The 113,155-nt window shown below is 72.4% G+C and carries 96 protein-coding genes and 1 riboswitch (1 of these 97 cut by a window edge); of the genes, 32 read left to right on the plus strand and 64 right to left on the minus strand.

Annotated features, from left to right (window positions below):
* The first annotated feature begins 405 nt into the window (after window positions 1-405).
* Window positions 406-855 (plus strand): PTS glucose transporter subunit IIA, encoded by a 450-nt coding sequence (locus ACFY0K_RS25075; RefSeq protein WP_390641756.1) that lies wholly within the window; start codon window positions 406-408, stop codon window positions 853-855.
* Between the two features lie 116 nt (window positions 856-971).
* Window positions 972-2,642, plus strand: coding sequence for a phosphoenolpyruvate--protein phosphotransferase (gene ptsP / locus ACFY0K_RS25080; protein WP_390641757.1), 1,671 nt, complete (start codon window positions 972-974; stop codon window positions 2,640-2,642).
* A gap of 80 nt (window positions 2,643-2,722) precedes the next feature.
* Here ptsP and ACFY0K_RS25085 read toward each other — a convergent pair whose 3' ends face one another.
* Window positions 2,723-3,616: a hypothetical protein gene (locus ACFY0K_RS25085; protein WP_390641758.1), complete on the minus strand. Its 894-nt coding sequence runs from the start codon at window positions 3,614-3,616 to the stop codon at window positions 2,723-2,725.
* A gap of 86 nt (window positions 3,617-3,702) precedes the next feature.
* Window positions 3,703-5,679, minus strand: a complete 1,977-nt coding sequence (locus ACFY0K_RS25090) for an acetoacetate--CoA ligase (RefSeq protein WP_390641759.1) — start codon at window positions 5,677-5,679, stop codon at window positions 3,703-3,705.
* 214 nt (window positions 5,680-5,893) lie between these two features.
* Here ACFY0K_RS25090 and ACFY0K_RS25095 point away from each other — a divergent pair, with 214 nt between their 5' ends.
* A complete protein-coding gene (locus ACFY0K_RS25095) occupies window positions 5,894-8,254 on the plus strand; it encodes a glycoside hydrolase family 31 protein (protein WP_390641760.1) in 2,361 nt (786 codons plus the stop codon).
* A 10-nt stretch (window positions 8,255-8,264) separates the two neighbouring features.
* On the opposite strand, the gene ACFY0K_RS25100 is transcribed toward ACFY0K_RS25095, so the two are convergent.
* A complete protein-coding gene (locus tag ACFY0K_RS25100) occupies window positions 8,265-8,798 on the minus strand; it encodes an NUDIX domain-containing protein (protein WP_352367116.1) in 534 nt (177 codons plus the stop codon).
* A gap of 195 nt (window positions 8,799-8,993) precedes the next feature.
* Between ACFY0K_RS25100 and ACFY0K_RS25105 the strand changes: the two genes are divergently transcribed.
* The 5 genes from ACFY0K_RS25105 (at window position 8,994) to glpK (ending at window position 15,049) form a co-directional block, all read left to right on the plus strand.
* A complete protein-coding gene (locus tag ACFY0K_RS25105; RefSeq protein WP_390641761.1) occupies window positions 8,994-9,440 on the plus strand; it encodes a Zn-ribbon domain-containing OB-fold protein in 447 nt (148 codons plus the stop codon).
* Window positions 9,437-10,627, plus strand: coding sequence for a lipid-transfer protein (locus ACFY0K_RS25110; protein ID WP_390641762.1), 1,191 nt, complete (start codon window positions 9,437-9,439; stop codon window positions 10,625-10,627). Before ACFY0K_RS25105 ends, ACFY0K_RS25110 begins: the two co-directional genes overlap by 4 nt.
* A 111-nt stretch (window positions 10,628-10,738) precedes the next feature.
* Complete coding sequence (locus ACFY0K_RS25115; RefSeq protein ID WP_390641763.1) at window positions 10,739-12,379, plus strand: GGDEF domain-containing protein; 1,641 nt, start codon at window positions 10,739-10,741, stop codon at window positions 12,377-12,379.
* Between the two features lie 306 nt (window positions 12,380-12,685).
* Window positions 12,686-13,423: an MIP/aquaporin family protein gene (locus ACFY0K_RS25120; RefSeq protein ID WP_390641764.1), complete on the plus strand. Its 738-nt coding sequence runs from the start codon at window positions 12,686-12,688 to the stop codon at window positions 13,421-13,423.
* Between the two features lie 108 nt (window positions 13,424-13,531).
* On the plus strand, window positions 13,532-15,049 hold the full coding sequence (glpK, locus tag ACFY0K_RS25125) for a glycerol kinase GlpK (protein WP_390641765.1): 1,518 nt from the start codon (window positions 13,532-13,534) through the stop codon (window positions 15,047-15,049).
* 60 nt (window positions 15,050-15,109) lie between these two features.
* Here the strand turns inward: glpK and ACFY0K_RS25130 are convergent, their stop codons facing one another.
* Genes ACFY0K_RS25130 through ACFY0K_RS25150 form a run of 5 tightly spaced genes read right to left on the minus strand, consistent with a single transcriptional unit; the run spans window position 15,110 to window position 23,038 of the window.
* Window positions 15,110-15,715, minus strand: a complete 606-nt coding sequence (locus ACFY0K_RS25130) for an ATP/GTP-binding protein (protein ID WP_352367122.1) — start codon at window positions 15,713-15,715, stop codon at window positions 15,110-15,112.
* A gap of 37 nt (window positions 15,716-15,752) precedes the next feature.
* Entirely contained in the window at window positions 15,753-19,343 is a 3,591-nt protein-coding gene (locus tag ACFY0K_RS25135) for a hydantoinase B/oxoprolinase family protein (RefSeq protein ID WP_390641766.1), read from the minus strand.
* A gap of 24 nt (window positions 19,344-19,367) precedes the next feature.
* Window positions 19,368-19,763, minus strand: coding sequence for a DUF742 domain-containing protein (locus ACFY0K_RS25140; RefSeq protein WP_390641767.1), 396 nt, complete (start codon window positions 19,761-19,763; stop codon window positions 19,368-19,370).
* Between the two features lie 9 nt (window positions 19,764-19,772).
* Window positions 19,773-20,207 carry a roadblock/LC7 domain-containing protein gene (locus ACFY0K_RS25145; RefSeq protein WP_351960420.1) on the minus strand — a complete coding sequence of 145 codons (435 nt, stop codon included), beginning with the start codon at window positions 20,205-20,207 and terminating at the stop codon, window positions 19,773-19,775.
* The gene (locus tag ACFY0K_RS25150; protein WP_390641768.1) at window positions 20,204-23,038 is read right to left on the minus strand and encodes a nitrate- and nitrite sensing domain-containing protein; all 2,835 of its coding nucleotides are present in this window, start codon (window positions 23,036-23,038) and stop codon (window positions 20,204-20,206) included. Before ACFY0K_RS25150 ends, ACFY0K_RS25145 begins: the two co-directional genes overlap by 4 nt.
* 434 nt (window positions 23,039-23,472) lie before the next feature.
* On the opposite strand from ACFY0K_RS25150, the gene ACFY0K_RS25155 reads away from it, so the two are divergent.
* The gene (locus ACFY0K_RS25155; protein ID WP_390641769.1) at window positions 23,473-23,943 is read left to right on the plus strand and encodes a hypothetical protein; all 471 of its coding nucleotides are present in this window, start codon (window positions 23,473-23,475) and stop codon (window positions 23,941-23,943) included.
* 15 nt (window positions 23,944-23,958) lie between these two features.
* Here the strand turns inward: ACFY0K_RS25155 and ACFY0K_RS25160 are convergent, their stop codons facing one another.
* The 4 genes from ACFY0K_RS25160 to ACFY0K_RS25175 all read right to left on the minus strand — a co-directional run bounded on the left by ACFY0K_RS25160 (window position 23,959) and on the right by ACFY0K_RS25175 (window position 32,019).
* Entirely contained in the window at window positions 23,959-28,569 is a 4,611-nt protein-coding gene (locus tag ACFY0K_RS25160; protein WP_390641770.1) for a hypothetical protein, read from the minus strand.
* A 62-nt stretch (window positions 28,570-28,631) separates the two neighbouring features.
* Window positions 28,632-29,501: a hypothetical protein gene (locus ACFY0K_RS25165; protein ID WP_352363863.1), complete on the minus strand. Its 870-nt coding sequence runs from the start codon at window positions 29,499-29,501 to the stop codon at window positions 28,632-28,634.
* A 106-nt stretch (window positions 29,502-29,607) separates the two neighbouring features.
* Window positions 29,608-31,137: a hypothetical protein gene (locus tag ACFY0K_RS25170; RefSeq protein ID WP_351960425.1), complete on the minus strand. Its 1,530-nt coding sequence runs from the start codon at window positions 31,135-31,137 to the stop codon at window positions 29,608-29,610.
* Between the two features lie 180 nt (window positions 31,138-31,317).
* Complete coding sequence (locus ACFY0K_RS25175; protein WP_390641771.1) at window positions 31,318-32,019, minus strand: GntR family transcriptional regulator; 702 nt, start codon at window positions 32,017-32,019, stop codon at window positions 31,318-31,320.
* 174 nt (window positions 32,020-32,193) lie between these two features.
* Here ACFY0K_RS25175 and ACFY0K_RS25180 point away from each other — a divergent pair, with 174 nt between their 5' ends.
* The 5 genes from ACFY0K_RS25180 to ACFY0K_RS25200 are packed head-to-tail and all read left to right on the plus strand — an operon-like array spanning window position 32,194 to window position 36,733.
* Window positions 32,194-33,513, plus strand: coding sequence for an MFS transporter (locus ACFY0K_RS25180; protein WP_390641772.1), 1,320 nt, complete (start codon window positions 32,194-32,196; stop codon window positions 33,511-33,513).
* Window positions 33,510-34,358: a putative hydro-lyase gene (locus ACFY0K_RS25185; protein ID WP_390641773.1), complete on the plus strand. Its 849-nt coding sequence runs from the start codon at window positions 33,510-33,512 to the stop codon at window positions 34,356-34,358. Before ACFY0K_RS25180 ends, ACFY0K_RS25185 begins: the two co-directional genes overlap by 4 nt.
* A gap of 19 nt (window positions 34,359-34,377) precedes the next feature.
* Window positions 34,378-35,136: a LamB/YcsF family protein gene (locus tag ACFY0K_RS25190; RefSeq protein ID WP_390641774.1), complete on the plus strand. Its 759-nt coding sequence runs from the start codon at window positions 34,378-34,380 to the stop codon at window positions 35,134-35,136.
* 8 nt (window positions 35,137-35,144) lie between these two features.
* Complete coding sequence (locus ACFY0K_RS25195) at window positions 35,145-35,867, plus strand: allophanate hydrolase subunit 1 (protein ID WP_390641775.1); 723 nt, start codon at window positions 35,145-35,147, stop codon at window positions 35,865-35,867.
* Window positions 35,864-36,733: a biotin-dependent carboxyltransferase family protein gene (locus ACFY0K_RS25200; RefSeq protein ID WP_390641776.1), complete on the plus strand. Its 870-nt coding sequence runs from the start codon at window positions 35,864-35,866 to the stop codon at window positions 36,731-36,733. The genes ACFY0K_RS25195 and ACFY0K_RS25200 overlap by 4 nt, the downstream gene beginning before the upstream one ends.
* A 39-nt stretch (window positions 36,734-36,772) precedes the next feature.
* Here ACFY0K_RS25200 and ACFY0K_RS25205 read toward each other — a convergent pair whose 3' ends face one another.
* The 5 genes from ACFY0K_RS25205 to ACFY0K_RS25225 form a co-directional block, all read right to left on the minus strand.
* Window positions 36,773-37,624 (minus strand): SGNH/GDSL hydrolase family protein, encoded by an 852-nt coding sequence (locus ACFY0K_RS25205; protein ID WP_390641777.1) that lies wholly within the window; start codon window positions 37,622-37,624, stop codon window positions 36,773-36,775.
* The gene (locus ACFY0K_RS25210; RefSeq protein ID WP_390641778.1) at window positions 37,621-38,847 is read right to left on the minus strand and encodes a glycosyltransferase; all 1,227 of its coding nucleotides are present in this window, start codon (window positions 38,845-38,847) and stop codon (window positions 37,621-37,623) included. The genes ACFY0K_RS25205 and ACFY0K_RS25210 overlap by 4 nt, the downstream gene beginning before the upstream one ends.
* Entirely contained in the window at window positions 38,844-39,974 is a 1,131-nt protein-coding gene (locus ACFY0K_RS25215) for a glycosyltransferase family 4 protein (protein WP_382724220.1), read from the minus strand. Before ACFY0K_RS25215 ends, ACFY0K_RS25210 begins: the two co-directional genes overlap by 4 nt.
* Window positions 39,975-40,224: 250 nt before the next feature.
* Window positions 40,225-41,643: a HEAT repeat domain-containing protein gene (locus ACFY0K_RS25220; RefSeq protein ID WP_390641779.1), complete on the minus strand. Its 1,419-nt coding sequence runs from the start codon at window positions 41,641-41,643 to the stop codon at window positions 40,225-40,227.
* Window positions 41,644-41,944: 301 nt separating this feature from the next.
* The gene (locus ACFY0K_RS25225) at window positions 41,945-42,337 is read right to left on the minus strand and encodes an ankyrin repeat domain-containing protein (protein ID WP_390641780.1); all 393 of its coding nucleotides are present in this window, start codon (window positions 42,335-42,337) and stop codon (window positions 41,945-41,947) included.
* Between the two features lie 340 nt (window positions 42,338-42,677).
* Here ACFY0K_RS25225 and ACFY0K_RS25230 point away from each other — a divergent pair, with 340 nt between their 5' ends.
* Window positions 42,678-42,872 carry a hypothetical protein gene (locus tag ACFY0K_RS25230; protein WP_093505521.1) on the plus strand — a complete coding sequence of 65 codons (195 nt, stop codon included), beginning with the start codon at window positions 42,678-42,680 and terminating at the stop codon, window positions 42,870-42,872.
* A gap of 37 nt (window positions 42,873-42,909) precedes the next feature.
* Complete coding sequence (locus tag ACFY0K_RS25235) at window positions 42,910-44,466, plus strand: hypothetical protein (RefSeq protein WP_390641781.1); 1,557 nt, start codon at window positions 42,910-42,912, stop codon at window positions 44,464-44,466.
* A 114-nt stretch (window positions 44,467-44,580) separates the two neighbouring features.
* Here ACFY0K_RS25235 and ACFY0K_RS25240 read toward each other — a convergent pair whose 3' ends face one another.
* A complete protein-coding gene (locus ACFY0K_RS25240; RefSeq protein WP_390641782.1) occupies window positions 44,581-46,083 on the minus strand; it encodes a PLP-dependent aminotransferase family protein in 1,503 nt (500 codons plus the stop codon).
* A 115-nt stretch (window positions 46,084-46,198) separates the two neighbouring features.
* Here ACFY0K_RS25240 and ACFY0K_RS25245 point away from each other — a divergent pair, with 115 nt between their 5' ends.
* From ACFY0K_RS25245 to ACFY0K_RS25260, 4 genes are all read left to right on the plus strand, one after another.
* The gene (locus tag ACFY0K_RS25245; RefSeq protein WP_390641783.1) at window positions 46,199-46,852 is read left to right on the plus strand and encodes a YitT family protein; all 654 of its coding nucleotides are present in this window, start codon (window positions 46,199-46,201) and stop codon (window positions 46,850-46,852) included.
* Window positions 46,849-47,616: a glycerophosphodiester phosphodiesterase gene (locus tag ACFY0K_RS25250; protein WP_390641784.1), complete on the plus strand. Its 768-nt coding sequence runs from the start codon at window positions 46,849-46,851 to the stop codon at window positions 47,614-47,616. Before ACFY0K_RS25245 ends, ACFY0K_RS25250 begins: the two co-directional genes overlap by 4 nt.
* 41 nt (window positions 47,617-47,657) lie before the next feature.
* On the plus strand, window positions 47,658-49,004 hold the full coding sequence (locus ACFY0K_RS25255) for an MFS transporter (RefSeq protein ID WP_390641785.1): 1,347 nt from the start codon (window positions 47,658-47,660) through the stop codon (window positions 49,002-49,004).
* Between the two features lie 255 nt (window positions 49,005-49,259).
* Window positions 49,260-49,634, plus strand: coding sequence for an RNA polymerase-binding protein RbpA (locus ACFY0K_RS25260; RefSeq protein ID WP_010046329.1), 375 nt, complete (start codon window positions 49,260-49,262; stop codon window positions 49,632-49,634).
* An 89-nt stretch (window positions 49,635-49,723) separates the two neighbouring features.
* Here ACFY0K_RS25260 and fxsA read toward each other — a convergent pair whose 3' ends face one another.
* The 4 genes from fxsA to ACFY0K_RS25280 all read right to left on the minus strand — a co-directional run bounded on the left by fxsA (window position 49,724) and on the right by ACFY0K_RS25280 (window position 54,322).
* Window positions 49,724-50,287, minus strand: a complete 564-nt coding sequence (gene fxsA, locus ACFY0K_RS25265; protein ID WP_390641786.1) for an FxsA family membrane protein — start codon at window positions 50,285-50,287, stop codon at window positions 49,724-49,726.
* 78 nt (window positions 50,288-50,365) lie between these two features.
* Window positions 50,366-51,160 (minus strand): polyprenol monophosphomannose synthase, encoded by a 795-nt coding sequence (locus tag ACFY0K_RS25270; RefSeq protein WP_382724230.1) that lies wholly within the window; start codon window positions 51,158-51,160, stop codon window positions 50,366-50,368.
* Window positions 51,161-51,746: 586 nt separating this feature from the next.
* Window positions 51,747-53,363: an amidohydrolase gene (locus ACFY0K_RS25275; RefSeq protein ID WP_390641787.1), complete on the minus strand. Its 1,617-nt coding sequence runs from the start codon at window positions 53,361-53,363 to the stop codon at window positions 51,747-51,749.
* A gap of 518 nt (window positions 53,364-53,881) precedes the next feature.
* A complete protein-coding gene (locus tag ACFY0K_RS25280) occupies window positions 53,882-54,322 on the minus strand; it encodes an Lrp/AsnC family transcriptional regulator (protein WP_066997022.1) in 441 nt (146 codons plus the stop codon).
* A gap of 267 nt (window positions 54,323-54,589) precedes the next feature.
* On the opposite strand from ACFY0K_RS25280, the gene ACFY0K_RS25285 reads away from it, so the two are divergent.
* Complete coding sequence (locus ACFY0K_RS25285) at window positions 54,590-55,045, plus strand: hypothetical protein (protein ID WP_390641788.1); 456 nt, start codon at window positions 54,590-54,592, stop codon at window positions 55,043-55,045.
* A 1-nt stretch (window position 55,046) separates the two neighbouring features.
* On the opposite strand, the gene ACFY0K_RS25290 is transcribed toward ACFY0K_RS25285, so the two are convergent.
* From ACFY0K_RS25290 to ACFY0K_RS25300, 3 genes are all read right to left on the minus strand, one after another.
* The gene (locus tag ACFY0K_RS25290) at window positions 55,047-56,150 is read right to left on the minus strand and encodes a phosphotransferase family protein (RefSeq protein ID WP_390641789.1); all 1,104 of its coding nucleotides are present in this window, start codon (window positions 56,148-56,150) and stop codon (window positions 55,047-55,049) included.
* A gap of 14 nt (window positions 56,151-56,164) precedes the next feature.
* The gene (locus tag ACFY0K_RS25295) at window positions 56,165-57,265 is read right to left on the minus strand and encodes a hypothetical protein (RefSeq protein ID WP_390641790.1); all 1,101 of its coding nucleotides are present in this window, start codon (window positions 57,263-57,265) and stop codon (window positions 56,165-56,167) included.
* A gap of 360 nt (window positions 57,266-57,625) precedes the next feature.
* Window positions 57,626-58,798 (minus strand): acyl-CoA dehydrogenase family protein, encoded by a 1,173-nt coding sequence (locus tag ACFY0K_RS25300; protein ID WP_390641791.1) that lies wholly within the window; start codon window positions 58,796-58,798, stop codon window positions 57,626-57,628.
* A 330-nt stretch (window positions 58,799-59,128) separates the two neighbouring features.
* On the opposite strand from ACFY0K_RS25300, the gene ACFY0K_RS25305 reads away from it, so the two are divergent.
* Window positions 59,129-60,370 carry a glycoside hydrolase family 18 protein gene (locus ACFY0K_RS25305; protein WP_390641792.1) on the plus strand — a complete coding sequence of 414 codons (1,242 nt, stop codon included), beginning with the start codon at window positions 59,129-59,131 and terminating at the stop codon, window positions 60,368-60,370.
* A gap of 90 nt (window positions 60,371-60,460) precedes the next feature.
* On the opposite strand, the gene ACFY0K_RS25310 is transcribed toward ACFY0K_RS25305, so the two are convergent.
* From ACFY0K_RS25310 to ACFY0K_RS25330, 5 genes are all read right to left on the minus strand, one after another.
* Entirely contained in the window at window positions 60,461-61,120 is a 660-nt protein-coding gene (locus ACFY0K_RS25310) for a TetR/AcrR family transcriptional regulator (protein WP_351960449.1), read from the minus strand.
* A 53-nt stretch (window positions 61,121-61,173) separates the two neighbouring features.
* Entirely contained in the window at window positions 61,174-61,314 is a 141-nt protein-coding gene (locus ACFY0K_RS25315) for an SCO1431 family membrane protein (RefSeq protein WP_351960450.1), read from the minus strand.
* 95 nt (window positions 61,315-61,409) lie between these two features.
* Window positions 61,410-62,840 (minus strand): peptidase C39 family protein, encoded by a 1,431-nt coding sequence (locus tag ACFY0K_RS25320; protein ID WP_390641793.1) that lies wholly within the window; start codon window positions 62,838-62,840, stop codon window positions 61,410-61,412.
* Window positions 62,841-63,032: 192 nt separating this feature from the next.
* Entirely contained in the window at window positions 63,033-64,487 is a 1,455-nt protein-coding gene (locus tag ACFY0K_RS25325; RefSeq protein ID WP_390642062.1) for an amino acid permease, read from the minus strand.
* Between the two features lie 87 nt (window positions 64,488-64,574).
* Window positions 64,575-65,525 carry a hypothetical protein gene (locus tag ACFY0K_RS25330; RefSeq protein WP_390641794.1) on the minus strand — a complete coding sequence of 317 codons (951 nt, stop codon included), beginning with the start codon at window positions 65,523-65,525 and terminating at the stop codon, window positions 64,575-64,577.
* A gap of 243 nt (window positions 65,526-65,768) precedes the next feature.
* Between ACFY0K_RS25330 and ACFY0K_RS25335 the strand changes: the two genes are divergently transcribed.
* Together ACFY0K_RS25335 and ACFY0K_RS25340 are read left to right on the plus strand one after the other, a co-directional pair.
* The gene (locus ACFY0K_RS25335) at window positions 65,769-66,389 is read left to right on the plus strand and encodes a uridine kinase (protein ID WP_390642063.1); all 621 of its coding nucleotides are present in this window, start codon (window positions 65,769-65,771) and stop codon (window positions 66,387-66,389) included.
* A 431-nt stretch (window positions 66,390-66,820) separates the two neighbouring features.
* Window positions 66,821-68,683, plus strand: a complete 1,863-nt coding sequence (locus ACFY0K_RS25340) for an AAA family ATPase (RefSeq protein WP_351960453.1) — start codon at window positions 66,821-66,823, stop codon at window positions 68,681-68,683.
* A 203-nt stretch (window positions 68,684-68,886) separates the two neighbouring features.
* On the opposite strand, the gene ACFY0K_RS25345 is transcribed toward ACFY0K_RS25340, so the two are convergent.
* The 10 genes from ACFY0K_RS25345 to ACFY0K_RS25390 form a co-directional block, all read right to left on the minus strand.
* Entirely contained in the window at window positions 68,887-69,975 is a 1,089-nt protein-coding gene (locus ACFY0K_RS25345) for a hemolysin family protein (RefSeq protein WP_351960454.1), read from the minus strand.
* On the minus strand, window positions 69,972-71,300 hold the full coding sequence (locus ACFY0K_RS25350; RefSeq protein WP_351960455.1) for a hemolysin family protein: 1,329 nt from the start codon (window positions 71,298-71,300) through the stop codon (window positions 69,972-69,974). Before ACFY0K_RS25350 ends, ACFY0K_RS25345 begins: the two co-directional genes overlap by 4 nt.
* 256 nt (window positions 71,301-71,556) lie before the next feature.
* A complete protein-coding gene (locus ACFY0K_RS25355) occupies window positions 71,557-72,012 on the minus strand; it encodes a PH domain-containing protein (protein WP_390641795.1) in 456 nt (151 codons plus the stop codon).
* A 14-nt stretch (window positions 72,013-72,026) separates the two neighbouring features.
* Window positions 72,027-72,875, minus strand: a complete 849-nt coding sequence (gene hisG, locus ACFY0K_RS25360; RefSeq protein ID WP_382724243.1) for an ATP phosphoribosyltransferase — start codon at window positions 72,873-72,875, stop codon at window positions 72,027-72,029.
* Between the two features lie 60 nt (window positions 72,876-72,935).
* Window positions 72,936-73,208 (minus strand): phosphoribosyl-ATP diphosphatase, encoded by a 273-nt coding sequence (locus ACFY0K_RS25365; RefSeq protein ID WP_030946750.1) that lies wholly within the window; start codon window positions 73,206-73,208, stop codon window positions 72,936-72,938.
* Window positions 73,209-73,242: 34 nt separating this feature from the next.
* Window positions 73,243-73,728: a 6,7-dimethyl-8-ribityllumazine synthase gene (ribH, locus tag ACFY0K_RS25370; RefSeq protein ID WP_093505477.1), complete on the minus strand. Its 486-nt coding sequence runs from the start codon at window positions 73,726-73,728 to the stop codon at window positions 73,243-73,245.
* Between the two features lie 48 nt (window positions 73,729-73,776).
* Window positions 73,777-75,069 (minus strand): bifunctional 3,4-dihydroxy-2-butanone-4-phosphate synthase/GTP cyclohydrolase II, encoded by a 1,293-nt coding sequence (locus tag ACFY0K_RS25375; protein ID WP_390641796.1) that lies wholly within the window; start codon window positions 75,067-75,069, stop codon window positions 73,777-73,779.
* On the minus strand, window positions 75,066-75,707 hold the full coding sequence (locus ACFY0K_RS25380; RefSeq protein WP_390641797.1) for a nicotinamide riboside transporter PnuC: 642 nt from the start codon (window positions 75,705-75,707) through the stop codon (window positions 75,066-75,068). Before ACFY0K_RS25380 ends, ACFY0K_RS25375 begins: the two co-directional genes overlap by 4 nt.
* Window positions 75,704-76,324, minus strand: a complete 621-nt coding sequence (locus ACFY0K_RS25385) for a riboflavin synthase (RefSeq protein WP_351960460.1) — start codon at window positions 76,322-76,324, stop codon at window positions 75,704-75,706. The genes ACFY0K_RS25380 and ACFY0K_RS25385 overlap by 4 nt, the downstream gene beginning before the upstream one ends.
* Window positions 76,325-76,480: 156 nt before the next feature.
* A riboswitch (FMN riboswitch) is annotated at window positions 76,481-76,611 on the minus strand.
* A gap of 273 nt (window positions 76,612-76,884) precedes the next feature.
* Window positions 76,885-78,135 (minus strand): ROK family transcriptional regulator, encoded by a 1,251-nt coding sequence (locus tag ACFY0K_RS25390; RefSeq protein ID WP_390641798.1) that lies wholly within the window; start codon window positions 78,133-78,135, stop codon window positions 76,885-76,887.
* Between the two features lie 131 nt (window positions 78,136-78,266).
* On the opposite strand from ACFY0K_RS25390, the gene ACFY0K_RS25395 reads away from it, so the two are divergent.
* Complete coding sequence (locus tag ACFY0K_RS25395; RefSeq protein WP_390641799.1) at window positions 78,267-79,481, plus strand: MFS transporter; 1,215 nt, start codon at window positions 78,267-78,269, stop codon at window positions 79,479-79,481.
* Here ACFY0K_RS25395 and ACFY0K_RS25400 read toward each other — a convergent pair.
* Together ACFY0K_RS25400 and ACFY0K_RS25405 are read right to left on the minus strand one after the other, a co-directional pair.
* Window positions 79,441-79,899: an acyl-CoA thioesterase gene (locus ACFY0K_RS25400; protein WP_390641800.1), complete on the minus strand. Its 459-nt coding sequence runs from the start codon at window positions 79,897-79,899 to the stop codon at window positions 79,441-79,443. The genes ACFY0K_RS25395 and ACFY0K_RS25400 overlap by 41 nt on opposite strands.
* A gap of 86 nt (window positions 79,900-79,985) precedes the next feature.
* Window positions 79,986-81,245 carry an alginate lyase family protein gene (locus ACFY0K_RS25405; protein ID WP_390641801.1) on the minus strand — a complete coding sequence of 420 codons (1,260 nt, stop codon included), beginning with the start codon at window positions 81,243-81,245 and terminating at the stop codon, window positions 79,986-79,988.
* Between the two features lie 132 nt (window positions 81,246-81,377).
* On the opposite strand from ACFY0K_RS25405, the gene ACFY0K_RS25410 reads away from it, so the two are divergent.
* The 3 genes from ACFY0K_RS25410 to ACFY0K_RS25420 all read left to right on the plus strand — a co-directional run bounded on the left by ACFY0K_RS25410 (window position 81,378) and on the right by ACFY0K_RS25420 (window position 84,557).
* A complete protein-coding gene (locus tag ACFY0K_RS25410) occupies window positions 81,378-82,757 on the plus strand; it encodes a uracil-xanthine permease family protein (RefSeq protein ID WP_390641802.1) in 1,380 nt (459 codons plus the stop codon).
* Window positions 82,758-82,845: 88 nt separating this feature from the next.
* Complete coding sequence (locus tag ACFY0K_RS25415) at window positions 82,846-83,532, plus strand: DUF5995 family protein (RefSeq protein WP_351960466.1); 687 nt, start codon at window positions 82,846-82,848, stop codon at window positions 83,530-83,532.
* A gap of 95 nt (window positions 83,533-83,627) precedes the next feature.
* Window positions 83,628-84,557, plus strand: coding sequence for an LLM class F420-dependent oxidoreductase (locus ACFY0K_RS25420; protein WP_390641803.1), 930 nt, complete (start codon window positions 83,628-83,630; stop codon window positions 84,555-84,557).
* A gap of 88 nt (window positions 84,558-84,645) precedes the next feature.
* Here the strand turns inward: ACFY0K_RS25420 and ACFY0K_RS25425 are convergent, their stop codons facing one another.
* The 10 genes from ACFY0K_RS25425 to ACFY0K_RS25470 form a co-directional block, all read right to left on the minus strand.
* On the minus strand, window positions 84,646-86,343 hold the full coding sequence (locus ACFY0K_RS25425) for a flavin monoamine oxidase family protein (protein ID WP_390641804.1): 1,698 nt from the start codon (window positions 86,341-86,343) through the stop codon (window positions 84,646-84,648).
* A gap of 52 nt (window positions 86,344-86,395) precedes the next feature.
* The gene (locus ACFY0K_RS25430) at window positions 86,396-87,187 is read right to left on the minus strand and encodes a carbon-nitrogen hydrolase family protein (protein WP_351960469.1); all 792 of its coding nucleotides are present in this window, start codon (window positions 87,185-87,187) and stop codon (window positions 86,396-86,398) included.
* Between the two features lie 147 nt (window positions 87,188-87,334).
* A complete protein-coding gene (locus ACFY0K_RS25435; protein WP_390641805.1) occupies window positions 87,335-87,715 on the minus strand; it encodes a DUF742 domain-containing protein in 381 nt (126 codons plus the stop codon).
* Between the two features lie 7 nt (window positions 87,716-87,722).
* Entirely contained in the window at window positions 87,723-88,178 is a 456-nt protein-coding gene (locus tag ACFY0K_RS25440) for a roadblock/LC7 domain-containing protein (protein ID WP_390642064.1), read from the minus strand.
* Entirely contained in the window at window positions 88,168-90,480 is a 2,313-nt protein-coding gene (locus ACFY0K_RS25445; protein WP_390641806.1) for a nitrate- and nitrite sensing domain-containing protein, read from the minus strand. Before ACFY0K_RS25445 ends, ACFY0K_RS25440 begins: the two co-directional genes overlap by 11 nt.
* 97 nt (window positions 90,481-90,577) lie before the next feature.
* Window positions 90,578-92,029, minus strand: a complete 1,452-nt coding sequence (locus ACFY0K_RS25450) for an HAD-IA family hydrolase (RefSeq protein ID WP_390641807.1) — start codon at window positions 92,027-92,029, stop codon at window positions 90,578-90,580.
* Window positions 92,030-92,075: 46 nt separating this feature from the next.
* Window positions 92,076-93,152, minus strand: a complete 1,077-nt coding sequence (locus tag ACFY0K_RS25455; protein ID WP_390641808.1) for an ABC transporter ATP-binding protein — start codon at window positions 93,150-93,152, stop codon at window positions 92,076-92,078.
* 6 nt (window positions 93,153-93,158) lie between these two features.
* Window positions 93,159-93,977 carry an ABC transporter permease gene (locus tag ACFY0K_RS25460; protein WP_390641809.1) on the minus strand — a complete coding sequence of 273 codons (819 nt, stop codon included), beginning with the start codon at window positions 93,975-93,977 and terminating at the stop codon, window positions 93,159-93,161.
* Entirely contained in the window at window positions 93,962-94,861 is a 900-nt protein-coding gene (locus ACFY0K_RS25465) for an ABC transporter permease (protein ID WP_390641810.1), read from the minus strand. Before ACFY0K_RS25465 ends, ACFY0K_RS25460 begins: the two co-directional genes overlap by 16 nt.
* Window positions 94,858-96,018 (minus strand): ABC transporter substrate-binding protein, encoded by a 1,161-nt coding sequence (locus ACFY0K_RS25470; RefSeq protein WP_390641811.1) that lies wholly within the window; start codon window positions 96,016-96,018, stop codon window positions 94,858-94,860. Before ACFY0K_RS25470 ends, ACFY0K_RS25465 begins: the two co-directional genes overlap by 4 nt.
* A gap of 237 nt (window positions 96,019-96,255) precedes the next feature.
* Here ACFY0K_RS25470 and ACFY0K_RS25475 point away from each other — a divergent pair, with 237 nt between their 5' ends.
* Complete coding sequence (locus ACFY0K_RS25475; protein WP_382724262.1) at window positions 96,256-96,996, plus strand: GntR family transcriptional regulator; 741 nt, start codon at window positions 96,256-96,258, stop codon at window positions 96,994-96,996.
* A gap of 181 nt (window positions 96,997-97,177) precedes the next feature.
* On the opposite strand, the gene ACFY0K_RS25480 is transcribed toward ACFY0K_RS25475, so the two are convergent.
* From ACFY0K_RS25480 to ACFY0K_RS25500, 5 genes are all read right to left on the minus strand, one after another.
* Window positions 97,178-97,630, minus strand: a complete 453-nt coding sequence (locus ACFY0K_RS25480; RefSeq protein WP_046726552.1) for an Lrp/AsnC family transcriptional regulator — start codon at window positions 97,628-97,630, stop codon at window positions 97,178-97,180.
* Window positions 97,631-97,739: 109 nt separating this feature from the next.
* Window positions 97,740-99,182, minus strand: a complete 1,443-nt coding sequence (locus tag ACFY0K_RS25485; protein ID WP_351960479.1) for a GuaB1 family IMP dehydrogenase-related protein — start codon at window positions 99,180-99,182, stop codon at window positions 97,740-97,742.
* Window positions 99,183-99,344: 162 nt separating this feature from the next.
* Entirely contained in the window at window positions 99,345-99,656 is a 312-nt protein-coding gene (locus ACFY0K_RS25490; protein ID WP_390641812.1) for a barstar family protein, read from the minus strand.
* 1 nt (window position 99,657) lies between these two features.
* Window positions 99,658-100,326, minus strand: coding sequence for an alpha/beta hydrolase (locus ACFY0K_RS25495; protein WP_390641813.1), 669 nt, complete (start codon window positions 100,324-100,326; stop codon window positions 99,658-99,660).
* Between the two features lie 5 nt (window positions 100,327-100,331).
* Window positions 100,332-101,297, minus strand: a complete 966-nt coding sequence (locus tag ACFY0K_RS25500; RefSeq protein WP_390641814.1) for a Dyp-type peroxidase — start codon at window positions 101,295-101,297, stop codon at window positions 100,332-100,334.
* A 390-nt stretch (window positions 101,298-101,687) separates the two neighbouring features.
* Here ACFY0K_RS25500 and ACFY0K_RS25505 point away from each other — a divergent pair, with 390 nt between their 5' ends.
* Together ACFY0K_RS25505 and ACFY0K_RS25510 are read left to right on the plus strand one after the other, a co-directional pair.
* Window positions 101,688-102,995 (plus strand): MFS transporter, encoded by a 1,308-nt coding sequence (locus ACFY0K_RS25505; protein ID WP_390641815.1) that lies wholly within the window; start codon window positions 101,688-101,690, stop codon window positions 102,993-102,995.
* Between the two features lie 63 nt (window positions 102,996-103,058).
* Window positions 103,059-103,649, plus strand: coding sequence for a TetR/AcrR family transcriptional regulator (locus tag ACFY0K_RS25510; protein ID WP_390641816.1), 591 nt, complete (start codon window positions 103,059-103,061; stop codon window positions 103,647-103,649).
* 111 nt (window positions 103,650-103,760) lie between these two features.
* Here the strand turns inward: ACFY0K_RS25510 and ACFY0K_RS25515 are convergent, their stop codons facing one another.
* The 4 genes from ACFY0K_RS25515 to fmt form a co-directional block, all read right to left on the minus strand.
* Window positions 103,761-104,804 (minus strand): sugar-binding domain-containing protein, encoded by a 1,044-nt coding sequence (locus ACFY0K_RS25515; RefSeq protein WP_351960485.1) that lies wholly within the window; start codon window positions 104,802-104,804, stop codon window positions 103,761-103,763.
* A gap of 78 nt (window positions 104,805-104,882) precedes the next feature.
* Window positions 104,883-105,569 (minus strand): ribulose-phosphate 3-epimerase, encoded by a 687-nt coding sequence (gene rpe, locus ACFY0K_RS25520; RefSeq protein ID WP_133026031.1) that lies wholly within the window; start codon window positions 105,567-105,569, stop codon window positions 104,883-104,885.
* A 157-nt stretch (window positions 105,570-105,726) separates the two neighbouring features.
* Window positions 105,727-107,154, minus strand: a complete 1,428-nt coding sequence (locus ACFY0K_RS25525; protein ID WP_390641817.1) for an RsmB/NOP family class I SAM-dependent RNA methyltransferase — start codon at window positions 107,152-107,154, stop codon at window positions 105,727-105,729.
* 83 nt (window positions 107,155-107,237) lie between these two features.
* Window positions 107,238-108,170 (minus strand): methionyl-tRNA formyltransferase, encoded by a 933-nt coding sequence (fmt, locus tag ACFY0K_RS25530; protein ID WP_390641818.1) that lies wholly within the window; start codon window positions 108,168-108,170, stop codon window positions 107,238-107,240.
* Window positions 108,171-108,458: 288 nt separating this feature from the next.
* Here fmt and ACFY0K_RS25535 point away from each other — a divergent pair, with 288 nt between their 5' ends.
* Window positions 108,459-109,004, plus strand: coding sequence for a hypothetical protein (locus ACFY0K_RS25535; RefSeq protein ID WP_352364540.1), 546 nt, complete (start codon window positions 108,459-108,461; stop codon window positions 109,002-109,004).
* 89 nt (window positions 109,005-109,093) lie between these two features.
* Here the strand turns inward: ACFY0K_RS25535 and ACFY0K_RS25540 are convergent, their stop codons facing one another.
* The 3 genes from ACFY0K_RS25540 to coaBC form a co-directional block, all read right to left on the minus strand.
* Window positions 109,094-111,253 carry a primosomal protein N' gene (locus tag ACFY0K_RS25540; RefSeq protein ID WP_390641819.1) on the minus strand — a complete coding sequence of 720 codons (2,160 nt, stop codon included), beginning with the start codon at window positions 111,251-111,253 and terminating at the stop codon, window positions 109,094-109,096.
* Window positions 111,254-111,565: 312 nt separating this feature from the next.
* Entirely contained in the window at window positions 111,566-112,774 is a 1,209-nt protein-coding gene (gene metK / locus ACFY0K_RS25545; RefSeq protein ID WP_351960491.1) for a methionine adenosyltransferase, read from the minus strand.
* A 239-nt stretch (window positions 112,775-113,013) separates the two neighbouring features.
* A protein-coding gene (gene coaBC / locus ACFY0K_RS25550) for a bifunctional phosphopantothenoylcysteine decarboxylase/phosphopantothenate--cysteine ligase CoaBC (RefSeq protein WP_390641820.1) crosses the window boundary here: on the minus strand, window positions 113,014-113,155 show its end. The gene runs 1,088 nt beyond the window's last position; only the last 142 of its 1,230 coding nucleotides appear in the window; its start codon lies off the right edge, out of view; its stop codon occupies window positions 113,014-113,016.

Here is a 113,155-nt window from a genome sequence, read left to right on the forward strand (position 1 = left end):
GTTGACTTTTGGCACGCTGTTGAGTTCTCAAGGAACGGTCGCTTCCTTTGTACTCACCCTCTCGGGCTTTCCTCCGGGCTTCCCTTCGGTGTTTCAAACTCTATCAGTGTTTTTCCGGCCCTCTGACCACCTTCCCGCAGGCATGCGGAAGATGATCCCAAGTTAGGATCTGACAAGTTTGGGTGCTGCCGGGTGGCAGTGCTTTATCGCACCGCTTGGCCCCATGCAGGAGTACGACTGTACACGGAGCCTCGAAGGCCACGCAAATCGAATAGGCTGGTGGTCTAGACCACTACCTGGTAGCTTCCATGCGGAACCGCCACTTCATATGACATACGCTGCTGCTCAGCCGTCCGGAACAGGTTGTGACGGCCCGTAAGCAGCTCCACTCCTGGGAGGCTTCCCATGACCACCGTGACGTCCCCGCTCGCCGGACGCGCCATCGGGCTGGCCGCAGTGCCGGATCCGGTCTTCGCCGGGGCCATGGTCGGCCCGGGCACCGCCATCGACCCCGCGCGTGAGCCTTCCGAGGTCGTGGCGCCCGTGGACGGAGTCGTCGTCTCCCTCCACCCGCACGCGTTCGTCGTGGTGGACGAGAGCGGCCACGGCGTGCTCACCCATCTCGGTATCGACACCGTGCAGCTCAACGGGCAGGGCTTCGAAGTGCTCGTCAACAAGGGCGACACCGTGACCCGCGGCCAGGCCGTGATCCGCTGGAACCCGGCCGAGGTCGAGGCCGCCGGCAAGTCCCCGGTCTGCCCAGTCGTGGCTCTGGAGGCCACCGCCGACTCTCTCTCCGACGTCCGTGAGGACGGTGACGTGAAGTCCGGCGACGCTCTCTTCGCCTGGAACTGACTCGTCCCTGACCGACGACCGGCCCCGCCGCCGTCCCGTCGTACGACACGGAGCAGGCGGCGATCACGACAACCACCGCGGCGGCGGGACCCGCCGCACTATCGGAGACGGGTGAGATGGAGACAACGCTGCGAGGCGTCGGCGTGAGCCACGGTGTGGCGATCGGCGAGGTTCGGCACATGGGAACGGCGGTTCTGGAGCCGCCTGCCAAGCAGATCCCCGCGGATGAGGCGGAGCGGGAGCAGGGGCGTGCCCGTCAGGCCGTGGATGCGGTGGCGGCCGACCTGATGGCGCGCGGCAACCTGGCCGGTGGCGAGGCCCAGGCGGTGCTTGAGGCGCAGGCCATGATGGCGCAGGATCCCGAGCTGATGTCCGACGTGGACCGCAGGATCGCCGTCGGCAGCACCGCCGAGCGAGCCGTGTACGACGCGTTCGCCGCGTACCGCGAGCTGCTGGCCGGAGCGGGCGAGTACCTCGCCGGCCGGGTGGCCGACCTGGACGATGTGCGGAATCGTATCGTCGCCCGGCTGCTGGGGGTTCCGATGCCGGGTGTCCCGGACAGTGACGAGCCGTACGTGCTGGTCGCGCGGGATCTGGCGCCGGCGGACACGGCGCTGCTGGACCCGGCTCTGGTGCTGGGTTTTGTGACCGAGGAGGGCGGGCCGACAAGCCACAGCGCGATTCTGGCGCGGGCGCTCGGGGTGCCTGCCGTGGTGGCGCTGCCGGGTGCCGGGGAACTGGCCGAGGGCATCGTGGTCGCCGTCGACGGCAGTAGCGGCGACATCTTCGTGAACCCGAGTGCGGAGCGGAAGGCCGCGCTGACTGCGGCGGCGGCCGAGCGGAAGGCGGCGCTGTCCGCCGCGACCGGCCCTGGCGCGACCGCCGACGGGCACAAGGTGCCCTTGCTGGCCAACGTGGGTGGGCCTGCGGACGTGCCGGCCGCGGTGGAGGCCGGTGCCGAGGGTGTCGGTCTGTTCCGTACCGAGTTCCTGTTCCTCGACGACAGCAAGAGCGCTCCCTCCGAGGAGAAGCAGGTCGAGGCCTACCGGCAGGTGCTGGAGGCGTTCCCCGAGGGCCGGGTCGTCGTGCGGGTGCTGGACGCGGGCGCGGACAAGCCGCTGGACTTCCTGACGCCGGCGGACGAGCCGAACCCGGCGCTGGGGGTACGCGGCCTGCGGACGCTGCTCGACCACCCCGAGGTGCTGCGCACCCAGCTGACGGCGTTGGCGAAGGCGGCCGAGGGGCTGCCCGTCCACCTTGAGGTCATGGCCCCGATGGTGGCGGACCGTGCCGACGCGAAGGCGTTCGCGGACGCCTGCCGGGAGGCGGGACTGCGGGCCAAGTTCGGCGCGATGGTGGAGATTCCGTCGGCCGCGCTGCGGGCGCGCTCGGTCCTCCAGGAGGTCGAGTTCCTGTCGCTGGGAACCAACGACCTGGCCCAGTACACGTTCGCCGCCGACCGTCAGGTCGGTGCGGTGTCGCGGCTGCAGGATCCGTGGCAGCCCGCGCTGCTCGATCTGGTCGCGCTGTCGGCGGAGGCGGCGCGGGCCGAGGGCAAGAGCTGTGGCGTATGCGGTGAGGCAGCGTCGGATCCGTTGCTGGCGTGTGTGCTGACGGGTCTGGGTGTCACCTCTCTCTCCATGGGCGCGGCGTCGATTCCCTATGTCCGGGCGATGCTGGCCAAGTACACGCTGGCCCAGTGCGAGCGGGCCGCGGCGGCCGCGCGCGCCACCGACAGCGCGGACGAGGCCCGTGTGGCGGCGCAGGCGGTGCTGTCCGGCGAGTAGTCGGCCACGGCCGTGATCGGCTGTCTTTCCGGTGTCTTTCCGGGGGCGCTCCACCTGTGGGTGGGGCGCCCCCGCTGTTTTCAGTGGTGGTGACCGGAGGGCGTCTCCTGGTCGCCGAGGTCGGGCGGCGCGCAGTAGTCGACGTCGGATTCCGGTGAGATGAGGTCTCCGGATTCGACGTCGGTGCAGTAGGCGTCGAAGACCTCGCCGGCGGTGAGGGGCCCGAGGTCGTTGCCGCGCAGCCGCCAGCCGTAGACACGGTCGGGGGCGCCGGCGGCGCTGGTGCGCATGACGAGTCCGCCGGGGCTGTTGGTGGCGAGGCCGAGGGCGAGAACGCTGGTGAATTCGAGGGCTTCGGCCTCGTCGAGGTGGGTGGTGCCGTCGCTGTTCCGGTCGGCGTGGAGGACGGTGACGAGGGTTTCCGGTGGTCCGGAGACGCTGCACACGAGGTGCCGGTTGCCTGCCGGGGCGGTGTCGAGGATGCGGGTCAGGAGGTGCGAGGCGCGGACGAAGGCGGCGCGTCCGACGTCCTCGCCGCAGGTGGGGCAGGGGCCGAGCCGGGCGAGGAGGGTGCTGGCGTACTCCCAGGTGGCCTGTCGCACCGCCTCGTCGACGAGGGCGGGGACGAGGTCGGTGAGGGGGCGGCCGTCGTAGGGGACGGTGGGGCCGGTGGCCGCGAGCTGGGCGGTGAACCGGGTGCGGCTGGCCGGGTCGTCGGGGTCGAGGCCGGTGGCGGTGCAGAACTCGGCGTATTCCTCGGGGTCGAACAGGGCGAGTGTGGTGTGGGTGCCCTCTGCGGCGCGGGACCTGAGGAGGGCTTCGATCTGGCGGAGGTAGGTGAGGTGGTCGTCGAAGGTGAAGGTGCGGTAGCGCCGCATGGCGCGGAAGTCGTGTTCGTCGGTCAGCAGGCCGATGGTGCCGGCGATCTCGCGGCGCAGGACGCGTCGCATGGTCCGGTGGTCGGTGCGCGCCATGGTTCCCCCTGAGTGTGGTCGATCAATGCTCACTCACAGTAACCGGCACCACTGACAACGGTGGCTGAGCGTGCGCAGCGCGGATGTCAGGCGCGCTTGCGGGCGAGGTCCTCGAAGTAGGTCAGCAGGTCGAGGTTGTCGATGGAGCCGGGGTTGACGGCCTTTTCCAGGGGCGCGCCCTGGAGCAGGCGCTTGACGGGGACCTCGATGCGCTTTCCGGTGAGGGTGTGCGGGACGCCGGGCACCTCGATGACCTCGTCCGGGACGTGGCGGGGCGAGAGCTGTTCGCGGATGGCCTGTTTGATGCGGCTCAGCAGGGCCTCGTCGAGCACCGCGCCGGGGGTGAGGTGGACGAAGAGGGGCATCCAGTAGCCGCCGTCGGGCTGTTCGACGCCGATGACGAGGGATTCCTTGATCTCGGGGAGGCGCTCGACGACCTCGTAGATGTCGGCCGAGCCCATCCGTACGCCCTGGCGGTTGAGCGTGGAGTCGGAGCGGCCGTGAATGATCACCGTGCCGCGTGAGGTGACGGTGATCCAGTCGCCGTGGCGCCAGACGCCGGGGTAGGTGTCGAAGTAGCTCTCGTGGTAGCGACTGCCGTCGGGGTCGTTCCAGAAGCGGATCGGCATGGAGGGCATGGGGTTGGTGACGACCAGCTCGCCCACTTCGTCGATGACGGGGTGGCCTGCCGGGTCCCAGGCCTGGAGGTCGGTGCCGAGGCCGGGGGCCTGCAGTTCGCCGGTGTGGACGGGGAGGGTTGGCACGGCGCCGGCGAAGCAGGAGCAGACGTCGGTGCCGCCGCTGACGGAGGCGATCCAGAGGTCGGCGCCACTCGCCGCGAACTCGTCGTGCAGCCAGCGGAAGCCGTCGGGGGGCAGCGGCGAGCCGGTGGTGGCGACGCACTTCACCCGGGAGAGGTCGTGGTCGCGGGCGGGGTGCACGCCGGCCTTGCGGCAGGCCATCACGTAGGCGGCGGAGGTGCCGTAGAGGGTGGCTCCGGTGCGTTCGGCGACGCGCCACTGGGCGCCGGTGTCGGGGTAGCCGGGGCTGCCGTCGTACAGGACGATCGTGGTGCCGGTGAGGAGGCCGGAGACGAGGAAGTTCCACATCATCCAGCCGGTCGAGGTGTACCAGAAGAAGCGGTCCTCGGGGCCCAGGTCGCAGTGCAGGCCGAGCTGTTTGAGGTGTTCGACCAGGATGCCGCCCTGGGACTGGACGATGGCCTTGGGCAGGCCGGTGGTGCCGGAGGAGTACAGCACCCACAGGGGGTGGTCGAACAGGACCTGTTCGAACTCCGGCTCGGTGTCGGCGGCGGTCAGTGCCGACCATTCGAGGGTGCCTTCGGGTGCGGGGGTGCCGAGCAGCGGGATGTGGACGACGGCGCGCAGGGTGGGAAGTTCGCGGCGGAGTTCGGCGACGATCTCGCGCCGGTCGTGTTCCTTGCCGCCGTAGCGGTAGCCGTCGACGGTGAACAGGACGACGGGTTCGACCTGCTGGAAGCGGTCCAGGACGCTGCGGGCGCCGAAGTCGGGGGCGCAGGAGGTCCACACGGCGCCCACGGCGGCGCTGGCGAGGAGGGCGACCACGGCCTGCGGGACGTTCGGGAGGTAGCCGCTGACCCGGTCGCCGGGACGGACGCCGAGGGCGCGGAGTTCGGCGGCCAGGGAGCCCACCTGGCGGCGCAGCTCCGCCCAGGTGACGGGGCGGGGTTCGTGGGTCTCGTCGACGTACAGGAGGGCGGTTTCGTCCGCGCGGACGGCGGCGGCGCGCAGGGCGTGCTCGGCGTAGTTCAGCCTCGCGCCGGGGAACCACTCGGCGCCGGGCATGGCGCGGTCGCCGAGCACGCGCGCGTAGGGGGTCGAGAACCGCACGTCGAAGTATTCCGCGACGGCTTTCCAGAAGGTGTCCAGGTGGTCGACGGACCAGCGGTGCAGGGCCGGGTACCCGCCGTCGGCCGGGGCTTGGTGGTGTTCCGCCGCCCAGGACTGGAACCTGGTGATGCGGGCCTGGGCGATCCGTTGCGGATCGGGCTGCCAGAGCGGCTGGGGGTTCGCGGACGACATGGGGCGGCTCCCGGGCTTCTGCGCTTTGTGTGCGTGGGACGCGCACGGGCTGGGGTGTGCGCGTGACGCGGCTGACAGGGACGATGCCATGTGATCGACTTCTACACCAGGGCGCGCTCCACATAGTCCGTGTCGTGAAGATGTGGCCCCGGCACGGGTGAACGCCAGTTGAACGGCACACGCGTGTGGAGTGCTGAGTGGCAGGGTGAGCAGTATGGACGGTCGTGACCTGGTGCGTTCGGTAAGAGTGGTCGGTTCGAGCAAGGCGGCTCAGGGGTTGCGTACCGTACGGGCCGCGTGGCGCAGGAGGCGGATCGATGCCGCCGGTCTGCCCGCGCGGGGGGCGGAGCGGGCCCGGGTGCCGGGCCCGGTGCAGGGCGCGGAGCCGGGGCCGGGCGGCGGTGTGATCCGGTTCAGCCGGTCCGAGCTGCGGATCACGGTCGCCGTGAACGGGGCCGTCTTCTGGGGCTGGGACGGGGCCGGTCCCGAGCCGTCGTACGCGCTCGCGGGGCGCTGTCCGGAGCCGGATCCGCGGGCGGTTCTCGAACCGGACACCGACGGCGGCTGGCGGGTCGTGGCGGAGCGGGTGACGGTCAGTGTCTCGCGGCACGGCGCGGTGGAGGTGTGCACGCCGGGTGGCGTGATGCTGCGGCGGGATCTGCCGCCGCGCTGGTGGGAGCCGGTGGGCGGGGGTGCGGCGCGCTGGGTGCAGCGGTCGGAGGTGGCCCCGGACGCGCGGTTCTTCGGGCTGGGCGGGCGTGCCTCGGGGCCGCGGCTGCGGGACGGCACGTACCGGTTGTGGAACACCGATCCCGGCCGTGCCTTCGGGCCCGGTGACGATCCGCTGTACATCACGATGCCGGTGCAGCTGGTGGTGGCGGACGCGGCGGCGCATCTGGTGTTCCACGACAGTTCCTGGGACGGCACGGTGACGCTCCGGGAGGGCGAGGAGGGCGCCGGTTCCGGGCACGACCGGACCGGGCGCTGCGAGCTGCGGATGGACGGTGGTCCGCTGCGCTGCTGGGTGATGGTGGGCACCCCCGCGCGCGTGCTGCACACCTGGGCCTCGCTCACGGGAGCGCCCGCGCTGCCGCCGGCGTGGGCGCTGGGCCACCACCACGCGCGCTGGGGTTTCGGCAGTGAGCAGGAGGTGCGGCGGATCGTCGCCGGTTACCAGGAGCGCGGTCTGCCGCTGGACGCCGTCCATCTGGACATCGACCACTACGACGCCCACCAGGTGTTCACGGTCGATCACGAGCGTTTCCCGAAGCTGCCGACGCTGGCGGAGGAGTTGCGGCGGGACGGGATCCGGCTGGTGTCGATCGTCGACCCTGCGGTGAAGGCCGAGCCCGGCAACACGGTCTACGACGGCGGGACGTCGGTCGACGCCTTCGTCCGTGATCCGTCGGGGCGGACGGTGGAGGGTGTGGTGTGGCCCGGGGAGGCGGTCTTCCCCGACTTCACGGACGCGCGCGTGCGCGCGTGGTGGGGCGGGCTGTACGAGGAGCGCCTCGCGCTGGGGTTCGCCGGGTTCTGGCACGACATGAACGAGCCGACGTCCTTCAGCGCGTTCGGCGAGTCGACGCTGCCGCGCTCGGCGCGGCACGCCCTGGAGGGGCGCGGCGGCGACCACCGGGAGGCGCACAACGTCTACGCCCTCTGCATGGCGCGGGCGGCCTACGAGGGTCTGCGCGGACTCTCGCCCGGGGAGCGGCCGTTCCTGTTCTCCCGCTCGGGCTGGGCCGGTGTGCAGCGCTATGGCGGCACGTGGTCCGGTGACGTCGCCACCGGCTGGCCGGGGCTGCGCGCGTCCCTGTCGCTGGTGCTGGGGCTCGGGTTGTGCGGGGTGCCGTACTCGGGTCCTGACGTGGGCGGTTACGACGGGAGTCCGTCGCCCGAGCTGTTTCTGCGCTGGTTCCAGCTGGGCGCGTATCTGCCGTTGTTCCGCACGCACGCGGGCATCCGGGCGGGGCGCCGGGAGCCGTGGGAGTTCGGGGCCGAGGTGCTGGAGCACGCGCGCGTGGCGCTGCTCGAACGGCGGCGTCTGCTGCCGTACTTCATGACGCTGGCGCAGTTGGCCCGGCGGACCGGTGCGCCCTACGTGCGGCCGGTGTGGTGGGGGGCGCCGGAGGACCGGGCGCTGCGTGACTGCGAGGACGCGTTCCTGCTGGGTGACGCCCTGCTGGTGGCTCCGGTGCTGGATCCGGGTGCCGACCGGCGTGCGGTGCAGCTGCCCCGTGGGCGTTGGTACGACACGGTGACCGAGCAGGCGTACGAGGGTCCCGGGCAGGTGCTCGTCGATGCCCCGCTGTCGCGGATCCCGGTGCTGGCGCGCGCGGGTGCCGTCCTGCCCGTGCGGGACGAGGACGGCGGGACGCAGCTTGAGGTGTGGGCGCCTGCCCGGGGGCGGACAGGAGGAGGGCTGTTCGTGCCGGACGCGGGCGACGGCTGGGAGGAGCCGGAGATGGAGCGTTACGTCGCCCGCTGGGAGGGCCGGCACGTGGTGGTCCGGCGCGACGACGAGAGCGGCGTGAGCAAGCCGTCCCGGCCCGTCCGGGTCAGAGGACTGGGCTGAGCCGGCGGGCTCAGTAGCGGCCCTCGAACCACGCGCGTACGGCCACGCTGTGCAGCGGGAAGGCGAGTTCATCGGGACGTCGCAGCAGGTGCCAGCCCTCGGTCTCGTCGGTCGCGCCCGACGGCGGGAGGCCTTCGGCCGGGCGTTCCGGGAGGAGGCCGAACAGCAGCAGGTGCCCGTCGGGTGAGCTCATGGCGTCGACGAGCCGTACGTCGCGGGCGGCCGCGTCGATGCCCGTCTCCTCCTTGAGTTCGCGGACGACGGCGTGCCGCCAGTCCTCGCGGTCGTCGACGTAGCCCCCGGGCAGCGCGGTGCCGCCGCGCGCGGGGGCCACGGTGCGGGTGATGACGACCAGGGCGGTGCCCTTCGTGTCGTAGACGGGCTGGAGGGCGATCGCCACCGGCAGCGGGTTGCGGTAGGCGACGTGGCCGCAGGCCGGGCAGGTGCGGGGCCAGCCGGAGATTCCCTCTCCGTAGGCCGCTCCGCAGCTCGAACAGTGCGAGCCCGGAGCGGAGTTGGCAATTGGGTGCTGATTTTCGGACACGCGCGGACTTTATCCGATCGGGAGTACGACGTCTTACGGTCACTGGAACACCTTCTTCCGGAAGTGAACCGACACGTGGCGGCCCCGGAACCGGAAACGCACCGGCGGCCGAGGAACGCCGACGCGGCCTGCCCAATCCGGGTCGCCAGTGGCACACTTCTGACGTTGCGTCAGATCTCGTGTCCTGGAGGAGCTTTGTCGCGTACACGCACACCAGCGGTCGACGGCTGGTTCACGGGCGAAGGCGACGGATTCCGGCTGCTGGGAACCCGCTGCGCGGCCTGTGCCTCGGTCTTCTTCCCGCGCGAGGACGCCCACTGCCGCAACCCCGGCTGCGCGGGCGGCGACCTGGAGGAGGTCCAGCTCTCCCGGCGCGGACGGATCTGGTCGTACACCGACAGCAGGTACCGTCCCCCGTCACCCTATGTGAGCGTTCCGGAACTTCCGTGGGAGCCGTACGCGTTGATCGCTGTGGAGCTGGAGCCCGAGCGGATCGTGGTGCTGGGGCAGGCGGTTCCCGGGATCACCGTCGCCGATCTGACGGTGGGCATGGAGGCCGAGATCGTCCCCGGAGTCCTGAGTGAGGACGCGGAGACGACCTGGACGACCTGGCACTGGCGGCCGACGGGGGTGGCGGCATGACGGCGGACGTGGCGGTGCTCGGCGTGGGCATGCACCCGTGGGGCAAGTGGGGCCGGAGCTTCGTCGAGTACGGGACGGCGGCGGCCCGCGCGGCGCTCGCGGACGCCGGACTGGAATGGCGCGACATCGGCTCGGTCGTGGGCGCGGACACGGTGCGTGGGGGCTATCCCGGCTATGTGGCGGGCGCGACCTTCGCCAGGGCGCTGGGCTGGCAGGGGGCGCCGGTCGCGAGCGTGTACGCGGCGTGCGCGTCCGGGGCCCAGGCGGTCGCCGCGGCACGGGCACAGATCCTGGCGGGCCTCGCGGACGTGGTGCTCGTGGTGGGCGCGGACGCGGCGCCCAAGGGCTTCTTCCGGCCCGCCGGAGGAGACCGGCCGGACGATCCCGACTGGCTGCGCTTCCGGCTGCTGGGGGCGACGAACCCGACGTACTTCGGCCTTTACGCGCGCCGCAGGATGGCGGTGTTCGGCGACACCCCCGAGGACTTCGCCCTGGTCAAGGTGAAGAACGCGGCCCTGGGGGCACTCAATCCGTACGCCCGCTACCGCAGGCGGGTCACCGCCGAGGAGGTCGCCGCCTCCCAGGTGGTCGCCGATCCGCTGCGGCTGCTGGACATCTGCGCCACCTCCGACGGCGGGGCCGCGCTGGTGCTGTCCAGCCTGGAGTTCGCGCGCCGGCACGGGGTGGCACGGCCGGTGCGGATCCGCGCGGTGTCCACGGTCACCCCCCGCTATCCGAGCGCGGTGCTGGACCTGCCGGACATCGCCACGGACTCCGCGTCGGCGGTGGAGCCGCCCCCGGAGCCCTTCCGGGCCTCGATCGCGCGGGCCGCCTACGAGGAGGCGGGCATCGGTCCCGAGGAGCTGTCCCTGGCCGAGGTGTACGACCTGTCCACCGCGCTGGAGTTGCAGTGGTACGAGGATCTCGGGCTGTGCGCCGAGGGCGAGGCGGCGAAGCTGCTGCGCGAGGGCGCCACGGCCCCGGGCGGCCGGATACCGGTCAACGCCAGTGGGGGGCTCGCGTCCTTCGGGGAGGCGGTGCCGGCCCAGGCGATCGCCCAGGTGTGCGAGCTGACCTGGCAGTTGCGGGACACGGCGGGCGACCGGCAGGTGGCGCACGCGCGCGTGGGGATCACGGCCAACCAGGGGCTGTTCGGGCACGGCTCGTCCGTGATAGCGGTGCGCTGACGGAACGGGTGTGACCACGGAGGTGCATACCCTGCGTGACCACCCCGAAATGGTGCGTGAACGTCTCATGAACTGCCCATGGGCGTACGCCGGTGGCGCCATCATGCTCCCGTGCGCACCTGGACGGATGCTCTCCGTTTCGCCTTCCAGCCGGTGGTCAATCTGACGACCGGCGGGATCGCCGCACTGGAGATCCTCGCCCGCCCCGAGACCGGCGACATCCTCGGCGAAGCCCGCCGGAATCCCGAACTCGACGGCAGTCTGGCGGTGTTGGCCCTCCGCGCGGCGGCCCGCAAGGAGACCCTGCTGCCGCTGCACATCAACGTCTTCGCGGCCACTCTCGCCGACCTGGGCGGCATCGGACCACTGCCCGAGGCCGTCCGCGAGGCCGGCCGGATGCCCTGGGAGGTCACCCTGGACATCGTCCCGCCGTACACGCACGTGCCGCAGCGGGCCCTGCTGGAGGCCGTCGCGGTGCTGCGCGGCCAGGGCTTCCGGATCAGCGCGGACGGCATCGGGGACGGGGACGTGCCGCTGCGGCTGCTCACCGACCTCTCCCCCGACCTGGTCAAGCTCGACGCCTCGCTGCTCGCCCGGCCGGCGGCGGTGCGGGCGATGCGCACCCTGTGCGAGGAACTCGGCGCCCTGGTGGCCGTCGAGGGCGTGGAGACCGAACTCCAGCACGCGGCGGCGCTGTCCGCCGGGGCACAGCTGGCGCAGGGTGAGCTGTTCGCGCCGCCGGCCCGGATCCCGGTGGCGGAGGTATACGTTCCGCCGTCCTCCCCCGCCGCCGTACCGCCACCGCGCTCCGGGCCGTCCGTGCGCGAGTTCGTCCGGCCCGCCGCGGTCCTGCCGGTCACCGCGTCCGCGTTGCAGGTACGGGCGCTGCTGACCGGCTCCCCGGACGTCTCCGGCGTGCTCCTGGTGGACCAGACCGGCGCCCCGGTCCGCTCGGTGCACCGCTCCCGCTTCCTGCTGTCGATGTCCGGCCGCTACGGGCACGCCCTGTACGCGGACCGGCCGGCCTTCAAGCTGGGCGACGCCCCGCGCACGGTGGGCATCGACGCGACCGCCTGGGAGGTGCTGGACGTGGTGGCCGTCGGCGGCCCGGACCGGACCTCGGACGACGTGACCGTCGTCGACCGGTTCGGGCGCTGCGTGGGCGTCGTACGCCTCGCCGACCTGGTGCGGGCGCTCGCGGAGACCCGGGTCGAGGAGGCGGCCGGGCTCAACCCGCTGACCCGGCTGCCCGGTTCGGACGCGATCACGGGCGAGGTCGACCGGTGGCTCGCGGACGGCCGGGTCTTCGCGCTGAGCTGGCTGGACATCGACCACTTCAAGCAGGTGAACGACGGCGCCGGGTTCGCCGCGGGCGACGAGCTGATCCGTTCGGTGGGGCGGGCGCTGCAGGAGGCCGCCGTCGGGCACGCGCGCGTGGGACACATCGGCGGGGACGACTTCCTGGTGCTCGCCGACGAGACCGGGCTGGACCAGGTCGCCGCCCTGCTCGACGCGCCCTGGTCCGCGGGAGGGCGTCCCGTCACGCTGTCCCTGGCCACCGTCGTGTGCGGCCCGGGCAGCGTGGCGGACCACCGGCAGGCGGCCGCCTGCCTGGCACCGCTCAAGAAGGCCGCCAAGGCGCTCCACGGGGCGAGTTGGGTGCTGGGGCGGGCGGGGCTGCCCGGGCACGAGATCCGGCGCGGCTCAAACGCGCACCCGGCCCAGGCCGGATGCGCGGCGGTGGAGCCGTGACGGGTGCGCTCCGGCGGGTTGCCTGTCATCGTTGCCGTCGGCGACCTTGACGCCCTCCGGGTGCCGGTGAAAACTTCCGGTGTCGGTCGACATCGCCGTACATTCTCGGCGTATTCAGGCACTGCGCCATGGGCCGCTCCTGTCTTGAGGCTCCTTCTCCCATGGGCGATTCGGCCGCAACGGCACGCTCGTCATGGACGCCGGGCGGGGCGCGGGACCTTCCCTGCCTTCGGCTGACGTCGCCAAGGGAACCGTTCCTGCTCAAAGCGCCGGGGTCGATCCCCGGCCAGCGCCCTAGGAGCCGCCATGAGCAACGGAGACATCTTCGTCGGCGAAGTCATCGGTACGGCCATTCTGATCCTGTTCGGCGCCGGTGTCTGCGCCGCGGTCACCCTCAGACACTCCAAGGCCCGGGCCTCGGGGTGGGTGGTGATCGCGTTCGGCTGGGGGTTCGGCGTGCTCGCCGGCGCCTACACAGCCGCTCCGCTCTCCGGTGGGCAGCTGAATCCCGCGGTCACCATCGGCATCGCCGTCGACACCGGGAAGTGGGGCAAGGTCTGGGTCTACCTGCTCGGCCAGCTCGTCGGTGCGATGCTGGGCGCCGTCCTGACGTACCTGGTCTACCTGGCCCAGTTCCAGGCCAACGTGCCCGACGAGGAGTCGGGAGAGGAGCCGACGCCGACCCTCGGCATCTTCTCCACCATCCCGGAGATCCGGAACCCGGTCGCCAACCTGGTCACCGAGATCATCGCGACGATCGCGCTGGTCCTGCCGGTCCTTGCGTTCGGGCTGACCAAGGGGCTCGGTGAGTCCGGCACCACCGTGCTGATCGTCTCGCTGCTCGTCGTCGGCATCGGGCTGTCGCTCGGCGGCCCCACCGGCTACGCCATCAACCCGACGCGCGACCTCGGCCCGCGCCTTGTGCACACCTTCCTGCCGATCCCCAACAAGGGCACCTCGGACTGGGGTTACGCCTGGATACCGGTCGTCGGCCCGCTGATCGGCGGGGCGCTCGCGGGCCTGATCTACAACACGGCCTTCTGACTCGGCGCGGACGTCCCGGGTCCGCGCGGCCCCCCGGCCCCACGTGCCCCGGCTCCGCGCGGCCCTTCCACCCACGAAGCCTTCCGACCCAGCGACCAAGGGGTAGCCATGACGGACACCGCCGAGAAGTACGTCGCCGCAATCGACCAGGGCACCACGTCGAGCCGCTGCATCATCTTCGACCACGGCGGCGCCATCGTCGCCGTCGACCAGCGCGAGCACCGCCAGATCTTCCCCAAACCGGGCTGGGTGGAGCACGACGCCACCGAGATCTGGTCCAAGGTGCAGGCCGTGGTGGCCGGAGCGCTCGCGGGCGCGGGGCTGCGCCCGGACCAGCTGAGCGCGCTGGGCATCACCAACCAGCGCGAGACGACCGTGCTGTGGGACCGCGCCACCGGCAAGCCCGTACACAACGCGATCGTCTGGCAGGACACCCGGACCGCGGCTCTGTGCCGTGAACTCGGCGGCAGCGACGGCCAGGACCGCTTCCGGGAGCAGACCGGTCTGCCCCTGGCCAGCTACTTCTCCGGCCCCAAGGCGGCCTGGCTGCTCGACAACGTGCCAGGACTGCGGGACCGCGCCGAGCGCGGCGAGATCGCCTTCGGGACCATCGACTCCTGGCTCGTCTGGAACCTCACCGGCGGCACCGACGGCGGCCGTCACGTCACGGACGTCACCAACGCCGGGCGCACCATGCTGATGAACCTGGAGACCCTCCAGTGGGACCCCGCGATCCTCGCCGCGATGAACGTCCCCGAGGCCGTGCTCCCCGAGATCAGGTCGTCCGCCGAGGTGTACGGCACCGCCGTCGGCCAGCTCGCCGGGGTCCCGGTGGCGTCCGCCCTCGGCGACCAGCAGGCGGCGGTCTTCGGGCAGGCCTGCTACGACGTCGGCACGGCGAAGAACACCTACGGAACGGGCAGCTTCCTGCTGCTCAACACCGGCAACCGGCCGGTGCCGTCCAAGAGCGGGCTGCTGACGACGATGGGATACCGGATCGGCACCGAGGCGCCGGTGTACTGCCTGGAGGGTTCGATCGCCATAACGGGCGCGCTCGTGCAGTGGTTCCGCGATCAGCTCGGCATCATCCGCACCGCCGCCGAGATCGAGACACTGGCGGCGAGCGTCGACGACAACGGCGGCGCCTACATCGTGCCCGCCTTCTCCGGCCTGTTCGCGCCCTACTGGCGCTCCGACGCGCGCGGGGTCGTCACCGGACTGACCCGCTACGTCACCAAGGCGCACCTGGCCCGTGCGGTCCTGGAGGCGACGAGCTGGCAGACGCGGGAGGTCGTGGACGCGATGTACCAGGACTCGGGGGTGCCGATCACCACCCTGAAGGTCGACGGCGGCATGACGAAGAACAACCTCCTGATGCAGCACCAGGCCGACGTCCTCGGGGTACCGGTGATCCGGCCCCGGGTCTCCGAGACGACCTGTCTGGGCGCCGCCTACGCGGCCGGCCTGGCGACCGGCGTGTGGAACGACCTGGACGAGCTCAGGTCGCACTGGCAGCAGGACATGGAGTGGACGCCCACGATGACGGCACCGGTACGCGAACGGGAGTACGCGAACTGGCGCAAGGCGGTGGAGAAGAGCTTCGGCTGGCTGGAGGACGGCGAGTAACCACCCCCGGACCACGGCCCGTACCCCGGTCGGCGGGGGTACGGGCCGTGCCGCCGCCGTTCAGGTGGTGACGGTCTGCCGGTGGGCGGCCGCGTACGCCATCGCGTGCCGGACGACGCCGATGAGCACCTCCTTGACCGACTCGCGGTCCCGGGCGTCGCAGAGCACGACCGGCACGTCCGGGTCGAGATCGAGGGCCTTGCGGACGGACTCCACCGGGTAACGCGCCGCGCCCTCGAAGCAGTTGACGCCGACGAGGAAGGGTATGGAACGCCGCTCGAAGTAGTCGACGGCGGCGAAGCAGTCCTCGAGGCGGCGCGTGTCCGCGAGTACGACGGCTCCCAGAGCCCCTTCGGCCAGCTCGTCCCACATGAACCAGAACCGTTCCTGGCCGGGCGTGCCGAACAGGTACAGCACCAGGTCCTCGCGGAGGGTGATGCGGCCGAAGTCCATGGCGACGGTGGTGGTGTGCTTGCCCTCGACGCCGGAGGTGTCGTCGACCGGTCGCCCGGCCTCGGTGAGCAGTTCCTCGGTGCGCAACGGCCGGATCTCGCTGACCGCGCCGACCAGGGTCGTCTTGCCCACGCCGAAGCCGCCGGCCACGAGGATCTTGAGCGTGACGGGCTCGACCGGGGGCTTGCCACGCTCAGATCGCCCGAAGATCATCGTTTTCTTCTCCTGCTTGATGAAGTCGCTGCTGGGGTCATTGCTGGGTTCGGGTGCCGGGCGACGGGCGTCCGTATCCGCCGCCGCCCGGGGTTTCGACGACGAGCACGTCATCGGGGCCGACGTCCGCGGCATCGCTGCCGCCGAGTTCGGTGACCGTGCCGTCGGCCCGCTCCACCCGGTTGGCGCCGAGTGCGCCGGGCTCGCCGCCGGCCATGCCGTACGGCGGCACCCGGCGGTGCTGGGAGAGGGTGGAGACGGTCATGGGTTCGAGGAAGCGGACGCGGCGGACCGCGCCGTCCCCGCCGTGCCAGCGCCCCGCGCCGCCGCTGCCCGCCCGGACGGCGAACTCTTCGAGGCGGACGGGCAGCCGCCACTCCAGGACTTCCGGGTCGGTGAGCCGGGAGTTGGTCATGTGGGTCTGTACGACGCTCGCACCGCTGAAGCCGTCACCGGCTCCGGAACCGGAGGCGACGGTCTCGTAGTACTGGTGGCGTTCGTTGCCGAAGGTGACGTTGTTCATGGTCCCGGAGCCCTCGGCCTGGACGCCGAGCGCGGCGTAGAGCGCACCGGTGATGGCCTGGGAGGTCTCGACGTTGCCCGCGACGACGGCGGCCGGTGGCTCGGGGGCGAGCATGGAGCCGGGCGGCACGACGATGTCGAGCGGGCGCAGGCAGCCGTCGTTGAGCGGGATGTCGTCGGCGACGAGGGTACGGAAGACGTACAGCACGGCCGCGTTGACGACGGCGAACGGGGCGTTGAAGTTGGTGGTGAGCTGGGCGGAGGTGCCGGTGAAGTCGATGGTCGCGCGCCGGTTGTCGCGGTCCACGCGCACGCGTACCCGGATGACGGCGCCGGAGTCGGTCTCGTAGGCGTACGCGCCGTCGTCGAGGGCGTCGATCACCCGGCGGACCGCTTCCTCGGCGTTGTCCTGGACGTGCCGCATGTAGGCCTGGACGACGTCCAGGCCGAACTCCTCGATCATCCGCCCGACTTCGTCGACGCCCTTGCGGTTGGCGGCGATCTGGGCGCGCAGGTCGGCGAGGTTGGTGGGGATGTTGCGGGAGGGGTGGCGGGCCTCGGCCAGCAGCCGGTGCGTCTCGGTCTCCCGGAACCGGCCGTTCTCGGCGAGCAGCCAGTCGTCGAAGAGGACGCCCTCCTCCTCGATGGTGCGGCTGTTCGCCGGCATCGAGCCCGGCGCGATGCCGCCGATCTCGGCGTGGTGGCCGCGGGAGGCGACGTGGAAGAGGATCCGGTCACCCTCCGTGGCGAAGACCGGGGTGATCACGGTGACGTCGGGCAGGTGGGTGCCGCCGTGGTACGGGTCGTTGACGGCGTAGGTGTCGCCGGGGCGCATCGAGGTGCCGCGGCGGCGGATGACCTCCTTGACGCTGGTGCCCATGGAGCCCAGGTGGACCGGGATGTGCGGGGCGTTGGCCACCAGGTTCCCGTCCGGGTCGAACAGGGCGCAGGAGAAGTCGAGACGCTCCTTGATGTTGACGGACTGGGCCGTCGACTCCAGCCGGGCGCCCATCTGTTCGGCGATCGACATGAAGAGGTTGTTGAAGACCTCCAGCAGGACCGGATCGGCTTTCGTGTCGAGATCGGAACTCTGCGTGACCGCCGCGCGTTCCATGACCAGATGCCCGTCGTCGGTCGCCGCGGCCCGCCAGCCGTCGTCGACGACGGTCGTGGCGCTGGTCTCGGTGATGATCGCCGGGCCGGTGACGGTTTCGCCGGGGGCCAGGTCCTCGCGGCGGTGCAGGGGTACGTCGCGCCAGGCGCCGCCGGAGTGGAGGCGGACGGTCCCGGGTGCGGCGGGGGCGCCCTCGTACGGGGCGAGGGCGGAGAGATCGGGGGGTTCGGTGATGCCGGTGGCTTCCACGGAGAGGGCTTCGACGACGACCGGGCGGTCGAGTGTGAAGGAATACGTGGCGCGATGACGTTCTTCGAAGGCGTGTTTCATCGCGTCGGGCTCGGTGAGCTCGACGGTGAGGGTGGTGTCGGTGCCGTCGTAGCGGAGCTGGGCGCGGCGGGTGACTTCGACGCGGTCCTCCGGGACGTCCTCGGCGAGGAGTTCGGCGCGGGCCGCGGCCTCCAGGTCGTCGGCGGTCTTGCGGATGCCGGCCATGGCGGCGGGCTCCAGGGGGGCCTCGACGGACTGTTCGCGCATGGCGGTGGTGTCGGCGAGCCCGATGCCGAGTGCGGAGAGGACTCCCGCCATGGGCGGCACCAGCACGGTGCGGATGCCGAGCGAGTCGGCGACCATGCACGCGTGCTGTCCGCCGGCCCCGCCGAAGGTGGTGAGGGCGTAGCGGGTGACGTCGTGGCCCTTCTGGACGGAGATCCGCTTCACGGCGCTCGCGATGTTGGCCACGGCGATGCTCAGGTAGCCCTCGGCGACCTGTTCGGGGGTGCGGTCGTCGCCGGTCCGCTCACGGATCTCACGGGCGAGCCCGGTGAAGCGGTCGCGGACCAGGTCGGCGTCGAGCGGCTGGTCCCCGCCCGGCCCGAACACCCGGGGGAAGTGGGCCGGCTGGATCCGGCCGAGCATGACGTTGGCGTCGGTGACGGCCAGTGGGCCGCCGCCCCGGTAGCAGGCCGGGCCGGGGTCGGCGCCGGCCGAGTCCGGGCCGACGCGGTAGCGGGAGCCGTCGAAGTGCAGCACCGAGCCGCCACCCGCGGCGACGGTGTGGATGTCCAGCATGGGGGCGCGCAGCCGGACGCCCGCGATCTGCGTGGTGAAGACCCGTTCGTAGCCGCCTGCGAAGTGGGAGACGTCGGTGGAGGTGCCGCCCATGTCGAAGCCGATGACCCGGTCGAAGCCGGCGAGCTGCGACATCCGGGCCATGCCGACGATCCCGCCGGCCGGACCGGAGAGCACGGCGTCCTTGCCGCGGAACTGCCCGGCCTCGGCGAGCCCGCCGTTGGACTGCATGAACATCAGCCGTACGCCTTCGAGCTCGTCGGCGACATGGCGGACGTAGCGGCGCAGCACGGGCGACAGGTAGGCGTCGACGACGGCGGTGTCACCGCGCGGGACGAGCTTCATCAGCGGGCTGACCTCGCTGGACAGCGAGATCTGCGGGAAGCCGGTGCGGGCGGCCAGCTCGCCGATCGCCAGCTCATGGGCGGGGTACAGGTGACTGTGTATGCAGACGACGGCGACGGCCCGGATCCCGTCGTCGTACGCGTCCTGGAGCGGGCCGGCCAGGGCGTCCAGGTCGGGTGCGCGCAGCACGGTGCCGTCGGCGGCGATCCGCTCGTCGGCCTCGACGACCCGTTCGTACAGCAGCTCGGGCAGGTCGATGCGGCGGGCGAAGATGCGGGGGCGGTTCTGGTAGGCGATGCGCAGGGCGTCGCGGTAGCCGCGGGTGATGACGAGGAGGGTGCGCTCGCCCTTGCGTTCGAGAAGGGCGTTGGTGGCGACGGTGGTGCCCATCCGGACGGCGTCGACGGGGGCACCGGAGCCTGCCAGCAGCTCGTGCACGGCGGCCACGGCGGCGTCGGCGTAGCGGGCGGGGTTGTCGGAGAGCAGCTTGTGGGTGAGCAGCCGGCCGTCCGGGCGCCGTGCGACGACGTCGGTGAACGTCCCGCCACGGTCGACCCAGAACTGCCAGCCTGTCACGTCACTACTCCGCTTCCGCGCCGGTCACAGCGCCCGGAGGCCGTTGATCACGTCGCGCAGAATACTCTCGTCCACCAGGTCGGCCGGGGGTACCGGCCGGTTGACGTGGACGAGTTCCCCGTCGACGAGGTCGCCGACGAGGACCCTGACCACTCCGACGGGGAGGTCGAGTTCCGAGGCCAGCTCGGCGACCGACTGAGGTGTGTCACGGCAGAGCTCGACGATGTCCACGTGCTCCGGGGACAGCGTCCGGTCGTCGTCCACGTCGTCCGCGTGCGGCTCCGTGACGACCACCGCGATCAGGTCGAGCCGGTGCTGGGCCGCACTGGTGGTGCGGCCCCGTGTCATGGCGTACGGACGGACGACCGGTCCGGCCTCGTCGTCGAACCAGTGACTTCTTCCCTGACCGTCTCCGCTCATGTCATCCCACTACCCGCTCTGGGGCAGATCGGTGCGTGGGGCGGACCCCAGATGTACGCCGACCCTCTTGACCAGGAGCGTCATCTCGTACGCGACCTGACCGACGTCGGAGTCGGCGTCGGAGAGGACGGCGAGGCAGCTGCCGTCACCGGCGGCCGTGACGAACAGGAAGGCGTCGTCGAGCTCGACGACGGTCTGCCGGACGCTGCCCGCCTCGAAGTGGCGGCCCACGCCCTTGGCGAGGCTGTGGAAGCCGGAGGCCACGGCGGCCAGGTGCTCGCTGTCCTCTCTGGTGAGGTCCTTGGAGACGCCGGTGGGCAGGCCGTCGCCGGAGAGGACGACGGCCTTGCGGATGCTGGCGACCCGGTCCACGAGGTCGTCCAGCAGCCAGTTCAGCTCGCCCTTGTTCGTCGCCGTGTGGTCGGTCGCCTTCGGATCGGTCATCGACCGTCCCCCTTAGTCGTTCCTTGTGCTGTGCTGTCCCGGGAGCCGTCACCCTCGGCGTTCTCCGCACGGCCCCGCTGCCAGCCGCGCTGGAGCGAGCCCATGCGGCTGCGGACCTCGTCGGCGTCGCGCTCGACGGGTTCCGGACCACGCGCGGTGGATGATGCGGGTCCCTCTCGCAGCTGTGGGGCCAGGTTGGCCTGCCGTACCCGCCTGGGCAGCGGCCGGGTGCCGGGTGCGGCCTCCGGAGGTGTGCTGCCGGGGGGCGGGACGGAGTCGTCGGTGCCGCTGCCGGTGCCGTCCGCGGAGCGGCGGGTGCGCTGCGGCAGGGCGGGGGGCCCGGCGGGTTCGTCCGGGCCGCCGGCGCGGGGCGCCGTGCGATCCTCGCCGCGGTCGGCCGGGCCGCCGGCGCGGTGCGAGGACGGGTCGGTGCGGCGGCGGGAGGGCAGCGGGGCGAGTCCGCCCGGTTCGGGGCGGCCCTGGTCGGCCGCGGTGCGCTCGTCCGGGCCGACGCGCCGGGAGCGCTGCTCGGTGACCGGCTGGCCGTGCGAGCTGACCAGCTTGGGCGTCCGCCGTACGGGCAGCGGCACGGGGCCGCCGGGGTGCTCGTCGCCGAAGCGGTCGGCGGCCTCGCGGGACGGGTGGTGGAGTTCGGTCACGGCGGGCGTGGGGTCGTCCGCGGCGTCGGCGAGGGAGCGGCGGGGGCGGAACAGGCCGCCGCGCTCGCTGTCGTCGTCGGTGAGGGCGCCCGGGAAGCCGTCCAGTGCGTCGAGGTCGACGGGCGCCTCCAGCTCGACCGGGCCGTCCAGCAGTGCGGCCGGCAGTCCGGGCCGCTGCCCGGGCACCTGGGCCAGGGAGGCGGCGCGGCTCTCCTCGGGCTCGGCCTCCCTGGCGGGGCGGCCGCGGTCGAGACGGAAGCCGACGCCGTTGGTGTCGGGGACGTCGTCCGTGAGCAGTACGTCGGGGATGAAGACGACGGCGGTGGTGCCGCCGTAGGGGGACGGCTGGAGCGAGACGCGGACGTTCTGGCGCTGGGCGAGGCGGCTGACCACGAACAGGCCGAGCCGGTCGGTGTCGGAGAGCTCGAACTCGGGTGTCTCGGCGAGCCGCAGGTTGGCGTCCAGGAGCGCCTCGGCCGTCATGCCGAGACCCCGGTCGTGGATCTCCAGGGTGAAACCGTTGGCGACGCGCTCGCCGAGTACCTGTACGGCGGTGTGCGGCGGCGAGAACACCGTCGCGTTCTCCAGGAGTTCGGCCACGAGGTGGGTGAGGTCGGCGACGGCGGGCCCGGTGACGGCGACGCGGGGCAGCCGTCGGACCTCGATGCGTTCGTAGTCCTCGACCTCGGCCACGGCGGCGCGCACCACGTCCATGAGCTGGACGGGCCGGCGCCACTGCCGCGAGGGTGCGGCGCCGGAGAGGATGACCAGTCCCTCGGCGTGCCGGCGCATACGGGTGGTGAGGTGGTCGAGGCGGAAGAGGTCGGCGAGTTCGTCGGTGTCCTCGGTCCTGCGTTCCATGGCGTCGAGCAGGGTGAGCTGCTTGTGCAGCAGGACCTGGCTGCGGCGGGCGAGGTTGACGAAGACCTCGGAGACGCCGGCCCGCAGTTCGGCCTGCTTGACGGCGGCCTCCACGGCGGCGCGCTGCAGGGTGTTGAGGGCCTGGCCGACCTCGCCGACCTCGTTCTTGTCGTACTCCAGGCGCGGGACCTCGGTCTCCACGTCGATCTGTTCGCCCGCGGAGAGCCTGCGCATCACGCTCGGCAGCCGGACCCCGGACGCTTCGTGTGCCTCCTGGCCGAGCAGCCGGAGGTCGCGGATGAGGCTGCGGCCGACCCTGACCGAGACGACCAGCGAGAACAGCACGGCGACCACACCGAGGACGCCGACGACGGCCGCCTGGACGATCACGGTGACGGAGACGGGCCGGACGCGGTCCTGGAAGCGGTCGCCGACCTGGTCGTCGAGGGTGCGCAGTTCGTCGAGCACCGTGCCCGCGGTGGCGTCCCAGCTCTTGGCGCCGACGTCGTTCGGCACGCCGGACCCGGCGGCGAGGACGGACTTCTCGGCGGCCAGCAGAGGGGCGGTGGTGGCGCTCCTCCAGAAGCGGTCGAAGCGGTCGCGTTCGCCGGCCGGCAGCAGCGGGAGGCTGATGTCGTAGAGGAGGGTGCGCTGGGCGATGAGGTCGGAGATCTGGCGGGTCTCCTCCCGGGAGACCTTCCCGACCACCAGGGCGGAGCCGAGCAGGGCGTCCTCGCGGGAGACGAGCTCGCGGGCGCGGGTGATGTTGACGAGGGCGCGGGCCTGCTTGTCCATCTCGACGTCGTCGATGCCGTCGAGGGAGCCGAGCAGCGCGTAGCAGGGGTCGACGACGGCGTTGTAGAGGCCGAAGGCCTGGGCACGGTCCACGGTGCCCTGCTCGACACTGCGGCGCAGGGGGGCGATGCCGTCGAGACCGTCGAGTTCCGCGGTGAGGCGGTCGTTGTCGTCGGCGTCCAGGCCGTCGTGTACGCGCTGTTCCCCGGCGTTCCTGCGGAGCTTGGCCACGGCCTCGTCGGTGGCGGCGCGGGTGCGGTTCAGGGCGCTGAGCGCGTCGGAGGCGCGCGGGTCGGCGAGATAGACCAGAGTCTGCCGCCGTTCCTGCTGGAGAGCGCGGACCGCGTCCTCGGTGGGGTAGCCGAGGTCCTCGACGACCGCCGACACGTGGAACAGGTGGGTGACCTCGCGTCCCGTGAGCACAGCCGCGAATCCCCAGACTGCCGTCAGGGACACCAGCGGCACGAGAAGCAGCGCCACGATCTTCCGGCGGATCGACTTCCCGCGAAAGCGCATGGCCTCCCCCAGCTCGACCCCCGCCGGCCGGGGGTACACGTGTACGTCAACAAACGGCGCGAGCCTACTACCGTCACAGGGATAACTCGAAGAACTGTCCGGACGGTGAACTTCCGCCTGGGTGGTGGGACATGGCGGACAGGCAGGACGAGTTGTCCGGGCATTGCGGGAGATTGCCACCGCGATCGCGTCGACTTCCCGCGAGTAGGGCGGGAACGGCACGAAGGATCAGTTGGCCGGAATTTTTCCCTGGTTCGGGAATCATCGGGCGAGTTCGTTCGTCCTTGTAGACGGGTGATGAGTACGGATTCGGCCACAGGAGCCGCGTCTCTGATCCGGGCGGCGTAAAACAGCGCAAGCCGGGCAGCCAATGGGGAGCCGGGGTCGTCGGACACCGGTGCGAAGGCTTGCCGGCGGTGGGGAGTGACACCTTGATGGGGACGGCTGAGCGGCGCCTGGCGCCCGAGGACGGCGCGGCCACGCACTCGACTGTGCGGCAACAGCAGGCGCAGTACCGGACGTTGTGGGTCGAGGAGCCCGCCAAGCGGTACCGGATGCCGGACCCGGTACGGACGGCGGCGGTGCGGTCGGTGATCATCATCGCCGTCACGCTGCTCCTGGCCATGGTGGCGTTCTTCTGCACGATGGCGGAGTCCTGGCTGGCGTTCCCGATGGTGATCAGCAGCGTGGTGAGCACCGTGGCGGCCACCTGGAGCGCGGTCGACGTCCTGGTGACCCGTCAGGTGTGGAACCAGCGCTACGGCGTTGTCTCGGAACCGAGCAGCACGGCCCGTGCACTTCGCCGCGAGCGGCGCGCGGCCCGGCGGCAGGAGCGGGCCGCCGAGCGCGAACAGGAGCGGATACGGCGGCGGGGCGGCCAGGCGGGACAGCTGACCCACCCCTGAACGGGGGGCCGTCGGTCAGGCCGACGGTTTCCTGAACATCCGGGTGGCGGTGATCTCGCTGTGCACCGCCTCTCCCGTCTGCGGCTGCTGCGGCAGCCCGGGCCGGAGATGTTCCTCCACGCTGATGTACTTGAGGCCGGCCCGTAGGTCGGCGTCGTTCCGCAACCGGATGACCAGCGGGAACTCGGCCAGCGCCGTGGTGTCGAACAGCCCGGTCGTGTACAGCAGTTGCACGCCCAGCGCGTCCGACACGGCTCGCTGGAGTTCCAGCAGGTACGTCGCGTTGGCGCGGCCGATGGGGTTGTCGAGGAACAGCGTCCCCGCGTGCCGGTGCTTGTCCCGGCCCCGGTCATTGGAGCGCAGTGCGGCCATCGTGCAGTACAGGGCGATGGCCGCGGTCAGCAGCTGGCCACCGGAGAACACGTCCCCCATCTGCCCCACCGGCACCCGCTCCGCGCGCAGTACCGCGTCCGGCTTGAGGATCTCGACGGCGACGCCCTTCGGCTGCAGGGCGGCGGCGACTCCCCTGAGCAGCAGGGACATTCCGTCCCGGCGCAGATCGGAGTTCTTCTTCACGGCGGCCCGGGTCGCCTCGTCGACGACCTCGCCGAGCCGCTCGGTGAGCGTGGCCTGGTCGGGCTCCTCGAAGCGGATGCGGAGGAACTCCTGCCCGGACCACTCGCCGAGCCCCTCGGGCAGCCGGGAGAGCCGCTGGGCGGAGCGCAGGGTCGCCAGCGCGGACTCGACGAGCCCCCGCAGCCGGTCCACGATCGAGTCCCGGTTCCGCTCCAGCTGGGCCAGTTCGTCGGTCAGCACCCGCAGCCGCGGCGCGAAGGCGTCCGCCCACTTCTGGGCGTGCTCGGGCAGCGCGGAGGCGGGCAGCTCCCGGATCTGCTGGCGGGCGGGGGTCCGCACCGCCTCGTACCGGGTGGCGTTGGCGTGCCGTACGAGCACGTCGCTCGCCTCGCGGACGGCGGACTCGGCGGCGGACAGGTCGCCGGCGCAGCCGCGCAGCGACCTGCGGGCCTCGGCGGCGGACTGCCGGGCCTCCTCCAGGCTGCCGGGGTACGGCTCCTGCTCCTCCTGCTCCTCGTCGGCGGTGTGCTCGCGCAGCAGGTCGCGGAGCATGGCGGCGATCTCCTCGAAGCCGCCCGCCGCGTCCTCGGCGGCGCGGTGTGTGTCCAGCAGCTCGGTGTGCGCCTCCCGGGCCTGGGCCAGTGCCTCGGTGCGTGCGGCCAGTTCGGCCGTCGCCGTGCGCAGCAGTGCCTGGGCGTGCTCGGCGTCGCGCGGCTGGAGTTCCTCGGGCAGTTCGGTGTGCGCGTCGCCGTCCGCGGGGGCGTGCCGCTCGGCCTCGCCGCGGAGCCGCCCGAGTTGCTCGCTCGCGGTGGACATCCGGGTTTCCAGGAGCTGCACCAGTTCCTCCGCGCGGGCGGCGGCGGCCTGCCGGGAGGGCCCGTCGGAGCCGTCGGGCGACTGCAGCAGCTGCTCGGCGCGGGTGCGGACCTTGTTGGTCAGCCGTTCCAGTTCCGCGAGCGCGGCGCTCTCGTCGCTCTCCGCACGGGCCTGCTCGGCACGCAGGTCGGCGCCGACGCCGACCTTCTCGTAGAGCTGCGAGGCGGCCCGGTAGGCCTCGCGCAGGGCGGCCAACGGGGACGAGGAGCTGGGGGCGTCCTCGTCGGCCTCGGGCATGTCGTCGGGGGCGCCGGCGATCTCGGAGCGCTCGGCGCGCAGCGTACGGGCGGTGCGGCGGGCGTCGTCGGCGGCGCGCTGGGCGGCCCGCCGGTCCTCGTCGGCGACGCGGGCGCGCTCCAGGCAGGACTGGGCACGGGCCTCCGACTCGGTGGCCTCGTCGGCGAGTTCACGCAGCCTGACCTGCCAGCCGGCCCGCTCGCGCAGCCGGAACGCGAGGCCGGCGAGCGCGTCGGCCGCGCGCCGGGCCCGCTGCGCCGCCTCCTGCCGTTCGTCGCGCAGCTGCGCGGCCTCGGCGGCGGCCTCCTCGGCCTCCGCCCGCGCGGTCCGGGCCTCGGCCAGCTCGGCCTCGGACTCCGCCGCGAACGCCCGCGCGTCCCGGGCCTCCTGCGCCAGCTCCACGAGCCGTCCGGCCGGGCAGCCGGTACGCCAGGAGGCGAGCCGCGCGGCCAGCTCGCGGTCCTTGCCGAGCCGGGCAGCGAGAGCACGGATCTCCTCGTCCCGCTCGGTGGCCCGCGCGCGCAGCGCCTGCCGCTCCTCGTCGGCGGCGTGCTCGTCGTGCATGGCCGGGTTCGGCGGCACGAGGAAAACGTCACCGGGGGTGGCGTCGGCGGCCGGAGCCGGCGCGAGCAGGGCGGCGGCGGTGCCGACGGCCACGGCGGAGCGGGGCAGCAGGGCCGCCTCGCTGAGCGCCTCGCGGGCGCGGGCGTGTGTGTCGGGGTCGGTGATGACGACGCCGTCGACGAGTTCGGGGCGGGCGGCCAGCACACGCGCGTGGTCGGCGGGGTCGACGGCCTGGGCGAGGTAGCGCCAGCCGGGCAGTGCCGGGATGCCGTGCTCGCCGAGGAACTCGACGGTGGCCAGCACGTCGGGGCCCGGCGGCAGCAGCCCGCCGTCGCCGAGAGCGCCGAGGATCCGGGAGTCGTCGGCGGCGGCGGTCCGCAGGTCGAACAGCTGCCGCTCGGCGGACCCGACGGCGTCGTCCAGCAGCTCCCGCAACTCGTCCGCGAACCGGTCGAGTTCCTCGGGCACGAGGGCCGTGGGGGTGTCGTCGCCGCCCTCCTGGCGGGGCCGCGGAATGGCGGTACGGGAGCCGGTGAGACCCAGCAGTTCGGTCAGCCGCTCCTCCGCCGCGAGGGTCTCGGCCAGGCGTTTCTCGGCGTCGTACGTCCGCTCGGCCGCGGTCGCCGCGTCCGCGGCACGGGCGGCGGTGAGTTCGGCGCGGGACTCGGCGGAGGCCGCCTCGCGCGCGTGCTCGCCCGCTCGGTGGGAGGCCTCACGGGCGGTGTCCCAGGCGGCCACGGCCGTCTTCTCGGCGTCGCTCGCCGCGAGCGCGGCCCTGGCCGGGTCGGCGTCCGGGGCGCTGTCGTCGAGCCAGCCCGCGCGGACCGCCTCGGCGGTCTCCTGCTCGACCTCGCCGAGCCGCTGCCTGAGGTGGCCGGCCTCGCTGCGGGCGCGCTGTGCCTCGGTGGCCGCGGCGGTCGAGTCCCGGTGCGCGCTGTCGCTGACCTCCTGGAGTGCGGCGGACCGCTCCTCCTCCTCGTTGGCGAGGCTCTCCGCCCTCTCGGCGGCCGCGTGCAGGGCCCGGACGAGTGCGACGGCGGCCTTGGCGCGGGCGGCGAGGGCGGGGGCCGCGTCCCGTTCGGCCTCCTGGATGGCGGCGGCCACGCGCGCGACGCGGTCGGCGGCCGCACGGTGGCGGAGCACGGCTTCGGCGGCCTGCCAGGCCGAGTGCAGGGTGCGCGCGTCGGCCAGCTCGCGCTTCTGCGCGGCGGCGGACTTCTCACCGACGGCGAGCGCCAGGGAGGCGTGCCGGTAGGCGAGTTCGGCGGCGATCAGCGCGCTGCGCTCGCGGGCGCCGTCGGAGTGCGTGACGGCGTAGGCGGCGGCCGTGACCCGCTGGGCGAGGTCGGCGGCGCGCATCCGCTCCTGCGCGCCCCGCGCGGACAACCGGCGCGCCAGCGTACGGGTACGGCGTTCGGCGCCCGCGTGGATGTCACGCGCGCGTGACCGTGCCTCCGCGGCCTCCACGATCCGCCCCAGCAGGTCCACCGACCCGGCGGTGAAGTCCCGTTCGGCGATCAGCTCGGCGCGCCGCCCGAGCTTGTTGCCGAAGCCGCCGACCAGGTCGGCGAGTCCGTCGGTGTCCCGGGTGTCGGTCACGGCCCGCAGCAGCAGGTCGGTGAAGTCGGAGTCCTTCTTCACCGCGAACAGGCCCGCGGCCTCGCCCTCGTCGGCGTTCATCTCGCGCTGGTAGCGGAAGAGTTCGGGGTCCAGGCCCAGGTCGCCGAGGTGTTCGATCCAGCGGTCGTGGATCTCCTCCCAGTACACGTCCAGGTGCGGGTACGCCTTGCCGGCCTCGGTGATGGCGTCCCGGAAGCCCTTCATGGTGCGCCGCCGCCCCTGGGCCCCGGAGGTGCCCTCCACGGGCTGTCGTACGGCGGTGGACTCGGCGACCGGCAGGTTGTCCAGCGAGAGCCCCGGGCCGGGCCGGAACGAGTACCAGGCCTCGGCGAACTTCCGCGGGTCGTTGGAGACCTGCCGTCCGCGCCATTCGCTCGCCTTGCCGACGACCACGCACTCGCCGGTGAGCGTGTGCTGCCACTCCAGGGCGACGTGCCCGCAGTCGTCGGCGAGCAGGAACTTGCGCAGCACACCCGAGCTCGCGCCACCGAGGGTGTTGCGGTGGCCCGGCAGCATCACCGAGAAGATCAGCTTGAGCAGCACCGACTTGCCGCCGCCGTTCTCCAGGAAGAGCACGCCCGCGGGCGCGGGCCGGCGCGGCGGCCCGACCGGCTCCTCCTCGAAGAACTCCGCCTGGGTGGGGGCGGGGTCGGGCACGGGCTCGCCGACACCGCGCAGGTCCAGCACGGTGTCGGCGTAGCGCGCACCGGCGGGCCCGATGGAGTAGAGGCGGACCCGGGACAGCTCGTACATGGCGGACTCTCGTAAGACGTGGGAAGAGGGTGGTGACGGCTCGAAGGGGCTTCGGGAACGGCTCAGGAGTGGAACGGCAGGCCCGCGTCGGCGACCAGGTCCAGATCTTCGGTGGCGTCGGCGGGCAGCAGGCTGGCCGTGCCGTCCGTGACGGGGACGACGCCGAGCTCCAGCAGCTCGGCCATGGCGGCGCTGCCGGCCAGGTCCCGCACCTGGAGCTGGTAGCGGGCCGTCGTGCGGTACGTGCCGCCCTGGTCGTCGCCGGTGCGCTGGAGGAACCCGGAGTCGGTGAGGAAGACGACCGCCTTGCCGATGATGCCGGTGGTGGAACCGGCCAGCCGGCGGGCGTCCTTGGTGGCACCGGTCGCGCTGCGTCTGGCCCAGATCCGCCAGGCGGCCTCCAGGCCGGGCGCGTCGGTGGCCGGGTCGGTGTTCTCCCCCGCCTCCTCGGCCCGCTCCTCCAGCCGCCGGCAGGCCTGCCGGACGAAGGCGTCGACGCCGTTGACGGTGATCCGCCCGATGTAACCGTCGTCGGCCAGGTCCTCGGGGCGGGGGAACGCCAGCGCGGCGACGGCGAGATGGGCGAGACCGTGCAGGAAGCGGTCGCTGCCGTCCGCCGACGTACGACGCGCGTAGTCGCCCATGCGAACGGCGAACACCGAGTCCTCGGCGGCCGTGACGGCCATCCCCGCCCGGGGCGACACCTCCAGCACCACCAGGCCCAGCCCGGCGGCGACGGCATCGGCGAGCCGGGCGAACGGTGGGTCCTCCCGGTAGCGCCGCAGCAGCTCCGTGTACTCCTGATCACGCGCGGGCTGCAGCTTGGGCTGCAGCCCGAAGGCGACGAGCCGCGCGGCATCGGCGGCATCGGCCGGGGTGACGGCAGCATGCGCCGACCCGGCAGATGCCTCGGCCTCAACGTACTCGCTCACAACGACAACTCCTCGAACTCACCAACAGGGATGTGCTGGTGCGCCCCTTCAGGGGCGCGGCGAACTGCGCGACCAGCCCCCACCGGCCCGCACCCGGCACACGACATCACGCCGCCTCGGTCCGATCCGCAGCCATCCCCACCGCATCCAGCAAAGCAGTCCCGACGATCAGATCCGCACCCCCGAATCCGGGGTCGTCCAGCTCCGTTCCGTCGTCCACCGCGAACAGCAGCTTCTCCTCGCCCTGCCTATAGGCGGTACCAACAGCCGGGCTGGCCGCGTGCACCGCCAGCAACGCAACGAGGTAGGCCAGGTCCTCGCCCCCCACCCGCCGCGCCTCCGCCAGCAGCCCCGACAGCCGGCGAGGCGCGTCGGCCGGCAGGTCCAGCAGCCGCATCGCGTCCGCCAGCTGCTCCTCGCTGAACCGGCTGTCGTCCGGCGTGGCGATGAGGTCCGGCTCCGGCATCTCCGCACCCAGGTGCTCCCGCTCCACCGGCGGCGTCAGCAGTATGTCGACGAGGTCGCCGACCCGCACCGACACCGGTGTCCGCAGCCCGGTCCCGCGCGCGAAGAACGCCCCCGTGACCCGGCTCGCCTGCTCCAGCGGCAGCGGCAGCAACGGCGCGAGGAGGTGCCCGTACAGGTCCGTCCCCGACGTCGTCATGGGCGTCGCGAACGCCTGCCGGTCCTGCTCCGCGCGGAACAGCGGCCCCGCCTCCAGCAGTCGCGACTGCAACTGGGTGTGCCGCCGGATGCAGTCCTTGACGATGTCGACGAGCTCGGCGGCGCGCCGCTTGTTCTCGGGCTCCTCGGTCTCGTCGCGGGCCTTGCGGATGTTGGTGAGGATCGCGTTCTCGTGCCGGTAGCGGTCGGCGACGTGGTCCAGGGCCTCGGCGATCATGTCGGGGACGGCGTTGAGCCAGTCCACCGCGCGGACGTTGCGCCGGGTGGCCTCCAGGGCCCGGCGCAGGCTCTCCGAGTACTGGACGGTCCGGTAGCGGGCCTGCTCCGCGGCGAGCTGGGCGTCGGCGAGCCGGCCGCGGTTGATCAGCACCTCCAGCTTGACCTCGGCGGCGATCTGGGCGCTGGTGACGTCCGTGTCGAGGGCGCCGACGAGGACGTTGACCGCCTCGTCGGTGGTACGGAGGTACACCGTGCCCTCCGGTCCCGGCACCTCCTCGATGAGCTTGAAGTCGTAGTCCCGGCGGACGTACGACCCGTCCGGCGCGAAGGTGCCGTACACCGCGCGGAAGCCGCGGTCGACGCTGCCGACGTTGATCAGGTTCTCCAGGACCCAGCGGGCCACGCGCTCGTGCTCGGCGACGGGGCGGTGCGGGGCCTGGGCGGAGATGCGGGGGATCAGCCGGGCGACGATCTGCTCGTGGTCGGCGCCGGTGTCGAAGTCCATGTTCAGGGTGACCAGGTCGATGGCGGAGAGGGCCACCTCGGCCATGCCGTACACCGAGTACTCGCCGGCCAGGTTCGCCTTGCGTGCGTCGAGGTCGTGCAGGGGCGCCGTGCAGGCGAGCGCGCGCAGCCGCCGCGCCAGCCCCTCGTCGGCGGCCGGGCCCGGTGCGGGGCGCGGCCCCGCGCTGAGCTGGGGCGGCACGCTGTCCGTCGATGCAGGCGAAGTCACGGTGCACAGACTAGGTCCTGGGTCTGACATCGGCCCAAACGACGCGGAGCGGCTCCGCCGGGAGCGCCGGGTAACTGCAGGTGATGCGCCAGAGTGCGGGTCGTCCGTGGCTGGTCGCGCAGTTCCTCCCCCAGCCTCCGGCCGGGGGTACCCCCAGCGCCCCTTGCGGGGCGCAGAACCTTACGGGGCGCTGTCCTCGCCCACCCTGCGGCGGTAGACCTCCACCACTCGTTCCAGGGAGTCCGTGAGGTATGTCTCCAGCAGGCGTTCCGCGGCGCGCCTGTCGCCGCGCTGGAGCGACTCCAGGATCTCCCGGTTGCGGGCCAGGTACGGCTCGTGCAGGGCGTGGGGGTCGTCGACCACGTGGAAGGCGAGGCGGAGTTCCGCGAAGACGCTGCGCATCAGCTCGTCGGTGCGTTCGCTGCCGGCCAGGGCGACGAGTTCCCGGTGGAAGTGGATATTGGCCGTACCCACCGCTTTCCAGTCATCCGCGGTGGCCGCCGACCGCCCCTCGGTGACCGCCGCCGACAGGCTCTCCAGGGCGTACGGCGGGTCGCCGAGGCCGCGGACGACGGCGCACTCGACGAGGGCGCGGGTGCGGTAGATGTCCTCGACGTCCTCCACGGTCAGGACCCGGACGAAGACGCCCCGGTTGAGCTCGTGGACCAGCAGGCGTTCGTGGGTGAGCAGCCGGAACGCCTCGCGCAGGGTGTTGCGGGAGACTCCGAGCGCGCCGCCGATGCCGTCCTCCGACAGGCGGGTGCCCGGCGGGAAGTAGCCCTCGGCGATGCGGCTCCTGAGGATGTCGGAGACCCGTTCCGCGGTGCTGGTCCGCCCGAGGAGGGCGCGGTCGTCGGCCAGTCCCGTCAGCTGCTCTGCCATGCCCGGAATTCAACCGCAGACACCAGAACGAAACAACGTGGGTATTGAAGGATCGTTCAACGATCCCCTACGGTGCTCATCACGCTCACCTTCGTACGGCCGCCGAAGCGGCCGTCGGCACGGCCCCGCACCGCTCAGTCCACGCACCCTCCGTCCCTCATCTGCGAGGTGCCCATGAGCACGACTCCTCCACCGCAGACCCTGTCCGCCGACGCACACCCGGGCAGGGGCGAACGCACCGCCGAGGACGGCGCGTTCGGCTGGCTGCGCGCCCTCGGTCCGCACGGCCGGCGTGCGTTCGCCGGAGCTTTCGGCGGATATGCCCTGGATTCGTACGACTACTTCACCCTGCCGCTGAGCATGGTCGCGCTCGCGGCGTACTTCGGCCTGGACAGCGGCCAGACCGGCCTGTTCACCACCGTCACCCTGGTGGTCTCCGCGGTCGGCGGCGCCGCGGCCGGCGTGTTCGCGGACCGGGTCGGCCGGGTCCGCGCGCTGATGATCACGGTGATCACCTACGCGGTCTTCACGGTGGCCTGCGGCTTCGCACCCAACTACGAGACCCTGCTGGTGTTCCGCGCACTCCAGGGCCTGGGCTTCGGCGGCGAGTGGGCGGTCGGCGCGATCCTGGTCGCCGAGTACGCGAGCGCCCGCCACCGCGGCCGTACGCTCGGCGCCGTCCAGAGTTCCTGGGCCGTCGGCTGGGCGCTCGCCGCGATCGTGTACACGCTGGTCTTCTCGTTCGCCGGCGACGACCTGGCCTGGCGGGTGATGTTCTGGACCGGCGCGCTGCCCGCGCTCCTCGTGCTGTGGCTGCGCCGCCGGGTGCACGACGCCCCGCAGGCGGTCGCGGTACGCGAACAGAGCCCCCGGCGCGGCTCGTTCGTCGCCATCTTCCGGCCGGGCACGGCCGACGCGCCCGGACTGCTGCGCACCACCGTCTTCGCGGGCCTGCTGTCCACGGGTGTGCAGGGCGGCTACTACACGCTGGCCACCTGGATTCCGACGTACCTCAAGACCGAGCGCGGTCTGTCGGTCGTCGGCACCGGCGGCTATCTGACCTTCCTGATCTCGGGAGCCTTCCTCGGCTATCTGACCGGCGGCTACCTGACCGACCGGCTGGGCCGACGCCGCAACATCTGGCTGTTCGCGGTGGCGTCGGCGGTCTGCGTGCTGGCGTACGCGAACATCCCGGGCGGCGCCAACACGCTGCTCCTCGTGCTCGGTTTCCCGCTCGGCTTCTGCATGTCGGCGATCTTCAGCGGCTTCGGTTCGTACCTGAGCGAGCTGTACCCGACGGCGGTGCGCGGCACCGGGCAGGGCTTCACGTACAACGCGGGCCGCGCGGTGGGCGCGGTCTTCCCGACCCTGGTGGGCTTCCTGGCCGACAGCTGGGGCGTGGGCGGCGCGCTGGTCTTCGGCGCGGCCGGCTACGCACTCGCGGCCGTGGCCCTGTTCGGACTTCCGGAGACACGCGGGAAGGAACTGGCGTGAACCGTACGGAAGAGCTCCTTGCCGCCCGTACCGCGGGGGACCTGCCCGTCGCCCTCGTCGACGAGCACGCGCACGCGTGGAGCCCGAGAAGCGCCCGGGCCCGTTTCCGGGAAGGCCTCACGGGCCCCACGGCCGGGGTCGCGGCCGGACACACGCAGGCCAACCTGATCTCGGTGCCCGCCGACTGGGCGTACGACATGCTGCTGTTCTGCCAGCGCAACCCTAAGCCCTGTCCGGTGCTCGACGTCACCGACGCCGGTGCGACCGGCACCGAACTCGCCCAGGGCGCGGACCTGCGCACCGACCTGCCGCGCTACCGGGTGTGGCGGGACGGGGAGTTGGTGGACGAGCCGACGGACGTGCGCGCGTACTGGCGTGACGACCTGGTGTCGTTCCTGCTCGGGTGCAGCTTCACGTTCGAGTGGGCCCTGGCCGGGGCCGGAGTGCCCATCCGCCACGTCGAGCAGGGCCGGAACGTGCCCATGTACGTGACCAGCCGGCCGTGCCGTCCGGCGGGACGGCTGCGCGGGCCGATGGTGGTGTCCATGCGCCCGGTGCCCCCGCAGCATCTGTCGGCGGCCATCCGGGAGAGCAGTCTGCTCCCGGCGGTGCACGGCGGGCCCGTGCACTGCGGCGATCCCGCCGCGCTCGGCATCGCCGACCTCGGCCGGCCCGACTTCGGCGACCCGGTGGAGGCCGAGCCGGACGACATCCCGGTGTTCTGGGCCTGCGGGGTGACCCCGCAGGCGGCGGTGACGGCCTCCCGGCCGCCGTTCGCCATCACACACGCGCCGGGCCAGATGTTCATCAGCGACGCCCGCGACGAGCAGTACCGCGTGGCCTGACAGAAGAGACGGCGCATCCATGACCCCGATCGACCTGAACGCGGACCTCGGCGAGGGCTTCGGCCGCTGGCGGCTCACCGACGACGAGCAGCTGCTGTCCGTCGTGACCAGCGCCAACGTGGCCTGCGGCTTCCACGCGGGAGACGCGGCCACCATGCGGCGGGTGTGCGAGCTGGCGGCCGGGCGCGGGGTGACGATCGGCGCCCAGGTGTCCTACCGGGACCTGGCGGGGTTCGGGCGGCGCGCGATGGACGTGCCGCCCGCCGAGCTGGGGGCCGAGGTGGCCTACCAGATCGGCGCCCTCGAGGTCTTCGCGCGGGCCGCCGGCGCGCGCGTGGCGTACGTGAAGCCGCACGGCGCGCTCTACAACCGGGTCGTGCACGACGAGGAGCAGGCCGCCGCGGTGGTCGACGGCGTGCTCCTCGCGGACGCCTCGCTGCCGGTTCTGGGGCTGCCCGGGTCCCGGCTGCTGGCGCTGGCGGGGGAGGCGGGTCTGCCGACGGTCACGGAGGCGTTCGCCGACCGCGCCTACACCGACGAGGGGACGCTCGTCCCGCGCGGGCGCGAGGGCGCGGTGGTGAGCGATCCGGAAGCGGTCGTGGAACGCTCGGTGGAACTGGCGCGCTCCGGCACGGTCGCCGCGCACTCCGGCGCGCGCATCGCGATACGCGCCCGCTCGCTCTGCCTGCACGGCGACACCCCGGGCGCCGTGGAGCTGGCCCGCAGGGTGCGCGCACGGCTCACGACGGAGGGCTTGACCGTGGCGGCCTTCGCATGAGCACGGGCATGCGCGCGAGCACCAGCGCGAACGCGACCACCAGCGCGAACTCGAGCATCAGCGTCCAGAGCACGGGCGCGAGCGAGAGCACCGCCTCTCCGCCCGCCGTGCCGCCGACGGTCCACCCGGTCGGCGACGACGCCCTGCTCGTCGAGGTCGGCTCCGGCGGGCAGGCCCAGGCCCTGCACGCCGAGTTGCTGCGCCGCCGCGCGGAGGGCTCGCTCACGGTCCGCGAGATCGTGCCCGCCGCCCGCACCGTCCTGCTCGACGGCCTCGACGACCCGGCCCACCTGGCCGCCGAACTGGCCGCCGCCGTGGTCCCGCCCGCTCCCCCACGCGCGCGTGCGGCGATCGAGCTGCCCGTGCGCTACGACGGCCCGGACCTCGCCGTGGTCGCCGCCCACTGGCGGATTCCCGAACGGGAGGTCGCCCGCATCCACGCGGGCACCGAGTTCACGGTCGCCTTCTGCGGCTTCGCGCCCGGCTTCGGCTACCTCACCGGGCTGCCCACCCGCTACGACGTCCCGCGCCGGGCCACCCCGCGCACCGCGGTGCCCGCGGGCGCGGTGGCGCTGGCCGGCCCGTACACCGGCGTGTACCCGCGCTCCTCGCCGGGCGGCTGGCAGCTGATCGGGACGACGGAGGCGGTGCTGTGGGACCACGCGCGGGTGCCGGCCGCGCTGCTGGCGCCGGGGACGCGGGTTCGGTTCGTGCCGGTGGGGGACGTATGACCGACCGTGCGCTCGTCGTCGTACGGGCCGGTGCGCTGACCACCGTGCAGGACCGGGGGCGGCCCGGACACGCGCATCTGGGGGTGCCCCGCTCCGGGGCACTGGACGCGCCCGCCGCGGCACTGGTGAACCGGCTGGTCGGCAACGCACCGGACGCGGCCGTTCTGGAGACGACGCTCAACGGGTGTGCCGTGCGGCCGCGTTCGGCGGTCGTGGTGGCGGTCGGCGGCGCACCGTGCCCCGTCACGGTGGGCGGGCGTCCGGCGGCCTGGGGTGCGCCGGTCGTCGTTGCGGCCGGGGAGCTGCTGGAGGTGGGAGCGGCCCGCTCCGGCGTACGGAGTTATGTGGCCGTCTCCGGCGGGGTCGCGGTGGAACCGGTGCTCGGCAGCCGGTCCACGGACCTGCTCTCCGGGCTGGGTCCCGCCCCGCTGGCGGACGGCACGGTGCTGCCGCTGGGCACGCCCGTGGGACCGCACGCGCGCGTGGACGTCGTACCGCAGCCGTCCCCGCCGGCGGAACTCGTGCTGCGGGTGACGCTCGGCCCGCGGGCCGGCTGGTTCACGGAGGACGCCGTCCGGGCGTTCACCTCGCGCGCGTACCGCGTGTCGTCGGCGAGCAACCGCATCGGGCTGCGCACGGAAGGGCCCGCCCTGGAGCGGGCCCGTGCCGGTGAACTCCCCAGCGAGGGCATGGTTCTCGGCGCCGTGCAGGTGCCGCCGGACGGGCGTCCGGTGGTCTTCCTGGCCGACCATCCGACCACCGGCGGCTATCCGGTGATCGCGGTGGTCCGCGCCGCCGACCTCCCGGCGGCGGCCCAGGCGGTGCCGGGCATCCCGGTCCGCTTCGTGGCCGTACGCCGTCGCTGAACGGCCGTACCACCTGACTGAATCACCGCGGTGGCCTCGTCACGCGGCGTCCGCGGGCCGCTCCGGCGGCTGGAGGGCGGCCAGCGCGGCGGAGACCGCGGCGGACGCGCTCAGGTCCAGGCGGCCGCTGGTGCCCCTGCGGCGGTGCCGCATCTCGTCGACGGCCAGCCGCAGCAGCTGGGGCAGCAGGTCCCGGCAGCGCCTGATCACCCAGGCGGTGCCGGCCGTGGCCAGCCAGAGGAGACTCGCCTTCTTCGTCGGCGGCGGGAACTCGGGCTCGGGGGACGGCGCCGTCCCCGTCGCCATGCCCAGCGGGGCGAGCAGGGCATGGAAGCGGACGGCCAGCTGGCGGTGCCCGCGCTCGCCCGGGTGCAGCCGGTCCGCGCTCCACATCTCGCGGTCGGTGAGCCAGGCGCCCTCCGAGGCGTGCAGGTGGACGGCCCCGTACCGTTCGGACAGGGCGTGCACCACCGCGTTGACCGCACGCCCCCGGCGGGCCAGCGGCCGGGCCAGGGCGCCCGGGAGCCCCCACATCGCACCGGGGTCGGGCAGGCACGCCGTGAGCAGGGTCGCACCCTGCTCGGTCAGGGCCGCGTAGACCCTGTCGAGCCGTTCGGCCACCGCGTGGATGTCGAACGTGCAGCGCAGGGTGTCGTTGACGCCTATGACGACGGCGACGATGTCGGGGCGCAGTTCCAGCGCGACCGGGGTCTGGCGTTCCAGCACGTCGCGCGTCTGTGCCCCGCTGACCGCGAGGTTGGTGAACTCCACGTCCTTCGCGGCGAGTCCGCCGGCCAGCAGCGCGGCCCAGCCGCGCCACCCGTCGCCGGCGGGATCGCCCACGCCCTCGGTCAGCGAGTCGCCGAGTGCCACGAAGCGAACCGTTCTCATGCCACGCCCTCCGGCACGACATGACGGACCGGTGCCGTCGTTCCGCTCTCGTCGCGACTGCCGTCACGGCTCTCGTCACGACGGCACAGCACCGGCGCGTCGTGCGCGGCGAGGAACGCCTCCACGGCCGTTCCCCAGCCGAAGCACTCCGCACGCGCGCGTGCCGTTTCCCGGCGCTCGGCCGCGGGCCGCTCCAGGAGCATCTCCACGGCGTCGGCGAACGCCTCGCCGCGGTCGGCGGCGGTGGCACCGGCCGAACCGATCACCTCGGGGAGCGCGGAGGAGGCGCTGGCGACGACGGGCGTCCCGCAGGCCATGGCCTCCAGGGCGGCCAACCCGAACGTCTCGGCGGGTCCCGGCGCCAGGGCGACGTCGGCGGACGCCTGCAGCGCGCCCAGGCTGTCCCGGTCGGAGACATGCCCCAGGAAGGTCACCGGCAGCCTGCGCTCCCGCACCCGCTGCTCAAGGCGCTCCCGCAGCGGCCCGTCGCCGGCCACGACAAGGACGACCCGGCGGCCGCGCCGTACCAGTGCCTCGACGGCGTCGATGGCGGTGCCGGGCCGCTTCTCCACGGACAGCCGCGAGCACATGACGAGCAGCGCCTCGTCCTCGCGCGCGTACCGGGCCCGCAGGTCGAGGTCGTGCAGCGAGGGGTGGCGGCCCGCGAGGTCGACGCCCAGGGGGGCGCGTACGACGTTGCGCGCGCCGATGCGGATGAACTCGCGCTCGGCGAACTCGGTGGTGCACACCACGCGCGCGTACGTGTGCGCGGTACGGATGTTGAGCGCGTCGGCGGTGCGCCGGGACATGTTCTCGGACATGCCCCAGGTGCGCAGGACCCCGTCGGCGGTCTCGTGGGAGACCATCACGGCGGGGATCCGGGCGCGCCGGGCCCAGCGGCCGGTCCAGCGCAGGGTGGTGCGGTCGGACACCTCGAGGCGGTCCGGGGCGAGGTGCTCCAGGAGGCTCTGGACCCGCTTCTTGTCGACGAGGACGCGGTAGCCGCCGGTGCCGGGCAGCAGCGGGCCGGGCAGCGTGATGACCCGGCCCTGCTCCTCGTACCGGTCCGAGTAGCGCTCGCCCGGCACGATCAGCACCGACTCGTGCCCGGCCGCCACGAAGCCCTTGCCGAGTTCGCGCAGGGCGGTGCGCAGGCCGCCGGAGGCGGGGGCGACGAAGTTGGCCAGCCGGACGATGCGCAGCGGGCCCGGCGTGGCGCTCATGCCGCCACCACCGGCCGGCGCGCCGCGAGCACGTCCTCGTAGTGGCCGATCAGCTGGTCGCCGACGGCGGCCCAGGTACGGCCCTCGACCGTGGTCCGCGCGGCGTGGCCGAACGCGGCCCGCATCCCGGCGTCGGCGACGAGGGAGGCCACGGCCTCCCGTACGGCACCGGCGTCGCGGGGCGGGACCAGGAACCCGGTGCGGCCGTGGTCGACCAGGTCGATCGGACCGCCGACGGCGGGCGCGACGACCGGGACACCGCTGGCCATGGCCTCCTGGACGGTCTGGCAGAACGTCTCGAAGGGGCCGGTGTGCGCAAAGACGTCGAACGAAGCGAAGATCCGCGCGAGGTCGTCACCGGTGCGGCGGCCCAGGAAGACCGCGCCCGGCAGCGCCTCGGTGAGGTGGGCCTGGGCGGGCCCGTCGCCCACGATCACGACCTTGACGCCCTCCAGGCCGCAGACGCCGGCGAGGAGTTCGACCTGCTTCTCGGGGGCGAGGCGGCCGACGTAGCCGACGATGACCTCGCCGTTCGGGGCGATCTCCCGGCGCAGCGCCTCGTCGCGGAACTCGGGACGGAAGCGGACGGTGTCCACGCCGCGCTGCCACAGCTGGATCCGGGGCACCCCGTGCGCCTCCAGGTCGCTGATGGAGGCGGTGGACGGGGCGAGGGTGCGGTCGGCGGCGCCGTGCACGGACCGGATCCGCCGCCAGGCGGCCGCCTCGCCGGCGCCCACGTAGGTGCGGGCGTATCCGGCCAGGTCGGTCTGGTAGACGGCGACGGCCGGGATGCCGAGCCGGGCGGCGGCGGCCATGCCGCGGACGCCGAGGATGAAGGGGCTGGCCAGGTGCACCACGTCGGGGCGGTGCTCGATCAGCGCGGCGGCGAGCTTGCGGCTGGGGAGAGCCACGCGGACCTGGGGATAGCCCGGGAGCGGAAGGGAGGGGACGTGGACGACAGGGCACGGCGCGGCGGCCGCGGCGAGCCTGTTTCCGGGGGCGGGGGCCGGAGCGACGACGAGGGGAGCGTGACCGCGATCGACGAGGTGTCGGGCGGTCTGGAGCGCGCAGTGGGCCACGCCGTTCACATCGGGGGGAAAGGATTCGGTCACGATGACGACACGCATACCGGTGTTGTCGCCGTGCTGGACGTGGCCGCGTCAAAGTGGATCTTTCCGACTGTTAAACGTCCCATGAGCGTTGCCCTGCACACCCGAGCACGCCAACCGGCGTCCATGCCCGGCCGACCCGATGGTCACCGGCCGTTCATCCGGCGGGCAGTCGTCCGCGTTCGGAACGCGTACGGGATCCCCCGTGGTTCCCGTGGTTTTCGTGCTTCCCGTGGAGAAGCAGGTGTGTGTCCGATGCAGTGATATGTCACATGGCAGCCGGGTCCGGTCCGATACGGCTGCGCACGGCCGTCTGTACCTCCGCCTCCTCGGCGGGGTCGGCGGCGAGCCGGCGGAGCTGTTCGACGACCCGGGCGTCACCGGTCTCGGCGTGCCGGGCGGCGAGTTCACGGGTGGTCTCCTCGCAGTCCCACAGGCATTCGACGGCGAAGCCGGTGGCGAAGGAGGGGTCGGTGGCGGCGAGGGCGCGGGCGGCGCGGCCGCGGAGGTGGGACGAGGCGGTCTCGCGGTAGACGTGGCGCAGGACGGGGGCGGCGCAGACGATGCCGAGGCGCCCGGTGCCGTCGACAAGGGTCCACAACGTCGGCGCGTCCGGGCCTTCGCCGCGTACGGCCTCCCGCAGCGCGGCGAGGACCAGTTCGCTGTCCTTGGTCCCGCCCCGGCAGGCGAGCATCCGGCCGGCGGCGGCGCCGAGGGCGTCCGGCCGGCGGGCCCACCCGCGTGCGCGGTCGACGGCGGCGACACTGCGCATGCGTTCGAAGGCGTCGACGGCGGCCTCCACGACGGCGACCGTGCCGTCGGCGACCGCGGCCTCGATGAGGTTCAGCGCGTCCGGGTCGTTGCTGTCGGCGAGGTAGCGCAGGGCGGTACAGCGGGCTCCGTCGATGCCGTCCTTGGCGGCCTGGAGGATCTCCGGCCGGTCCTCGGGGCCGGCGACGGCGACCAGGCAGCGGGCGGCCGGCACATGGAGGGCCGCGCCCCGCTCGACGCCCTGGTGGGCCCATTCGAAGACGGCCCGCACGCTCCACCCCGGACGGGGCCCGGTAGGTCGCAGCTGCCGCTGCCAGCGGTCGAAGCAGCCGGCCTCCTGCGCGGCACGCACGCGCGTGGCGATGGGTTCGCGGGGATCCTCGGCCCACAGCCGCCAGGGCCGTGGCTCGAACGCGTCCCGTACGGCGGCGGCCAGCTCGGCCTCGCCCTCGGCGTCCGTGGTGAAACGTGCCAGCACGGGGGCGGCGAGGGCGCGCAGGCCGGCGTCGTCGTCGCGCAGCGCCAGCTCGTCCAGGGCCCAGGCCCAGTTCGAGCCCGTCGCGGCATACCTGCGCAGCAGGTCGAGCGCGTCCCGCCTGCCGTAGGAGGCGAGGTGCCCGAGGACGGCCAGCGCGAGGCCGGTGCGGGACTCCTCGGTGTCGAGGACGTCCTCGGTGTCGAAGAGATGCGCCTCGATGGCGTCCAGCTCGCCGTGCAGGTCGAGGTAGAGCCGGGCGTAGTACAGGGAGCGGTTCTCCACCTGCCAGTCGTGGCGGGGGTCGTGGAGCACGCAGTGGTTCAGCGCCGCGAGCGCCTCGGCGCGCGGGGCGGTGAGCGCGTGCAGCGTACCGTCGCCACGGCCCCGCTGAAGCAGGCCGAGCAGCGTACCGCTGGGCGCTATGACCGGATCGAACATGGGAAACAGCCTCACATCAAGCGTCGACGCAACCGGAGAACACGCACTACCTGGCCGCGTGACACAACGTCGGAGCGCCCGCCGTCTCTTGCTTGCTGTAGACCATTTCTCTCTGCCTCTCGTCAGTGGCCCATGCGGGCCGCATCACGGCCCGCGCGGTGCGGCAACACCTGCCCAGCCATCGCGTCCGTGAATCACGACGTCATGATGACTCGGCACTTCGACCTGCCGCGACCGAAATTTCGGCGGCCCTGTACCGCCTCCCCCGTTTTGTGTGTTTTAGCTGGCCAGAACAGATGGGTCAGGAGGTGCCGAACAGTTCCAGAACCTCCGTCTTGCCGAACATCCGTGCGGTGTCGACGGCCGAGGGAGTGCCCGCCGCCGGGTCCGCGCCGGCCTCCACCAGCACCTTGACGACGTCCGTCTCGCCCTTGAAGACCGCTCCGGCGAGTGGCGTCTGGCCCCGGTCGTTGACCCGGTCCGCCTCGGCGCCCCGGGCGAGCAGCTCACGCACCGCCGCGGCATGGCCGTGATAGGCGGCGAGCATCACGAGGGAGTCACCGCGGTCGTTGGTGAGGTTGGCGGGAACGCCCGCGTCGAGGTACGCCACGAGCTCCTCGGTCCGCCCCTGCCGGGCCAGATCGAAGATCTTGGTCGCCAGCTCCACGACCTCGGGGTCGGGGGCTTCGCTCATCGGCCGGACCGCCTCTCCTGTGCACTGCGGGGACTATCGCGGACTGAGGGAGCGTACGGCAACGGGCGGGCCGCGGGGCCGTACGAGTGAATCGCCAGCGTACTGGCTCAAGGTGCACATGACCGGATCTGCCCGAGGTAAAGATCACCGCACCCCCGCCGAACGATCACTCTCCCGCACGTCGGGGCGGCCGATCCGGCCGACACAGAACAAGAATGATCCCCCAAATGAGTGAAATAAGCCGAGATTCACTCATTTGCACCTTTAATCGTATGGATACCTGCTGTGATCCTGGAAGAACTCATGGTGACTGTCCCCCTTCGACACCAGGAGATCTCAAATGATCCTCTCCATCTCAGGCGTCATCGTGCTCGGCATCGTGGTCTTCCTCTTCTTCCGCAAGGACGGACTGAAGCCGTCGCACGCCACGGTCTCGGCGCTCTTCGGCTTCTATCTCTCCAGCACGGCCATCGCACCGAGCATCAAGGCAGGCGGCGAGAGCCTGGCGAGCCTGCTCGGCGGCATCAAGTTCTGACGCCCCGCCCGCCCGTACGCACCGTGAGGAGACAGCAGTGGCCCGGCGCCCTCTCCCCCGCATTCTGAGCAACGGCGGCGCGCAGCTCGCCCGGAGCCGGGAGCTGGCCCGGACGGCCGCCGACAGCGCCACCGATGTCCTCCACCCCCTCATCACCGTGACCCGCGGGCTGAGCCGGCTGGCCGCGGCCGGGCGGCGCAGATGGGTGGAGACACCCAAGGACAAGCGCGGGCCGCTCCTGTTCCTTGCGGCCTCCGTCGTCCTGGTCGTGGCGCTGGTGCCGTACGGACCGCTGCTCGCCGTCATCACCCTGATGGCGGCGAGCGCCTGGCAGGGCCGCGACCGCACCCCGCCCCCGCCGGAGGGCCCCGACGAGTCGCAGACGCAGCGGCTCCAGTCCCTGTACGAGGCCCTGGTGCCGTACTTCTCGGCCGCCGAGGACCCGGCGCCGCTGTACGCACACGGCGGAGAGTGGGACAAGGCCTTCCTCGCCCACGAGTTCGACGACGCGGGCCGCCTCGGCCAGCTGCTGCTCCGCTACCCCGCGTACTTCCCGGACGGCGAGCCGCAGGCCCGCGCGCGGATCGAGAACCTGCTCACCGCGAAGTCCGGACGGGGCCGCGAGTACCACTTCGCGTGGGACGAGGAGGGCAACCGGCTCACGGTGACCGTCCTCGCCCCGCTGCCCACCGACATCGCCGCGCAGCGCTTCGTCACCGCGCCGGGCGAGACGGTCCTCGGGTTCACCGACCCCAGCGAGGTCCAGCGCACGCTCCCGCTCGGGTACGGCGACGAACAGCGTGACGTACCGCCGGTCGTCTGGCGCACCGGCGCCCGCTCCACCGAACCTCACCTGCTGGTCATGGGCCGTCCCGGCAGCGGTACCTCGACCCTGCTGCGCTCCGTCGCCCTGCAGGCCCTCCAGTACGGCGACGTCCTTATCGTCGAGGGAGGCGGCACCGGCGAGTACATGTGCCTCGCCGGGCGGGACGGGGTCCTCGCGGTGGAGTGCGGGCTCGCCGGGGCCCTGGCCAGCCTGGAGTGGGCCGCGAACGAGACGGAGCGGCGGCTCATCGCCCTCAGCCGCGCACGCCAGGCGGGCCACCCGCCGCCGGACGACTGCCGCCGGCCCCTGTGGATCCTCCTCGACCGCCCCAGCGCCTTCGTCCACCTGGCCGCGGCGGACGGCCACAAGGACCTGCAGGCCCTCCTTGAGGCTCCCCTACGGCACGGCCGCGCGGCCAACGTCACCGTGGTGGTCGCCGAACAGCTCGACAACGCGGACGTGTTGAGCGAGGCGGTACGACAGCACGCGTGCGCGCGTGTCGTGCTGGGACCGGCGCTGCCGGACGAACTGGCCGCGGCACTGGGGGCGCCGCCGCACACGACGCCGTTGGCTCAGGTGCCGCCGGGGCGGGGGTATGCGCGGCTGGGGCACGGTCCGGTGCTGCGGCTTCAGGTGCCGGCGACTCCGGATCCGTACGACGACGCGACGAGCGAGGTGGACCGGGAGGCGGTGCTGGCCTTGTTGCCGCCGAGGAACGAGGGGGTGGAGCAAGCGGTGCCCTTGGAGGCCGCGGTCGCCGAGGGCTGAGGTACGGGTGGGTGTCGCTCGCCCCCGCTTGCGGGGTGCCTCCCCCAGCCTTCGGCCGGGGGAGGAACTGCGCGACCAGCCCCCACGCGCCCGCGGTCGAACCACAACCCGCCGCTACGCGACAAACGTCCGCGGCGCCTCGCCGTTCCCCCCGCTCGCACCCGACTCCACCATCCGCGCCGCCGCCGCCAGCCGTACCGCCGCCTCCTCCGCCACCGCTCCACCGACGGTGAACGGAAGGCGCACGTAGCCCTCGAAGGCCCCGTCGACCCCGAAGCGCGGTCCGGACGGGACGCGGACGCCCACCCGCTCCCCCGCCTCCGCCAGCCGGGAGCCGGACAGTCCCCCGGCCCGGACCCAGAGGGTCAGCCCGCCCTTCGGCACCTCGAACTCCCAGGTCGGCAGCTCGCGGCGGACCGCCGCCACCAGGGCGTCCCGGTTCTCGCGGGCCTGGGCCCGGCGCAGGTCGACGGCCTGGGCCCAGCCTCCCGTGCTGAACAGCCAGTTCACCGCCAGCTGCTCCAGCACCGGCGTGCCCAGGTCGGCGTAGGCCCGCGCCGCGACCAGGCTGCGGATCACGTCGGGAGCCGCCCGCACCCAGCCGATGCGCATGCCCGCCCAGAACGCCTTGCTGGCGGAGCCCACGGTGATGACGGTGGAGCCCGCCGGGTCGAAGCCGCAGACCGGCCGGGGCATCGCCACGTCGTCGTCGAGCCACAGCTCGCTCATCGTCTCGTCGGCGACCAGCACCGTGCCCGCCGAGCGGGCCGCGTCCACCAGCCGGCGCCGTTGGTCGTCGTCGGCGAGCGCCCCGGTGGGGTTGTGGAAGTCGGCGACCACATACGCGATCCGGGGCGCCGCCTCCCGCAGCACCTGGCGCCAGCGGTCCAGGTCCCAGCCGCCAAGGCCCTCGGCCATCGCCACCGGCACCAGGCGGGCGCCGGCCTCCCGCATCAGCTGGAGGATGTTGGCGTAGGACGGCGACTCGACGGCGATGCGCTCGCCGCGCCCGCCGAAGAGGTGGCAGATCGCGTCGATCGCGCCCATCGCACCGGTCGTGACCATGATCTGCTCGGGCATGGTGGGGATCCCGCGCGCCGTGTAGCGCTCGGCGATCATCGACCGCAGGACGGGGAGCCCGGCCGGGTAGTCGCCGTGGGTGTGGGCGTACGGCGGGAGTTCCGCCAGCGCGCCCTGGACCGCACGGGTCAGCCACGGCTCGGGCGCGGGCGGTGCGGCGGTGCCCAGGTCGATCACCGAGCCGAGCGCCTCGGGAGGCAGGGGTTCCAGGCCGCGGGCCGGGAGCGGGTTGCCCGCCGGCACCGCGGTCCAGCTGCCCGCGCCCCGGCGGGACTCCAGGAAGCCCTCCGCGCGCAGCGCCTCGTACGCCGCCGCCACCGTCGTACGGCTGACGGACAGGGCGAGGGCCAGCTCGCGTTCGGCGGGCAGCCGGGCGGCGACCGGGACGCGGCCCTCCAGGACCAGCAGCCGGATACCGTCGGCGAGGGCGCGGTAGGCCGGCGGCCGCCGGGTGCCGGGGCCGGCCGGACGGTCCTGCTGTGAGTTGAGCAGCCGGGCGAGCTGCGCGGGCCCCACCGCAGAGGTCCACTGCGCCATGTGAATCAGTCCACCTTCCCCGAATTGGCCATGGATAGGTTTCCCTTGCAAGCCACAGAGTGACACGAGCCAGTCCACCTTTTCCACCGCCATCCTTTCCACCAGGGGGTACCTCTTGTCCACGCAAGGCCGTCTCGGGCGACGGTTCGTCCAGCTCTACGTGGGGCTCACGCTGTACGGCGTCAGTTCCGCGCTGCTCGTCGAGGCGGGCCTCGGCCTGGAGCCCTGGGGCGTGCTGCACCAGGGGCTCGCCGGGCACACCGGGCTGAGCATCGGCACGGTGTCGATCGTCGTCGGGGCCGCCGTGCTGCTCCTGTGGGTCCCGCTGCGCCAGCGGCCGGGCCTCGGCACGGTCTCCAACGTCTTCGTCATCGGCCTCGCCATGAACGCAGCGCTCGCCGTCCTCCCCGGTGCCCACGCGTTCGCCGTGCGGATTCCGCTGATGGCGGCCGGCATCGTGGTCAACGGGGCGGCGACCGGCCTGTACATCGCGGCGAACTTCGGCCCCGGCCCGCGGGACGGCCTGATGACGGGGCTGCACCGGCGTACCGGTCGCTCGATACGGCTCATCCGCACGGCGATCGAGGTCGCGGTGGTCGTCACCGGGTTCGCGCTCGGCGGGACGGTCGGTGTCGGCACGCTGCTCTACGCGGTGTCCATCGGACCGCTCGCGCAGCTGTTCCTGAGGGTGTTCGCCGTCCCGGCGGCATCCGGCCGCAGCACGGTCGTTGCCACGGGGTCACCCGAGCGCGCGATACTGCGCAAGTGAGCACGCTGACCCGCCACCCGTACCTGGACCACCCCGGCCCCATCGCCTTCGCCCATCGAGGCGGAGCCGCGGACGGCCTGGAGAACACCGTGGCGCAGTTCCGGCGCGCGGTCGCACTCGGCTACCGGTACATCGAGACCGATGTGCACGCCACGGCGGACGGCAGGCTCGTCGCCTTCCACGACGACACCCTCGACCGGGTCACCGACGGGGCCGGCCGGATCGCCGACCTGCCGTGGGAGGACGTACGGCAGGCGCGCGTGGCGGGCCGCGAGCCGCTTCCCCTCTTCGAGGAGCTGCTGGAGGAGTTCCCGGACGTCCGCTGGAACGTGGACGCCAAGGCGGAACCTGCCCTGCGGCCGCTCCTCGACCTCATCGAGAAGACGGACTCCTACGACCGGGTCTGCGTCGGGTCGTTCTCGGAGGCGCGGGTACTGCGGGCGCAGCGGCTGGCCGGGCCGCGCCTGGCCACCTCGTTCGGTACGCGCGGTGTGGTCGGGCTGCGGCTGCGCTCCTGGGGTCTGCCCGCCTCGGTGCGCCGCTCGGCGGTGGCCGCGCAGGTGCCCGAGTCCCAGTCGGGGGTCCCGGTGGTCGACCGGCGCTTCGTGCGCGCCGCCCACGCGCTCGGTCTGCACGTCCACGTCTGGACCATCAACGAACCCGAGCGGATGCACCGGCTCCTGGACCTGGGAGTGGATGGCATCATGACCGATCACATCGACACATTGCGTGAGGTCATGCAGAAGCGCGGCGTCTGGTTCTGAGGCGCGCGGGCGGCACTGCTGCGGGAGAGGCAAGGGCGCGGGTGGGCACCGAAACCGTGCAGTCGGGGGTCTTCGACGAGGGCACCGACCTGCGGCGCGAACAGCGCGGCTGGTATTTCTACGACTGGGCGTGCTCGGTCTACTCGACGAGCGTCCTGACCGTGTTCCTCGGTCCGTACCTCACGTCGGTCGCCGACCACGCGGCGGACGCCGACGGCTACGTCCACCCGCTGGGCATCCCCGTCCGGGCGGGCTCCTTCTTCGCCTACTCGGTCTCCCTGTCGGTGATCCTCGCGGTCGTGCTCATGCCCCTGGTGGGCAGCGCGGCCGACCGCACCGGCCGCAAGAAGCGGCTGCTGGGCGTGGCCGCGTACGCCGGGGCCGCGGCGACGACGGGCATGTTCTTCCTGGACGGCGACCGCTATCTGCTCGGCGGGCTGCTGCTGATCGTCGCGAACGCCGCCCAGTCCGTCGCCCTGATGCTCTACAACTCCTACCTTCCCCAGATCGCCCCGCCCGAGGAACGCGACACGATCTCCGCCCGGGGCTGGGCCTTCGGCTACGTGGCCGGCTCACTGGTGCTGATCGTCAACCTGGTCCTCTACTCCGCCCACGGCTCCTTCGGCCTCTCCGAGACGGAGGCGGTCCGCATCTGCCTGGCCGGGGCAGGGCTGTGGTGGGGCGCCTTCACCCTCGTACCGCTGCGCCGGCTGCGCGACCGGGGCGGCCGTACGGGCGGGGCGGCGGCTCCGGGGCTGCGTCAACTCGCGGCGACGGCCCGGGACATGCGCCGCCATCCGCTGACGCTCTCCTTCCTGCTGGCGTACCTCGTCTACAACGACGGCATCCAGACCGTGATCTCCCAGGCGTCCGTCTACGGCTCTCAGGAGCTCGGGCTCGGCCAGTCCACGCTCATCGGCGCGGTCCTGATGGTGCAGGTGCTGGCGGTGGCGGGCGCGCTCACGATGGGGCGGCTGGCCAGGACGTACGGGGCGAAGCGTACGATCCTGGGATCGCTGGTGGCATGGACGGTGACGCTGGCGGCCGGGTACTTCCTGCCGGCCAAGGCACCTGTGTGGTTCTTCGCCCTCGCGGCCGGCATCGGTCTCGTCCTCGGCGGCAGCCAGGCCCTGTCCCGCTCCCTGTTCTCCCATCTCGTGCCGCCTGGAAAAGAAGCCGAGTACTTCGCGGCGTACGAGATGAGCGATCGGGGGATGAGCTGGCTGGGACCATTGTTGTTCGGGATCACCTACCAGCTGACCGGGAGCTACCGCTCGGCGATCATCTCACTGGTGGCCTTCTTCGTGATCGGGTTCGCGCTGCTCGCGCGGGTGCCGGTGCGACGGGCGATCGGCGAGGCGGGCAATCCGGTTCCGCAGAAGATTTAGCGTTCAACGCGGAAGGGCGGTAGTGTACGCGTTTGGCCTGCCAGGCGTACCGTTACTGCGCGTCAAAGATGCCGAAACGCTGGGTGACATCTGCTAGCAGATGTGACAAACCGGGCGCCGGTGGGTACAACAAGGGGCGGCTACGACGGCGACGCATGACTCGGAACGGGAATCTTTACCGCCGACCGGACGTTGACCGGATGACGACGACAGCGACACCTGTCCTGTGGGCGACAAGCCCGGGAGGCACGATTCATGAGTGAGCGAGCTCTTCGCGGTACGCGCCTCGTGGTGACCAGCTACGAGACGGACCGCGGTATCGACCTGGCCCCGCGCCAGGCCGTGGAGTACGCATGCGAGAAGGGGCACCGGTTCGAGATGCCCTTCTCGGTCGAGGCGGAGATCCCGCCGGAGTGGGAGTGCAAGGTCTGCGGGGCCCAGGCACTCCTCGTGGACGGCGACGGCCCTGAAGAGAAGAAGGCCAAGCCCGCGCGTACCCACTGGGACATGCTGATGGAGCGGCGCACCCGTGAGGAACTCGAAGAGGTCCTTGAGGAGCGTCTGGCGGTTCTGCGTTCCGGGGCGATGAACATCGCGATTCATCCCAGGGACAGCCGCAAGTCCGCATAGTTCCGTGTAACGGAAGCCGACACAACAACCGAGGGCGCCGTACGTTCTGTGAACGTACGGCGCCCTCGGTTGTTGTGAGGCAGGCGCACTCACCGCGTCAGCGGCGGCCGCTCCCCGGTCGGCTCGTCCCCCGGCCGGGGACCGTCGTTCCTGATCACCTCGCCCTGGACGACCTTTCCGTCCGGGCGGTGCATGCGGGCCTGCTGGAAGGCGTCGCCCAGGGTGCCGGGGGCGGCGGTGCGGAGCTTGCGGTCGAGGGTGCGCTCGGCGAAACGCGAGACGGCCTTCTGGACCGGGGGCAGCAGGAGCAGCAGGCCGAGGGCGTCGGAGACCAGGCCGGGGATCATGAGGAGCAGGCCACCCAGCATCATCAGGCCGTTCCCACCGCCGCGCTCCGGGGAGCCGCCGCGCTGGATCGCCTCGTTGAGGCTCTGGAAGGCACGCCGGCCGGCCCGCTTGATGACCACCGAACCGGCGACGAAGCCCGCCACCAGCAGCAGGAGCACGGTCATGCCGCCCGCCGCCCCCGCGACCACCGTCAGCAGCCAGATCTCCAGCACCAGCCAGACCGCGAGACCCAGCGGCAGGTATCTGCCCAGCCGGGAGCGGCGGGGCCGGGTGGTGTACGGAGGGGTCTGCGCGCCAGTCGTCATGCACCCAGTGTGCCTGGGCGCGGCTCAGTGCGGCATAAGGGGATGATCAACCGGAACCGTAAGGTTCCCGGGCGTCCGCTAGGACGGCTTGCCCTTGCCGGTCAGACGGCCCACCCGGTCGGTGAAGCCCCACGAGGTGACCCGCCACAGCGCCTCGACGAGGATGTCGCGGCTCATCTTGGAGTCGCCGAACTCCCGCTCGACGAAGGTGATGGGCACCTCGACGACCTGGTAGCCGGCCTTGACCGCGCGGCGGGCCAGGTCGACCTGGAAGCAGTACCCCTGCGAGGCGACCTCGTCGAGCCCCAGGCCCTCCAGGGTCTCGCGGCGGAAGGCGCGGTACCCGCCGGTGATGTCCCGGAGGGGGAGGTCGAGGGCGAGCCGGGAGTACAGGGAGCCGCCCCGGGAGATGAACTCACGGGACTTCGGCCAGTTGACCACCCGGCCGCCGGGCACCCAGCGGGAGCCGAGCACCAGGTCGGCGCCCTTCAGCGCGGTCAGCAGCCGGGGCAGTTCCTCCGGCTGGTGGGAGCCGTCGGCGTCCATCTCGACGAGCACGCCGTAGCCGTTGTCCATGCCCCAGCGGAAGCCGGCGAGGTAGGCGGCGCCGAGGCCTTCCTTGCCCTTGCGGTGCAGTACCTGGACGTGGTCGTCCTCGGCGGCCAGTTCGTCGGCGAGCTTGCCCGTGCCGTCGGGGCTGTTGTCGTCAGCCACCAGCACGTGTGCCTCGGGGACGGCCTGGCGCACCCGGCCGACGATGGACTTGATGTTCTCCGCCTCGTTGTACGTGGGAATGATCACCAAGGCCGTGCCGAGCGGGCCGAACCGCCTCCCCTGGGGCTGTGCCGCAAGGGTTTCGTCGCCGTCGTTCACTGCTGCCCCTTCATGTCGTACGCAGAGGACCACCATAGTGGCCGCGGCCTGCACTGACGCGACAGCTCATTCGGATGGTGGTGTCTATTCCGCAAGAATGGGGTAAGGATGCCCGTTTCGGGTGGCGGCCATACGTGCTTTCGTCACTCTGTTCCCCTGCGGATGGGGGCCCGGCGCCCTTCGGGCCGACCTGGGACCCGCTGGCTGCGGGTCGACCGAAAGCCGTTGTCTACTGAGCTCCGGGCCCCACCCGGGTCACACCTCCCGACCGGCCGGAACGTTCCCTCGTCGGCGCGGGCGCTGAGCCTGGCTCCCAGTGACGGTGCCCCGGTGCGGCACACCGTCCCTGACCCAGCGGCGCTGCGACGAGTGCGCGAACTGCTCCCCGGTCGGGCGTCCGGTGGTGGACTCCGCCGAACCTACCGGCCCGCTGCCGCTGGCTGTCAACAGTCGTTTGACCTGCGTAAACACCCTCAAACCCCTGGTCAGCGCAGAGGATGCGCAGGTCGCGCGACGGAGCGCCGGCCGTCGATCACGGCCGCGCCACCCCGGGAGATCACTCGCCCGGCCGTACGAATGTGGGAGGTCACTCGCCCGGTCGTACGAACACGGTGCGGCCGCCCACCACGGTGCGCAGACAGACCGGCAGCTCGCGGCCGGGGGACAGGTCGGGCAGGCCCGGGGTGCCGGAGCGCGGGTCGGTGGACCAGCGGGCGACCCGGTCGTCCGGCGCCTGCACCACCAGTTCGTCGGTGCGCCAGACCGCGTAGTCGGCGGGCGCCCCGGGCACCAGGACGCCCGCGTCGTCCCGGCCGATCGCGCGCCAGCCGCCGCGGGTGTGCGCGGTGAACGCGGCGCGCACGGAGACCCGGTGCTCGGGTGTGTGGTGGAAGGCGGCGGCCCGGACGGTCCCCCAGGGGTCGAGCGGGGTGACGGGACTGTCGGAGCCGAAGGCGAGCGGGACGCCGGCCTTGAGGAGAGCGGCGAACGGGTTGAGCGTGCGGGCCCGCCCGGCGCCGAGCCGCTGGGCGTACATGCCGTCCGGGCCGCCCCACAGCGCGTCGAAGGCGGGCTGTACGGAGGCGATCAGCCCGAGTTCGGCGAAGCCGGCGATGTGCTCGGGCGTGAGCATCTCGGCGTGCTCGACGCGGTGCCGGGCCGCGCGGACGCGGGCCAGGCCGACCTTCTCGGCGGCGGCGCGGACGCCCTCCACGACGGCGGTCACGGCGGCGTCGCCGATGGCGTGGAAGCCGGCCTGCAGACCGGCCTCGGTGCAGGCGGTGACGTGGGCGGCGACGGCGGCCGCGTCCAGATAGGCGGACCCGGTGCTGTGACCCGCGTCGGCGTACGGCTCGTGCAGGCAGGCGGTGTGGGAGCCGAGGGCGCCGTCGACGAACAGGTCTCCGGCGGCGCCGAGCGCGCCCAGCCGACGGGCCTTGGCGATGCCTTCGTCGGCCGCCTCGGCCCAGTAGCCGACGACGCGCGGTCCCGGCAGTTCGGCGGCGAGCCGCAGCAGCCCGGTGAAGTCGTCCTCGGAGGAGATCTTCGGCCCGCCGCACTCGTGCACGGTGCCGATGCCGAGCGAGGCCGCGTGCGCGAGGGCGGTGCGCTGGGCCTCGGCGCGCTGGGCGGGCGTCACGGCCGCGAACGCGGCGGCGCGGACGGCGTGGTGGGCGTCGCCCGTCAGCGGGGCGTCCTCCCGGGGCACCACACCCGCGACCAGGTCCAGCAGGGCCGTGGTGACGACCGCCGAGTGGACGTCGATACGGGAGAGGTAGAGCGGGCGGCCGCCGGTGGCCGCGTCCAGCTCGGCGCGGGTCGGCGGGCGGCCGTCGGCCCAGCGGGCGGCGTCCCAGCCGTGCCCGAGCAGTACCCGGTCGTCCGGGCGGGCGGCGGCGAAGTCCCTGACCAGTGCCAGGGCCGCGGCCAGCGAGGTGGCCCGGGACAGATCGAGGCCGGTCAGCGCGAGGCCGGTGGAGGTGGTGTGGACGTGGGCGTCCGTGAAGGCGGGGGTGACCAGAGCCCCGTCCAGATCGACGACCTCGTCGACCCCGTCCGCGAACGCGTCGGCGGCCCCCTCCGACCCGACCCAGGCGACCTGCCCCCGTTCCACGACCATCGCGGTCGCGAACGGATCGGCGGGACTGTGGACCTCGCCGCGACGAAGAAGGACGGTCTGGGGCTCGGGGGCGCGCTCACTCATGGGGACCAGTCTCGCCCCTCGCGCCGATCACTCCGAACGGGGGCACCCCGAACGCCCCCCCCTCAGCGGCGCGGGGAACTGCGCACCCAGTCACGACGCACCCGTAGCCGACACCCACCTGCACTCGGGCCATGTTCCAAGTCACCCGGCACTGCCGGCCGTGCCCACCCGTTCCGCCCTGCGGAACGCCTGCCCACGGCGGTGGCGGTGGTGGTGCCGGTGGCCGTGGCGGTAGCAGCTGGCGGCAGCGACGCCGTGGCGGGAGCCGTAGCGGTAGAAGGTGGCGGCAGCGACCACAGCGGCGGTAGGCGGTGGCGGTAGCAGCCGGCGGCAGCGACGGCGACGGCAGCCGTAGCAGTAGCAGCCGGCGGCGGCGGGAGCCGTAGCAGTAGCAGCCGGCGGTGGCGGCAGCCGTAGCAGTAGCAGCCGGCGGTGGCGGCAGCCGTAGCAGTAGCAGCCGGCGGTGGCGGGAGCCGTAGCGGTAGAAGGTGGCGGCAGCGACGACCGGGGCGGTCCGGTCAGATCTTTGGCGGGCGGGCCTCGTACGGTGTCGACAGCACCACCGTCGTGCGGGTCGAGACCCCTGCCAGGCTGCGCAGCCTGGCCAGGAGTTCCTCCAGCTCGTGCGGGGTCGCCACGCGCACCTTGAGGATGTAGTTCTCGTCGCCCGCCACGCTGTGGCACGCTTCGATCTCGGGAACCCCGGCCAGGCGGTCCGCGATGTCGTCGGGGGCGCTGGGGTCGAACGGTTTCACCGAGATGAACGCCGTCATCGGCAGCCCGACGGCCTCCGGGTCGACGACCGCGGCATAGCCGCGGATGACGCCACGCTGCTCCAGCCGGCGCACCCGCTGGTGCACGGCCGACGTGGACAGACCCGTGGCCTTGCCCAGGTCCGTGTAGCTCATCCGCCCGTCCTTGACGAGCAGCTGCACGATTTGACGGTCCAGCTCCTCCATGGCGCAAAAACTACAGTGCGCCTGATCTCCACGGATAGCTCGGCAGCCCAGGTCATGGCCGGTTCGTGATGTCACGGAGCGTCGGCCGCGGGCCGTCCGGCGGACAAATACACCGCAGCGGGCACCTGCGTACGGCATGTGACGAACGCCACAGCCCCTGAACAGGCTCCGTGATGTCCTCGTGATTACCGCCGAGACCGGGCGGGAAGTGCTTGCTGTGGTCGAGGCCGCAGCGCCGTATCGGCCCAGCCCGAGGGGGAGTTACCCATGCAGAGTCTTAAGCGCCCTGGTCGTCCCGTGTCCAAGCGCCCGCAGTTGGTGGTCGAGCCCGAGCCGGAGGGCGTCGAACCCGACGTCTACGAGGCCGAGGAGCTCGACGCCTACGACACTTTCGAGATGTTCCGGGTGATCTGCCCGGACTGCGCGCAGTCCATCGCGCTGCTGGCGGACGAGGAGTTCCTGCCGGAGCACGCGCTGTGCGCCTCGCCGTGGAACCCGTTCGGCCTCACGGTCTGCGCCGGCACGGGCCGCGCGGCGGACGACGTCCCCTCCGCGGACGAGTCGGCCGAGCCGCAGGAGCAGGACACCGCCCTCCTGCTCACCCTCCCGCAGGGGCTGGACTGGCGGACGCAGCCCTTCTCGCACGTCGGCGGCCCGGGCTCGCGCCCGATGCGCGGACCGGCGCTGCGCCCCGGCGGCCAGGCCCTCCGTCAGGCTGCCTGAGTCACCGCACCGCGTCCCAGTAACTGCCCTGCACCATGGCGCGCAGACTCCCGTGGTGCAGGATCAGTGTGTCCGGATCAGCGGGAACGGCGGCCTCGCCGAAGTACACCTGCCGGTAGGCGATGCGCAGCATGACGATCGCGTGCCGCAGGGCGGCGTAGAGGGTGTAGAAGTCCATGTCCTGCGGGGTGCGGCCGGTCAGCCGGGCGTAGCGGGCCTCGACGCGGTCGCGGCGCAGGAACGCCGGCAGTCCCGGCTGTCCGGAGGCGGCCGTGAGGTCCTGGAAGAAGCGGTGCAGGTAGACGGTCCACCCGAGGTCCACCTCGCGCGGGGCCACGGCCGCCATCTCCCAGTCGAGGACGGCGACGGGGTCGAACCCGTCGTACACGACGTTCCCGATCCGGGCGTCGCCCCAGTTGAGGACCGGCGTGCCGGGCTCGCGCGGCCACAGGTCGGCCAGCCGGTCGAAGGCCGCCTCGATCAGGGGTGAGCGGGCGAGTCCGTCCACCACCCAGTCGTAGTAGCGCCGTTGGGACTCGACATGCCGGTGCAGGGCGTCGCCCTTTCCGGGAAGGGCGAGGAACTCCGCCTCGGCAACGGGGGCTTGGTCGTGCAGTCGGGCCAAGAGGCCGACGGAGACGGCTTCGAGGTGCTCCCGTTCGGCGTCGGTCGCCGCGTGCAGCCAGTTCCCCTCGTACGTGTAAGGCATGACGTCGGGCGGGACGCGCCCCTCGACGCGCTCCATCACGAAGAAGGGCGCGCCGAGCGGTCCGGGATCCTCCTCCAGCCACAGCACGCGGGGTACGGGCAGGTCCGTGCGGTCGGCGACCAGCCGCATGGTGCGGTACTGGCGGGTGAGGTCGTACGACGGGAAGACCGTGTACGCCGACGGATCCGCCGCCAGTCGCAACGCGCAGGCCCGCGACGGCGGTTCGGGATGCGTGATCTCGAAGAGCAGGGTCTCGCTGGACATGCCGTTCGAGGCGGGGACCGTGACACCGGCGGCCTTGGCGCCGGGAAGCCGGGTGTCCAGCCAGGCGGTCAGCCGGCGTGCGAGGTCCTCGGGGTCGCGGGTGGTGGTGCGTGGACGCGGTTCCGTCGTCATCCCGGCCTCCTCCTTCAGGGCGCCACCGAGTCGAAGCCGGTGAACCCGCTGGGATCGTGTCTGCCGAACGAGCCGTGTTCGAAGATCCCGTGGCCGACCTGTCCGTCCAGGCGGAAGCGGGCGGAGTGGTCGGTGACGCCGTAGGCCGCGCGGGGGTGCGGCGCGGTCAGGTCGTAGGTACGGCGGTCCACCCATCCGCGGCCCTGCCAGGTGCCGTGCTGCCAGTCGTCCGCCGGCGGGTAGCCGGCGCCGACCGCGAGCGGCGAGGAGGTGAGGATCTCCACCTCCAGTTCGCGGGGTTTGCGCGGGTCGCCGAGGTGGACGACGGCACGCTCGGGGCGGCGGGTACCGGAGCGGTAGGCGATCTCGGTCCGCGGCCAGCCGAGTTGGCGGTCGCGGTCACCGGGGCGGACCAGGGTGGCGTCGTTCAGGGTGCGGTAGCCGTCCGCGTCCTCCTGGGTGATGACCATCAGGAAGCGGTCCTCGAAGCGGACCGGGCACCAGACCCAGTGGAAGCCCTCGGTCGGGTTCTCCTCGGCGAGCCGCCCGCCCTCCTCCCCCGGGATCGGGCGGACGCCCCAGCTGCGGTCCCGGGTCCCGGTCCAGCCGCCCGGGTCGACACGGAACTCCTCGCCGCCGGCCCGGATCACCCCGGACACTCCCCCGGCCTGCACGAACCTGCGGCCCTCCAACGTCAGCCGGTCGCCCCGGCGTTGCAGGTGGTGTGGCTCCCACAGGGCCGGGAAGCCGGCCGCCCAGACGAGGTCGCAGGAGAGGGCGTCGTCGGCACAGGTCAGACGGAAGCGCCTGAGCGGCTCCTCGACCTCGATCCGCAGCGGGCCGACCGCGAGCCGCATCCGGTCGTCACCGAGGGCGTCCGAGGCGCGGACCGCGTGCAGGGTGTCACCGGTGCGCAGGGTGGCGTAGGCGTCGATCACCCCCACGTTCGGGTAGACGCCGAGGCCGAGGATGAGCAGCGCGCGGCCTTCGTGGTCGAGGACGTGGAAGATGCATCGGTCGTAGGCGTTCCGGTCCCCGGTGGCGACGTGCTTCATGGAGAGCGGGACCTGGTGCACGGGGTACTCGTCGAGCGGTACGGGACGGTCGTCGGCCACGGCAGGCCTCCCCGGAGGCTGGAGACGGTCCGGCTGACGGTACGTCAGAAAATCAGGGGAGGCCAGATCCGGGAGCGGACGTCCACGAACTCACGCACGATTCGGGGGATCGGTGACCAGGGCGGCCGCCCCCGCGTTGGCCGGTCATGACGACCACCTACACCGCTCTCGGCCGTCAGCGCCGGATCTTCGTGCCCCCGCCCGCGGCATCGCCGCCACCACCCGCACCGCAGGATCCGCCCATCTACCGCGATCTGATGCGGACATGGGCCGACCGGGGCCGCGCCCTGCCGGGCCGCCACGACCCGGAGTGGGTCAGGCTGGCGGCACCGACGGTCACCCGCGGGCAGTTCAGCGAGTTCAGCGACTTTCCGGCCCCGCCACGTGACGGGCGATGACCATCCGCTGGATCTGGTTGGTGCCCTCGACGATCTGCAGGACCTTGGCCTCGCGCATGTAGCGCTCCACCGGGAAGTCCGCGGTGTAGCCGTAGCCGCCGAGTATCTGGACGGCGTCGGTGGTGACCTTCATCGCGGTGTCGGTGCAGTGCAGCTTGGCCATGGCGGCCTGCTTGGCGAACGGCCGGCCCGCGTCGCGCAGCCGGGCCGCCGCGAGGTAGAGGGCCCGGCCGGCCTCGATCTGGGTGGCCATGTCGGCGATCATGAAGCGCAGGCCCTGGAAGTCGGCGATGGGGTGGCCGAACTGCCGCCGTCCGGTGGCGTAGCCGACCGCCTCGTCCAGGGCCGCCTGGGCCAGGCCGATGGCGCAGGCCGCGATGCCGAGCCGTCCGGAGTCGAGCGCGGAGAGGGCGATGGCGAAGCCCTGGCCCTCCTCGCCGAGGCGGCGGTCGTCGGGGACCCGGACGTCGTCGAAGTGGACCTGGGCGGTCGGTGAGCCCTTCATGCCCATCTTCTTCTCGGGCACCGCGCCGCTGAGGCCCTCGGCGCCGCCGGGGACAAGGAAGGCGGTGATCCCGTGCGAGCCCTCGGCGCCGGTGCGGGCCATGACCGTGTAGAAGTCGGCGATGCCGCCGTGCGTGATCCAGGCCTTGGTGCCGTTGATCACCCAGGAGTCGCCGTCCCGGACGGCCCTGGTGCGCAGGGAGGCGGCGTCCGAACCGGAGGCCGGCTCGGAGAGGCAGTAGGCGCCGAGCAGGCCGCCGCCGAGTATCGCGGGCAGGTGCTCGACCTGCTGCTGCTTGGTCCCGTAGGCGGCGAGCGCGTAGCTCGCGAGGGTGTGCACGCTGACGCCGAGGCCGACGGTCAGGCGGGCCGCGGCCAGTTCCTCCAGGACCTGGAGGTAGACCTCGTAGGGCTGCTCGCCGCCGCCGTACTCGGCGTCGTACGGCAGGCCCAGCAGGCCTGACTCGGAGAGCAGGGTGAAGGCCTCGCGCGGGAAGCGCCCGGCGTCCTCCTCCTCGGCCGCCTTCGGCGCGATCTCACGCCGGGCGATCTCGCGGACCAGCGCGAGCAGGTCCCTCGCCTCGTCCGTCGGCAGTTGACGCTCCACCGGCTGCGGGTCGCGGTCGGACATGGCGTCGGTCTCCTCCCTGTCGGGCAACGACGGTCACGGCCCGCGGGTTAGGGGCGGCTCCGCCTGTCGTACGAGTGCGGCCGAGGTCGGTGCTCCGGGTCTCGGAAGCTGCTGACCTGCGGCTGCGCAGTGAGTATGCCCGATCGGGGACCTCCCGTCACCAGTTAACGACCGCTTACTTCAGGAATTCCAGGCCGACATCCCCGCGCCGCGAAATTGGTCCGAACCATTGACCCGACTGGTCTAGTCCTCCTAAGGTTCATGACCAACGCTTTACCGCGTTCATGCCAATCGGCGCGCGTTCCCCTCTCCCCCAGGAGGAGACACCCGATGCACACCTTCCACCGCTCCCGGTTCCGGGCGCTGCTCTCCGCGGCCTGTTGTGCCGTCCTCGGCGCCGGGCTGCTGGCCGGCGCGGGCACCGCGTCCGCGGCCGCCCGGTCCGCCCCGTCCGCTCCCCAGGTGCAGGCCGGCTCCAAGGTCGTCGGCTACTTCACGGAATGGGGCACCTACGACCGCAAGTACCTGGTCAAGAACGTCGAGACCTCCGGCTCGGCGGCGAAGCTCACCCACATCAACTACGCCTTCGGCAACGTCACCGGCGGCAAGTGCGCGATGGGCGACTCCTACGCGGCGACCGACCGCACCTACACGGCCGCCGAGTCCGTGGACGGCGTGGCGGACACCTGGGACCAGCCGCTGCGCGGCAACTTCAACCAGCTGCTGAAGCTGAAGAAGAAGCACCCGAACCTCAAGGTCCTCTGGTCCTTCGGCGGCTGGACCTGGTCGAGCGGCTTCGGCGAGGCCGCCAAGAACCCCACCGCGTTCGCCCAGTCCTGCTACGACCTGGTGAAGAACTCCAAGTGGGCCGGCGTCTTCGACGGCATCGACATCGACTGGGAGTACCCGAACGCCTGCGGCAACACCTGCGACACCAGCGGCCGGGACGCGTTCCGGAACGTGCTGGCCGCGCTGCGCGCGAAGTTCGGCAGCAGCTCGCTCGTCACGGCGGCGATCACCGCCGACGCCACCAGCGGCGGCAAGATCGACGCGGCCGACTACGCGGGCGCGGCGCAGTACGTCGACTGGTACAACCCGATGACGTACGACTACTTCGGCGCCTGGGCCTCGACCGGCCCGACGGCCCCCCACTCACCGCTGAACTCCTACTCGGGCATCCCGACGGCGAACTTCTACACGTCGGCGACCATCGCCAAGCTCAGGGGCCTCGGCATCCCGGCGGCCAAGCTGCTGCTCGGCATCGGCTTCTACGGCCGCGGCTGGACCGGGGTCACCCAGGCGGCGCCCGGCGGCTCGGCGACCGGTCCGGCGACGGGCACGTACGAGGCGGGCATCGACGACTACAAGGTGCTCAAGACCAAGTGCCCGGCGACCGGCACGGTGGGCGGCACGGCGTACGCCAAGTGCGGCAGTGACTGGTGGAGCTACGACACCCCGGCGACCATCGCGACCAAGATGACCTACAAGAACCAGCAGGGCCTCGGCGGCACCTTCTTCTGGGAGCTGAGCGGCGACACCACCAACGGTGAGCTGATCAAGGCCATCAACTGACCCCGGTCACGGGGCCTGGGGCGGGGGAACCACGAGCCCTCCGCCCCAGCGGCCGGTCCGGCGGGACACCGCGGGGCCGGCCCCGGTGCGTCAGGTGTCCCGGCGGGCCGGGGCCGGGGCGCGGTAGGACGGGTCCAGCTCCTCGATGGCGCGCAGGGTGCCGCCGAGCGTCTTGACCAGCAGCTCGCACATGGTCTCGCGGGAGAGTTCGGGCCGGTCGATCCAGTCGAGGGTGGCGCCCTCCACGCTGCACAGCCAGGCGAGCAGCCCGACCCTGGCGAGCGGGGCGATGTCGGTACGCCCGTAGGCGCCCTCGGCGATGGTCGCGACGATCGCCTCGCGCACCCCGTCCCGGACGGCGTGCACCTCGGTGTCGAAGCCGACACCGCCGCTGACGATCGTGCGGTACGCGGCCTGATGGTGCTCGGCGTAGCGCAGGTAGCTGTCGATGGTCCGGTGGACGCGGTCCACCTGGGGCAGTTCCAGGCCGCTCGCGGCATAGGTGACCAGATCGGCGACGGAGTCCTGGATGATCGCCAGGTAGTAGCCGCGCTTCGACTGGAAGTAGTAGTAGATCAGCCCTTTGGCGACATGCGCCTGCTTGGCGATGTCGTCCATGGAGAGCGCGTCGTACGAGGTGTCGGCGAACAGCTTCCGCCCGATGGCGATGAGTTCGGCGCGACGAGCCACGGAACGCTCGGTGCCGCGCGCCCGGGGACGGACGGCGGCACGCTGTTGACTGATATTCAATTTCGACCCTGGTCTCAACGGGCTGCGGGACATCCGCAGTATGTCAGTTCAGGTCACAGCAGGCCGAGTTGAGTCACCAACATGGCCACGACCACGACGAGAGTCCAGCCCATGACATGCTCCAGAACCTTCGGGCCGTCGTCCTGGGGGCCGCCGGTACGGGCGCGGGCGGCAGTGGCGGAGTGCGTGGTCATGGAGTCCACCATGCCATCGATTGCGGCTTTTGTGGCGGAGAGCTTGGTCACAGGAGAACGGCCCCCGGATGCCCGGGGGCCGCTGTCGTGCCCGGTCAGCGCACGCCGACCGCCGCGAGTGCCTTGAGCTGGGCCGCGGTCGGGCAGGCCGGGAAGTACAGGTAGCAGACACCCCCGGTGCCGGACGCGACGTTCCCACTGGCGTTGTAGCGTTTGGTCCGCAGCCAGATGTTCTCGAACTCCCGGCGCAGATAGACCCGCCGGACCGCGTCGTCGTCGGCCGAGCAGGGGTCGTTGGCGATCACGTCGCCGTCCGCGGTGAAGCCGATCACGGTCATCAGGTGCCCGGAGGTGCCGTAACCGGCGCCCGTCAGCTCCGACGCGAGGAACGACTGTGACGTCATGGCCGGAATACCGGCCGCGATCAGGGTCTCGAGGTCGGTGAGCGAGGCCAGTCGCGTTATCACGCCCTGGAGGCCCCCGTACGTCGCCGCGTAGGCGGCGTTGAACGGCCAGTTGCCGCAGCCCCCGTACTGGTAGTCGTAGGTGAAGCGGGCCGCGTAGCAGACCTGTGGGTCGGCGAAGGACGGGTCGACCCAGGCCAGCTGCGCGGCGGTGGGCCGGCCGCCCCAGTACTCGACGATCATCTGCGAGGAGGTGGGGCTGCACCAGGCCTCGCCACCGTTGTCGTACTCGGGGTACTGGCCCTTGTGGATCTCCTGCGAGTAGCGCGGGACCTTGAGTTCCTGGGCCAGGCCGGGGGTGGAGGCCGGGACCGTGAAGCGGTCCGGGATGTCGGAGCCCATGGCGCCCAGCCGCCAGACGGTCGGGGTGAGCTTGGTGCCAGGCTTGCGGTAGAGGGTCAGGCGCAGCTGGTAGGAGGTGAGGCGCAGACCGGTCGACGCGTCGTCGATGGCGAAGGTGTCGGTCCAGACGGTGCTCTTGCCGTCCTTCTGGCCGTCCACCGAGGTCCGCTTGATGTCCTGGTCGCCGGCCGCCCAGCGGCCCATGACGTACCAGGGGGTCGCGGTGCCGTCGGAGTAGGTGCCGTGCAGTTCGATCTGGATCCAGGTGCCGGCCGGGGTGTCCGCGTTCCAGGAGGCGATGGTCTCGGTGGCGGGGACGGCGAGCTGGTGCACCGGGCTGGTCCAGGTGGCGTACTCCCAGGTGGCTGTGGTGCCGGTGTGGGGGTCGGTGTAGGACGTGGTGCCGGCCGGGCTGCCGATCACCACACCGGGGCGGTCCCCGGTGACGGCACCGGCGCCCTTGGCGGTGCCGGTCTTCCAGTCGCTGCAGGTCGTCCAGGAGCGGTAGTCGATCGGGCGGGTCCCGTCCCGGCCGTGGCCGTGGCCGGGACGGCCGTTCCCGGCCCGGCGGGTTTCGGTCCGGGCGGTGTCGTCGGCGTCGGTCTCCGGCGCGGCGACCGCGGGCACCGCGGGGACCACGCCCTGGGCCACGGCCGCCGCCGCGACGGAGGCGGCGGCTGCCAGAACGGTTCTGCGGGACGGCTGTTCGGCTCTGCTCATGGGTGGAGGACCCCCAGGTGTGCGCGTCACGGCTGATCCGGAGCAAGGTCTGTGCGCCAACTATGAAGCAGGCGCCATGCCCCTGCCAGCACTTCAGCCCATGCCACGCCCACCAATATGGGTCTCGTCCACTGAAAGGGTCCCGGCGCGGTCGCCGGGGCCCCTCCCGTGGCGATACGTGTGCCCACCGGCTCAGATGAGGTCCATCGCGGCGACCTCGTCGGGGCGGCCGTAGCTGACCGGGCCCTGGAAACGGCGGCGGGCGGTGGCGAACCACCAGACCGTGGCCACGGCCAGCACGACGGCCAGTGCAATCGGCGCGTAGTTGAAGGAGTCGGCGGTGATCGGCGAGGCCTGCGGCAGCATGAACAGGATGCTGCTGAGCAGGATCCAGACCACCGCCAGCCAGCCGATCGGCCTGCTCCAGCGGCCCAGGTTCCACGGCCCGGGCTGGAACTCGTCGCCCAGGCGCAGCCGCAGGAACACCGGCACGGCGTAGGCGAGGAACAGGCCGACGACGTTGACACTGACGATCGCGGTGAACGCCGTGTGCGACCACCAGCCCGGCACCACCAGGGCGAGCGAGCAGGCCACCGCGAGCCAGACGGCCTTGACGGGGGTACGGGTGCGGGGCGAGACCGAGTGCCAGAGGCGGGAGCCGGGCATGGCGCCGTCCCTGGAGAAGGCGAAGATCTGCCGGGTGTTGCTGGTGAGGTTGGCGAGGCCGCAGAAGAGCATGGCGCCGATGACGACGAGCAGCATCGCCTTCGCCCAGCCCATGCCGAGTCCGTCGATGAGAATCTGGACGGGTGGCGCGGAAGAGCCCGCCACCTTGGTGTAGTCGCCGATGCTGTACACCAGGGCGAGCATCAGGATCAGGCCGGTGATCGCCGAATAGCCGATGGACCGGATGATCCCTCTGGGCGCGTTGACGGTCGCCTGGACGGTTTCCTCGGACATGTGGAAGCTGCCGTCGAAGCCGGTGAAGGTCCAGCTGGTGACCAGCAGCCCGAGCAGGCCGCCGTAAAGGCCGTTGGTGAAGCCGGTGTTGTTCACGAAATGCGTCACGAAGGACGCCGGCCGGTGGTGGTCCGGCATCACGATCAGTGTGCTCACGATCACCACGAGTCCGATCAGCAGCCACCAGACGGATATCCGGTTCAGTACGGCGACCAGCTGAACGGTGTAGGTGTTGGCGAGTCCCTGGACGACGATGATCAGGGCCGTGATCAGGACCGTCTGGTGGGCGGTCGGCGTGTACGAGGGCCACTGCAGGGCGACGAAGGCCTGGATGAAGGTGGCGGCCGCATAGCCGGTGGCCGCGGTGCCGCCGATCTGGCCCACGAAGTTCAGCCAGCCCGTGTACCAGGACCAGGCACCCTTGTGCCGCTTGGCGAGTTTACCGGCGGAGAAATACAGGGCACCGCTCGTGGGATAGGCGGAGGCGATTTCCGCCATCGCGGCGCCGATGCACAGCACCATCACGCAGACGCCGATCCAGTCGAACACGAGAATGCGGGGGCCGCCCGCGTTCATACCGAATCCGAAGGACGAGAAGATCCCGGAGAGAATATTGATGATGGTGAAGGAGATGGCGAAGTTGTCGAAGGCCTGGAATCGGCGGGTGAGTTTCCGCGGATAACCCATCGCGTGCAGGGTCGCGTCGTCGTCGAGCGTGACGGGGTCCGCTGTGTGTTCTGACACGTGCCGGCCTTTCTCTCGGAATCTCGGAATCTAGGAGGGAACGGGCAGGCCGCAGGCGCGGCGGGCCCGGGAGAGCTGGTCGGCCGGTTCGCCGAAGACGCTCCAGGGCATGCGGGAGGCGTACGGCCCCATGGCCGTGAAGACCGCCCGGGCCTCGAACGCGCACCGGGCCATGACCAGCGCGTGCGCGAGGTAGGCGAGGTCGAGCACCGGGGTGAAGCGGTATCCGGCGACCGTGGGCAGCCAGTTGTGGTAGATCGACAACGCGGTGCTGCGCCACTGGGGCTGTTCCCAGACCCGCTCGGCGAGCAGTTGGGTGGGGTTGTGGCTCTCCACCAGCGCGACCAGCGGCAGCAGCCGCAGCGCGGAGTCGGCGGGGGCCCGCTGGGCGAGGAAGGCGGCGACGTCCCAGGCCGCGTTGACCGAGGCGCCGTACCGGGTGAAGAAGAAGGACAGGAAGCGGTGGTGGGCCTCGCGGTGCCAGGGGTCGAGGCCGAGGGTGTGCGCGAACAGCCGCCAGGGACCGGACGGGGAGGTCAGCAGGCCGCCCGGGGCGGGGTCGTGCGGGCGGTGCAGCCGGGCCATGGCCAGCTTGGCGGCCCACGGCGTGGGGTCGCCGGGGTTCGTGGCGCTGGCCCGGTCGCAGGCGGCGAGGGCGATCCGCTCCAGCGCCTCGGCCCGCTCGTCACGGGCGTCGGCCGCCCGGATCGCCCGCTGCACGGCCACCCGGGCCCACATCAGCGCGGACTCGGGGCCCGGCTCCTCGGCCAGCCACCGCTCGACCAGATCGGTGCCGGCCGCCTCGGAGGCGAGGACCAGGGATCGGTGCGCGCGCAGGGCGAAGTCGGCTCGCGTCTCGGCGAGCGCCTCACGGGCACTCAGATATCTTCCGGCGCGCACGTCCACGCATACGCTCGCGAGCAAGCGGTCGTCGGCCGCCGGATGCCATACGTAGTGCCCCTCGAATAACTCCGCGGCCATCTTCCCCTGTCCGTCCCCGTCCGACGAGTGCACCAGGCACCTTACTCAGGGCCGGCCACGCCGGAAACGCACGAGATCGACATATCGGTCAGCCGCTCGGAAATATTGACGGCCGCGATGGAGAACGGCTCGAAAATTGGTTCAAGCCGATACTTTCCCGGGGCCGTAAACACCCGCTATGCGCCGCACTACTAGACTGTTTCCGGAAAACACCCCACACCCCAGCACACCTCGGGAACGGCCATTCACCAGCTCGCCTCCGCACTCCGGGCCCTCCCGCCCTCCTGCGGCCCGGTCCGCCTCGTCGGCGTCGACGGGCACGCCGGGTCCGGGAAGACCACGTTCGCCGGCCGGCTGGCCGCCGCCCTGGGCGGGGCGCCGGTGCTGCACCTCGACGACATCGCCAGCCACGAGGAGCTGTTCGCCTGGACCGGCCGGCTGCTGGCCGAGGTGATCGAGCCGCTCGGGCACGGCCGCACGGCGCAGTACTCCCCCTACGACTGGCACACCCGCCGTTTCGGCCCGCCCCGCCCGCTGCAGCCGGCCCCGGTGATCCTCGTCGAGGGTGTCGGCGCCGGCCGCCGCGCGCTGCGCCCCTTCCTGGCGCGGCTGCTGTGGATGGAGCTGCCGCACGAGGAGGCATGGACTCGGGGCAGGGCGCGGGACGGCGCGGAGCAACGGGACTTCTGGGTCCGGTGGGTCAGGGCGGAGCACGAACACTTCTGCGAAGACCCCTCCAGGCCGTACGCCGACCTGCTGGTGACACAGTCACATAAGGGATATGAGGTGCTCCCGGGGCCTGCGGAGACACTTGGACCGGACCAGTTCATCACCCATCGTGACGGACCGTCCGCTGTGTGCTGAACTTGTGAAGACGGACCTCCAGGAAGTTGCCTGAGTACCTCAACTCGGCTTGACCGGGGGGCCGTACAGGACTTACGTTCTCAATGAGCGGCCGTTCGAAGCCGCCCCACAGACGCGAAGCCCCCGGTTGTTCCCCCGTGATCGGGGGCTTCGTTCTGCCCTTTACCCCTTTTGCGTGCGCGGCGCGCACCCTCACGCTCACGCTCGGTCACCGACCCGTGTGCGCCCCGTCTGCCCCCAAGCTCGCCAAACGGCCCGTGCGGCACCCTTCGGCAGGCGGTGGAAGCGCAGGTACGATGCCCTCGGTGCGACCTTCGAACGGCTGCTTCGCGCACCTGCAACTCCGGTCCGCGGCACAGCGGTTCGACCAACTGTGGCCATCGGGGGGAGCCCGGGGGCCGACCACGGGGGCACGGTTTGTGGGGGACGTGATGGAATTCGGCACGCAGGGCCCCGAGGCCCCGGCCGACCTCGCCTGGTTGCGAGGTGTGGACGCCTACACGATGGGCGCCTATCCGCAGGCCGAGGAGGAGTTCCGCGCCGCGGTACGGATGGATCCCGGGATGGCGGACGCCTGGCTCGGGCTGCACGCGCTGCGCGTCGACACGACGACCGCGCTGCTGCGGATGTTCCGGCACCGGGAACGCTTCGGCGAACAGCGCGGCCGGCATCGCCGCACCCTGAACTCCTGGTACTGGCTGGGCTGGTGGGTGCAGCCGGTCCTGGAGAGCCCGCGCGACCTCCTCCTCGCGCACTCCTCGCACTGGCTGGACGGCCGGCACGTCCCGGAGCTCGACCGGGCCCTCGCCGGGCTGCCGCCGGTGGACGCCGACCCCCAGGTCCGCTTCCTGCACGCCTGCCGGGCCTACCTGGTCAAGGACTGGGAGCAGCTGGTGCGCCACACCGACCCGCTCCTGGACGACCCCATGCTCGGCATCGAGGCAGGCCTGTTCGGCGGCATGGCCCGGGTCCGCCTCGAAATGTACGGCCAGGCCGAACCGCTGCTCTCCGCCGCGCTGATGCGCTGCCGCAGCGAGCAGCCGCAGCGCAAGGAGCTGCGCTACTGGCTGGCCCGGGCCCACGAGGGCACCGGCCGCAGCGCCGCCGCGCTCCCCCTCTACCGGGCCGTCCACCGCGTCGACCCCGCCTTCATGGACACCTCGGCACGGCTGGCCGCGATCGCCGAGGGCGACGGGTACGACGACACCGCCGACTTCGCGTCGATCACCCTCACCGGCGCCGGGCAGGACGTCGTGGACGGTCCGGACATGCTCGACCCGCTCTTCGGCACCGAGGGGCGGGATCTGCGACTCGGTGACCCGGAGCCGCCGGCCGGGGCGATGCCGTCGGTGATCGACCCGGCGGTGCGCGAGAAGGTCGTGCCGTCAGCGCCGCTGCCGGCCGGGCCGACCGACCCCGCGTTACTTGAGGAGGCGCTCGCCGAACTGGAGCGCATGGTCGGGCTCGAACCCGTGAAACGGCAGGTCAAAGCGCTGTCGGCGCAGTTGAACATGGCCCGGTTGCGGGCCGGGCAGGGGCTGCCGGTGCAGCCGCCGAAACGCCACTTCGTCTTCTCCGGGCCGTCGGGCACCGGGAAGACCACCGTCGCCCGCATCCTCGGCCGGGTCTTCTACGCGCTGGGCCTGCTCGGCGGCGACCATCTCGTGGAGGCGCAGCGGGCCGACCTGGTCGGCGAGTACCTGGGCCAGACCGCCGTGAAGGCGAACGAACTGATCGACTCCGCGATCGGCGGCGTGCTCTTCGTCGACGAGGCCTACTCCCTCTCCAACTCCGGTTACGGCAAGGGGGACGCCTACGGAGACGAGGCGCTGCAGGTGCTGCTGAAGCGGGCCGAGGACAACCGGGACCACCTGGTGGTGATCCTGGCCGGCTACCCGGAGGGCATGGACCGCCTGCTCGCCGCGAACCCCGGGCTCTCCTCGCGCTTCACCACGCGGGTCGACTTTCCCTCCTACCGGCCCCTCGAACTGACGTCGATCGGCGAGGTGCTGGCAGCCGAGAACGGGGACGCCTGGGACGAGGAGGCGCTGGAGGAGCTGCGGTCGATCGCCGGGCACGTGGTGGACCAGGGGTGGATCGACGAGCTGGGCAACGGGCGGTTCCTGCGGACGCTGTACGAGAAGAGCTGTGCGTACCGGGATCTGCGGTTGTCGGCGTATCCCGGGGCGCTGTCGCGAGACGACCTGGCGACGCTGCGACTGCCGGACCTGATGCAGGCGTACGGAGAGGTGCTGTCGGGGAGGGGGCCGCAGGATCCGGCGGCCGGGATGTAGCTGGGCGCGGGGGGTTTCGCTTACCGGCGCTTGCAGGGTGCCTCCCCCAGCCTTCGGCCGGGGGACCCCCAGCGCCCACCCGTGCCGCCCCAGCGGCACGACTGCCCGCGGCTGAGCTGAAAGGAAACGGCTGGGCAGCGCCCCGTAAGGGGCGCGGGGAACTGCGCGACCAGCCCCCACGCGCCCGCAGCCGAACTACGGCCTCACCCCGCCATGGCCTCCTCCGGCTCCCCGCTCACCCTCGGCTCCGGCGTCCTCGGCGTTGCCGCCTGCTCCCGGTGCGCCGGGTCCGTCACCTCCCCGACCAGCAGCTCAAGGACGTCCTCCAGGGCCGCCAGGCCGAGAACGCGGCCGTTCGCGTCGGCCACCTGAGCGAGGTGGGTGGCGGCCCGGCGCATCACGGTCAGCGCGTCATCGAGGGGCAACTCGGCCCGCAGTGTCGTCATCGGGCGCCATATCTGCTGCGGAACCGCCCGGTCGGAGTCCTCCAGGTCGAGTACGTCCTTCACGTGCACGTAGCCCATGAAGGACCCGGACTCGGCCGCCACCGGGAAGCGGGAGTAGCCGGTGCGGGCGGTGAGCTCGACGATCTGGCCCGGGGTGACCGACGGCGGGACCGTGATCAGGGACTCGCGGCGCAGGAGCACGTCCGTCACCGGGCGCGAGCCCAGTTCCAGCGCGTCCTCCAGGCGCTCCTGCTCCTCGGGGTCGAGGAGGCCCGCCTGGCCGGAGTCCTCCAGGAGCCGGTTGAGCTGCTCGCTGGTGACGACGGCCTCGACCTCGTCCTTCGGCTCGACGCGGAACAGCTTGAGGATGCCCTGGGCGCAGGCGCCGAGGGCGACGGTGATCGGCCGGCACACGCGGGCGAACGCGACCAGGCCGGGGCTCAGCCACAGCGCCGCCTTCTCGGGCGCCGCCATCGCCAGGTTCTTGGGCACCATCTCGCCGATGACCAGGTGGAAGAAGACCACCCCGGCCAGCGCGATCACGTAGCCCAGCGGGTGGATCACGCCTTCCGGCAGGTGCACCGCCTCGAACAGCGGCTCCAGCAGGTGGGCCACCGTCGGTTCGGCCACCGCGCCCAGCGTCAGCGAGCAGACGGTGATGCCGAACTGGGCGGCGGCCATCATCTGCGGGAGGCGTTCCAGGCCGTAGAGGACCTGGCGGGCCCGGGCGGTGCCCAGGGGTTCGATCTGGCTGCGGCGGACGGAGACGAGGGCGAACTCGGCACCGACGAAGAAGCCGTTGGCCAGGACCAGCAGGCCGGCGAAGACCAGTTGGAGAACGCTCATCGGGCGGCCTCCGCGACGGCCGGGGCGGTGCGGACCAAGCGGACCCGTTCCGCGCGGTAGTGGCCGACCCGGCGGACGGACAGCCGCCAGCCGGGCAGCTCGGCACGGTCGCCGGGCGCCGGGATGCGGCCGAGCAGGTCGGCGACCAGTCCGGCGACCGTCTCGTACGGGCCCTCGGGCACGTCGAGTCCTATCCGCTGGAGGATGTCGACGCGGACACTGCCGTCGACGTCCCAGGCGGGTTTGCCGTCCTGGGGCGGGGCGGACGCGAGTTCCGGTGCGTCCGGGCTGTCGTGCTCGTCGCGGACCTCGCCGACGAGTTCCTCGACGATGTCCTCCAGGGTCACCACGCCCGCCGTACCGCCGTACTCGTCGACGACGACCGCGATGGGCTGCTCGGAGCGGAGCCGGGCGAGGAGGGGCTGCACCGGGAGGGTCTCGGGGACCAGCAGGGCCTTGCGGGCGATGCGGCCGACCGGGGTGCGCAGCCGGTCGTGGACCGGGACGGCCAGCGCGTCCTTGAGATGGGCCATGCCGACGATCTCGTCGATCTTCTCCCGGTAGACCGGGAAGCGGGACAGGCCGGTGGCCCGGGTGAGGTTGACGACGTCCTCCGCGGTCGCCGTGTCCTGGAGGGCGCTGACCTTCACCCGGGGGGTCATGACGTGCTGGGCGGTCAGTTCGCCCAGGGACAGGGTGCGGACGAACAGGTCGGCCGTGTCCTGCTCCAGCGCGCCGGCCTGGGCGGAGTGCCGGGCCAGCGAGACCAGTTCGCCGGGGGTGCGGGCGGAGGCCAGTTCCTCGGCGGGCTCGACGCCGAGGGCCCGGACCAGCCGGTTGGCGACCGTGTTCAACGCGGCGATGACCGGGCGGAACAGGCGGGAGAAGCGGGCCTGCGGGCCGGCGACGAAACGCGCGACCTGGAGGGGCTTGGAGACCGCCCAGTTCTTGGGCACGAGTTCGCCGATCACCATCTGGATCGCCGAGGCGAGCAGCATGCCGACCACGACGGCGATGCCGGAGACCGCGCCGTCGGGCAGGCCGATCGCGGTCAGCGGGCCGCGCAGCAGCTCGGCCAGTGCCGGTTCGGCGAGCATGCCGACGACGAGGGAGGTGATGGTGATGCCCAGCTGGGTGCCGGAGAGCTGGAAGGACAGCTCCTTCAGCGACTCGACGACCGTACGGGCGCGCTTGTCGCCGTCGGCGGCGGCCTTCTCGGCCTCGGGCCGCTCCACGGTCACCAGGCCGAACTCGGCGGCCACGAAGAAGCCGTTGGCGAGGATGAGCAGGAACGCGGCTGCCAGGAGCAGCAGGGGGGTGGTCATGATGCCGCCGCCTCCGAAGCCTCGCGGACTGCGGTGAGGCGGTCCGCGGTATGTCGGTAGGGGGCGGCGCAGGTACTACAGGACGATCCGTCCATCGCCGGAGAGGGTCACTCCTCGGGTAGCAGGAACCCCTGTGCGCGGGGCGCGCGACAGGGGTGGAGGCGGGACGTGAAAAGCCTCCGCCAACAGATTAATCAAGACAGGGGCCGGTGCGGCAGGGGCGACGGCCCGGAGAGGTCCCCGAAGTTGCGTGATTTCAGCCCTGATGCTGTTCGGGGTCGTGGCTCGCGTGGGCCTCGGCGAGGGCGCGCAGGGCCGTGGCGTCGGCGATGGCGCGCCGCTTGGCAATGCCCGGCTGGATGCCGAGCGCGGGCAGGCTGGTGCCGTCGCTGAGGTTGAGGAACACCCACGGATCACCCGGGCGGAGGTTCACCTGGACGATCTCCGCCCACTCCAGGCGCCGCTTGGCGGCGATGTTGACGACGGTGACCCCGGACTCGTCGGCGACCACCTTCACCCGGGCCAGCTGGGCCAGCACCCAGAAGATCAGCGCGCCGGTGACGACGAAGCTGAGCTTCTCCCCCGGGCCGAGCTGCTCCAGGAGCAGGGCGACCCCGGAGATGGTGGCGAAGATCGCGACACCCGCGGTGAGCAGGATCACGCGGGTGAGGCCCGGCCGGAAGGTGACGGGCAGCGACGGGAGCTCGGACATCTCGCGCGGGTCCCTCAGAGGCGGCAGGCGTGGATCGCCGTGGTCAGGATGGCGCGGGCGCCGATGTCGTAGAGGTCGTCCATGATCCGCTGGGCGTCCTTGGTGGGGACCATGGCGCGGACGGCGACCCAGCCCTCGTTGTGCAGCGGGGAGACGGTCGGCGACTCCAGGCCGGGGGTGAGGGCGACGGCCTTCTCCAGCTGCTCGACCCGGCAGTCGTAGTCCATCATCACGTACGTCCGGGCGACCAGGACGCCCTGGAGGCGGCGCAGGAACTGCTGGACCTTCGGCTCCTCTGCGTCGGCGCCGGTGCGGCGGATCACGATCGCCTCGGACTTCATGATCGGCTCGCCGAAGACCTCCAGGCCGGCGTTGCGCAGCGAGGTGCCGGTCTCGACGACGTCGGCGATGACCTCGGCGACGCCCAGCTCGATGGCGGTCTCGACGGCGCCGTCCAGGTGGACGACGGAGGCGTCGACGCCGCTGTCGGCGAGGTGCCCCGCGACGATGCCCTCGTAGGAGGTGGCGACCGTCTTGCCCTTGAGGTCCGCCAGGCCGTTCGCCTCGCCGGGCTTGGCGGCGAAGCGGAAGGTGGAGCGGGCGAAGCCGAGCGGCAGGATCTCCTCGGCGTTGGCGCCGGAGTCCACGAGCAGGTCGCGGCCGGTGATGCCGATGTCGAGGCGGCCGGAGGAGACGTAGATCGCGATGTCGCGGGGGCGGAGGTAGAAGAACTCGACGTCGTTGACCGGGTCGACGGTGCGGAGTTCCTTGGACTCCCGCCGCTGCCGGTAACCGGCCTCATGCAGCATGTCCGCCGCAGGGCCTGAGAGCGAACCCTTGTTGGGGACGGCGATGCGCAGCATGAGGTCGGCTTCCTTTGCTCGAAACTTTGCTCGGAAAAGACGGTTCTGTCGGAAAAGGTTCTACAGGTGGGCGTAGACGTCGTCCAGCGAGATGCCGCGGGCGACCATCATCACCTGGACGTGGTAGAGCAGCTGCGAGATCTCCTCGGCGGCCGCTTCCTTGCCCTCGTACTCGGCGGCCATCCAGACCTCGGCGGCCTCCTCGACGACCTTCTTGCCGATGGCATGGACCCCCTTGCCGACCAGCTCGGCGGTGCGGGAGGTGGCGGGGTCGCCGTGGGCGGCCTTGTGCTGGAGCTCGGTGAAGAGCTCCTCGAAAGTCTTGTTGGACATGGTGAGCGCCAGACTACGCCAATCGCCGCGTCGCTCAGTGCCAGGGTTCGGATACCGAGCGGAGGGTGGCCGCCGTCGCCACCGCCGCCGTCACCGCCTCGTGGCCCTTGTCCTCGTGGGAGCCCGGGAGGCCGGCGCGGTCCAGGGCCTGCTCCTCGTCGTCGCAGGTGAGCACCCCGAAGCCGACGGGGACGCCGGTCTCGACGGCGACCTGGGTGAGGCCCTGGGTGACGCCCTGGCACACGTACTCGAAGTGCGGGGTGCCGCCGCGGATGACGACGCCGAGGGCGACCACGGCGTCGTAGCCGCGCCCCGCGAGGGCCTTGGCGGCGACCGACAGCTCCCAGGTGCCGGGGACCCGGAGCAGGGTCGGCTCGTCGATCCCCAGGTCGCGCAGGGCGCGCAGGGCGCCGTCCACGAGTCCGTCCATCACCTTCTCGTGCCACTGCGACGCGATGACCGCGACCCGCAGGTCGCTGACGTTGCGTACGGACAGTTCAGGTGCACCCTTGCCGCTCACGTCTCTCCTCAGTGCTGTTCTCTACTGGTGGCCGCGGTCGGCCACGGTCTACTGGTTGGCGCAGGTGGACATCGCGGGAGGCGTGTCCAGCCAGGGCAGGTCGTGGCCCATCCGGTCCCGCTTGGTGCGCAGGTACCGCAGGTTGTGCTCGCCCGCCTGCACGGGCATCGGCTCGCGTCCGCTGATCTTGAGGCCGTGGTTCAGCAGCGCGTCGCTCTTGTCGGGGTTGTTGGTCATCAGGCGGACGCTGCGCACCCCGAGGTCGGCCAGGATCTGGGCGCCGGCGCCGTAGTCGCGGGCATCGGCGGGCAGGCCCAGTTCGAGGTTGGCGTCGAGGGTGTCGCGGCCGCGCTCCTGGAGTTCGTAGGCACGCAGCTTGGACAGCAGGCCGATGCCGCGCCCCTCGTGGCCGCGCAGGTAGACGACGATGCCCCGGCCCTCGTCCTGGATGCGGTCCAGGGCGGCGTCGAGCTGGGGTCCGCAGTCGCAGCGGGCGGAGCCGAAGACGTCCCCGGTGAGGCACTCGGAGTGGACCCGGACCAGGACGTCCTCGCCGTCGCCGATCTCGCCGTGGACGAGGGCGACGTGCTCGACGCCGTCGGTGGTGGACCGGTAGCCGTAGGCGGTGAAAGTGCCGTGCTTGGTGGGCAGGTTGACCTCGGCCTCCCGGCGCACGGCGGGCTCGGCGGCCCGGCGGTGGGTGACCAGGTCCGCGATGGAGATGATCGTCAGGCCGTGCTTGCGGGCGAACGGGATCAGCTCCGGGAGGCGGAGCATCCGGCCGTCCTCGCCGGCGATCTCCACGATGGCGCCGGCCGGGCGCAGGCCCGCGAGGCGGGCGAGGTCGACGGCGGCCTCGGTGTGGCCGTTGCGGACCAGGACGCCGCCGGGCCGGGCGCGCAGCGGGAAGACGTGGCCGGGGCGCACGAGGTCGGTCGGCTCGGCCTCGCCGCTCGCCAGCAGCCGGAGCGTGGTGGCGCGGTCGGCGGCCGAGATGCCGGTGGTGACGCCGTGCGCGGCGGAGGCGTCCACGGAGACGGTGAACGCGGTCTTCATCGACTCGGTGTTGTCACCGACCATCTGCGGCAGGTCGAGCCGGTCCAGTTCCTCGCCCTCCATGGGGGCGCAGATCAGGCCGCGGCACTCGCTCATCATGAAGGCGACGATCTCGGGGGTGATCTTCTCGGCGGCGATGACGAGGTCGCCCTCGTTCTCGCGGTCCTCGTCGTCGACGACCACGATCGGGCGGCCGGCCGCGATGTCGGCGATGGCCTGCTCGACCGGGTCGAGCGTGAGGTCCTCGACGCCTTCGGTGCTGTACAGGATCGGTGCCGCGGTCATGCGGGTGCTCCTTCCAGAGCGGGCCGCGTGCCCTGGCGGGAGCGCAGCCACCAGTCGCGCAGGCCCCACAGGACGAGCGCGCCGTAGATGACGTAGACGAAGCCGGAGAAGGCGTAGCCGTTGGTGAAGTTGAGGGGGACGCCGACCGCGTCGACCAGGAGCCAGGCGATCCAGAACTCGACCATGCCGCGCGCCTGGGCGTACATGGCGACGACGGTGCCGACGAAGATGTAGGCGTCCGGCCAGGGGTCCCAGGACAGGGACGGGTAGGCCTTGAAGAGCAGGGCGACGGCGACGGTGCCGGCGGCCGCGGCGGCGACCATCGCGCCGCGCTCCTGCCAGGTGGCGAAGCGGGGCGCGATGTGACCATCGGTGCCCTGCCCCTTGTTGCGGTTCCACTGCCACCAGCCGTACAGGGCGACCACCATGACGACGACCTGCTTGCCCGCGCTGCCGGCGAGGTGGCCGTAGAAGGCGGTGAACAGGACCAGGCCGGACAGGAACTGCACCGGCCAGGTGAGCAGCGAGCGGCGCCAGCCGAGGGCGAGGGTGATCAGGCCGAGGATGTTGCCGATCATGTCGGACCAGATGATGTGCTGGCCGAAGAGGGTGAAGGCCTCGGAGTTCAGCCAGTTCACCGGTCCGCTCCCTGCGTGTCGGCGGGCTGCGTGTGCGCGAGCAGGCGCTCCACGTACTTGGCGACGACGTCGACCTCCAGGTTGACCGGGTCGCCGGGCTGCTTGTGGCCGAGGGTGGTGAGGTCGAGGGTGGTGGGGATCAGGCTGACCGTGAAGTGGTCGGAGCCGGCGTCGACGACGGTGAGGCTGATGCCGTCGACCGTGATCGAGCCCTTCTCGACGACGTAGCGGGCGAGGTCGGCAGGGAGGGAGATCTTGACGATCTCCCAGTGCTCGGAGGGGGTGCGGGCCAGGACCTGGCCGGTGCCGTCGACATGGCCCTGCACGATGTGGCCGCCGAGGCGGGAGCCGACCGCGGTGGGGCGCTCCAGGTTGACGCGGGAGCCGACGCCCAGGGCGCCGAGGGAAGAACGCTTGAGGGTCTCCGCCATGACGTCGGCGGTGAACTCGTCGCCCTCGTGCTCCACGACGGTCAGACAGACGCCGTTCACGGCGATGGAGTCGCCGTGCTGCGCGCCCTCGGTCACCACGGGGCCACGGAGCCGGAAACGGGACGCGTCGCCGAGGTTCTCGACGGCGGTGACCTCACCCAGCTCTTCGACGATTCCGGTGAACACTTCCCGGGTCCTCCTGCCTCAACGGGGCACGGACTCCGGGGCCTGTCGACAGACGACAGAATGGACGGACGATCACACCGAGGGCGACGCCGAGTAGGTCCCGTCCGTGATGGACGAGACCAGATACGGCGGCGCGCACACGTACATGCTCGCCCGCCGCGCACTGCCTCCCATCCGGACTTTAACCGTCGGTCCAGGAATTTCACCTGGTCAACCGGCCGCTGGAAGCGGACGGGTCGCGGACTGTAACCGCCGGTTCGGAGTTTCACCGACCCCGGAGTGCGCTGCTTCTGGTACACGGCCAGTGTGCCACGCCCGGTGGTGGTCCATACAGGGACGGCGTGTGGGGTGCCTCACAGCTCCTGCCGCTGGACTTCCCAGACGGACCGCCGTGTGCCCAACTGGCGCCCGGACCAGGACTCTTGACCGTTGCTCACATCTATTGACCCCACTGGTCTAGTCCTTTTAGGGTTCGAGCGGACCCGGTGGCGGTGACGACGGCCCTTGCCCGTCGCCGGGCCCGCCCAATCCGGGCTGTCCGCTCCACCACGCGCGCAGGGTCAGCGGTCGGGTGCCGCGAAGAGCTCGTCCTGGGCCCGCTCGCGGGCCGTCAGCAGGGCACCGCGCAGGACGGCCGCGCCGCCCAGGGTGCCCGCGCGCACCTCGGTGGCCAGCGGGGACATGCGGCGCAGCCGCGCCTCGACGCGCGCGGCGAGCGCCGCGCCGCCGGCGGGGCCGATCTCACCGCCGAGTACCACGCAGCCGGGGTCCAGGACGGCGACGACGGCGGCGACGCCGAGGGCGATGCGGTCGGCGAGGGCGTCGAGGAAAAGAGGGTGTGCCGGGTTCGGTCGGCGTGTGGCCGCGGCACCGTCGTGGCTGGTCGCGCAGTTCCCCGCACCCCTGTGGGGCGCGTCCATGGCAGCCTCTGCCACCAGGTTCGCAGCGGTCGAACCGCCCGCTCCCAGCCCGAACTCCCGCGCCAGCTCCACGATCGCCGCCGCCCCCACCAGCGAGTGGTACCCCCCGGAGCAGTCCGTCGCCGTCGGCAGTCCGGCCGTGCCCGGCACCGGGAGGAAGCCGATCTCGCCCGTGCCGCCGGAGGCGCCCCGGCGCAGGCTGCCGTCGAGGACGACGGCGGCGCCGCAGCTGTTGCCCAGCCAGAGCAGGACGAAGGTGTCGCGGTCCCGGGCGGCGCCCTCCCGCTGTTCGGCGAGGGCGGCCAGGTTGGTCTCGTTCTCGACGCCGACCCGGGCCTGCGGGAACCGCTCCTGGAGAGCGGCGACGAGCCTGCGGTGCCAGGCGGGCAGGCCGGCCGAGTCGCGCAGTTCACCGGTGGCCGGGTCCACGAGGCCGGGCGCCCCGATGCCCACGGTGTGCAGTCGCCCCGCGCCCCCGGACGCCCCCGCCTCCTTGGCCGCGCGCTCCACCAGCTCCCCCGCCTGCTCGACGGCCGCGGCCTCCCCCTCCTCCGGGACGACCGGCGCCGACCCTTCCGCCAGCACCCGCCCCACCAGGTCGGAGACCAGCACCGAGACGCTCTCGGTGCGGACGTCGAGGGCGGCCAGGTACGCGCGGTCGGCGACGATGCCGTACAGCCGGGCGTTCGGCCCCCGGCGCTGCTCCCCCGACTCGCCGACCACCGTGATCAGGCCGGACGCGGTGAGCCGTTCGACGAGGTCGGCGACGGTCGGCCGGGACAGCCCGGTCAGCTGCTTCAACTGCCCTGCCGTCAGCGGGCCTTCCTGCTGGAGCAGGCTCAGCGCGAGCCGGTCGTTGATGGCCCGGGCGGTGCTCGGTGATGCGGGCATGACGGGCATCCTCCCAGATCCCTGTGGCCAGGACGGCCACTTGACGCCCTATCTATCAGGCAGGGTCCCTGATAGTTTACGTCGGACAGCGGGGGCAGCGGGGCGGCACCCACCCGGGGAGGGGCAGGACCATGAAAGACGTGGGCTACGAGCGGCACGGGGTGAAGCGGGCGCGATACGCCGTCGCGGCCGTGTTCACCGTGCACGGTGCCGTCACCGGCTCGTTCGCGACCCGGGTGCCGTGGGTCCAGGACCATGCCTCGCTCAGCGCCGGGCAGTTGGGCTTCGCGCTCGCGTTCACGGCGTTCGGCGCGTCGTGCTCGATGCCGCTGGCCGGCCGGATCAGCCACCGCTTCGGCAGCCGTACGGCGCTGCGCGGGCTGATCGCGATGTGGACGCTGTCGCTGATCCTGCCGTCGCTCGCCACCAACCTGTACCTGCTGTGCCTGGCGATGTTCGTGTACGGCGCGAGCGCCGGCATGGCGGACGTGGTGATGAACGCGCTCGGCGTGGAGATCGAGCGGGTGCTCGACAGGTCGATCATGTCCGGGCTGCACGGCATGTGGAGCGCGGGCACCCTGGTCGGCTCGGCGGCCGGCACCCTCGCCGCGCACCTGGGCACGGACGCGCGCGTGCACTTCGCCCTGGCCTCGGCCGTTCTCACCGCGCTCGGCGTGCTGGCGGCCGGCTTCGTCCTGGACGTCAGGCCCGGCGAGGACGAGGAGCCGCCGCCGCGGTTCACGCTGCCGCCCCGGTCGGCGCTGCTCATCGGCACGGTGGGCTTCTGCGCGGTGTTCGCGGAGGGGGCGAGCCTGGACTGGTCGGCGGTGTTCCTGCGGGACCGGATGGACAGTTCGGCCGGGCTCGCGGCGGCCACCACCACGGGGTTCATGCTGGCCATGGCGGTGGCCCGGATCAGCGGGGACGCGGTGGTGAACCGTTTCGGCGCGGTCCGTACCGTGCGTGCCGGGGGTGTGCTCGCCGCGATCGGCGGACTGCTGGTGGTCCTCGCCGGGCAAGCGGCGGTGGCGATGACCGGGTTCGCACTGATGGGCCTCGGCATCGCGGTCGTCGTACCGCTGTGCTTCGCGGCGGCCGGGCACGCCGGTCCGAACCCGAGCCAGGCCATCGCGGGCGTGGCGACGATCACCTACACCTCGGGCCTGGTCGCGCCCAGCCTGATCGGCGGAATCGCCCAGGCGACCAGTCTGGTCGTGTCCTTCTGCGTGGTCACGGCGCTGGCACTGGGTCTTGTGGTGTTCGCCGGCGTGCTGCGCGCCGGGACGCGGGGCTCCCGTACGGAGGTCAGCCCCGAGGCCGCAGCAGTTCCCGGGCCCCGGCCCTGAACGCCTCGCTCCAGGGCGCGGGGCGCAGCGTGGCCGCGTCCAGCCGGACGAGCACCCGGGTGCCCCGCGCGTAGGTGGTCGCGCCGTCCGGCGAGCAGAAGCGGAAGCCGTAGGTCAGGCCGGTGGTGCCGAGCCGTTCCAGCCAGAGGTGGACGGCGTAGGTGCCCGACCTGGTGACCGGTGCCTCGTAGCCGATCAGCAGCTCCCTGACCACGTTGCAGGCGTCGCCGGCGGCGGCCCAGTCGCCGTCGAAGCGGATGCCGTGCTCCTGCCACAGTTCGGTCCAGGCGCGCTCGACCAGCAGCGGGTAGCGGGCGTTGTGCAGCATCCCGAGCGCGTCGAGGTCGTCGAAGTGGACGCTGACCGGCAGCAGCCGGCCGTAGGAGAGAGCGGGGGCGGGCAGGGCTTCGGCGGTCACGGGTGGGGCTCCTGAGCACTGGACGAAGCGGTGGGGACACTCCATCCTAAGCGGACGCTCAGGAGCCCCGGCCGGGAAGGGGCTGGTCAGCCCGCGATCGAGTCCAGCTGCTCGGCGGCCGGCCGCAGCGCCCAGAGGTCACCGCCGGGCGGAGTCTCCAGCTTCCGTACCGCCTCCTGGGCCGCCTTGTCGCCCGCGTCGGCCGCCGCGTGCACGACGTCGCTCGCCGCGTAGCGGTGGAACTCCAGCTCCGGGTACGGCCAGGCGGCCGCCCCGGTCGCGGCCGGCAGCAGGTAGTCCACGGCCTTGAACAGGCTCTGCCCGTCCGGCCCCCGGTAGCTCCAGAGGTTCACGCCGACGTGCCGGCCGATGGCCGCGAGCCGGGTGTAGGCGACCAGGTCGAAGGTCGAGTAGTGCCAGCTCCTGGTGCGGGCCAGTTCCTGCGGCTGACCGCCGTCCCCCGCGATCTGCGGTTCTATCCGCTTCGCCCGCGCGTCCAGCACGGTCTGCCTGGCCAGCGCCCTGTCGCCGGTCGCGTAGGCGAGAGCGGCGAGCTGCATGTCGTAGAAGGTGCCGTGGTTGTTGGCGGCGGCCCCCTCCTCCTTGCCGAAGGCGCTGTCCTTCAGCCAGCCGAGGAAGTCGGTGTTCCAGCTGTGCATGCCGGCCCGGTCCGCGGCGCTCCAGCCGGGCGCGCCGGTGCCGAGGATCGCCAGCGCGTCGACCACGCTCGTGTACGACTGGGAGAAGTCGATGATCCCGATGGCCCGGCCGTCGTACTTGCACGGGATGAACTGGGCGTGGTCCAGGTTCGGGTTCATCCGGGTCGCCGGGTCGAGGAACCAGGTGCGCAGGATCTGTCCGGCCTTCTCGGCGTACTCACGCCTGCCCGTGTAGTACCAGGCCAGGGAGAGGTCGTAGGTCGAGTCGAAGACCTTCTCGACGTCCTGTCGGTCGGTGCCGGTGTCGACCTCGGGGTTGCGCCGGCCGTCGCGCTGGACGTAGGGGCAGCCCCAGGGGTTGTCGGCGGTGGGCGTGGTGGTGGGCCACCAGTAGGGGGCCTGGCTGAGGTACTCGTGGACGTCGCCGCCAGGGGCGGGCTTGGGCTTGTCGACGACCGTCCAGGGGCCCTGGTCCAGCCAGGTGTCGGCGCGGGTGGTCAGGTCGCGCAGCGCGCGCCGCAGCCGCGGGTCGCCGTCGTGCAGTTCGGCCCTGGCGTGCTGGAGCCGGGCGCCGTCGAGGACGGCGGTGTCCGGGGCCCGGCTCGTGGCATGGGCGGAGGGGACGACGACGGCTCCGAACGCCACCAGGGTCGCCAGCAGTACGGCCGCGCGGGATCTTCCACTCATCGAGTACTCCGATCGACCTGAAATCAGATATATGAACTGAGTTCATGAGTAGGACCGTGTGAGCGTAGAACCGCGTGGTAGCCGTGACAATGGTTCGGACCGTATTCACGTACAAGGGAAGCGAAGCCCACCATGGATCTCGGCGTGCGCTGGAAACTGCACGGTGACGGGCGCACGCCCGCGCCCGGAGCGGTGGTACGCCCCGACGAACGGCTCTCCTGGCCGCGGACGGTCGGGCTCGGCGCCCAGCATGTGGTCGCCATGTTCGGTGCGTCCTTCGTCGCTCCGGTCCTGATGGGCCTGAACCCGAATCTCGCGATCATGATGTCCGGCGTCGCGACCGTGCTCTTCCTGCTGGCGACACGCGGCCGGGTGCCCAGCTACCTGGGCTGTTCGCTGTCCTTCGTCGGGGTGGCCGCCGTCATCCGCGCGCAGGGCGGCACCAGCGCCACGGTGACCGGCGCGGTCTTCGTGGTCGGCGTCGCGCTGTTCCTGGTCGGGCTGGCCGTCCAGCGCTTCGGTGCCCGGATCATCCACGCCGCGATGCCGCCGATCGTCACCGGCGCGGTCGTGATGCTGATCGGCTTCAACCTCGCGCCGGTCACCGCCTCCACCTACTGGCCGCAGGACCAGTGGACGGCCCTGCTGGTGATGGCGTTCACCGGTCTGGCCGTCGTCTGTCTGCGTGGTTTCTGGTCCCGCATCGCGATCTTCCTGGGCCTGGTCTTCGGGTACGCCCTGTCCTGGGCCCTCGACCGGATCTTCGGCCGGATCCATTCCGTGGGCCCGGGCGGCAAGGTCACCGACCACTGGCGTCTGGACCTCTCCGGTGTCGGCAAGGCCGACTGGATCGGGCTGCCGTCCTTCCACGGCCCGTCCTTCCAGTGGTCGGCGATCCTCGTCGCCCTGCCCGTCGTCATCGCCCTGGTCGCGGAGAACACCGGGCACGTCAAGGCGGTCGGCGAGATGACCGGCGACCCGCTCGACGACAAGCTGGGCACGGCCATCTCGGCCGACGGCGTCGCCTCGATGCTCTCCACCGCCGTGGGCGGCCCGCCCAACACCACCTACTCCGAGAACATCGGTGTGATGGCCGCGACCCGCGTCTACTCCACCGCCGCCTACTGGGCCGCCGCCGGCTTCGCGCTGCTCTTCGGCGTCTGCCCCAAGTTCGGCGCGATCGTGGCCGCGATCCCGGGCGGGGTCCTCGGCGGCATCACGGTCATCCTCTACGGCATGATCGGCCTGCTCGGCGCCCAGATCTGGCTGCACGCCAAGGTCGACCTGCGCAATCCGCTGAACCTGGTCCCGGCGGCCGCCGGCATCATCATCGGCGTCGGCAACGTCAGCATGAAGTTCACCGACACCTTCTCCCTGAGCGGCATCGCCCTCGGCACCCTGGTGGTCATCGTCGGCTACCACGTCCTGCGCGCCCTGGCCCCGGCCCACCTCAAGGGAACCGGACCACTGCTCGACGAGGGCACCAGTTCCTACGACGACAGCCGGCCGTAGGCACCGACCGGCGGGCCCGTTCCCCCGTTCCGGGGAAGCGCCGGGCCCGTCGGCACGCGCGCCGCGCCGGAGCTGGGACCCTTCCCCCATGGCGCAGTTGCACCACCTCACCGCCCCGGTCGGCACCGTCGTCGCCCGGATGCGCGCCCTGGACGCGGCCCTGCCCGAGCGGGACGGGATCGCGGTCTTCAACCGTGTCTACCTCGCCGTCACGGAGGAGGTCGAACGGCGCCTGGACGCGGGCCGGTTCGCGGACCCCCGGGCCGCGGCGACCCTGGACGTGCGGTTCGCCGAGCGCTACCTGGCCGCCGTGGACGCGGAGGCGGCGGGCCGCCGGCCCCCGGCGTGCTGGCGGCCCTTGTTCCAGTTCCGCCGCCATCCCGGGGTCCGCCCGCTGCAGTTCGCGCTGGCCGGCATCAACGCGCACATCGGGCACGACCTGGCGCTGGCCGTGGTGGACGCCTGCCGCACGCTCGGCTGCGAACCGGCCGACCTGGAGGACGAGTTCGACCGCGTGGGCGACCTGCTGGTCTCGCTGGAGGAGCGCGTCCGCGAGGACCTGATGCCGGGTCCCGACCTGCTCCAGATCGCCGACCCGCTGACCCATCTGCTCGGCTCCTGGAGCCTGGAGCGGGCCCGGGACGCGACCTGGGCGGCGGCCCGGGCGCTGTGGGCGCTGCGCGGGTTCGGGGACCTGGCCGAGGAGTTCACCGAGCGGCTGGACGCGGCGGTGGGCCTGGCGGGCCGGATGCTGCTCACTCCGATGTGCGGCTGAGGTGGCCTGACCCGATCTACCGTACCCCCGCTCCGGAATCCCCGGACGTCCGTCCTGCGTTCACGGCAGGCACCCGACTGCAAAGGAGCACCGGCATGACCACCCGGCTCGGCTTCGGCCTTCCCCAGATGCGGCAGTACTCCCTCGGCACCGATGTCCCCGACGTGGCCCGCGCCGCCGAGCAGATCGGCTACGACAGCCTGTGGGTCTTCGAGCGGGCCCTGTTCCCGGAGCCCGCCACCCAGGGCCTCTACAACGTACCCGGCCTCCCCTGGCCCGACGAGTACCGGAGCGTGGCCGAGCCCCTGGTCACGCTGATCCTGGCCGCCGCGGTCACCGAGCGGGTGCGGCTGGGCAGCAGTGTCCTGGTGGCGCCGCTGCACAACCCCTTCCAGCTGGCCCGGTCCCTGGCGACGCTGGACGCGGCGAGCGGCGGCCGGGTGCTGGCGGGCTTCGGCACGGGCTGGTCCCTCGACGAGTACGCGGCCGCCGGGATCCGGCCGTTCGAGCAGCGCGGCAAGGTGCTCGACGAGCTCATCGACGTCTGCCGGGCGGTGTGGGGACCCGACCCGGTGCATTACGACGGGCAGCTCACGAAGATCGCCTCCGCCGTGGTCGGCCCCAAGCCCGCCCGGCCGATCCCGATCCTGCTGGCGGCGAGCAACAGGAAGGCCCTGACCCGGCTGGTCGACCGCGCCGACGGCTGGCTGCCGGTGGGCCTGGGCGCCGAGCAGCTCGCGGCGCAGTGGCGGGCCGTGCAGGACCTGGCCGCCGAACGCGGCCGGACGGAGCCGCTCCAGACGGTCCTGCGGGTCAACGCCACGTACACGCCCAAGGCGTACGACGGCTCCGACCGCCGCCCCTTCCAGGGCAGCGCCGACCAGATCGTCGAGGACCTGGTGGCGCACGCGGCGGTGGGCCTGGAGGAGATCCTGATCGACCTGGCGGCCACCCCGCGCGACGCCCAGGAGCTGAAGGACGTCGGCGCCGAGGTGTACGAGAAGGCGCGGGCCGCCGGGGTCTGAGCGGCCCGCCCCTGTCGTCGGTCGTCTGCGGCGCCGTCGTGGCTGTTCGCGCAGTTCCTCGCGCCCCTTTGGGGGCGCTATCGCCGAGTCAGTCCTCGGGGAGTTCGACCGGCGCGATCTCGTCGTAGACGTCGCCGGGGCCGGGGTTGGCCGCGTCGGTCGTGCCGCCGAAGTGGTGCATGACGCCCCAGACCGCGTTCAGCGCGGTCTGGACGGCGCCCTCGGCCCAGCCCGCCGTCCAGGAGATGTCGTCGCCCGCGAGGAAGATGCCCCGCTTGTCGTCGGGCAGCGAGTCCTGCATGAAGTGCGTGAACAGGCGCCGCTGGTAGCGGTAGTGACCGGGCAGGTTGGCCTTGAACGCGCCCATGAAGTAGGGCTCGTTCTCCCAGGACACGGTCACCGGGTTGCCGATGATGTGCTTCCTGATGTCGACCTTCGGGTAGATCTCGCCGAGCGACTTCAGCATGACCTCCATCCGCTCGTGCGCGGACAGCGGCAGCCACTTCAGGCTGTCGTCGCACCACGTGTAGGAGAGGCAGATCACGGCGGGCTTGTCCGGGCCGTCGTCCAGGAGGTAGGTCCCGCGCGTCATACGGTCGGTGAGCGTCATCGACATGACGTCCCGGCCGGTCTCCTCGTCCTTGTCCAGCCAGAACGGCCGGTCGACGGGCACGAACAGCTTCGAGGACTCCATGTAGTGGGTGCGCTCGATCGCGGTCCAGTGGTCGATCGGGAAGAGCGAGTCGTCACAGGCGATCTTGGAGAGCAGCATCCAGGACTGGGCGGTGAAGACCGCCGCCTGGTAGGTGCGGATGTCGCCGTTCGCGTCCGTGACCGTGATCCGGTTGCCGGTGGTGCGGTGCAGCCGGGTCACGGCGGGCCGGGGCTCGCCGTTCTCGTGCAGCTTCGCGAGCGACGTCCCGTACGCCCAGTGCACGATCTTCTCCGGCTCTCGCTCCCAGAGCCTGAGCGGCAGCTGCTGGGAGCCGCCGACGATGCCGCGGTGGTGGTCGTCGGCCTCGGTGTAGACGACCCGCAGGATCTCCAGGATGGAGTTGGGGAAGTCGGTGTCCCAGCCGCCGGTGCCGAAGCCGACCTGGCCGAAGATCTCGCGGTGCCGGAAGGACCTGAAGGCCTCGGAGTCGCAGAGGAAGCCGTAGAAGGTCTGGTTGTCGAGCTTCTCGACGAGCTTCGCCCAGATCTCGCGGATGCGCGGCACGTCCCGCTCGCGCATCGCGCGGTTCATGTCGGAGAAGTCGGCGCCCTCGTCCAGGCACCTGTTCCAGGCGGCGGCGACGTCCCGGTAGACCTGCGGGAGGTCGTCGACGGTCTCGGCGTAGTGCGACTCGCCCTTGAGGTCCACGACGGTCGAGGGGGTCGCCTCCGCGAGGGGGTTGGGGAAGGGCCGGGTCTCGAGGCCCACCAGGTCGATGTAGTGCTGGAGGGCGGTGGAGGAGGGCGGGAAGCGCATCGCGCCCATCTCGGCGGTCAGCGAGGGGTCGCAGCCCTCGAAGCCGACGGTCCGCAGCCGGCCGCCGATCTCGTCGGCCTCGTAGACGACCGGCTTCAGGCCCATCTTCATCAGCTCGTACGCGGCCACGATGCCGGACAGGCCGCCGCCGATGACGGCGACCTCGGTGCCGTGCTCGGTCGCCGGGATCTGGCCGAGGCCCGCCGGGTGGGCGAGGAAGTCGTCGTAGGCGTAGGGGAAGTCCGGGCCGAACATGGTGATCGGCGGCTGCTGCTCGTCGGCGTGCTCGACGGCGTTGGGCACCGTGGACGTCATGGGGTACGGACTCCTTGCGAAAAAGCGAAAGGGGTGAGGAAGAGCGGGGAGGTCAGGCCAGGGACCCGTAGAGGCCGGGGCGGCGGTCCTCGAGGTACGGGTTCGCCTCGCGGGAGGCGGCGAGGAGGGCGGGGTCGAGGTCGGCGAGGACGAGTTCCTCACCGGAGCGGCCGGCACGGGCGCGGGCGACCCCGTCGGGTCCGGCCAGCGCGGAGAGCCCGAAGAACTCGAACTCACCTTCCTGGCCGACGCGGTTGGCGTAGGCGACGTACATCTGGTTCTCCCAGGCCCGCACCGGGACCAGGGACTCGGCGACGATCTCGAACGGGTGCATGTTCGCCGTCGGGACCAGCAGCAGGTCGGTCCCGGCCAGGGCGTGGGCGCGGACCAGCTCCGGGAACTCCACGTCGTAGCAGATCATGATCCCGACGGTGAGGCCGTTCAGCTGTGCCTGGACGACCGGCTGGTCGCCCGGGGTGAAGTGGTCCCGCTCGAAGCCGCCGAAGAGGTGGGACTTGCGGTAGTTCGCGAGCCGGGTGCCGTCGGCGGAGATCAGCTGGGCGGAGTTGTGGACCTGGTCGCCGTCGCGCTCCGGGTAGCCGTAGGTGATCGCGAGGCCGTGCCGGTGGGCCAGCTCGGCGATCGCGTCCGCGCTGTCACCGTCGGCGGGCTCGGCGAGGCGGGCGATGTCGTCGCCGATCGCGTAGCCGGTGAGGAACATCTCCGGGGCGACGAGCAGCGCGGCGCCCGCGGCGGCGGCCCGGCCGGCGGCCTCGTCGAGCACCTTGAGGTTCTCGAAGGTCGAGCCGGGGCGGCCGGAGCTCTGGAGCAGGGCGGTGCGCATGCGGGTCCTCACCGGGTACGGAGGGAGGTCTGGGGGTCAGTTAGACGGTACGGTCGGCGGGCCGGACCGGACAAGGCGGAGCCGTTGCGCGTGGCCGCGCGGTTCGTTGCGTGGGACGGGGGTCCGGCGGCGATTCGTTGCGCGGGGTCACAGCTCCCGCAGCCGCTCCACGATCACTTTCAGCAGCTCGGGGTCGGCGGCGGGACCGGCCGGTTCCAGCCGGCGCGGCTCCTCGATGCGGACCAGTCCGGCCTCGGCGAGATCGGCGAGCAGCACGCGTACGACGGTGAGCGGCAGGTCGGCGTCCGCGGCGAGCTCGACGACGGGGCGGGCCCCGCGGCGCACCAGGGCGAGCAGCGCGGCGCGGGCATGGTCGACCGCGGCCTGGGACGCGTCCGCTTCAAGGGCCGTGACCTGGGACATCAGATCGATGGAGTGCTTGCCGGAGGGCTCGGTACGGCCCCGGGTCACGGTGTAGGGGCGGACCAGGGACCCGGTCTCGTCCTCGTACCAGTGCTCGTCGCTCACCGCAGGATCAGGGGGCCGAGCGTGCGGCCGCGTCGAGGTGCCGGCCGAGGCGGCGGACGAGCAGTGCCATCTCATGGGCCAGCTGGCCGACGTCGGTGCGGACGTCGCTGAGCACGGCGAGCCGACTGCCGTGCCCGGCCGGAGTGACGAAGAGGTAGGCGTCGTCGAGCATCACCATGGTCTGCCGCACCTCCCCGGCAGCGAACCGGTCCCCCGCGGAGCGGGCCAGGCTGTGGAAGCCGGAGCAGACGGCCGCGAGGTGCTCGATGTCCCGCCGCCGCATCCCCTCGGAGTGGCTGAGCGGCAGCCCGTCGGCGGTGAGCAGCACGGCCTGCCGGACGTGATCCGTCCGGGCGACGAGGTCGTCGAGAAGCCAGCCGAGGTCGCTGCCGGGCCGGGCGGCGGACCCGGAGCCGGGGGCGGCCGTGCCGCCGGGCGGCTGGGTCTGGTCGTCACTGGTCATCGTCGGCACGGGTCCCTTCCTCGGTGTGGTCCGGCTCCTCGGTGCCGGTCGGCAGTCCTCTGCGTCCCCGGTCCAGGCCGCGCTGGAAGGCTCCGAAGACCGCCCGCATCTCGTCGGCGTCCAGGTCACGCGCCGTGCCGGGAGCCTGCTCCGTGCGCAGCTCGGGGGCGAGGGAGGCCTGGCGGGTGCGGGTGGGCAGGGCCGGGGGCGGCGCTTCGGTGCCGGGAACGGAGGTAGCGGACCGCCCCGTCCCGGACGGCGACAGCACACCGACCGCCGACGCGGGCCCGTGCCCGTGCTCAGCCCCCGACCCGCCCGACGACGGCCCTCCCCGGTCCTGCGCCGACGGCGGCCGTCCCGCCCGCTCCCCGTCCCGTCGGCCGGCCTCCGGCTCCACCTCGGCCAGCACCGTCCCCGGCAGCAGCACGACCGCGGTCGTCCCGCCGTACGGCGACTCCCGCAGGGTCACCCCGATGCCGTGCCGGGCGGCCAGGCGGCCCACGACGTAGAGGCCGAGGCGGTCGTGGCGGGTCGGGTCGAAGGCGTCGGGGTCGGTCAGGGTGCGACGGGCCCCGTCGAGCTGGTCCGCGTCGAGACCGAGGCCCCGGTCGTCGATCTCCAGGGTGAAGCCGTGGCCGGCCCGGCCGGTGCGCAGGGTCACCTGGGTGTGCGGCGGCGAGAACACCGTCGCGTTCTCCAGCAGCTCGGCGAGCAGGTGCACGACATCGGCGACGGCGTCCGCGGCCACGCCCACCTCGGGCATCGGCGGCACCACGACCCGCGGGTAGTCCTCGATCTCGCCGACCGCGGAGGACACCACGTCGGCGATCGGCACGGGCCGCCGCCAGCGCCGCCCCGGGGTCGCGCCGGAGAGGATGATCAAACTCTCCGCGTGCCGGCGCATCCGGGTGGTGAGGTGGTCGATGCGGAACAGCTCGCCCAGGACGGCCGGGTCGTCGGTGCGCCGCTCCAGCGTGTCGACGAGTTTCAGCTGGCGGTGGACGAGCGCCTGGTTGCGACGGGCGATGTTGAGGAGGACCGCGAACAGGCCCCGCCGCAGCGTGGCCTGCTTGATCGCGGCCTCGACCGCGGCCAGCCGCGCCCGGTTGAACGACCGGCCGACGTCGCCGATCTCGTCCTGCCCGGCCTCCCCCGCGGCCAGCGGCGGCGCCTCGGTGACCGCGTCCACGTCCTCACCGGCGCTCAATCGCTCCATGAGGGCGGGAAGTTGGCGTGCGGTCAGCAGGTCGGCCGCGTCCCGCAGGAGCTCCAGGCGGCGCGAGACGCGGCGCGCCCCGCGCACCGCGAACCACAGCGACAGGCCCACCGCCGCAAGTCCGGCCGCGCCGACGACGGCTGCCTTGGCCAGCTCCCGGTAGGCGAAGGCCCGGCCACGGGCGGCGGAGTTCTCGGCGGCGTGCGTGCACAGCAGCATGTACTGCTTGACGGCCCGGTCGGTGGTCGACCGCCAGGTGCCCGCGGCGACGGCCGCACCGGCCCGGTCCGCGCCCGCCCGCAGCAGCGCGTCCTCGCCGCGCACCAGCGAGCGGTGCAGCGCGCCGTCCTGGAACGTCTCGAACAGCGCCCGTGAGTCGGACGGCAGGTCCGGGACATAGGTCCGCTCGAAGACCCGCCGGTCCTCGATGGTCGCGGTGAGGGTGCGGTACTGCCCGTCGGTGAGCCGGCCTGCGGCCCGCGCCCCGGCGACCAGGGCGTCCTCGCGGGAGACGAACTCCCGCACCCGCACCAGTTCGACGACGACCTGGGACTCCCGGGCCAGCTGTCCGGCCTGGAGCGCGGTGAGGGCGGACTCGACGTCGAAGCCGGGCTCCACCAGGGCGCTGTAGCCGGCGACGGCGCCGTCCCAGGAGATCTTCCGGGACAGCACCTGCCCGCGCAGCTTCTCCAGCCTGCCGGTGGCGGTCACCATCGCGTCGAGCACCTCGCGCTGCCGGTCGCTGAGGCGCCCGCGGTCGCCGTCCCGGATCGCGTCCCGCATGGCCGCCACCGCCCGGTCGGTGCGCCGCTGCTGGGCGAGCAGGTCGGTGGCGGTCGCCGTGTCCAGGGGCGCCCCCAGGTAGGCCGCCGACAACCGCCGTTCGATCTGGATCTGCCCGACGGCGGTGTCGACGGGGGTGCCGAAGTCGTCGTACACCCCCTGGAGCCGGATCAGCGCGCGCAGTTCGCCGGTGACGGACACCATGGCGAAGCTCCACAGGACCGTCAGTGCCACGACCGGGGCGAGCGCGAGCGCCACGATCCGCGCACGGACGGTGGTGGGTCGGCCGAGGGGCCAGCGCATGGGTTACCTACCGGTGTTACCAGTGAGTAATGGGGAGGCCCGCACAACTTACGGGATCGTCACCCCGACCGCAATGGTTGCTACGGGTAACCCCTGGCTACGGCTCGACGGCGAACGTGGTGACGACGGCCGCGTGGTCGGAGGGCCAGTCGTTGCCGGCCACCTCGGGCCAGGGCGCCGGAGTGCCGGTGACCCAGGTCCGGGAGCCGAGCACGCGCAGCCCCCTGTGCAGCACGTAGTCGATCCGGTCCTGCGGTTCGGGCCGCCCGCTGCCGTCCTCGTGGACGGGGTGGATCGGCGACCAGGTGTGGCCGGGCGCGGCGGCCGGGTCCGGGTGCGCCTCCCGGTAGGAGTCGCGGAACCCGGCCTCCTCCGCGGCCTTGGTCACCGGCCACTCGACTTCCGCCCAGTCCAGGTGGGAGGGGCAGTTGAAGTCCCCGACGAGCACCACGGGTACGTCCGTGTCCCCGATCCGCCGCAGGGCCTCCCCCATCTGCCCGAGCCGGACCTCCTCGTGGGCGATCAGCCGGTCGGCGCCGAGCCCGTCGAAGTGGAACTCGTAGGGCCCGTACGGCGTGTAGTGCAGGTGCGCGGTCCAGACCTCGACCTCGCGGCCGGGGCGGACGGCGATCCGCACCCCGGCGGCGCCGTAGAAGCCGACGTCCGGGTCCCCGAGGCGGGCGGTGATCGGGTGCCGGCTGATGACGCCGAGGTTCTCGCCCGCCGAGTGGTGGTGCCAGCCGAGGGCGTCGGCGAGTTCCCGCGCGCTGGTCCCGGCGGTCTCCTGGAGGCCGACGACGTCCGCGCCCGCGTCCATGATCGCCTTGACCTGCTTGGCCCGGTGGTCGTCGACCGGGCTGCCGCCGAGCCACAGGTTCCAGGACATCACCCGCAGTTCCGGTACGGCCATGTCGCTCAGCTCCTTCGGGGTGACCCCGACCAGCGTGTCACGCACGGTCCGGCCGGGCGCGCCGCCGATCGGGGCGAGCGAGGGCACGGCCAGCACGGCACAGCCGGCGGCCTCGGCGGAGGCGACCCCGGTCTCGGTGTCCTCCACGGCCACACAGGCCGCCGGGTCGACGCCGAGGGCGCGGCAGGCGGCCAGGTAGGGGTCGGGGGCGGGCTTGGTGCGGGCCGTGTCGTCGGCGGTGACGGACGCCGCGAACCGGCCGGGGCCGAGGGCGTCGAGGACGAGGTCGGCGACCGCGCGTGGGGACGCGGTGACCAGGGCGGTGGGGACGCCGGCCGCGGCCAGCGCGTCCAGCAGGTCGAGGGCGCCGGGGCGGGGCACGATGCCGGTGCGGACGCGGTCCGCGAACTCCCGGTGCAGCCCGGCCGCGAGCGCCGCGGCCGGCCGGCCCGTCCCGGCGGCGAGCCAGCCGGCGGTGTGCTCCACCGGCCGGCCGAGCACCTCCGGCTCGTCGGCCCCGGTGAGCGGCCGCCCGGCGACCTGTTCCACCGCCTCCCACCACAGGCGCTCGGTGTCGACGAGCGTGCCGTCCATGTCGAACAGGACAGCCTGGAGCGGGAGTCGTGGGTGGGGGGTCACGTTGTTGTCATTCCTCACGTGGTGGGGGGCGGGACTTCGGGAAGCGTTACTTCTGGACGCGTGGCGCCACGAGCACCGGCCGCTCGGGCAGCCGGACGCGCACGGCGGACCCGGCGCCCAGCTCGGCGGCCTCGTGGGCGGGCAGGTCGGCCTTGGCCTCGGTGCCGTCGGCGAGCCGTACGGTGACCCGGACGACCGCGCCCAGGAAGGCGGTGGCGACGACGGTGGCCGTACCGGCGCCGTCCGCGCGCACCTGGACCGCCTCGGGCCGCACGAGCACGTCGACCTCGCCCGCGCCCGGCGCCTGCCCGTCGACCGGCAGCCGCTGCCCGAGCACCTCGACGGTGCCGTCCCCGACCGTCCCCGGGATCCGGCTCATCGTGCCGACGAACTCGGCGACGAAGGCGGTGGCCGGACGGCCGTACAGCTCGGCCGGTTCGGCGCACTGTTCGAGCCGCCCGGCGCGCATCACGGCGACCCGGTCGGCGACGGAGAGCGCCTCCTCCTGGTCGTGCGTCACGAACAGGGTGGTGATGCCGAGTTCCTGCTGGAGCCGGCGGATCTCCTCGCGGAGGCTGAGCCGGACCTTGGCGTCGAGGGCGGACAGGGGTTCGTCCAGCAGCAGCACGCGGGGCCGCAGGGCGAGGGCGCGGGCCAGCGCGATGCGCTGCTGCTGGCCGCCGGAGAGCTGGTGCGGGAACCGCTCCGCCTTGTCGCCGAGCCCGACGAGCTCCAGCAACTCGGCGGCCCGCGCCCGCCGTTCACTCGTGCGCACCTTGCGCATCCGCAGCCCGAAGGCCACGTTGTCGACGGCGTTCAGGTGCGGGAAGAGGCTGTACGACTGGAAGACCATCCCGGCGTCGCGACGGTGGGCCGGGACGTGGGTGACGTCCTCGCCGTCCACCAGGACGGCGCCGGAGTCGGGGTGTTCGAAGCCGGCGAGCATGCGCAGCGCGGTGGTCTTGCCGCAGCCGGACGGGCCGAGCAGGGCCAGGAACTCGCCCGGCTGGACGGTCAGGTCGAGTCCGTCGAGGGCCACGGTGGCGCCGAACTCGCGCCGCAGCGAACGGAACTCGACGGTCGCGGCCTTCTCGGCGGCCTTCTCAAGGGTGGCGGTGGTCATGGTGTGTCATCCCCGGGAGGAAGCGGTTCGGTCGCGGCCGCCGGCACCGGCGAGCGCGAGGAGCAGTGCCCAGGTCACCAGGAGGCTGAGCACGGAGACGGCGACGGACATCTGGGCCTGGGAGCCGCCGACGTTGTAGATCCACACGGCGAAGGGCTGGAAGCCCAGCAGCTGGGCGACCGTGAACTCGCCCAGCACCAGGGCCAGGGTGAGGAAGGACGCGTTCAGCAGCGCCCCGCGCAGGTTGGGCAGCACGGCGCGGACGAGGGCCTGCGGCCAGTTGGCACCGCAGCTGCGGGCGGCCTCGACGAGGGTGCGCACGTCGATCGCGCGCAGCCCGGCGTCCAGCGCCCGGTAGACGAAGGGCAGTGCCATCACGACGTACGCGAGGACCAGGACGACCGGGAAGGTCGGGTTCTGGACGGCGACGAACGTCTCGAACAGCGGGGTCCTGGACAGGTAGTCCGGGCCCCACTTGAGGACGGTCACGATGCCGGCGACGAACGCGATCGGCGGCACCACCAGCGGCAGCGAGCAGACGACCTCGACCACCGGCCGCAGCCTGGGCGCGCTCAGCCGCAGGGCGACCACGGCGGGCACCATCAGCAGCAGCACGACGGCGATGGTGGCGACCGCCAGTTCCAGCGAGAGGGCCAGGCTGGAGAGGAAGCCGTCGGCGGACAGGATCTGGGAGTAGGCGTCGAAGGTGACGCCCTGACCCGGCACGTCCACCGTGAAGAGGACGGAGGCGCCAAGCGGGACCAGGAAGTAGAGGGCGGCCAGGCCGAGGACGGCCCAGCGCCAGGGGGTCAGGCGTCGAGCCATCGGGCGCTCCGTCGTTGCAAGGGCAGGTACACGGACATCACCACGCCGGCCACCAGCACCATGTCCAGGCTCAGGGCGAGGGCCACGTTCTCCTGGCCGACCAGGACGTTGCCGGAGAGGGCGTCGGCGATCTGGAGGGTGACCAGCGGGACCGCGCTGCCGACCATCGCGGCGGCGGTGGCGTAGGCGGCGAAGGCGCTGCCGAAGAGCAGCACGAGCCCGCCGAGCAGCGAGGGCGCGAGCACGGGCAGGGCCACGAACCGCCAGTACTGCACGCCGGTGGCGCCGTTGTTGAGCGCGGCCTCCCGCCACTGGGTGCGCAGTCCGTCGAGGGCCGGGGTGATGGTGAGGACCATCAGCGGGATCAGGAAGTACAGGTAGACCAGGACGAGCCCCCAGAAGCTGTACAGGTTCCAGCCGTGGTCCGTGAGGTGCAGGTGCACGGTGAGCACACCGGCGTTGCCGAGGGTCGCGACGAACGCGAACGCCAGTGGCACACCGCCGAAGTTGGCGAGCACACCGGAGGCGGTGAGCACGGCCTCGCGCAACGCCCGGGAGCGCGAGCTGACGACGGCCTGCGCGAGCGGCAGCCCGAGGACGGCGGCGATGACGGCGGAGAGCGCGGACAGCTTGACGCTGCCGACCAGTGCGGTGAGGTACGGCCCCTGGAGCGAGTCGCTCAGGTTGCTCGCGGTGTACGAACTCACCCCGCTGGCCGGGTCCTTGACCGTGAAGGCGCCGTTCAGCATGGCGACGGCCGGCAGCCCGAAGGCGACGGCCGTGAAGGCGAGGAGCGGGACGACGGCGAGCCAGCCGGGGGCACGGCGCCGCCGCTTCTGGGAAGCGGCGGACGCCACGTCGGCCCGCGTGAGCGTGGCCGTCATCCGGAGACGGCCTTCGACCAGCCGGTCGAGAGAACCGTCTTGGCCTTGTCCTGCTGGGCCTCGGTCGGGAAGGTGGGCGTGCCGGTGACCGCGGGCAGCTTGGCCGCGGCGGTCTTGTCCAGCGTGCCGGCCTTGTCCATGGAGCCCATCAGGACCGGGCGGGCGTACCCCTTGAGCCACAGGTTCTGGCCCTCGGTGCTGTACAGGTACTCCTGCCACAGGCGGGCGGCCGCCGGGTGCGGGGCGTCCTTGTTGATGGCCTGGGAGTAGTACTGGGCGTACTGGCCGTCGGTCGGGATCGACACCTTCCAGTCGACGCCCTTGGACTTGAACTCGTCGGCGTAACCGGCGTTCAGGTAGTCCCAGTCGATGGAGATGGGCGTCTCGCCCTTCTCCACGGTGGCCGGGGTGGACTCGACCGGTGTGTAGTTGCCGTTCTTCTTCAGCTTGGCGAAGAAGTCGAGGCCGGGCTGGATGTCGTCGAAGGAGCCCTTGTTGGCGAGCGCGGCCGCGTAGACGCCGCCGAACGCCGAACCGGACTTGGTCGGGTTGCCGTTGAGGGCGACCTGGCCCTTGTACTGCGGCTTGAGCAGGTCGGCGAAGGTGGTCGGGCAGGTCTTGACCCGCTTCGCGTCGCAGCCGATGGAGATGTAGCCGCCGTAGTCGTTGTACCAGCGGGCCTGCGGGTCCGCCTGGCCCGTGGGGATGTCGGAGTACGAGGTCACCTTGTACGGCGCGAGCAGCCCCTGCTGGGCGGCGCTGAGCGCGAACGACGAGCCGAGGTCGAGGACGTCGGGCGCCCGGTCCTGGCCCTTGCGCGAGGTCACGGCGTTGATCTCGTCCTGGCTCGAGCCGTCGGGGCTCTCGTCCTCGATCTTGATGCCGTACTTCTTCTGGAAGCCGTCGATGATGGCGCCGTAGTTCGCCCAGTCGCGGGGCACGGCGATGATGTGCAGCGCGCCCTCCTTCTTGGCGGCGGCGATCAGCTTGTCCATGCCGCCGAGGTCGGCGGCGGAGGTGGCGGTGGCGGCGTTCTTGCCGTCGGAGGTGGTGGACGACGCGTTGTCGGGGGCGGCGCCGCAGGCGCTGAGGGCGAGCGCGGCTACGGCGGCGAGGGAGCCGCCGAGGAGGGCGGTTCTCGGCAGGGACACGGTCACGGTCTCTCCAGGGAGTACGCACGAGGGTGGGTGGCGCTGTGGGCGGCGCCCGGCGAACTTGTCTGAACAAGTTGGCTCACAGTACGCCCGGCGCGGGTGTCGGGACTGTGAACTCCGGAAAAATCCTGGCCCCCGATTCCCTGCACATTCCTGACCGGTCCCGGGCTGACACGAATCACCTGGGAACGTCGATTAGGCTGGTCACGCTGTGCACAGCGGCCTACTCAGAGGGGAAGCATGACGGCGCGACACGAGGAGATCGCCGACGAGCTGCGGCGCGCCATCGACCGCGAGGAGTACACCGTCGGCAGCCGGCTGCCCTCGGAGACGGAACTCGCCGCGGAGTACGGCGTCTCCCGCGGCACGGTCCGCCAGGCGGTCGCCGCGCTCACCGCCGAGGGGCTGATCGGCTCCCGCCAGGGCGCCCGCCGGGTGGTCCTCGCCAGCCGCCGCAGCCAGAGCTTCGCGGAGCTGCGCAGCTTCGCGCAGTGGGCGAAGGCGATGGGCCGAGCGGCGACGGGACACGTGGTGTCCCAGGAGTACCGGCCGGCCACCCAGGAGGACGCCGTCCGCCTCCAACTGGGCCTCGGTACGCCCGTGTTGCATGTGCTGCGGGTACGCGGACTGGACGGCGAACCGGTGTTGCTGGAGCGCACGGTGTACGCGGACTGGATCTCCACGGCGGTCGAGGCGATAGAGCCGGACTGCCCGTCGGTCACCCAACGCCTCTACGAGGACAAGGGGTTGGTCTTCGCGTACGGCGAGCACGTCATAGACGCGGTGGCGGCGGGAGCGCAGGACGCCGAACTGCTCGGCATCCGCCGGACGAGCCCGCTGCTGCGGGTGCGGCGCGTGACGACGACGCGGGAGGGCCGGCCGGTGGAGTGGTCCGACGACCGCTACCGGTCGGATGCGGTGAGCTTCAGTGTGCACAACTCCATCGACAACAACGCGCTGGCGCGCAAGACCGCGGAGTAGGGGGTGGGGGGTGCGGGGTGCGGTCGTACGCCGGGTGCGCCCCGGTGGGGGTTGTTCGCGCAGTTCCCCGCGCCCCTTCAGGTGGGACCAGTCGAGCTGCTTTCAGGGGCGCGGGGAACTGCGCGACCAGCCACGCACCACCGGCACCCGGCGACCGCACCCCCCGCCCCCTCCCCCGCTCTCACCCCGGCGCACCCGACGAGAAACGGCGCAGCAGCGGGGACAGCACCAGTACCGACTTGGTGCGTTCCACGAACGGCTCCCCCGCGATCCGCTCCAGCACCCTCTCGAAGTGCCGCATGTCGGAGGCGAAGACCTGCACGACCGCGTCGGCCTCACCGGTGACCGTCGACGCGGCCACCACCTCCTGGTAGCGCTCCAGCCCCCGCTGGATGGTCTCCGGGGACGTGTTGCGCCGGCAGTAGATCTCGACGAACCCCTCGGTCTCCCAGCCGAGGGCCGCCGGATCGACCCGTACGGTGAATCCGGTGATCGCTCCGGTGGCGCGCAGCCGGTCCACGCGCCGTTTGACGGCAGGCGCGGACAGCCCGACCAGTTGCCCGATGTCCGCGTAGGAGCGGCGGGCGTCCTCGGCGAGGGCGTGCACGATGCGTTCGTCGAGATCGTTCAGCAAGGGGTCGTTCAGCTCTCAGGTGGTGCAGGACGGGACCGGCGGTAGCCGTGTACGAAGTAGAACACGAGCCCGACGGCGACCCGCCCGGCACCGCGCCTCCGCGCAGCGGCTAGCTCCAGCTGGCGTGCAGCGGCTTGCCCTCCGCGTACCCGGCCGCGCTCTGGATCCCGACGATGGCCTTCTCGGCGAACTCCTCCAGGGAACCGGCTCCGGCGTAGGTGCAGGACGACCGCACGCCCGCGATGATCGAGTCGATCAGGTCCTCCACGCCCGGCCGGGCCGGGTCGAGGAACATCCGGGACGTGGAGATGCCCTCCTCGAAGAGCGCCTTGCGGGCCCGGTCGTAGGCCGACTCGTCGGACGTGCGGTTGCGCACCGCCCGCGCGGAGGCCATGCCGAACGACTCCTTGTACAGCCGCCCGTCGGCGTCCTGCTGGAGGTCGCCCGGGGACTCGTAGGTGCCCGCGAACCAGGAGCCGACCATCACGTTGGACGCCCCGGCGGCCAGCGCCATCGCGACGTCACGGGGGTGCCGGACACCGCCGTCGGCCCACACGTGCTTGCCGTACTTCTTCGCCTCGGCGGCGCACTCCAGGACCGCCGAGAACTGCGGCCGGCCGACGCCGGTCATCATGCGGGTGGTGCACATGGCGCCGGGGCCCACGCCGACCTTGATGATGTCCGCGCCCGCGTCGACGAGGTCCTTGACCCCCTGCGCGGAGACGATGTTGCCGGCCGCGATCGGGACCTGCGGGTCGAGGCCGCGCACCAGCCTGATCGCGTTGATCATCGACTCCTGGTGGCCGTGCGCGGTGTCGATGACGAGCGTGTCGACGCCCGCGTCGAGCAGTTGCTTGGCCTTGTCCGCGAAGTCCCCGTTGATGCCGACGGCGGCGGCGATGCGCAGCCGGCCGTGCGCGTCGGTCGCCGGGGTGTACAGGGTGGCGCGCAGGGCGCCCTTGCGGGTGAGGATGCCGGCGAGCTTGCCCTCCCGGTCGACCGCCGGGGCGTAGCGGCGGTTGGCGCCGTCCAGCTTGTTGAACGCCTCGCGGGGGTCGATGTCCGCGTCGAGGAGCAGCAGGTCGCGGGACATGACCTCGGCGAGCTGGGTGAACCGGTCGACGCCGGTGAGGTCCCGGTCGGTGACGACGCCGACGGGGCGGCCGTCCTCGTCGACGACGACACCGGCGTTGTGCGCCCGCTTCGGCAGCAGGGCCAGCGCGTCGGCGACGGTCTGGTGCGGGGCCAGCACGATCGGGGTGTCGAGGACCAGGTGGCGGCTCTTGACCCAGGTGATGACATCGGTGACCACGTCGATCGGGATGTCCTGCGGGATCACGACGAGTCCGCCCCGCCGGGCCACCGTCTCGGCCATCCGGCGGCCCGCGATCGCGGTCATGTTGGCGACGACCAGCGGGATGGTGGTGCCCGTGCCGTCCGGCGAGCCGAGGTCCACGCCCTGACGCGAGCCGACCGCGGAACGGCTCGGCACCATGAAGACGTCGTCGTACGTCAGGTCGTACGCGGGCTGGATGTCATTGAGGAAACGCACGTGCCGCACATCCCAGTCGATCAGAGGTGACCCCCGGACCGGCCGGCCAGAGGGAAAAGCACGTACTTCATTCTCCCATGCCGACCGGCACGTCATGCCCGGGACGAACGTCCAGCCAGGTCAGAGGCCGTTCGGAGGAACCTACAGGGGGCTTCGGCGGGGTCAGCGCAGGGCCAGGGCGACCGTCAGCGCGGGCTCGTCGGCGGACGCGGCGGCGAACACCTGCCGGGCGGTCTCCCACTCGTCGGGTCTGCTCCGCGCGTACCCCTGCCAGCCGGTGACGACGATCAGGAGCCCGCGGCCGACGGCCTCCGGCGGCCACACCGAGGGGTCGCGGAGGCTGTCGGTGAGGGCGTCCCAGTTGCGCCCGAACCACGCGGGCAGGTCGAGGGCGGAGGCGGTCCGGTCCATGAGGCCGGCCTTGTCGGTGACCCCGGCGAGGTCGAGGGTGACCGGATGCGGGCTCGTCGTCATGTCAGTGCCGTCCGAGTGGGGTTGCGGGGGCGGTCTGTTCGGCCAGCCAGGTCGCCGCCGAACGGGTCCAGGTCGAGGCCTCTCCGGCGCCGTGGGCGAGGCCCAGGCTGTGCGGGCCGTGCGGGTAGACGTGCACGGTGTGGGGCACGTCGTGGGCGGCCAGGGCCATGGCCAGGCGATAGGTGTGCTCGGGCCACACATACGGGTCCTCGGCCGTGTGCCAGAGGAAGAACGGGGGCGCCGACGGGGTCACCAGCGCGTCGAGCGAGGTGGCCCGGCGCAGCTCCGGCGGGGCGTCCTCGCCCAGCAGGACGTCCTGTGAGGGCCGGTAGGTCTCGGTCTCCATCGAGGTGATCGCGTAGCCGAGCACGGCGAACTGCACCGCCGTCCGCGCGTCGCCGTCCGCGGCCAGGGCGGCCAGACCCGCGAGGTGCCCGCCCGCCGAGAACCCCACGAGCCCGATCCGGTCGGCCCCGGCCGCCCGCAGCCGCCGGATCTCGGCACGCAGCGCCTCCAGGGGGGCCGGATGCCGCACCCCGAGGGGATACCGGAAGACGCTCGCCTCGATGCCCAGCCCCAGCCCGGTGAGCCACTCGGCCACCGGCTCGGCCTCGTGCTCGGCGTACTGCACGTAGCCGCCGCCCGGCACCACGATCACCTGCGCGTTCACCGTTCTCACCGTCCCCCCTCGCCGGCTCCGGGGAGGGCGGGCAGGTCGTCGAGGAAGTCGTCGGACGGCACGAAGAAGAGGGTGCCGGTGACCGCGGTGGAGAAGTCGAGGATCCGGTCGTGGGTGGCGTCCCCGGTGCCGAGGAACATGTTGCGCAGCATCCGCTCGATGACGTCCGGCGTCCGGGCGTACCCGATGAAGTAGGTGCCGAACTCGCCGCCGCCGGGGCTGCCGAAGGGCATGTTGTCGCGCAGGATCTTCTGCTCCTCGCCGTCCGGTCCGGTGACCGTGTTCAGGCCCTTGTGGGAGGCCGGCTCCTCCAGTTCGACGTTGGTGGCCTTCGTACGGCCGATGATCCGCTCCTGCGTCTCGACGGGCAGCGCGTTCCAGGCGTCGAGGTCGTGGAGGTATTTCTGTACGACCACGTAGCTGCCGCCGGCATGGCCGGGGTCCTCCGCGCCGATCAGGACGGCCCTGCGGGCGGCGGCGCCGACCGGGTTCTCGGTGCCGTCGACGAAGCCCAGCAGGTCGCGAGCGTCCAGGTACTTGAAGCCCGGCACCTCGTCCTCGACGGTCACCGCGTCGCGCAGCCGGTGCATGATCTCGGCGGCGAGCCCGAAACACAGGTCGAACCGGGTGGCCCGGATGTGGAAGAGCAGGTCGCCGGGGGTGGCGACCGCGGTGTGCCGGGGGCCCGCCAGGGGCCGGAAGGGGTGCAGCTCCGCCGGACGGGGGTGGTCGAGGAGCCGGTCCCAGGCCTCGGAGCCGATCCCCGCCACACAGCTCAGCGCGGCTTCCGGCGCGCCGAACCCGAAACTGCGCTGCAGCGCGCGGAGATCGCCGAGCACCTCCCGCGCCGTGCCCTCACCGCCGGGGCGGACGGTGAGCACCAGGAAGATCGCGGCGGTGGTCAACGGACCGAGCACCGGCTGCGGTTCGGCTTCCGGCACGGACTGGGGTTCAGTGGTCAACGCGTCCTCCCGATGCGTTCGGCACACGGCCTGTCGTACACATACTCGGGGTTGACGGCGTTCAGTCGGCGAAGACGCTCCAAGTGATGGCGACCGTACCTCGCCGTGCGCCTCACAGGGGGCGCAGGAAGTCCCCGAGGTGCCGGGCGACCAGGTCCGGTGCCTCCAGCGGGGACAGGTGGCCCACACCGTCCAGTTCGACGAGCACCGGGCCCCTGAGCCCCGCCGCGGCCTGACCGCGCGGTGACAGAAATTTTCCGAGGAATCCTTCGCCCAGCGGAATAGACAGACCTGTCTATGCGGTTGACCAGACACGGTAGACAGACCGGTCTACTCAACAAGCAGCTCCGAACCGACGCTCCTCGGCCCCGTCCCCGCGAAGGATCTCCGATGAACCACCTCGCATCGCACGAGCGCACCGAGCGCCCCACGGCAGCACGCAGGCCGATACCGCCGCGCGCGGCGTTCTACGTGCTCGCCTCCGTCGTCGTCTCCTTCCTGGCCGCCTCCAGCGCGCCCACCCCGCTCTACGCGACCTACCAGGCCGAGTGGGGATTCAGCCCGATCACCACCACGGTCGTCTTCGGCGTCTACGCGATCGCCGTCCTCTCCGGCCTGCTCGTCCTCGGCAAGCTGTCCGACCACGTCGGCCGCCGCCCGGTCCTGATCACCGCGATCGCCGCCCAGGCCGTCGCCATGCTGCTCTTCTCCACCGCCGGGGGCGTCGGCGAACTGCTCGTCGCCCGCATCGTGCAGGGCCTGTCCACCGGCGCCGCGCTCGGCGCCGTCGGGGCCGCGATGATGGACATCAACCGCTCCCGCGGCACCACGGCGAACGCCTTCGCCCCGGGCCTCGGCACCGCGACCGGCTCGCTGGTCAGCGGCTTCGTCGTGCAGTACCTGCCCGCCCCCACCCACACGATCTACCTCGGGCTGCTGGCCGTGTTCGCCGCCCAGGCCGTCGCCATCGCCCTGATCGACGAGACCGTCACCAGGCAGCCGGGCGCCCTGGCCAGCCTGGTGCCCGAGATCGGGCTCCCGCGCACGGTCCGTGGCGCGGTCCTCGCGGCGGCGCCCGTCGTCTTCGCCGTCTGGGCCCTCGCCGGCTTCTACGGCTCGCTCGGCCCGTCCCTGGTCCGCACCCTGGTCGGCTCCACCTCCGCGGTCTGGGGCGGTCTCGGCCTCTTCATCCTCGCGTTCGTCGCGGCCGTCTCGGTCCTCGCGCTGCGCAAGGCGCCGTCCACGACCGTGATGTACACCGGCATCGGCGCGCTCGTCGCCGGGGTCGCCCTGACCCTGCTCGCCGTCGACCAGAGCGCTGCGGCGCTGTTCTTCGTCGGCACGGCCGTCGCCGGCCTCGGCTTCGGCAGCGGCTTCCAGGGCGGCATCCGCACCGTGCTGCCGCTGGCGAAGTCCCACGAGAGCTCGGGCGTGCTGTCGCTGCTCTTCGTCGTCGCCTACCTCGGCATGGGCGTCCCGTCGGTCGCCGCCGGCACGCTGGTCGTGCACGGAGGCGGGCTGGTCCCGACCTCCGAGGAGTACGGCGCGGTGGTCATCGGTCTGGCGCTGCTGGCCCTGGCCGCCCTGCTGGTGCGCGGCAAGCCGCAGCTCGCGCCCGGCGTGAAGGTGGCGTCCGGGGGCGCGCAGACGGTGCCGGTCCGGGCGGAGCAGCCCGAGCGCGTCACACGGGCACGATGACTGAGTAGACCGGTCTGGTCAGCCGTAGAATCGGAATCCGGAAGTGTCGGGAAGGTGAGTGGCATGACTAAGACGTCGGCAGATGCCAAGGCACCCACCGCCCGGGAGCGCCTGCTCTCGGCGGCGAACGAGCTGTTCTACGCGGAGGGCGTGCAGTCGGTCGGGATCGACCGGATCATCGAGCGCGCCGGGGTCGCCAAGGCCTCGCTGTACAACACCTTCGGCGGCAAGGACCAGCTCATCCGCGCCTACCTCGACTCCCGGCACGCCAGGCTGACCGAGCGGCTGCTGCGTGCCGTCGACGGCGCCGACACCCCGCGGGACCGGCTGCTGGCCGTCTTCGACGCGCAGACCGAGCTGTTCGCCGAGCAGGACTACCGCGGGTGCGCGTTCATGGCGGCCAGCGCAGAGGCCAAGCACGGCAGCACCATCGAGGAGGCTTCCGACGTCTCCCGCGCCTGGGTCCGGGCCCTGTTCACCGACCTCGCCCGGGACGCCGGCGCCCCGGATCCGGAGGCACTCGCCCGCCGTCTGCGCCTGCTCTACGACGGGAGTGTGGTGGCCGCACGGATGGACCGCGACCCGTCGGTGGGTCCGGTCGCCCGGGAGGCGGCCGCCGTCCTGATCGACGCGGCGCTGCCCGCCGAGACCTGAGGACCCCGTCCCGAAGGCCCCCTCCGGAAGGCCCCGTCTCCGGGCCTGCTCGTCCGCCGCGGCAGCGTTGTCACACCGGCTGCCGCGGCACTGCCGTGCCCCCTGCCCCGGTCAGGGACCGTCCGGGTCCGCGCGGTTCAGGGCGGGCTTGGGAGTGGTGCCCGCCGTCATCAGGTAGTCGGCGGCCGAGGTGTCGGTGACGAGGCTGGTGACCAGCCCCGACCGCAGCACCGCGTCGATCGCGGACGCCTTGCGCTGCCCGCCCGCGATCGCGACGACCTCCGGGATCCGGCGCAACTGGTCGGCTTTGACCGTGATGCAGCGTTCCCCCAGGTCGCGTCCGACCCGGCGGCCCTCGGCGTCGAAGAGGTGCGCGGCCATCTCGGCGGCGACGCCGAGCGTGGCGTAGTGTGCGCGCTCCTCGTCGCTGAGCATGTCGTGCACCGTGGAGATACCCGGCTCCCAGGAACCGATGGAGACGCAGGCGACGGTGACCTTGTCGAAGTACTCGAAGGCCCGGGCGATCCCGGTCTGGTTGCGCAGCGCCGCCGCGGTGGCCGCGTCCGGCAGCAGCATCGGGGCGTAGATGGGGTGCGCGTCGCCGCCCGAGACCTGGGCAGCGCGCCGGACGGCCTCGACCGACCCGCGCTCGGAGGTCCCTGCGTCGTACACGCCGGTCAACTGCACCACCGTGCAGGGCGGCAGCCGGTCCAGCGCGGCCGCCATGTGGATGGTGGACCGGCCCCAGGCAAGTCCGAGCACGTCCCCCTCGCTGACCAGTTCGCCGAGCAGGTCCGCGGCGACCTCGCCGAGGTTCTCGGGGTCGGGGGTCTCCTCCGCCTCGGCCGGGGACTCGACCACGACGGCATGCCGCAGGCCGTACCGGGCACGGAGCGCGTCCGAGCGCTCGGCGTCCAGTTCGGCCGGTACGCGGATCTCGATGCGTACGAGATCCCTTTCGAGGGCAGTCTCCAGTACCCGGGCCACTTTGAAGCGGCTGACGCCGAACTCCTCCGCGATCTGGATCTTGGACTTGCCTTCGAGGTAGAAGCGGCGGGCCATGGCCGCCGCCTGCACCAGCTCTGCGGGTCCCATCCGCATGGCTGACCGGCCCGCCGACATACCCGACACGGCCATCTCCTCACTGCTGTTCACACTCTGGATACGCCGTTCATCCTTGCAGATCCGGCGCACTTGATCAGCCCTGATCGGAGCCGTTCACGTTCCCGTACCTCAGTGGTCGCACGCCCACGACGCCTGGGCGGTGGCCGTCGCCGCCTGGGTGCGTAGTGCACGTACCGCCTCTGCCGGGTCGTTTGCCCCGTACACCGCGGAACCTGCCACAAAAACGTCGGCTCCTGCGTCCGCACACCGTTCGATCGTCGACGCGGAAACTCCACCGTCGACCTGGAGCCACAGCTCCAGCCCGTGCTTGCTGATCAACTCCCGGGTGCGGCGGATCTTCGGCAGCATGATGTCGAGGAACGCCTGGCCGCCGAAGCCCGGCTCCACCGTCATGATCAGCAGCATGTCCAGCTCGGGGAGCAGGTCCTCGTACGGCTCGATGGGCGTGGCGGGCTTGAGCGCCATGGACGCGCGGGCACCCTTCGCCCGGATCTCCCGGGCGAGCCGCACCGGGGCGGCCGCCGCCTCCACGTGGAAGGTGACGGAGGAGGCCCCCGCTTCGACGTACTGCGGCGCCCACCGATCAGGGGCCTCGATCATCAGGTGGCAGTCCAGCGGGGTGTCCGTTGCACGGGCCAGGGACTCTACGACCGGCACACCGAGCGTGAGGTTCGGGACGAAGTGGTTGTCCATGACGTCGACGTGGAGCCAGTCGGCGCCTTCGACCGCCTTCGCCTCGTCCGCGAGGCGGGCGAAGTCGGCGGACAGGATGCTGGGGTTGATCTGCACGGCCATGCCCCAAGCGTGCCATGCCCTGACGGGGTGGGCCGAGCGGGGTTCGGAGTGGTTACGGCTGAGTGTCGGCCGCGGGTGGGTGGGGGTTGCTCGCGCAGTTCCCCGCGCCCCTTTCGGGGCGCTGCCCAGCCGCAGGTGGGCGTTCCCACCCCCGACCTCAGCCGGTCCTCCGGATCAGCGCCAGGTACATCGCGTCCGTGCCGTGCACATGCGGCCACAGCTGCACATCCGGCCCCTCGCCCAGCTCCGGCACACCGGGCAGGAACGGACGCGCGTCCACCAGCTCGGTCTCCGGCCGCTGCTTGAGCACGTCCTGCACCACCGCCCGCGTCTCCGCCAGGTGCGGGGAACAGGTCGCGTAACCGACCACCCCGCCCACCCGCACCGAGTCGATCGCGGTCCGCAGCAGCGCACGCTGCAGCGGACCGAAGTTGTCGAGGTCCTCGGGGCGGCGCCGCCACCGTGCCTCCGGGCGGCGCCGCAGCGCGCCGAGGCCGGTGCAGGGGACGTCCATCAGGACCCGGTCGAAGGTGCCGGCGCGCCACGGCGGCCGGGTGCCGTCGGCCGCGATGACCTGGTACGGCCCCGGGTTGCCGTGCAGCGCCTTCTCGACCAGCCCGGCCCGGTGCGGCTGCTTCTCGGAGGCGAGCAGCACGGCCCCCCGCTCGGCGGCGAGCGCGGCGAGCAGCGCGGCCTTGCCGCCGGGTCCGGCGCAGCCGTCGAGCCACTTCGCGTCCGGGCCCTCGACCGGCACGCCGGCGAGCGCGAGAGCGACCAGCTGGCTGCCCTCGTCCTGCACACCGGCCCGGCCCTCCTGCACGGCGGCGATGGCGCCGGGCTCGCCGCCCTCGGTGAGCCGCACGGCGTACGGCGACCAGCGCCCCGGCGTGGCGGCCTCCTCACCGAGGAGTTCCTCGGTGGTGGCCCGCCCGGGCCGGGCGACCAGGGTCACCTCGGGCCGTTCGTTGTCGGCGGCCAGCAGTTCCTCGATCCCCGCGCGGCCGCCCCCCAGCGAGTCCCAGAGGGCGGAGACGACCCACCGCGGGTGCGAGTGCACCACGGCCAGATGATCCTCGGGGTCCTGGTCGTAGGGCGGCGCGACCTTCGCGATCCAGCCGTCCAGATCGTCCTGCGCGACCTTGCGGAGCACGGCGTTGACGAACTTGGCCCGTCCGTCCCCCAGCACCACCCGGGCCAGCTCGACGGAGGCGGAGACGGCGGCGTGGCTGGGGATCCGCGTCCCGAGCAACTGGTGCACACCGAGGCTGAGCACGTCGAGGACCGGCGGGTCCACCTCACGCAGCGGCCGGTCGACGCACTCGGCGATGATCGCGTCGTACGTCCCCTGGCGGCGCAGCGTCCCGTACACCAGCTCGGTCGCGAGCGCGGCGTCCCGCCCGTCGAACTTTTCGGGCCCCTCCTTCTCGCGGGCCTTGCGCAGCAGCGGCGGCAGCACGAGGTTGGCGTACGCGTCCCGCTCGTCCACGGCGCGCAGCGCCTCGAAGGCGAGGATGCGGACGGGGTCCTTCTGGGGACGGCGGTAGGGCTTGGCGGGCCTGCGCGGCCGCCGGGACTGCTCGCTCACGAAAAAGGTGCTCCGGGTATGGGAATGAGGCGACTCCCAGCGTACGCCGCGTACGCCGGAAGGCCGCCGGTGGGAAAGGGGGCTCAGTCGCCGAGGGTCTCCCCCGCGCCGATGCGCACGCCACGCGCCCAGTCGGCGGCCCGCATCGGCTTCTTGCCCTGGGCCTGTACCCACAGCAGTTCCACGGCGTACGACCCCGTCCCCACGTGCACGCTGTTCTTCCCGACGGCGATCTCGGCGGGGCCGAGGTCGGTGCGCTCGGGCACCGGCGTGACCTGGATGAGCTTGAGCCGCTCACCCCGGAAGACGGTCCAGGCACCGGGGGCCGGGGTGCAGCCCCGCACCACCCGGTCGACCCGCAGCGCCGGCGCCGACCACTCCACCTTCGCGTCCTCGACGGTGATCTTGGGCGCGAGGGTGATGCCCTCTCCCGGCTGCGGTACGGCCTTGAGCGTGCCGTCCTCGATACCGTCCATGGTCGCGGCGAGCAGCCCGGCCCCGGCGAAGGCGAGCCGGGTCAGCAGGTCACCGCTGGTGTCGGTGGGCCGGATCTCCTCGGTGACCGTCCCGTAGACGGGCCCGGAGTCCAGCCCCTCCTCGATGAGGAAGGTGGAGGCGCCCGTGATCTCGTCGCCCGCCATGATGGAGTGTTGCACGGGAGCCGCCCCGCGCCAGGCGGGGAGCAGCGAGAAGTGCAGGTTGACCCACCCGTGGACGGGCACGTCGAGCGCGACGCGGGGCAGCAGCGCGCCGTAGGCCACCACCGGGCAGCAGTCCGGCCCGATCTCCCTCAGCCGCTCCAGAAACTCCGGCTCGCGCGGCTTGACCGGCCGCAGCACCTCGATCCCCGCCTCCATCGCCCGCTCGGCCACAGGCGAAGCGACCAGCCTGCGTCCCCGCCCGGCCGGCGCATCGGGCCGCGTGACCACGGCGGCCACCTCGTGCCGTCCGGAGGAGATGAGAGCGTCCAGAGCGGGAACGGCGACTTCGGGGGTACCGGCGAAGACAAGCTTCATGGGCGACTGCGACCCTCTCGAACGGCATCAACACGGGCAACAAGCAAGTCTATGCCGCACCGATCAACCACCGCCCCCAGCCCACAGGCCGCTCGGCCTCTCCGCCGACCGGGACGGGTGGTGCGCGGGTGGGAGAACACCCGGTGGTGCAAACCCGGCGTACGCATATGCCCATACGCCCCCACACCGTGACCAGCGGAGCGCCCACGCGTTGGTCAAGAGAGAGTTGACCACTACGGGCCGCATACGCGGCCCATTCCTTTCAACGCCGGTTCGAGAGGCTTGTTCATGGCCGACCACGCAACCCACGACGCCCAGGCCCGGGCCAGCCTGCACTTGCTGGTGCGGGACATCGAGCGGGTCCGCCGCCAGGTGGACGCACTACGCACGCTCACCGCCCAGTTGGGCAACGTCTACCGCCCGCGCCGATCCGGTCCGTCCACGGGCTTCGTCGTCTACGGACGCGCCCCCGCCCCGACGGTCCGGCTCGCCCAGGAACTCCGGGACAGTGTCGAAACCCTGGTCACGGCCGCCGTGGACTTCGACCGCTCGCTCGGCTTCTCGTGGGACGCGGTGGGCTCCGCGCTCGGCGTCACCAAGCAGGCGGTGCACCGCCGTTACGGCGCCCGCCGCGCCGCGGCCCAGACGGCGGCGGCCGATCCCGACCGGTCCACGGATCCGTCCGGCACCCGCACCCTCAACGTGGCCGGCGGCCTGCCCACGGTGCCCACGGTCCCGGCCGCCCGCTCGATGCCGACCCAGCCGACCGCGGGCAGCCCCGCCCTTCGCGACGAGGCCAGGCCGACGGCCTTCCCCGGCCCGCGCAACGGCTGACACACGCAACGGCCGCCGTCGGCAAGGGCCGGCGGCCCGCCTGCTCCTGCCCTCCCGGCAAGCATCCGGGAGGGCAGCCGTCTGCCGGCTCACCCGATGTCCGGCGGATCGATCCGCACCCGCACCGCATCCCCGCCCCCGGTCCCGCTCCCCCGCGCCATCCGGGCGGCCTGCGCCGACTTCAGGGCGGCGGCGAGCGCCGCACCGCTCCCCGGCGGCACCCGTACCAGCGCCCGCTCCCAGTGCTCCCCCGGCGGCGGCGCACCCGCCCGCCGAGGCGCCCCGGCCCGCACCACGGGTACCGGAACCGGCCCCAACACCTCGGCGTCCGGCGGCAGTTCGGCCGTACCGAGGAACCCGGCGAGCGCCTCCGCGGTCCCCGACACCGCCGCCATCCGCGACACCGGCGGAAACCCCAGCTCCGCCCGCTCGGCGAGCTCCCGCACCGCGTGCCCGACGGGGTCCCACCGCACCAGCGCCTGCACCGGCCGCAGCGTCGGCTCCGCGACGACGACCACGGTCCCCCCGTCCGCCTGCGGCCGCACCAGCGCCCCGGCCGCGATCCACCGGCGCAGCGCGTCCTCACCGGCCCGCAGGTCGGGCCGCCCGAGCATCGCCCAGCCGTCCAGCAGCAGGGCGGCCGCGTAGCCGCCCTCGGCGACCGGCTCGGCGCCCGGTGTGCTCACGACCAGCGCCGGTGTCCCGGGCACGGTGTCCAGCACCTGCTCGCGTCCCGAGGTCCGTACGGGGACGGCGGGGAAGGCCCGCCCCAGCTCCTCGGCGGTCCGCCGCGCGCCGACCACCTGGGCGCGCAGCCGGAAGCCGCCGCACTCGGGGCAGTGCCAGTCGTTCTCCGCCCGTCCGCACCACCCGCACTGCAGCGCTCCGGCGTCCCGCGCCTCCAGCGGACCGGCACAGTGCCGGCAGCGGGCCGGCGCCCGGCACTGGGCGCAGGCCATCCGCGGCACATACCCCCGCCGTGGCACCTGCACCAGCACCGGACCGTGCCGCAACCCGTCCCGGACGGCCTGCCAGGCGAGCGTGGGCAACCGGGCGGCGCGCGCGGCCTCGTCCCGCGCGAGGTCTCCGTCCCCGACCGTCCGCACCAGCGGCGCGGCCTGCCGCACCTGTTCCCTGCCCGCCACCAGGGGCCGCGCCCAGCCGTTCTCCACCAGCTGCGCGGCCTCCACCGTGCAGCTCCAACTCCCGAGCAGAAAAGCGCACTTGTCCAGCGCCGCCCGCAACAGCAGCACATCCCGCGCATGCGGCTGCGGCGCGTGCTGCTCGCTGTGGCTGTCGTCCCCGTCGTCCCAGATCGCGACGAGCCCGAGATCCCGTACGGGCGCGAACATGGCCGCCCGCGTCCCCACGACGGCCCGTACCGACCCGCGACTGGCGGCGAGCCACTGCGCGTACCGCTTCTCGGGCCCGGCGTCGGCCGTGAGCAGTGCGTGCCGCCCCTCGCCCAGCACCTCGCTCAGCGCGGCATCGACCCGCGCGGCGGCCCGTCCGTCCGGTACGACGACCAGCGCGCCGCGTCCCGAAGCGAGCGTGGCGGCGACGGCCCGGGCGATCTCCTCGCTCCAGCCGGGACCCGGCAGGGCGTTCCACACGGCGCGCGGTGCGCCACCGGAGGCCAGCGACTCGACGAAGGCGGCCCCGTGCTCGTACCGCGACCAGCTTCCTGCACCCGGTACGGGCGGGGGCGGCAGCGGCTCCGGCGAGGGCCGCTTCTCGGCCCGCGCGCTGCGCGGCGGCACGGCCAGCTGCAGCACATCCGCGAGGCTCCCCGCATACCGGTCGGCGACCGCGCGTGCGAGCCGCAGCAGTTCCTCGCTCAGTACCGGCTCGGGCGACACCACCTGAGCCAGCGCGGCCAGCGGCCCCGAGTAGTCGGACTCGGCGAGCCGCTCGACCAGGAATCCGTCGATGAGCCCTCCGCCCTCGCGGCGCCCGTCCCGCACCCGGTGCCGCCCGGCCCCGAACCGCACTCGCACCCGCACCCCCGGCTGCGCCTCGGCGTCCAGCTCGGCGGGGACGGCGTAGTCGAAGTAGCGGTCGAGATGGAGCACACCCTTGTCCACGAGCACCCGCGCGACCGGCAACCGCTCGGCCACCGCGGCACCCCGCCAGGTCCGCGGCTTGGCCCGGGGCGCCTTGGCCCCCCGCACGCTCTCCCGAATGAGCGCGAGCTGCTCCGGCGGCGCCCCTCCGGCGCCCCCGCCCCCCTGCTCGTTCTCGCTGCTCACCCTTGCATTCTTACCAAACACCACTGACAACCGGGGCCGTCCGGCCAGCCGTTCGGCCCGGGCGGCGCAGCTCTCCTGAGATCAGCCCGGCAACGGCCGGAACACATCATCATCACCGCGCGCCCCTGGGCACACTCGACAAAAGCACCGCGGCCATCGCACCGGGAGGGCTCCACCCTGCTGATCACCCGTTCCCGGCGACCAGCCGATTTCCGCGGCCCCGGACGCGACGGGTTCCCCGGTCTCCCCGGACGCGCCGAGGCCCGGCTTCCCCGAAGGGAGACCGGGCCTCGGCAGCGGATGCTCCGGGGGTTACAGACCCACGGCCGCACGCAGGGCGTCCACGCGGTCCGTGCGCTCCCAGGTGAAGTCGGGGAGCTCACGGCCGAAGTGGCCGTACGCGGCGGTCTGGGCGTAGATCGGGCGGAGCAGGTCGAGGTCGCGGATGATGGCGGCCGGACGCAGGTCGAAGACCTCGTCGATGGCCTTCTCGATCTTCTCGTGGTCGACCTTGGCCGTGCCGAAGGTCTCGACGAAGAGACCGACGGGCTCGGCCTTGCCGATCGCGTACGCCACCTGGACCTCGCAGCGGGCGGCCAGGCCGGCCGCGACGACGTTCTTGGCGACCCAGCGCATGGCGTAGGCGGCCGAGCGGTCGACCTTGGACGGGTCCTTGCCGGAGAAGGCACCGCCGCCGTGGCGGGCCATGCCGCCGTAGGTGTCGATGATGATCTTGCGGCCGGTCAGGCCGGCGTCGCCCATCGGCCCGCCGATCTCGAAGCGGCCGGTGGGGTTGACCAGCAGACGGTAGTTCTCGGTGTCGAGCTTGATGCCGTCGTCCAGCAGCGCCTTCAGCTCCGGCTCCACGACGAACTCGCGGATGTCGGGGGCGAGCAGCGACTCCAGGTCGATGTCGGAGGCGTGCTGGCTGGAGACCACGACCGTGTCGAGGCGGACGGCCTTGTCGCCGTCGTACTCGATGGTGACCTGCGTCTTGCCGTCGGGGCGCAGGTAGGGGATGGTGCCGTTCTTGCGGACCTCGGAGAGGCGCTTGGAGAGGCGGTGCGCCAGGAAGATCGGGAGCGGCATCAGCGTCGGCGTCTCGTCCGTCGCGTAGCCGAACATCAGGCCCTGGTCGCCGGCGCCCTGCTTGTCGAGCTCGTCCTCGTCGCCCTCGACCCGGTTCTCGTACGCCGAGTCCACGCCCTGGGCGATGTCCGGGGACTGCGCGCCGATCGAGACCGAGACGCCGCAGGAGGCGCCGTCGAAGCCCTTCTTCGAGGAGTCGTAGCCGATCTCCAGGATCTTGTTGCGGACCAGCGTCGCGATGTCCGCGTACGTCTTGGTCGTGACCTCGCCGGCCACGTGCACCAGGCCGGTGGTGATCAGCGTCTCGACGGCGACCCGAGAGGACGGGTCTTCGCGCAGCAGCGCGTCGAGAATGGTGTCGCTGATCTGGTCAGCGATCTTGTCGGGGTGACCCTCGGTCACGGACTCCGAGGTGAACAGGCGACGGGACACAACGCTCCCTGGGGTTGCAGCGGCTGCTGTCTGATCATTGGCGGACGACACGGGGGCTGCACCCGGGCGTCGTCCGAGAACAGTTTATCGGTCGCACTCGGCCGCCGGCCTACCTGTCTCGACACTCGGAAGTGCTGTGACCTGCGGCACGGGCATTCTGCCCAATGGTCGGCGGCCTTGACCAGAGCCCCCGCACCGCAATGTCGTGTCCCGCAAAGTTGACATACGGCTGAAATAAGCTAACCCAAACGGGCCGCCACCAGGTCCCAGACGACGTCGGCGAGAGCCTCCTTCGGCCCGTGCGGCACCGGTGTCTCGCTGCCGTCGGCGCCGAGCACCACGGCCTCGTTCTCCTCGGAGCCGAAGGTCTTGCGCTCCCCC

The sequence above is a fragment of the Streptomyces sp. NPDC001507 genome (assembly GCF_042894765.1).
Taxonomy (GTDB): Bacteria; Actinomycetota; Actinomycetes; order Streptomycetales; family Streptomycetaceae; genus Streptomyces.

What these genes read in the sequence shown, in the direction of transcription:
- ACFY0K_RS25075 (WP_390641756.1), top strand. Translation starts at nt 406, where the DNA reads ATGACCACCGTGACGTCCCCGCTCGCCGGACGCGCCATCGGGCTGGCC.
- ptsP (WP_390641757.1), top strand. Translation starts at nt 972, where the DNA reads ATGGAGACAACGCTGCGAGGCGTCGGCGTGAGCCACGGTGTGGCGATC.
- ACFY0K_RS25085 (WP_390641758.1), bottom strand. Translation starts at nt 3,616, where the DNA reads ATGGCGCGCACCGACCACCGGACCATGCGACGCGTCCTGCGCCGCGAG.
- ACFY0K_RS25090 (WP_390641759.1), bottom strand. Translation starts at nt 5,679, where the DNA reads ATGTCGTCCGCGAACCCCCAGCCGCTCTGGCAGCCCGATCCGCAACGG.
- ACFY0K_RS25095 (WP_390641760.1), top strand. Translation starts at nt 5,894, where the DNA reads ATGGACGGTCGTGACCTGGTGCGTTCGGTAAGAGTGGTCGGTTCGAGC.
- ACFY0K_RS25110 (WP_390641762.1), top strand. Translation starts at nt 9,437, where the DNA reads ATGACGGCGGACGTGGCGGTGCTCGGCGTGGGCATGCACCCGTGGGGC.
- ACFY0K_RS25120 (WP_390641764.1), top strand. Translation starts at nt 12,686, where the DNA reads ATGAGCAACGGAGACATCTTCGTCGGCGAAGTCATCGGTACGGCCATT.
- glpK (WP_390641765.1), top strand. Translation starts at nt 13,532, where the DNA reads ATGACGGACACCGCCGAGAAGTACGTCGCCGCAATCGACCAGGGCACC.
- ACFY0K_RS25130 (WP_352367122.1), bottom strand. Translation starts at nt 15,715, where the DNA reads ATGATCTTCGGGCGATCTGAGCGTGGCAAGCCCCCGGTCGAGCCCGTC.
- ACFY0K_RS25140 (WP_390641767.1), bottom strand. Translation starts at nt 19,763, where the DNA reads ATGAGCGGAGACGGTCAGGGAAGAAGTCACTGGTTCGACGACGAGGCC.
- ACFY0K_RS25145 (WP_351960420.1), bottom strand. Translation starts at nt 20,207, where the DNA reads ATGACCGATCCGAAGGCGACCGACCACACGGCGACGAACAAGGGCGAG.
- ACFY0K_RS25150 (WP_390641768.1), bottom strand. Translation starts at nt 23,038, where the DNA reads ATGCGCTTTCGCGGGAAGTCGATCCGCCGGAAGATCGTGGCGCTGCTT.
- ACFY0K_RS25155 (WP_390641769.1), top strand. Translation starts at nt 23,473, where the DNA reads ATGGGGACGGCTGAGCGGCGCCTGGCGCCCGAGGACGGCGCGGCCACG.
- ACFY0K_RS25160 (WP_390641770.1), bottom strand. Translation starts at nt 28,569, where the DNA reads ATGTACGAGCTGTCCCGGGTCCGCCTCTACTCCATCGGGCCCGCCGGT.
- ACFY0K_RS25175 (WP_390641771.1), bottom strand. Translation starts at nt 32,019, where the DNA reads ATGGCAGAGCAGCTGACGGGACTGGCCGACGACCGCGCCCTCCTCGGG.
- ACFY0K_RS25180 (WP_390641772.1), top strand. Translation starts at nt 32,194, where the DNA reads ATGAGCACGACTCCTCCACCGCAGACCCTGTCCGCCGACGCACACCCG.
- ACFY0K_RS25190 (WP_390641774.1), top strand. Translation starts at nt 34,378, where the DNA reads ATGACCCCGATCGACCTGAACGCGGACCTCGGCGAGGGCTTCGGCCGC.
- ACFY0K_RS25195 (WP_390641775.1), top strand. Translation starts at nt 35,145, where the DNA reads ATGCGCGCGAGCACCAGCGCGAACGCGACCACCAGCGCGAACTCGAGC.
- ACFY0K_RS25200 (WP_390641776.1), top strand. Translation starts at nt 35,864, where the DNA reads ATGACCGACCGTGCGCTCGTCGTCGTACGGGCCGGTGCGCTGACCACC.
- ACFY0K_RS25205 (WP_390641777.1), bottom strand. Translation starts at nt 37,624, where the DNA reads ATGAGAACGGTTCGCTTCGTGGCACTCGGCGACTCGCTGACCGAGGGC.
- ACFY0K_RS25210 (WP_390641778.1), bottom strand. Translation starts at nt 38,847, where the DNA reads ATGAGCGCCACGCCGGGCCCGCTGCGCATCGTCCGGCTGGCCAACTTC.
- ACFY0K_RS25215 (WP_382724220.1), bottom strand. Translation starts at nt 39,974, where the DNA reads ATGCGTGTCGTCATCGTGACCGAATCCTTTCCCCCCGATGTGAACGGC.
- ACFY0K_RS25220 (WP_390641779.1), bottom strand. Translation starts at nt 41,643, where the DNA reads ATGTTCGATCCGGTCATAGCGCCCAGCGGTACGCTGCTCGGCCTGCTT.
- ACFY0K_RS25225 (WP_390641780.1), bottom strand. Translation starts at nt 42,337, where the DNA reads ATGAGCGAAGCCCCCGACCCCGAGGTCGTGGAGCTGGCGACCAAGATC.
- ACFY0K_RS25230 (WP_093505521.1), top strand. Translation starts at nt 42,678, where the DNA reads ATGATCCTCTCCATCTCAGGCGTCATCGTGCTCGGCATCGTGGTCTTC.
- ACFY0K_RS25240 (WP_390641782.1), bottom strand. Translation starts at nt 46,083, where the DNA reads ATGGCGCAGTGGACCTCTGCGGTGGGGCCCGCGCAGCTCGCCCGGCTG.
- ACFY0K_RS25260 (WP_010046329.1), top strand. Translation starts at nt 49,260, where the DNA reads ATGAGTGAGCGAGCTCTTCGCGGTACGCGCCTCGTGGTGACCAGCTAC.
- fxsA (WP_390641786.1), bottom strand. Translation starts at nt 50,287, where the DNA reads ATGACGACTGGCGCGCAGACCCCTCCGTACACCACCCGGCCCCGCCGC.
- ACFY0K_RS25275 (WP_390641787.1), bottom strand. Translation starts at nt 53,363, where the DNA reads ATGAGTGAGCGCGCCCCCGAGCCCCAGACCGTCCTTCTTCGTCGCGGC.
- ACFY0K_RS25280 (WP_066997022.1), bottom strand. Translation starts at nt 54,322, where the DNA reads ATGGAGGAGCTGGACCGTCAAATCGTGCAGCTGCTCGTCAAGGACGGG.
- ACFY0K_RS25285 (WP_390641788.1), top strand. Translation starts at nt 54,590, where the DNA reads ATGCAGAGTCTTAAGCGCCCTGGTCGTCCCGTGTCCAAGCGCCCGCAG.
- ACFY0K_RS25290 (WP_390641789.1), bottom strand. Translation starts at nt 56,150, where the DNA reads ATGACGACGGAACCGCGTCCACGCACCACCACCCGCGACCCCGAGGAC.
- ACFY0K_RS25300 (WP_390641791.1), bottom strand. Translation starts at nt 58,798, where the DNA reads ATGTCCGACCGCGACCCGCAGCCGGTGGAGCGTCAACTGCCGACGGAC.
- ACFY0K_RS25305 (WP_390641792.1), top strand. Translation starts at nt 59,129, where the DNA reads ATGCACACCTTCCACCGCTCCCGGTTCCGGGCGCTGCTCTCCGCGGCC.
- ACFY0K_RS25315 (WP_351960450.1), bottom strand. Translation starts at nt 61,314, where the DNA reads ATGACCACGCACTCCGCCACTGCCGCCCGCGCCCGTACCGGCGGCCCC.
- ACFY0K_RS25320 (WP_390641793.1), bottom strand. Translation starts at nt 62,840, where the DNA reads ATGAGCAGAGCCGAACAGCCGTCCCGCAGAACCGTTCTGGCAGCCGCC.
- ACFY0K_RS25325 (WP_390642062.1), bottom strand. Translation starts at nt 64,487, where the DNA reads ATGGGTTATCCGCGGAAACTCACCCGCCGATTCCAGGCCTTCGACAAC.
- ACFY0K_RS25330 (WP_390641794.1), bottom strand. Translation starts at nt 65,525, where the DNA reads ATGGCCGCGGAGTTATTCGAGGGGCACTACGTATGGCATCCGGCGGCC.
- ACFY0K_RS25340 (WP_351960453.1), top strand. Translation starts at nt 66,821, where the DNA reads ATGGAATTCGGCACGCAGGGCCCCGAGGCCCCGGCCGACCTCGCCTGG.
- ACFY0K_RS25345 (WP_351960454.1), bottom strand. Translation starts at nt 69,975, where the DNA reads ATGAGCGTTCTCCAACTGGTCTTCGCCGGCCTGCTGGTCCTGGCCAAC.
- ACFY0K_RS25350 (WP_351960455.1), bottom strand. Translation starts at nt 71,300, where the DNA reads ATGACCACCCCCCTGCTGCTCCTGGCAGCCGCGTTCCTGCTCATCCTC.
- ACFY0K_RS25355 (WP_390641795.1), bottom strand. Translation starts at nt 72,012, where the DNA reads ATGTCCGAGCTCCCGTCGCTGCCCGTCACCTTCCGGCCGGGCCTCACC.
- hisG (WP_382724243.1), bottom strand. Translation starts at nt 72,875, where the DNA reads ATGCTGCGCATCGCCGTCCCCAACAAGGGTTCGCTCTCAGGCCCTGCG.
- ACFY0K_RS25365 (WP_030946750.1), bottom strand. Translation starts at nt 73,208, where the DNA reads ATGTCCAACAAGACTTTCGAGGAGCTCTTCACCGAGCTCCAGCACAAG.
- ACFY0K_RS25375 (WP_390641796.1), bottom strand. Translation starts at nt 75,069, where the DNA reads ATGACCGCGGCACCGATCCTGTACAGCACCGAAGGCGTCGAGGACCTC.
- ACFY0K_RS25390 (WP_390641798.1), bottom strand. Translation starts at nt 78,135, where the DNA reads ATGCCCGCATCACCGAGCACCGCCCGGGCCATCAACGACCGGCTCGCG.
- ACFY0K_RS25395 (WP_390641799.1), top strand. Translation starts at nt 78,267, where the DNA reads ATGAAAGACGTGGGCTACGAGCGGCACGGGGTGAAGCGGGCGCGATAC.
- ACFY0K_RS25405 (WP_390641801.1), bottom strand. Translation starts at nt 81,245, where the DNA reads ATGAGTGGAAGATCCCGCGCGGCCGTACTGCTGGCGACCCTGGTGGCG.
- ACFY0K_RS25410 (WP_390641802.1), top strand. Translation starts at nt 81,378, where the DNA reads ATGGATCTCGGCGTGCGCTGGAAACTGCACGGTGACGGGCGCACGCCC.
- ACFY0K_RS25415 (WP_351960466.1), top strand. Translation starts at nt 82,846, where the DNA reads ATGGCGCAGTTGCACCACCTCACCGCCCCGGTCGGCACCGTCGTCGCC.
- ACFY0K_RS25420 (WP_390641803.1), top strand. Translation starts at nt 83,628, where the DNA reads ATGACCACCCGGCTCGGCTTCGGCCTTCCCCAGATGCGGCAGTACTCC.
- ACFY0K_RS25425 (WP_390641804.1), bottom strand. Translation starts at nt 86,343, where the DNA reads ATGACGTCCACGGTGCCCAACGCCGTCGAGCACGCCGACGAGCAGCAG.
- ACFY0K_RS25430 (WP_351960469.1), bottom strand. Translation starts at nt 87,187, where the DNA reads ATGCGCACCGCCCTGCTCCAGAGCTCCGGCCGCCCCGGCTCGACCTTC.
- ACFY0K_RS25440 (WP_390642064.1), bottom strand. Translation starts at nt 88,178, where the DNA reads ATGACCAGTGACGACCAGACCCAGCCGCCCGGCGGCACGGCCGCCCCC.
- ACFY0K_RS25445 (WP_390641806.1), bottom strand. Translation starts at nt 90,480, where the DNA reads ATGCGCTGGCCCCTCGGCCGACCCACCACCGTCCGTGCGCGGATCGTG.
- ACFY0K_RS25455 (WP_390641808.1), bottom strand. Translation starts at nt 93,152, where the DNA reads ATGACCACCGCCACCCTTGAGAAGGCCGCCGAGAAGGCCGCGACCGTC.
- ACFY0K_RS25460 (WP_390641809.1), bottom strand. Translation starts at nt 93,977, where the DNA reads ATGGCTCGACGCCTGACCCCCTGGCGCTGGGCCGTCCTCGGCCTGGCC.
- ACFY0K_RS25465 (WP_390641810.1), bottom strand. Translation starts at nt 94,861, where the DNA reads ATGACGGCCACGCTCACGCGGGCCGACGTGGCGTCCGCCGCTTCCCAG.
- ACFY0K_RS25475 (WP_382724262.1), top strand. Translation starts at nt 96,256, where the DNA reads ATGACGGCGCGACACGAGGAGATCGCCGACGAGCTGCGGCGCGCCATC.
- ACFY0K_RS25490 (WP_390641812.1), bottom strand. Translation starts at nt 99,656, where the DNA reads ATGACGACGAGCCCGCATCCGGTCACCCTCGACCTCGCCGGGGTCACC.
- ACFY0K_RS25505 (WP_390641815.1), top strand. Translation starts at nt 101,688, where the DNA reads ATGAACCACCTCGCATCGCACGAGCGCACCGAGCGCCCCACGGCAGCA.
- ACFY0K_RS25510 (WP_390641816.1), top strand. Translation starts at nt 103,059, where the DNA reads ATGACTAAGACGTCGGCAGATGCCAAGGCACCCACCGCCCGGGAGCGC.
- rpe (WP_133026031.1), bottom strand. Translation starts at nt 105,569, where the DNA reads ATGGCCGTGCAGATCAACCCCAGCATCCTGTCCGCCGACTTCGCCCGC.
- fmt (WP_390641818.1), bottom strand. Translation starts at nt 108,170, where the DNA reads ATGAAGCTTGTCTTCGCCGGTACCCCCGAAGTCGCCGTTCCCGCTCTG.
- ACFY0K_RS25535 (WP_352364540.1), top strand. Translation starts at nt 108,459, where the DNA reads ATGGCCGACCACGCAACCCACGACGCCCAGGCCCGGGCCAGCCTGCAC.